This is a genomic window from Pseudooceanicola nanhaiensis DSM 18065 (genome assembly GCF_000688295.1).
In the GTDB taxonomy this organism is placed as follows: domain Bacteria; phylum Pseudomonadota; class Alphaproteobacteria; order Rhodobacterales; family Rhodobacteraceae; genus Pseudooceanicola; species Pseudooceanicola nanhaiensis.
In genome coordinates this window covers 111603-224408 of sequence record NZ_JHZF01000014.1, presented here as the reverse complement: position 1 = coordinate 224408, position 112806 = coordinate 111603, and the positions used below count along the sequence as shown (strand labels likewise).

Sequence of the window (112806 nt, the reverse complement as noted above, 5' to 3'; positions counted from 1 at the left end):
CGGGCTCGCGCCGATCGGGATCGGGTCGGACACCGGCGGCTCGGTGCGCATCCCCTCCGCCTGGAACGACCTCGTGGGGCTGAAGACGACGCCGGGGCGGCTCTCGCTCGAGGGGGTGGTGCCGCTGGCCAAGACCTTCGACACGATCGGACCGCTCTGCCGCAGCGTGGAGGATTGCGCGCTGGCGCTCGCGGTGCTGGAGAACGGCCGCGCCCCGGACCTGCGCGGCGCCAGTGTCGAGGGGGCGCGCCTCGGCGTGCTGCAGGGCCATGTGATGGACGACCTGCGCCCCGAGCCGAAGGAAGGGTTCGAGCGGGCCTGCCGCGCGCTGGAAGCCGCGGGGGCGGTGCTGGAACCCTTCGAGATGGCGGAGGTGGCCGAGGCGAACGCAAGTTCGGGGATCCTCTTCACCTCGGAGGCCTATGGCCTGTGGAAGGACGTGATCGAGGCGGCGCCGGAAAAGATGTTCCCCGAGATCCTCGAACGCTTCCGCGGCGGCAAGGCCCATGCGGCGGCGGATTTCGTCGCGGCCTGGGAGCGGCTTCACGCGATCCGCGCGCTCTGGCAGGCCCGGACCGCGGGCTTCGACGCGGTGATCCTGCCGACGGCGCCGATCCTGCCGCCCGAGGCCGAGCGCATGCTGTCGGATCACGACTACTACGTGCGGGAGAACCTGCTGGCGCTCCGGAACACCCGGGTGGGCAACCTGATGGGGCTCTGCGGCCTCACGCTGCCGACCGGCGTGCCCTCGGCCGGGCTGATGATTCTGGGCGCTCCGGGCACGGAAGAGGCCCTTCTGAGGCTGGGCAAGGGTGCGGAAACGGCATTGTCCTAAATACCACAAACCTTCCCGCAGAGGCTCAACTTACTGGACGAAGCCCCTGTCGGACGTTAATTTTCAGGCAAACGGGGCGGCCAAACGACCCCGATCCAGAGGCAGTTCATGACTTTCCCCGAGCGGTTTTCGAACCTACCGGCTTACGCGTTCCCGCGTCTGCGCGCGCTTCTCGACCCGCATCCGGCGGGCGGAGAGGTCGTGAACATGACCATCGGCGAGCCGAAGCATCCCTTCCCCGAATGGGTCCCGCAGGTGCTGGCCGAGTCGGTCGAGGGATTCGGGGTCTACCCGCCGAACGACGGATCGCCCGAGCTTCTGGACGCGATCTCGGGCTGGATCGGACGGCGCTACGGGGTCGACTTCGATGCCGCGCGCCGCGCGATGGCGCTGAACGGGACCCGCGAGGGGCTCTACAACGTCGCCATGGCGCTGCTGCCCGAGGAGAAGCGCGGCAAGCGGCCCGTGGTGCTGATCCCGAACCCGTTCTACCAGGTCTACATGATCGCGGCGATTTCGATCGGTGCGGAGCCGGTCTTCGTGAACGCCACCCGGCAGACCGGCTTCCTGCCGGATTACGGCGCGCTTCCGGCCGAGATCCTCGACCGGACCGTCGCAGCCTATGTCTGCACGCCGGGCAACCCGCAGGGCGCGGTGGCCGATGCGGGCTACTGGGCGGAGCTGCTGGCGCTGGCCGAGAAACATGATTTCCGGGTCTTCTCGGACGAGTGCTATTCCGAGATCTACCGCGGCGAGACCGCCCCCATGGGCGTGCTGACCGCGGCCGAGGCCAACGGCACGGACCCGGAGCGGGTGACGCTGTTCCAGTCGCTGTCCAAACGCTCCAACCTGCCGGGGCTGCGGGCGGGCTTCATCGCGGGCGGGCCCGAAAGCATGACGCACATCCGGCGGCTGCGCGCCTATGCCGGCGCGCCGGTTCCGCTGCCGCTGCAGCGGGTCGCGGAACGCGCCTGGTCCGACGAGGACCACGTGATCGCCAACCGCGCGCTCTATGCCGAGAAATACACCGCCGCCGACGAGGTCTTCGCGGGCGTGCCGGGTTATGCCGGGCCCGACGGGGGCTTCTTCCTGTGGCTGCCCGTCGAGGATGGCGAACAGGCTGCGCTGAAGGCCTGGACCGAGACCGGGGTGCGGGTCCTGCCCGGCGCCTATTTCGGCCAGGCGGTCGACGGGGAGAACCCCGGCACGCAATACATACGGGTCGCCATGGTGGCCCCAATAGACGAGATGGTCCCGGCGCTCACCCGCCTGAGAGACTGTCTCTACGCATGAGGAAGAGGGACATGGCATATCAGACGAGGGGCCGCGACCCCCTGTTCGACAGCAACGTGCAGGCCGCGATCGAGAAGCGGGGCAAGGAACTGGTCGGTGTGCTGGTGCTCGCCCTCGGGGTGCTGCTGACACTGTCCTTCGCCTCCTACTCGCCCGACGATCCGTCCTGGGTGTCGGTGACCGACCAGCCGGTGCAGAACTGGCTCGGCCGGCTCGGCGCCGGTATCGCGGCGCCGGTGTTCATGATCCTGGGGATCGGCGGATGGGGCTTCGCGGCCCTCGCGCTGGTCTGGGGGGTGCGGCTGGCGCTGCACCAGGGCGAGGAACGGGCGATGTCGCGCCTCGTCTTCGCGCCGATCTGGATCGTGGTCCTGTCGCTCTATGCCGCATCGCTCGTGCCCGGTGAGGGGTGGAGCCATTCCTTCGGGCTGGGCGGCCTGTTCGGGGACACCGTGCTGGGCACGCTGATCGGGGTCGCGCCGGTCAGCGCGACCGCCGGGCTCAAGATCCTGTCCCTGGTGCTGGGCGCCGGTGTCGTGGCGCTCGGGATCTTCGTGCTGGGCTTCACCCGGGGCGAGCTGAGGAACATGATGCGCTATGCCGTCTACGCCGTGGTCCTGGCCTATGTCGCCGTCACCCGCCTGCTGGGCCGGGGCGCACAGGCCGGCTGGTCGGGGGCGCTCGCCGCCCGCGAGGCCGCGCGCGACCGCAAGGAACGCCGCCGCGCCGAGGCGCTGGAACGCGCGGAGGCCGGGGATTACGTCATCGAGACCTATCCCGAGGATGACTACGAGGAGGCGCCGCGCACCTCGTTCCGCGACCGGCTGGGCGGCATCGTTCGCCGTGCCGCGCCGGCAGAGGAGCCGCTCTACGAGGACGATCCCTGGGAGACCCTGCCCGAGCATTACGAGGAGCCGCCGCTGCGCGCCCCCGCCGTGCAGGCGCAGCCCCAGCCGCGGCTTGGCGGCGTGACCCGCGCCCCCGCCCCGTCCTACCCGGTCCGCGAGACCCCGATCGAGGCACCCGCCCCCGCGCCCAAGGCCGGCTTCCTGAGCCGCCTGCCCTCGATGATCCGCCGCGCCGGCGAGGGCCCCGCGCCCTTCGCCGAGGTCGAGGACCGCATGCTCGCCGGCGAGGAGATGCCGCTCGACGACCGCATCAAGACCAAGATCGCCGACGCCGTGCGCCAGCGCGCGCGCACCTCCAGCCGGATCTCCGCGCCGTCGCACCAGCCGCTGACCAAGGGCCGCGGCCGCGGGCCGGACCCGCTGATCCTGGGCAGCACCCCGCGCGCCGAACCGCCGCTGACCGGCGGCGCGCAGCCCGCCGTGGCACCGGCGCCGCGGGCCGCTGCCCCCTCCCCTGCCCCTGCGGCGCGTGTCGTGGCCCCCTCCCCTGCCCCGCTCGAACCCGAGGCCGAGGAGATCGAGGATTACGGGATGGACGCCTGGGAGGACGAGGCAGCCGAGGCCGAGGCCCCGGCCCCGGTCGCGCCGCGCCTCCCGCAGGCCGCGCCGGCCGAACAGGCCCGCCGCGTGGTGCAGACCCCCGCGCGCAAGGCCCAGCCCTCGACCCGCGCCCGCGAAGAGGCCCAGCCCAAGCTCAAGTTCGAGGAACGCGCGGCGGAGTTCGACCTGCCGCCGCTCAACCTGCTGATGGATCCCACGGGCATCACCCGGCACCACCTGAGCGACGAGGCGCTCGAGGAAAACGCCCGGATGCTCGAGACCGTGCTCGACGATTACGGCGTGAAGGGCGACATCGTCTCGGTCCGTCCCGGCCCCGTCGTCACCATGTACGAGCTGGAGCCGGCGCCGGGCCTCAAGGCCTCCCGCGTGATCGGGCTCGCGGACGACATCGCCCGCTCCATGGCCGCGCTCTCGGCGCGTGTCTCGACCGTGCCGGGCCGCTCGGTGATCGGGATCGAACTGCCGAACGACAACCGCGAGATGGTCGTCCTGCGCGAGATCCTCTCGGCCCGTGAATTCGGCGACAGCAACATGAAGCTGCCGCTGGCGCTCGGCAAGGACATCGGCGGCGGCGCGGTGGTGGCGAACCTCGCCAAGATGCCGCACCTGCTGATCGCGGGGACCACCGGCTCGGGTAAATCCGTCGCGATCAACACGATGATCCTGTCGCTCCTCTACAAGCGCACGCCCGAGGAATGCCGGCTGATCATGATCGACCCGAAGATGCTAGAACTGTCGGTCTACGACGGCATCCCGCACCTGCTGTCCCCCGTCGTGACCGACCCGAAGAAGGCCGTCGTGGCGCTCAAGTGGACCGTGGGCGAGATGGAGGAGCGCTATCGCAAGATGTCCAAGATGGGCGTCCGGAACATCGACGGCTACAACGGCCGGGTGGCGGATGCGCTGTCGAAGGGCGAGATGTTCTCGCGCACCGTGCAGACCGGCTTCGACGAGGACACCGGCGAGCCCATCTTCGAGACCGAGGAGATCCAGCCCGAGAAGATGCCCTACATCGTCGTCATCGTCGACGAGATGGCCGACCTGATGATGGTCGCGGGCAAGGAGATCGAAGCCTGCATCCAGCGCCTCGCGCAGATGGCACGGGCCTCCGGCATCCACCTGATCATGGCGACGCAGCGGCCTTCGGTCGACGTCATCACCGGCACGATCAAGGCGAACTTCCCGACCCGGATTTCCTTCCAGGTGACCTCGAAGATCGACAGCCGCACCATCCTCGGCGAGATGGGGGCGGAGCAGCTCCTCGGCCAGGGCGACATGCTCTACATGGCCGGCGGCGCGAAGATCCAGCGCTGCCACGGGCCCTTCGTCTCGGACGAGGAAGTCGAGGAGATCGTGAACCACCTCAAGGCCTACGGCCCGCCGGATTACGTGGGCGGCGTCGTGGAAGGCCCGGCCGAGGACAAGGAGAACGACATCGACCTCGTGCTCGGCCTCGGCGGCAACACCGACGGCGAGGACGCGCTCTACGACCAGGCGGTGGCGGTGGTCATCAAGGACCGCAAATGCTCGACCTCCTACATCCAGCGCAAGCTGGGCATCGGCTACAACAAGGCCGCGCGCCTCGTGGAGCAGATGGAGGACGAGGGCCTCGTCTCGCCCGCCAACCACGTCGGCAAGCGCGAGATCCTGGTGCCGGAACAGCAGTAGGCGGCAGGCGGCGCGCTCCGCCCGGTTGCGCGGCGCGGCGATCCGAGTTCGGAAACCCGGGGCGTGACGCCATGCCCCGCCACGGCCCCCGAAGCGCTTCGGGGGCCGTTTTGCGTCCGGCGCGCTCCGGCGGGGCGTTTCACGCAGGACGCGCGACAGGTGCTGCGCCTGCCTGACCTGTCCGGGGAGAACCGGACGCCTTCGGACGGGCCCGGCAGGGCCGGGCCGCACGATCAGGAACAGAGGCCCGGGATCCCCCCTGCCCTTTTGCGGGGCGCCCGCGGGCGTTCGCGGCGGCCGCCCCGAGGAAATGCTTGCCAAATCCGCTCCGGGCCGGTTTGCTCAAGAAAACAGCGAAGCCCAGCCGTCCTCTACGCCGCATCGGGGACAGGCCTGCCGGGCCAACAGGGTAAGGCGGCGGTACATTGTCATGAAGGTCTCCTTTCTGTTGAACGGAGAGCGCGTCGATCTGGACGGGGTGTCGCCTCAGACCACCCTGCTCGACTGGCTGCGCACCGAACGCGGGCTGACCGGCACCAAGGAAGGCTGCAACGAGGGCGATTGCGGCGCCTGCACCGTGATGCTGCGCGACGAGCGCGGGCCGATGGCGCTGAACGCCTGCATCCTGTTCCTGCCGCAGGTGCACGGGCGCTCGGTGACCACCGTCGAGGGGCTGGCCGCCCCCGATGGCACCCTGCACCCGGTGCAGCGCGCGATGGTGGATCACCACGGCTCGCAATGCGGCTTCTGCACGCCCGGGATCGTGATGTCGCTGGCCGCCGCGCATGTGGCGGGCGATACCGATCACGACACCGTCCTGGCCGGCAACCTCTGCCGCTGCACCGGCTACGCGCCCATCGTGCGCGCCGCCGAGGCGGCCGCCGGGGCGCCGGTGCCCGGAGCGCTGGCCGCCGCGCCCGAGCTGCCCGAGGCGCAGGCGCAGGACGACCTGAGCGGCGGCGCGGCGGCGGTGATCCGCAGCGCGGACGCGCTGGCCGAGTGGTGCCTCGCCCATCCCGAGGGGCGGATCGTGGGCGGCGCGACGGATGTCGGGCTCTGGGTCACGAAACGGCTCGACGACCTCGGCGCCGTGGCCTTCGTCGGCCGCTGCGACGACCTGCGCGAGGTGCAGGTGAGCGAAACCGAGATCCGCCTGGGCGCCGCCGTCACGATCACCGAGATGGCCCGCGCCTTCGCGCCCCACCACCCCGACCTCGGCCGGATGCTGAACCGCTTCGGCTCGGTCCAGGTGCGCAACGCCGCCACGATCGGCGGCAACATCGCCAACGGCTCGCCCATCGGGGACGCGCCGCCCGCGCTGATGGCGCTCGGCGCGGTGCTGCACCTCAGGAAGGGCGCGGCGCGGCGGGCGCTGCCGCTGGAGGAATTCTTCCTCGATTACGGCCGGCAGGACCGCCAGCCCGGCGAATTCGTCGAGGCCGTCTCGGTCCCGCGGCAGGCCGACCGGCTGGCCTGCTACAAGCTGTCGAAACGCTTCGACCAGGACATCTCGGCGGTCTGCGGCTGCTTCAACGTGCAGGTCTCGGACGGGCTGGTGACCGGCGCGCGGATCGCCTTCGGCGGCATGGCGGGCGTGCCGAAACGGGCCAGGGCCGTCGAGGACGCCCTGCGCGGGCAGCCCTGGACCGAGGATACGATCGCCGCGGCCTGGGACGCCTGGGAGGCGGATTTCCAGCCGATGAGCGACATGCGCGCCTCGGCCGGCTACCGGCTCGAGACGGCGCGGAACATGCTGATCCGCTATTTCCTCGAGGACATCGGCGCGGCGACGCGGGTGCGGGAGGTCTCGGCATGAGCGTGACGAAACCCCTCCCCCACGACAGCGCGGAGCTGCATGTCACCGGGCAGGCGCGCTATGTCGACGACCTCGAGGCGCCGGCCGGCAGCCTGCACCTCGCCTTCGGCCTGAGCGATGTCGCACGCGGCGAGATCGTCGCGATGGACCTCACGGCGGTGCGCGCGGCGCCGGGCGTGGTCGCGGTGCTGACCGCGGCGGACCTGCCCTTCGCGAACGACGTCTCGCCCTCGATCCATGACGAGCCGCTGCTGGCGGAGGACGAGGTCTTCTACCTCGGCCAGCCGCTCTTCCTCGTGGTGGCGCGGAGCCATCTCGCGGCCCGCAAGGCCGCGCGCCTCGGCCGGATCGAGATCACCGAACTGCCCGCGATCCTGACGGTGGAACAGGCGCTGGCGGCCGACAGCCGGTTCGAGGACGGGCCGCGGATCTACGAGAAGGGCGATGCCGCCGCGGCGATCGAGGGCGCGGCGCATGTGCTCGAGGGCCGGATCGAGATCGGCGGGCAGGAGCATTTCTACCTCGAGGGGCAGGCCGCGATGGCGGTGCCGCAGGAAGCGGGCGGGATGGTCGTGCATTCCTCGACCCAGCATCCGACCGAGATCCAGCACAAGGTGGCCGAGGCCATCGGCCTGCCGATGCACGACGTCCGGGTCGAGATGCGTCGCATGGGCGGCGGCTTCGGCGGCAAGGAAAGCCAGGGCAACGCGCTCGCCGTGGCCTGCGCGGTGGCGGCGCGGGCGACCGGCCGGGTCTGCCGGATGCGCTATGACCGGGACGACGACATGGTCGTGACCGGCAAGCGGCACGATTTCCGCATCGATTACCGCGTGGGGTTCGACGATGCCGGGCGGATCGCCGGCGTGGATTTCCGGCATTACACCCGCTGCGGATGGGCGCAGGACCTCTCGCTGCCCGTCGCCGACCGGGCGATGCTGCATGCGGACAACGCCTATCTGCTGGAGAACTGCCGGATCGAGAGCCACCGGCTGAAGACCAACATGCAGAGCGCGACCGCCTTCCGCGGCTTCGGCGGGCCGCAGGGCATGCTGGGCATGGAGCGGGTGGTCGATCACGTGGCCCATGCCCTGCGCAAGGACCCGCTGGAGGTGCGGCGGGTGAATTACTATGCCGACGCCGCGGGCGTCGGCGGCGGAGGGGGGCCAGCCCCCCATCGGTCTTCGACCGATTCCCCCCGGGATATTTCCGGCAAGAGGAAGCCCGGGGCGGATGACCACCTGGACCTCACCTCGCGCGGGGCGACGGGGCCGGTGGAGGACGAGGTTGTGCCGGTGCCGCCGCCGGGCGCGCAGACCACGCCCTACGGGATGGAGGTCGAGGATTTCATCCTGCACGAGATGACGGACGCGCTGGTGGCCTCGTCGGATTACGTGGCGCGCAGGGCGGCAGTGGCGGAATGGAACGCCGCGCAGCCGATCCTGAAGCGGGGCATCGCGATTTCGCCGGTGAAGTTCGGGATCTCGTTCACGCTGACCCATCTCAACCAGGCGGGCGCCCTGGTGCATGTCTACCAGGACGGCTCGGTCTCGATGAACCATGGCGGGACCGAGATGGGCCAGGGGCTGAACCGGAAGGTGCAGCAGGTGGCGGCGCGGGTGTTCGGGGTCGAGAGCGACGTGGTGCGGATCACCGCGACGGATACGGGCAAGGTGCCGAACACCTCGGCCACCGCGGCCTCGTCGGGGTCGGACCTGAACGGGATGGCGGTGCAGGCGGCCTGCGAGACGATCCGGGACCGGATCGCGGAGGTGGTGGGCCAGCTCCACCAGGTGAAGGCGGCGGAGGTGGTCTTTGCCGAGGGCGAGGTCCGCGCCGGCGACGCGGTGCTGCGTTTCGCCGACGCGGTGAAGCTCGCCTACGAGAACCGCGTCAGCCTGTCGTCCACGGGGTATTACAGGACGCCGAAGGTCGCCTGGGACCGGATCGCGGGACGCGGGCGGCCGTTCTTCTATTTCGCCTACGGCGCGGCGGTGACCGAGGTCGTGATCGACACGCTGACCGGCGAATACCGGATCCTGCGGGCCGACATCCTGCATGACGCGGGCGCCTCGCTGAACCCGGCGATCGACATCGGTCAGGTGGAGGGCGGCTACGTGCAGGGCGCGGGCTGGCTGACGACCGAGGAGCTGGTCTGGGACGACACGGGGCGGCTTCGGACCCATGCGCCCTCGACCTACAAGATCCCCGCCTGCGGGGACCGGCCGGACGTGTTCAACGTGGCCCTGTGGGACAGCCCCAACCGGGAGGAGACGGTGCACCGGTCCAAGGCCGTCGGCGAGCCGCCCTTCATGCTGGGGATCTCGGCCTTCCTGGCGCTGTCGGATGCGGTCGCGGCCTGCGGGCCCGGATACCCGGCGCTCGACGCGCCGGCGACGCCGGAACGGGTGCTGAAGGCGGTGACGCGGGTGCGGGATGGGCGTTGAACCGGAGCACCTGCGGCGGCGGGTCGCCGCCGAGGGGCGCGTCGTCCGGGTGGTGATCGCGGAGGTGCGGGGATCCGCGCCGCGCGAGGCCGGAGCGGCGATGATCGTGGGACCGGCGGGTCCGACCGGGACCATCGGCGGCGGGGCGCTGGAATTCGAGGCGATCCGGGAGGCGCGCGGGCTGGAGGCGCCGAAGGTGGCGCGCCGGGCGCTCGGGCCGGAACTGGCGCAATGCTGCGGCGGGTCGGTGGTGCTGGTCTTCGAGCCCTTCGATGCGGAACGCCTGGCGGCGCTCGGCGGCGAGAGCTTCGCCCGCCCCGTGGCGCGCGACGCCGGAGAGATGCCGCTCGCGATGCGGCGGGCGGTGGCCCGGGCGCGGGCGCAGGGCGCATCGGTGCCGGTGATGCTGCGGGACGGCTGGCTCATGGAGCCGGTGGCGCGGGCCGAGCGGGCGCTCTGGGTCTGGGGCGCGGGCCATGTGGGCCGGGCCCTCGTGTCGGTCATGGCGCCGCTGCCCGGGCGCGCGATCACCTGGGTGGACACCGGGCCGGAGCGGTTCCCGGACGAGGTGCCCGAGGGCGTCGAGGTCGTGACCGCGGCGGACCCGGCCCGGCTGGCCGCCCATGCGCCCGGCGATGCGGTCCACCTGGTGCTGACCTATTCGCACGCGCTCGACCTCGCGCTCTGCGATGCGCTCCTGCGCCGGGGCTTCGGATGGGCCGGGCTGATCGGCTCGGCCACCAAGTGGGCGCGGTTCCGCAAGCGGCTTGCCGAGGCGGGCCACCCGGACGCGCAAATCTCACGCATCCGGTGTCCGATCGGCGACAAGAGCCTCGGGAAACATCCGCAGGCGATTGCCGTGGGCGTGGCCGCCGCGCTAATGAGGGAAACGGCGCAGCAAGACGCCCTGAAGGACAAGATCGCGTGACGGGGACGGACATACTTCTCTCGATCCGGGGGCTGACCAAGGCCTATCCGGGGGTCGTCGCCAATGACGACGTCTCCTTCGACATCGGTCGGGGGGAGGTCCACGCGCTGCTCGGCGAGAACGGCGCCGGGAAATCCACGCTGGTCAAGATGATCTACGGGCTGGTGAAGCCCGATTCGGGCGAGATGGTGCTGAACGGCGCGGCCTTCGCACCCTCCGAACCGCAGGCGGCGCGGGCCGCGGGCGTGGCGATGGTGTTCCAGCATTTCTCCCTGTTCGACGCGCTGAACGTGGCCGAGAACATCGCGCTCGGCATGGCGGACCCGCCGGCCATGCGCGACCTCGCCACGCGTATCCGGGATGTCTCGGAGCAATACGGCCTGCCGCTCGATCCCTACCGGACGGTGGGCGATCTGAGCGCGGGCGAGCGGCAGCGGGTCGAGATCGTGCGCTGCCTGCTGCAGGATCCGAAGCTCCTGATCATGGACGAGCCGACCAGCGTGCTGACACCGCAGGAGGTGGAGATCCTCTTCGCGACGCTCCGGAAGCTGTCGGCCGAGGGGACGGCGATCCTCTATATCTCGCACAAGCTCGAGGAGATCCGGGCGCTCTGCGACGCGGCGACGATCCTGCGGCTCGGCCGGAAGGTGGCGGAATGCACCCCGCGCGAGACCACGGCGCGCGAGATGGCCGAGCTGATGGTGGGATCGGAGCTCCTGGTGCCCGAGCGCACCGGCAAGGCGCCCGGTCCCGTCCGGCTGGCGCTGAAGGGGCTGAGCGTCAGATCGCCCTCGCAGTTCGGGACCTCGCTGAAGGAGGTGAGTTTCGAGGTGCGCGGCGGCGAGGTGCTGGGCCTGGCCGGGGTGGCCGGGAACGGACAGGACGAATTGCTGGCCGCGCTGTCGGGCGAGCTGACCTCGGCCCGCGGCATGGTCGTGCTGGAGGGCAAGGAGATCGGCCAGCTCGGGCCCATGGCGCGGCGCCGGATGGGTCTGCTGACGGCGCCCGAGGAACGGCTGGGCCATGCCGCGGCGCCCGACATGAGCCTGACGGAGAACGCGCTCCTGACCGGGGCGGAGCGCGAGGGGCTGATGGCCAACGGCTTTCTCCGCTGGGGGAAGGCGCGCGCCTTCGCGAAGGCGATCATCGAGCGATTCGACGTGCGCACCCCCGGGACGGAGAACGCGGCGCGCTCGCTCTCGGGCGGGAACCTGCAGAAGTTCGTGATCGGGCGGGAAGTGATGCAGCGCCCCGACGTGCTGGTGGTGAACCAGCCGACCTGGGGCGTGGACGCGGCGGCCGCCGCGGTGATCCGGCAGGCGCTGCTCGATCTGGCCGAGGGCGGCACGGCGGTGATCGTGATTTCGCAGGACCTCGACGAGCTGATGGAGGTCTCGGACCGGTTCGCGGCGCTGAACGAGGGACGGCTGTCCGAGGTCGTGCCGGCGCAGGGCCTGACGGTCGAGCAGATCGGGCTGATGATGGGCGGGGCCCACGGGATGGAGGTGGCGCATGTCTAGGCGGTGCCTTCGCCCGGCCGCGGTGCCCGTGCAGGTTGCGGATGCCTCCGGCGGGAGTATTTCGGGAAAGATGAAGACGGCGGGGGTGCTTCTGCCCGTCTGCGGTGAGGACGGGGTGGGGGCATGCTGAGGCTCGAGAAGCGGCGGCAGCCGTCACGGATCTGGGCCTGGGCCACGCCGCTCGCGGCCGTGCTCGCCACGATCCTGTTCGGCGGGCTGCTGTTCATGGCGCTCGGCAAGGACCCGGTCGTGGCCATCCGGACGATCTTCTACGATCCGCTCTTCGGGCAGCATGCCTTCTTCTACCGGCCGCAGCTGCTGGTAAAGGCGGCACCGCTGATCCTGATCGCCATCGGCCTGAGCCTCGGGTTCCGGGCGGGCATCTGGAACATCGGCGCCGAGGGGCAATACATCGTCGGCGCGCTCGCCGGGGCCGGATGCGCGCTGGCCTTCTACCCGATGGAGGCCTGGTTCATCTTTCCGCTGATGATCCTCAGCGGCGCGCTCGGCGGGTTTCTCTGGGCGATGATCCCGGCGCTGCTCAAGGTGCGCTTCGGGACCAACGAGATCCTCGTCTCGCTGATGCTGGTCTACGTGGCCGAGCAGCTTCTGGCCTCGATGTCGCTGGGGCTTTTGAAGAACCCGGAGGGCTTCGGCTTCCCGGGCAGCCGGAACCTCCAGCAATACGAAAGCGCCCACAATGCCGAGCTGATCGCGGGCACCGGCATGCACTGGGGCGTGGCCTTCGCCTTCATCATGGTGATCTTCGCCTACGTGCTGCTGAACCGGCACATCCTCGGCTACCACATCCGGCTGACGGGCGAGGCGCCGCGGGCCGCGCGCTTCGCGGGCGTCGTCCCGGCGCGGCTGGTGATCTTCTGCCTCGGCATGGGCGGGGCGCTGGCGGGGCTCGCCGGGATGTTCGAGGTCGCGGGCCCCGCGGGGCAGGTCTCGATCGACTTCAACGTGGGCTACGGCTTCACCGCGATCATCGTGGCCTTCCTCGGACGGCTGCACCCGGTGGGCATCCTGCTGGCCGGACTGCTGATGGCGCTGACCTATATCGGCGGCGAGATCGCGCAGTCGAACCTCGGCCTGCCGGCCGCGGCGATCCAGGTGTTCCAGGGGATGCTGCTGTTCTTCCTGCTGGCGGTGGACGTCTTCACCAATTACCGGCTGCGCTTCGGCCGGGGGGTGGCGGCATGAGCCCCGCCCCGAACCGACCCCGCGCAACCGCAGACAGGAAAACCGCCCCATGGATCTGAGCGCGATCAACCCCGTCCTGCTCATCGCCTCGCTGATGGTCGCGGCCACGCCGATCCTGCTGGCCGGGATCGGCGAGCTGGTCGTCGAGCGGGCGGGGGTGCTGAACCTCGGGGTCGAGGGGATGATGATCACCGGCGCGATCTGCGGCTTCGCGATCGCGGTGAACACCGGCTCTCCGGCCCTGGGCTTCGTGGCCGCGGCGGGGGGCGGGGCGCTCCTGTCGCTGCTCTTCGCCCTGCTCACGCAATACGCGCTGGCGAACCAGGTGGCCTCGGGCCTCGCGCTCACGCTCTTCGGGCTGGGCCTGTCGTCCCTTCTGGGACAGGGCTACGTGGGGATCAAGCCGCCGCCGACGGACCGGCTCGACATTCCCGTGCTGACCGATCTGCCCGTCGTGGGGCGGATCCTCTTCGGGCACGACCTGATGGTCTATTTCGGCATCGCGCTCGTCGCCCTTGTCTGGGCCTTCCTGAAATACACCCGCGCCGGGCTGATCCTGCGCGCCGTCGGCGAAAGCCACGACGCGGCCCATGCGCTCGGCTACAAGGTCAAGCGCATCCGGGTCATGGCGATCATGTTCGGCGGCGCCTGCGCGGGTCTGGGCGGCGCCTACATCAGCCTCGTCCGGGTGCCGCAATGGACGGAAGGCATGACCGCGGGCGCCGGCTGGATCGCCCTGGCGCTGGTCGTCTTCGCCTCGTGGAAGCCCTGGCGCGTCCTGATCGGCGCCTATCTTTTCGGCGGCGTCACCGTGCTGCAGCTTAATCTGCAGGCGGCGGGTCTTGCGATTCCCGTCGAATACCTTTCCATGAGCCCGTACCTGATCACCATCCTCGTGCTGGTCATCATGTCCGCGGACAAGAGCCGCGCGCCCGCATCCCTGGGCCGCATCTTCCACGCCTCGCAATGAGGCCACAAACAAGAAAGTAGGGGAGACATCCATGCTGAAGAGAACGTTCCTGACCACCGCCGCCGTCGCGCTGGCGATGGCCGCCACCGGGGGCGCCGCGCTGGCGCAGGAGAAGACCAAGGTGGGCTTCGTCTATGTCGGTCCGATCGGTGACGGCGGCTGGACGCATGAGCACGACGTCGGCCGCCGCGCGGTCGAAGAGGAGTTCGGCGACAAGGTCGAGACGGTCTATGTCGAGAACGTCCCCGAGGGCCCGGACGCCGAACGCGTGATGACCCAGATGGCGCTGGACGGCGCCGACCTGATCTTCACCACCTCCTTCGGCTACATGGATCCGACGATCAACGTCGCCAAGAAGTTCCCGGACGTGAAGTTCGAGCACGCCACCGGCTACAAGACCGCCGAGAACGTCGGCACCTACTCCGCGCGCTTCTACGAGGGCCGCGCGGTGCAGGGCCTGATCGCGGGCGAGATGACCGAGAGCAACATCATCGGCTACATCGGCTCCTACCCGATCCCCGAAGTGATCCGCGGCATCAACTCGGCCTATATCCACGCCAAGAAGGTGAACCCGGACGTCGAGTTCAAGATCGTCTGGGCCTTCACCTGGTTCGACCCGGCCAAGGAAGCCGACGCCGCCAAGGTGCTGATCGAACAGGGCGCCGACGTGATCCTGCAGCACACCGACTCGACCGCGCCGCAGGCGGCCGCCGAAGCGGCGGGCAATGTCTACACCTTCGGCCAGGCCTCGGACATGGCCGAGTTCGCGCCGAAGCCGCGCATCAGCTCGATCATCGACAACTGGGCGCCCTATTACATCGAACAGGTCAAGGCCGTGATGGACGGGACCTGGAAGAGCGAGCAGACCTGGGACGGCATCGGCCCGGGCATGGTCGGCATCGGCGAGATCACCGACGCGGTCCCCGCCGAGGTGAAGGAAGAGGCGCTGGCCCTGAAGGACCGCATCGCGAGCGGGGAATACCACCCCTTCACCGGCCCGCTGAAGAAACAGGACGGTTCGGACTGGCTGGCCGAGGGCGAGACCGCCGATGACGGCACGCTCCTGGGCATGAACTTCTTCGTCGAAGGCATCGAAGGCGAGATCCCGCAGTAAGCGGAGAGCATCGCGACACGGAGGGCCCGGCCAGCGCCGGGCCCTTTCGCATGTGCGGGGGCCCCGGCGCATGTGACGGCTTTCGAGATTTTTCCCGAAAGTCGCTCGAGCATTCAGATCCCGTAAACGTTGCAGCGCTAGAACCGCGTTCAGAGGATCCTGGAGGCTATCAATGCTGGGTTTCAATTTCGGTGGCAGGAAATCGTCCGGTTCGGCGCCCGACGCGCTCGAAGCGCAACGTGCGGCGGCACTCGCCCAGATGGTCATGGCGACGCAGGCGGTGATCCACTTCTCGCCGGACAGCCGGATCCTGTTTGCCAATCAGAACTTCGTCGATGCCCTCGGTTACGACAGCCTGGACGAAATCGTCGGCCAGCAGCACGAGATTTTCGTGGAACGCGACTATGCCGCCTCGAGGGAATATGCCGAATTCTGGGAGACGATGCGCGCAGGTCGCAACCATGCCGGCGTCTTCAAGCGCATCCGCAGGGATGGATCCGCGATCTACATCCGGGCGACCTACGCCCCGGTTCTGAATGCGGAGGGCCGCATCGAACGGGTGATCAAGGTGGCCACCGACATCACCGACCGGCAGCTGACGCAGAAACTGCTCGAAGATGGGCTGGACGCGCTGCGCGCCGGCATCCTCTCTCCCGCCACGTTCGATTCCTCCTACGACGAAGTGCGGACCATGGGGACCAACTTCAACAACATGATCGCCGCGCTCTCCGATTTCGTGCGCCAGGTGCACGGGGCCTCGTCCCGGGTCCAGACGATCTCGGGCAGTCTCGATGCCGCCACGAACGATCTGGCCCGGCGCGGTGAAAGCCAGGCTGCATCGCTGGAAGAAGTCGCCGCCGCGATCACGCAGCTGTCGGCTTCGGCAGAGAACTCGGTCGAGCGGGCGAAGGAAAGCTACCAACTGACCAAGGTCTCGCAGGACAATGCCGAGGACGGCCGCAAGGTCGTAGATGCCGTCACCAGGGCCATGAACGAGATCGAGGCCGCTTCGAACCAGATCGGAGAGATCCTGACCAGCATCGACGAGATCGCCTTCCAGACCAACCTGCTGGCCCTGAACGCAGGGGTCGAAGCCGTCCGCGCGGGCGAGGCCGGGCGCGGCTTCGCCGTCGTCGCCTCCGAAGTGCGGTCGCTGGCTCAGCGCTCCTCGGACGCTGCCAGCCAGATCAAGCGCCTCGTCAAGTCGAGCGATGACAAGGTGAAGAACGGGGCCAACCTCGTCGCGCAGGCCGACGAGGTGCTCAGGACCATCTTCGAACAGATCAGCGCGATTTCGGACAACGTCCGATCCACCATGCAGACCATGGACGAGCAGTCGCTCACCATCTCGGAAATCAACACCGCCACGACGCGGCTCAGCCAGGACACCGAACACAACGCCACCAGCATCCGGGCCTCCGCCGAGATGAGCAAGCAACTCAAGGCCGAGGCGGATGGGCTGCAGGCGCAGGTGCAGCGCTACCGGATCGAGCCGCAGCAGGTCTCGGGCAAGGTCGCGCCCTTCCGGCGGGCCTCGTAAGCGGCACGTTTCGGCCCGCGACGCGCGACCCGGCGGGGCCCGCGTCCGCCAGATGCCATGACGCGCGGAGGCGTGCCGCCGGTGGTCAAGGAGGGGCTTGCAAGCCGCCATGAGCCTGCCATCTTGGCGGCATGACGACGCAATACGACTTCCTCATCATCGGCGGCGGCGTGGCAGGCGTGTCGGCGGCCGCACGGCTGGCGCCACATGGCCGGGTGCTGCTGCTCGAGGCCGAGCCGGCACTGGCCTATCACGCCTCGGGGCGCTCGGCGGCGATGTTCCTCGAAGCCTACGGCAACGCCACGGTGCGCGCGCTGAACGAGGCGAGCGCAAGCCACCATGCGGAGGCCGACGGCGGCGTCCTCTCCCGTCGGCCGATGATGCTGATCGGACGCCCGGGCGAGGAAGAAGCCTTTGCCGCCGAGGCCACCGCATTCGGCATGGACGAGATCACCCTCGACGAGGCCCGCGCGCTGATCCCGATCCTGAACCCCGCGACCGTCACCCGGGCCGGACTGCGCGGCGACCCCAGCGACCTCGACACCGACCTCCTGATCCAGAACTTCGCCCGCGCCGCCCGCGCCAGGGGGGCCGAGTTGCACACCGGGGCGCGGGTCTCGGCGATCACCCGGGAAGGCGGCACCTGGGAGGTCACGGCCGGGCCAGACACCTGGCGCGCCGCCTGCATCGTGAACGCGGCCGGAGCCTGGGCGGACGGCATCGCGCGGCTGGCCGGGATCGCGCCCCTCGGCATCACGCCCTACCGCCGCTCGATGGCGCGGATCCCCGCGCCCGGCGGACATGACGTGTCGCGCTGGCCCTTCCTCGATGCGGTCGGGGAACGGTGGTACGCCAAACCCGACGCAGGAAAGCTGATTGTCTCTCCGTCCGAGGAGGACGCGGCCGAGGCGCATGACGCCTGGGCCGACGACATGGTGCTGGCCGAGGGTCTCGCCCGCTACGAGGAGATGGTCACCGAGCCGGTCACCCGGGTCGAGCATTCCTGGGCCGGGTTACGCAGCTTCGCCCCCGACCGGGCGCTGGTCATCGGGCGCGATCCGGCGGTGCCGGACTTCGCCTGGCTCGCCGGACAGGGGGGCTACGGCTTCCAGACCGCGCCCGCGGCGAGCCGTCTGATCGCCGACCTCCTCACGGGCCAGCCGCCCGAGCTTCCGCAGAGCGTCGTCCAGGCGCTCTCGCCCGCCCGCTTCGCCTGATCTCCCGAAAGGAGCCGCCATGGTCCGCCGCATCGCCGCCGCCCTCGCCCTTGCCCTGCTGGCCGCCTGCGGAGGGGGCTCGGCCCCGGACGGGCGCGAGGCTCCCGTGATCCGCCCGGTCGCCGGGCTGCCGGCGGCCTTCGGCGACCGCAAGCCGCACGATTGGGAGGGCCGCGCCCCCGCGCGCTACGCGGTCCACGGCACCGACGTCTCGCGCTTCCAGGGCGGGATCAACTGGACCGAGGCCGCGCGCAATGGCATCCGCTTTGCCTGGATCAAGGCGACCGAAGGCGGCGACCGGGTCGATCCGGAATTCGCCGCCAACTGGCGCGGCGCCGCCGCGGCGGGTGTGCCGCGCGGGGCGTACCATTTCTACTACTGGTGCCGGCCGGCCGTCGAACAGGCCCGCTGGTTCATCCGCAACGTGCCGAAGAGCGCGGGCGCCCTGCCCCCGGTGCTCGACATGGAATGGACGCCCTTCTCGCCGACCTGCACGATCCGCCCCCCGGCCGAGCAGGTGCGCGCCGAGGCGCTGGTCTTCCTGCGCATGCTCGAGGCGCATTACGGCACGCGCCCGTTGATCTATTCGACGCCGGATTTCTTCGAGCGCAACGGGATGGACCGGCTTGGCGATTACGAATTCTGGCTGCGCAGCACGGCCGGGCACCCCTCCAGGACCTACCCGGGTCATCGCTGGACCTTCTGGCAATACACCGGCACCGGGCTGGCGCCGGGGTTCTTCACGGATGTCGACCTGAACGTCTTCAACGGCTCGGAGGCACAGTTCCGGAGCTGGCTGGCGCGGCGGAGCCAGTAGGGTTCCGCGCCGCAGGCGGCACGGCCGGAAGGGGGGCTGTCTGCCCCCCATCGGCCCCATGGGCCGATTCCCCCCGAGGATACATGGACCAGAGGAAAGTAACGGCGTGTTAACCTTAACGCGCCATGATGGAGGGGCGGTACAGCTGGGAAGCGATGGCCGCACCAGGGGAAGGTAAACCCTTCCGGGCAGGGGGCCGGGCTTCGTCGACCGACCCCCTGCTTTCCTCTGGTTCATGTATCCCGGGGGGAGTCGGCGCTTGCGCCGACGGGGGGCTGGCCCCCCTGCCCGGTCAGCCGTCCTTGCGGATCACCGCATTGGAGGGATCGTAGGGGCTGTCCTCGGTGATCTCGGCATCCCAGAGCCGATCGAACATCTTCACCTTCAGCTTGGTGCCCGTCACCGCGAGCTCCGGCCGGACGTAGCCCATGCCGATCGACTTGCCGAAGGCCACCGAATGTCCGCCCGAGGTCAGGCGGCCGACCCTGGCGTCGCCCTCATAGAGCGCCTCGCGGCCCCAGGGATCGGCGTCCTCCGGCCCGTCGATCAGGAGCGTCACGCATTTCGACCGGATGCCCTTGTCCAGCATCGCCTGCTTGCCGCGGAAATCCTTCTCGAGGTCGACGAAGCGATCGAGCCCGGCTTCGAGCGGCGTCGCATCCCGGCCCAGCTCGTTGCCGAAGGCGCGGTAGCTCTTCTCCTGCCGGAGCCAGTTCTGGGCCCGCGCACCCACGAGCTTCATGCCGTGCTTCTCGCCCGCCGCGACGAGCCGGTCCCAGAGGTAGGTCTGGAATTCGACCGGGTAGTGCAGCTCCCACCCGAGCTCGCCGGTATAGGCGACGCGGACGGCGACGACGGGGCACATGCCCAGCTCGATGTTGCGGCAGGAGAGCCAGGGGAAGCGCTTGTTGGAGAGCGCCGTCTCCGGGTCGGGGTCGCGGATCAGCTCCTTCAGGATGTCGCGCGACTTCGGTCCCGCCAGCGCGAAGGCACCGTAGCGGGTGGTCCAGTCCTCGACATTGATGCGGCCGAACTCTGGCTCCTTCTCGGCCACGAGCTTCAGCAGGTTGTCGCGGTCATAGGCGTGCCAGGCGCCGGCGGAGATCAGCACCCAGTGCTCGGCGGTCTCGCGCAGGATGGTGTATTCGGTATGGGTCGTGCCCGCCTCGGTCAGGGCGTAGGTCAGGTTGATCCGGCCCGGCTTCGGCAGCTTGTTGGTGGTGAACCAGTCGAGGAAGGCCTCGGCCCCCGGTCCGGTCAGCACGTGCTTGGCGAAGGCCGAGGCGTCGATCAGGCCGGCCGTCTCGCGGATCGCCCTGGCCTCGTCCTGCGCATATTGCCACCAGCCGCCGCGGCGGAAGCTGCGCGCGTCGTGGTCGAAGGACGAGGGCGCGTCCGTCGGTCCGTAGTAGTTCGGGCGTTCGAAGCCGTTCACCTGCCCGAACTGTGCGCCCGCGGCCTTCTGGCGGTCGTAGACCGGGAAGGTGCGGAGCGGGCGGCAGGCGGGGCGCTCCTCGTCCGGGTGGTGGAGGATGAAGACGTGTTCATAGGCCTCCTCGTTCTTCCGGGCGGCGTATTCGGTCGTCATCCACTGGCCGTAGCGGCGCGGGTCGAGGGAGGCCATGTCGATCTCGGCCTCGCCCTCCGTCATCACCTGGGCGAGGTAGTGGCCCGTGCCGCCAGCGGCGGTGATGCCGAAGGAGAAGCCCTCCGCCAGCCACATGTTGCGCAGGCCCGGGGCGGGCCCGAGCAGCGGGTTGCCGTCCGGCGTGTAGCAGATCGGGCCGTTGTAATCGTCCTTCAGGCCGACGCTTTCGGACGACGGGATGCGGTGGATCATCGACATGTATTCCTCCTCGATCCGCTCGAGGTCGAGCGGGAAGAGGTCGGCGCGGAAGCTGTCGGGCACGCCGTATTCGAAGCGGGCGGGCGCGTTCCGCTCGTAGGGGCCCAGGATCCAGCCGCCGCGCTCCTCGCGCACGTACCATTTCGCGTCGGCGTCGCGCAGGACCGGGTGCTGTTCGTTGGTCTTGCGCCATTCGACGAGGGCCGGGTCGGGCTCGGTCACGATATACTGGTGCTCGACCGGGATCGCGGGGATCTTGATGCCCAGCAGTTTCGCCGTCCGCTGCGCGTGGTTGCCGGTGGCGGTGACGACATGCTCGGCGGTGATGGTGACCTGCTCCTCGGAGGGGACGAGGTTGCCGCCCTTCTCGACCATCTTCGTGCAGGTCACCTGCCATTCGGAGCCGGTCCAGACATAGCTGTCGACCTGCCACTTCCGCTCGATGATGACGCCGCGCTGGCGGGCGCCCTTGGCCATCGCCATGGTCACGTCGGCCGGGTTGATGTAGCCGTCCGTCGGGTGGTAGATCGCGCCCTTCAGATCCTCGGTGCGCACCAGCGGCCAGCGCTCCCTGATCTGCGCCGGCGTCATCCATTCGTAGGGCACGCCCGCCGTCTCCGCCGTCGAGGCGTAGAGCATGTATTCGTCCATCCGCGCGTCGGTCTGCGCCATCCGCAGGTTGCCGACGACGAAGAAGCCCGCGTTGAGCCCGGTCTCCTCCTCGAGCGACTTGTAGAAATCGACCGAGTACTTGTGGATGTGGGTCGTCGCGTAGCTCATGTTGAAGAGCGGCAGCAGCCCCGCCGCGTGCCACGTGGAGCCGGAGGTCAGCTCGTCACGCTCCAGCAGCATGACGTCGGACCAGCCCGCCTTGGCGAGGTGGTAGGCGATGGAGGTCCCGACGGCGCCGCCGCCGACGACAAGGGCTTTCACATGGGTCTTCATCAGTCTCGCGACTCCGGTTGGCGTTTCGCCCCGTGTATGGACCGGATCGCTGGGGCCGCGCCTTTGCCATCCGACCTCCGGAAGCACAAAACCGACCCGGGGACGGTGCAGGCCGGGGCGAAGGCGGGTCCGGCCGGCGCGCCGGTGACGCATGGCAGATGGTAGCGGAAACAGCTTCGCGCATGTTCCGCATGGCAAAATTTCATACCGCAAATCGGACAATACGCCGCGTTCCATGCGTGAAAAGCGTCGATTTTGCTCTGTCACCCCCTATGTGGCTCCGTTATCAACGCCCGGGAGATTGTATCGGGGGCCACGAATCCGTGGCCGGATTTTGGAAAGGGAGACCGCGCAAATGAAGGTGCTCGTGCCTGTCAAACGCGTGATCGACTACAACGTGAAGGTCCGTGTCAAATCGGATGGTTCCGGGGTCGATCTCGCCAACGTCAAGATGTCGATGAACCCGTTCGACGAGATCGCCGTCGAAGAGGCCATCCGTCTGAAGGAAGCCGGCACCGCCGAAGAGATCGTCGTGGTCTCGATCGGCGTGAAGCAGGCGCAGGAAACCCTGCGCACCGCGCTCGCCATGGGCGCCGACCGCGCCATCCTGATCGTCGCCGCCGATGACGTCCACCAGGACATCGAGCCGCTCGCCGTCGCGAAGCTGCTGAAGGCCGTGATCGACGAAGAGCAGCCCGGGCTGGTCATCGCCGGGAAACAGGCGATCGACAACGACATGAACGCGACCGGCCAGATGCTCGCCGCGCTCACCGGCTGGTCCCAGGCGACCTTCGCCAACGAGCTGAAGATCGAGGGCGACAGCGCCACGGTCTCGCGCGAAGTCGACGGCGGCCTGCAGACCATCAAGGTCAAGATGCCCGCCATCATCACCGCCGACCTCCGCCTGAACGAGCCGCGCTATGCCTCGCTGCCGAACATCATGAAGGCGAAGAAGAAGCCGCTGGAGGAAAAGACCGCCGCCGATTACGGCGTCGACGTCTCGCCGCGGCTCGAGATCGTGAAGACCTCCGAGCCCGAGGCACGCCAGGCCGGCGAAGTCGTGGCCGATGTCGACACGCTCGTGGCAAAACTCAAAGAGAAGGGGATCGTGTAATGGCCGTTCTTCTGCTTGCCGAAGTCACCGACGGCGCGCTGGCGATGGACGCCACCGCCAAGGCCGTCTCTGCCGCCAAGTCGCTGGGCGACGTGACCGTGCTCTGCGCGGGCGCCTCCGCCTCCGAGGCCGCCAAGGAAGCCGCCACGATCGAGGGCGTCGCCAAGGTGCTCCTCGCCGAGGATGCGCTCTACGGCCACCGCCTGGCCGAGCCGACCGCGGCGCTGATCGTCTCGCTTGCGGGCGATTACAGCCACATCTGCGCACCGGCGACCACCGATGCGAAGAACATCATGCCGCGCGTCGCAGCCCTGCTCGACAGCATGATCCTGACGGATGTCTCCGCCGTGGTCGACGCCGACACGTTCGAGCGCCCGATCTATGCCGGCAACGCCATCCAGACCGTGAAATCGAAGGACGAGAAGAAGGTCATCACCTTCCGGACCTCCACCTTCGACGCGGCCGGCACCGGTGGCTCGGCCTCCGTCGAGGACGCAGCCAAGGCCGATGACCCGGCCCTGTCGGAATGGATCGAGGACAAGGTCGCCGAAAGCGATCGTCCGGAACTCACCTCCGCGGGCATCGTCGTCTCGGGCGGCCGTGGCCTCGGGTCGGAAGAGAACTTCGCGCTGATCGAGAAGCTCGCCGACAAGCTGGGCGCCGCCGTCGGTGCCTCGCGCGCCGCGGTCGATTCGGGCTATGCGCCGAACGACTGGCAGGTCGGCCAGACCGGCAAGGTCGTGGCGCCGGACCTCTACATCGCGGTCGGCATCTCGGGGGCGATCCAGCACCTCGCAGGGATGAAGGACTCGAAGGTCATCGTCGCGATCAACAAGGACGAGGAAGCGCCGATCTTCCAGGTCGCCGATTACGGCCTCGTGGGCGATCTGTTCGAGCTCGTGCCGGAACTGACCGAGAAACTCTGAACGCGGCGGTGCCTGCAGCGCACGCACCCCACGGAGATTGGAGAGGGCCCGCTTCGGCGGGCCCTTTTCTTTGGGCCCGCCGTTGCCGCGGCCGGTCTCACCCTTCCAGCGCCATCATGTCAGCCAGGTGCGCGGCGATCCGCTCGGCCGCCTCGCCATGGGCCGCGGGCCCCATCAGCTCGGCCGCGGCGGGCGCCTCGATATCGGCGAAGACCATCCCGGCCGTGCCTGCCGCGAGCGCCGTCGCGCTGGCCGTCGCGTCGATGACCGAGGCCGGCCGGGGCGCGATCTGCGCCAGCATCTCCGCGGTCACGAAAAGCGGGTCACGGCCGATCTCCGGCCCCCGCGCCCCGACCGGCTCCGGCGCGCGACGCGCGAACCACACCAGCAGCACCGGCCGGCCGATGCGGTCGATCAGCTCGCCCATCCGCGCGACCCAGGCGGCCTGAAGCTCCACCTTCAGGATCGCGAACCGCTCCGGATGCCCGGCCGCCAGCGCGCCCAGCAGGTGGCGCGTGAAATGGTACTCGGTGAAATCCACCCCGGGAAACAGCCGGCGCATCAGCTCCGACGCCTCCACGAAACGGTCGTTGCGCCGCGGATGCACGGCGTAATAGCGGTTCGTCAGGTTCTGCGCGCCGGGCACCTGCAGCACCACCGCCCGCGCGCCCTGCGCCGCCGCCAGCACCGCCTCGTCGTTCAGGAAGGCATCCGGCCCCGCATTCATCCAGCCGAAATTGACGCAGGGCAGGCCGAGCCTGTCCTCCACAAGCGCCGGAAAGGGCCGCGGCACGAAGCGGCCGTAGGTGTCCGTTCCGCCCAGGAAGGCGACGTAATCTCCCTCCATCCGCTTGCGGGGCCCGCGGAAGAGGTTCCGCGACCTGCCGTAGTGACAAGGGAAGTAATCGAGCGCCGCGGCGCTTCGCTTTTCGAATGACATGGATCCCACCAGCGTTCTGTCTCACCCATGTGCAGTGTCGCGCAGAAGTCCTAACCCTTCCCTAAGTCCGCCCGCTCTTGCGGAGGTCCCGCCCCCGCGCCTATTGTCGCGCCGACCGGCAGAAGGAGAAGAGCGGCATGGAGATCGAACGCATCGGCGTCATCGGCGCGGGGCAGATGGGCAACGGGATCGCCCATGTCATGGCGCTGGCGGGCTACGAGGTGCTCCTGAACGACGTGAACCAGGACGCGCTCGACCGCGCGATCTCGCTGATCGACCGCAACCTCGAGCGCCAGGTCACGCGCGAGGTGATCTCGGCCGAGGCCAAGGCCGAGGCGATCGCCCGGATCACGCCGACGCTGACCCTCACCGACCTCGGCCGGACCGACCTCGTGATCGAGGCCGCGACCGAGCGCGAGACGGTGAAGGACGCGATCTTCCGCGAACTGGTGCCGCATCTGCAGGACCACACCATCCTGACCTCGAACACCTCGTCGATCTCGATCACCCGCCTCGCCTCGCGCACCGACCGGCCCGAACGGTTCATGGGCTTCCACTTCATGAACCCCGTTCCGGTCATGCAGCTCGTGGAGCTGATCCGCGGCATCGCCACCGACGAGGCGACCTACAAGGCCTGCCACGGCATCGTCGAACGGATCGGCAAGACCGCCGCCTCGGCCGAGGATTTCCCCGCCTTCATCGTCAACCGCATCCTGATGCCGATGATCAACGAGGCGGTCTACACGCTCTACGAGGGCGTCGGCAACGTGAACTCCATCGACCAGGCCATGAAGCTGGGCGCGAACCACCCGATGGGTCCGCTGGAACTGGCGGATTTCATCGGCCTCGACACCTGCCTCGCGATCATGAACGTGCTGCACGACGGCCTCGCGGACACCAAGTACCGCCCCTGCCCGCTGCTCACGAAATACGTCGAGGCCGGCTGGCTCGGCCGCAAGACCGGCCGCGGCTTCTACGATTACTCCGGCGACAAACCCGTCCCGACGCGCTGACCCCCACCTTCCTCTGGTCCCGTATCCTCGGGGGGGCCAGGGGGGCAGACAGCCCCCCGACGCCCGGGCCGGGCTCGATGCCCGGCGCGGGCGTTGCCGGGGCGACGGGCCGCGCCCGGCGCCATCACCTGCGGATCTCGAACCCGTCGCAGGGCTCCGCCGGCGCCGCCTCGGACTGCACGTCGCGCACCTCCGCCGCGCCCGGACCCTGCCAGCAGGCGGTGACCATCTCCTCGAGCGCCTTGCGCGCGCCGCAGACCATCGCGGTGACCGAGCCGTCATCCTCGTTCCGCACCCAGCCCCGGAGGCCCAGCCTCTCGGCCTGGCCCTTTGTCCAGGCACGGAAGGCCACGCCCTGGACGCGGCCCGTCACCCTGAGATGGCGGCATTCCTCGGTCATGTTCTCCCCTCGGGGGGACGTCACTCGGCCGCCACGGCCTTCGGATCGGCCAGCGCCACGACGTCCATCATGATCGCATTTAGCTCGAAATCCTTCGGCGTGTAGACCCGCGCCACCCCCATGCCCAGCATCGCCTTCGCGTCGGCCTCGGGGATGATCCCGCCGACGATCACCGGCACGTCGCCCATGCCGGCCTCGCGCATCCGGGCCAGCACGTCCTCGACCAGCGGCATGTGCGAGCCCGACAGGATCGACAGCCCCACCACATGCGCCTGCTCGGCCTGCGCCTTCTCGACGATCTCCTCGGGCGTCAGCCGGATCCCCTGGTAGTCGATGTCCATCCCGCAGTCCCGCGCGCGGAAGGCGATCTGCTCGGCGCCGTTGGAATGCCCGTCGAGCCCGGGCTTGCCGATGACGAACTTCAGCCGCCGTCCCAGCCGGTCGCTGACCGCGTCGACCGCCGCCCGGATCTCCTCCAGCCCCTCGGTCTTGTTCGACATGCCCGCCGCGACGCCGGTCGGCCCGCGGTACTCGCCATGGACCGAGCGCATCACCGCCGCCCATTCGCCGGTCGTCACCCCGGCCTTCGCCGCGTGGATCGAGGCCGGCATGACGTTCTCGTTCATCGCCGCCGCCTCGCGCAGGGCCTCGAGCGCGGCCTTCACCGCCGCCTCGTCCCGCTCGGCACGCCAGGCGTTCAGCCGCTCGACCTGATCGGCCTCGACCGCCGGGTCCACCGTCATGATTCCCCCGTCCTCGCCCATGAGCGGCGAGGGTTCGGCCTCCTGCCAGCGGTTCACGCCGACGACGACGGTCTCCTCCCGTTCGATCCGGTTCACCCTCTCGGCGTTCGAATCGACCAGCCGCGACTTCATGTATTCGATGGCCTTCACCGCGCCGCCCATCGACTCGAGGTTGGCCAGCTCGGCCCGCGCCCCCTCCTTCAGCGCCGCGACCTTCCGGTCCACCGCCGGGTTGCCGTCGAAAAGATCGTCGAATTCCAGCAGGTCCGTCTCGTAGGCCATGATCTGCTGCATCCGGAGCGACCATTGCTGGTCCCAGGGCCGCGGCAGGCCGAGCGCCTCGTTCCACGCGGGCAGCTGCACCGCCCGGGCCCGCGCCTTCTTCGACAGCGTCACCGCCAGCATCTCGAGCAGGATCCGGTAGACGTTGTTCTCCGGCTGCTGTTCGGTCAGCCCGAGGCTGTTCACCTGCACCCCGTAGCGGAAGCGGCGGAACTTCTCCTCCTCCACGCCGTAGCGGTCGCGGCAGATCTCATCCCAGAGGTCCACGAAGGCGCGCATCTTGCACATCTCGGTCACGAAGCGGATCCCCGCGTTCACGAAGAACGAGATCCGCCCCACCACCGTCGGGAAATCCTCCTCGGGCACCCGGGGCCGCAGCTCGTCGAGCACCGCGATGCCGGTCGCCAGCGCATAGGCCAGCTCCTGCTCGGGCGTCGCGCCCGCCTCCTGCAGGTGGTAGGAGCAGACGTTCATCGGGTTCCACTTCGGCACGTGCCGATAGCAGTACTCGGCCACGTCCGCGATCATCCTGAGCGAGGGCTGAGGCGGGCAGATATAGGTGCCGCGGCTCAGGTATTCCTTGATCAGGTCGTTCTGCACCGTGCCCTGCAGCACCTCGGGCGACGCGCCCTGTTCCTCGGCCACCGCGATGTAGAGCGCCAGCAGCCACGGCGCGGTCGCGTTGATCGTCATCGAGGTGTTCATCTCGGCCAGCGGGATCTGGTCGAAGAGCGTGCGCATGTCACCCAGGTGAGAGATCGGCACGCCGACCTTGCCCACCTCGCCCCGCGCCAGCACGTGGTCGCTGTCATAGCCGGTCTGGGTCGGCAGGTCGAAAGCGACCGACAGGCCGGTCTGGCCGCGCTTCAGGTTCGACCGGTAGAGCGCGTTCGAGGCCGAGGCCGTCGAATGGCCCGAATAGGTGCGGAAGAGCCAGGGTCTGTCCTTTTTCGGAGCGTCGGTCATGGCTAGCCTCTCGTGAATCGCGCGGGTAATTTTCTTTCGTGTGCGTGTAACTATCGGTCAGAATGTGGCGATGTCAATTCGCCGCAACGCGGCGTCGCGCGCCGGGAGCCCGGCATGTCCTCGCCCGTCGCTGCGAATTTCCGCGATCCCGCGTCGCCCGGCTGCGGGACTCTCTCGCCAAGCCGGGCAAACCCAAGCATCATTGGCGCGAGAGAGCATGAACCCGGCGGCCGATCCCCGCCCGGCGCGCAATTTTCTGCGGCTGCTCGGTCATAAAATTTCAAAACCGCGCCCATGCGGCATTGCATTGTTGCGCACCCGATTATATTCGAGGCACAGACGCCGCGATTCTGCATCGCGGCAAAAGGACATGCAGGAGGCCCACATGGCACTGGACAAGGAAGCGGCTGTCGCGCCCTACGACGCGCCCAAGAAGGACCTTTACGAACTTGGCGAAATGCCCCCGCTCGGGCACGTGCCAAAGCAGATGTACGCCTGGGCCATCCGGCGCGAGCGTCACGGCGAGCCCGACAAGAGCTTCGAGGTCGAGGTCGTGGACACATGGGCCATCGACAGCCACGAGGTTCTCGTCCTCGTGATGGCGGCGGGCGTGAACTACAATGGCGTCTGGGCCGGTCTCGGCCAGCCGATCAGCCCCTTCGATGTCCACAAGCAGGAGTACCACATCGCGGGCTCCGACGCCTCGGGCATCGTCTGGGCCGTCGGCGACAAGGTGAAGACCTGGAAGGTCGGCGACGAGGTCGTGATCCACTGCAACCAGGACGACGGCGACGACGAGGAATGCAACGGCGGCGACCCGATGTTCTCGCCCTCCCAGCGGATCTGGGGCTACGAGACCGGCGACGGCTCCTTCGCGCAATTCACCCGGGTGCAGGCGCAGCAGCTCATGCCGCGGCCCAAGCACCTGACCTGGGAGGAAAGCGCCTGCTACACGCTGACGCTCGCCACCGCCTACCGGATGCTCTTCGGCCACCATCCGCACGAGCTGAAGCCTGGGCAGAACGTCCTTGTCTGGGGGGCCTCCGGCGGCCTCGGCTCCTACGCCATCCAGCTCGCCAACACCGCGGGGGCCAACGCGATCGGCGTGATCTCGGACGAGAGCAAGCGCCAGTTCGTCATGGACCAGGGCGCGAAGGGCGTCATCAACCGGAAGGAATTCAACTGCTGGGGCCAGCTGCCCACCGTGAACTCGCCCGAGTACAACGAGTGGCTGAAGGAAGCCCGCAAGTTCGGCAAGGCGATCTGGGACATCACCGGCAAGGGCGTGAACGTCGACATGGTCTTCGAACACCCCGGCGAGGCGACCTTCCCGGTCTCCACCCTCGTGGTGAAGAAGGGCGGGATCGTGGTGATCTGCGCCGGGACCTCCGGCTTCAACACCACCTTCGACGTGCGCTACATGTGGATGCACCAGAAGCGCCTGCAGGGCTCGCACTTCGCCAACCTCAAGCAGGCCGCGTCGGCCAACCGCCTGATGATCGAGCGGCGGCTCGATCCCTGCATGTCCGAGGTCTTCCCCTGGGAGGAGATCCCCTCCGCGCACATGAAGATGATGCGAAACGAGCACAAACCGGGCAACATGGCCGTCCTGGTGCAATCGCCCCGCCCGGGCCTGCGCACCGTCGAGGACGTTCTCGAAGCCGGACGCTGATCCGCGGCCCCAGCCGCCCAAAAGCCCCCGGAGCCGCGCGCTTCGGGGGCTTTTTCGTGCCTCAAGCTCCGGATTTCAGCGATGTGTCCGAGGGGCTTCCCCCCGGAATCGGGGAATGGATCCGGCCTGTCCTGCCGCCGACCCTCCTTGCGGTGCGGAGAGCGCCGCGGGCGTTAACGCTTCGTTAACTCGCATGAGAGATGATCATTTCGGGGAACGGAAATGGCACATGACTGGATCATCGGCGTCCTTGCCGACCTGAAGACATATACCGACAGGCACCGGCTCGAGGATCTTTCGGACCGATTGCAGGCCGCCCTTTCCGTCGCCCACGGAACCCGCCACCCGAACCGGGAACCACGCGGCACGGATGCACCACTCACGGACCACGTCACCCGCCGAGTCGCGGACCGCGCCGGAGGCCGTCACTGACCTAGACGGCCTCCGGCGTCCGATCGGACGGGCCCGCCGCAGGCCCGGGGCCCGGACCACCACCCCCATGCCGCCGCGCAGGCGCTGGCGCAGGCGCGCATGCGGCTCTGATCCGCTGGCGCCCGGCGGCCTGCGCGGCTAGTGTCGCCGCATGACACCCCCCGCCCCCCTGCCCGCCCTGACGCTCTCTCACGATCAGGCCGAAGCCCATGACGCCATCGCCGAAATGCTGCGCGGCGCGGGCATCGATCTGGACGCGGGCAGCACCCGCCCGCCCCGCGAAGGCAATACCAAGGTCATGGCCGTGACCGGCAAGGCCGGTTCGGGCAAGACCCTGCTGCTGGCCGAGGTCGTCCGGGCCGCGAAGGAGGCGGGCGTCGGCATCGTCTCGGGCGATTACGAACCGAAGAAGACGAAGGAGAAGCGGACCCTCGCGATCCTCGCGCCGACCAACAAGGCGGCCTCGGTCCTGCGGCTGAGGGGCGTGCCCGCGACGACGATCCACCGGATCATCTATTCGCCGGTCTATGACCCCGAATACGAGAAGATCGCCGAATGGCTCGCCGGCGAAGGCGACCGGCCCGAGATCGAAGGCCTGTCCGAGAACGCGCTCGACCGGGCCTTCGCCTTCTACCAGACGAACAACTCGGTCCCGGGAGCGCTGGCCGCGGCGGGGTTGAGGGGGTCCGATTTCATCACCGGCTGGAAGCGCCGCGACGATCCGCTGGATCTGGGGCTGGTGGACGAGGCCTCGATGCTCGACGACAAGCAGTTCGAGGATTTGAAGGAGATCTTCCCGACGCTCCTCCTGTTCGGCGATCCGGCGCAGCTCGCGCCCGTCAACCAGTCGGGCAAGATGGTCTTCGACGGGCTGCCCGCGCCTTCGGTGAGGCACCTGAGCCGGATCCACCGGCAGGACGCCGACAACCCGATCCTCGACCTCGCCCATGCGCTCGCGGACCCGGCGCTCGAGTTCCACCAGTTCGAACGGATGGTCGAGGAAAAGGCGGCGCAGGACGACCGCGTGATCTGGGGCCAGCGCGTCGAGGTCGACCTGATGGCGCGTTCCCCCGTGCTGGTCTGGCGCAACGCCACCCGCATCCGGCTGATCCAGGCCTTCCGGTCGGTGCACGGCGCGCCGGAGGATGCGCTGCTGGAGGGAGAGCCGCTGATCTGCGACGGGATCGAGCTGCCGCTGAAGCATCGCAAACGGCGGCTGGACCTCGAGGCGCGCGGGCTCATCAAGGGCGCGCAGGTGATCTACCTCGGGCCCGGCTCCAAGCCCGGGTTCTCCCGGCTCCACGTGATGGGGGCGGAGAACCCGCAGGTCTCGGCCGCCTCGATCGTGAAGATCGAGAAGCCCGACGAGGAAGAGCCCTTCATCCCCTACGCCGCCCGCATGGGCGCCACCTTCCTGCACGGCGCGGCGGTGACGATCCACAAGGCGCAGGGCTCCCAATGGGAAAACGTGCAGGTCTTTGCCCCCGACCTCTATGCCGCCGCCCGCACGGGTCGGAACGAGGCGGGACAGCCGCTGTGGAAGCGGCTCGCCTACGTGGCGATCACCCGGGCCGAGGAACGGCTCTACTGGATCGTGCGCAACCGGCTGGCAAAACCCTCGGGGCCCTTGCGGATCGACGACCTGAAGGCGGCCCCGGTGGCGCCGCTTTCGCTCATGGCGGAGGAAGAGGAATGAGGTCGATCCTGATCACCGGCGCGTCCTCGGGCATCGGCGCCGCCTGCGCGCGGCTCTTCCTGGCGGAGGGCTGGCGGGTCGGTCTGCTGGCCCGGCGGGAGGAGATGCTGCGCGAGGTGGCGGAGGGATCGCAGAACGCCCTCTGCCTCGCCGCCGACGTCACCGACGAGGGCGCGGTCGAGGCGGCGTTCGACCGGTTCACCGACTGGGCCGGGCGCATCGACGTGCTCTTCAACAACGCCGGCGCCTTCGGCAAGGCGGCCTTCATCGACGAGATGGACCCGGAGGAGTTCCGCGCCGTGGTCGATCTGAACGTGACCGGCATGTTCCTCTGCGCCCGCGCCGCTTTCGGCCGGATGCGCCGGCAGGACCCGCAGGGCGGGCGGATCGTGAACAACGGCTCGATCTCGGCCCATGTGCCCCGGGAGCGCTCGGTGGCCTATACGACGACGAAACACGCGGTGACCGGGCTGACGCGGACGCTGTCCCTCGACGGGCGGGCGTTCGGCATCGCCTGCGGCCAGATCGACATCGGCAACGCCCGCACGCCGCTGCTCGAGGCCGCGGTGAAGGCGGCCCCGCCGGGCGAGGCACCGCCGACGATGGATGTGGACCATGCCGCGCGCGCGGTGCTCCACATGGCGGAGCTGCCGCCCGAGGCGAACGTGCAGTTCATGACCATCATGGCGACCAACATGCCCTATATCGGGCGGGGGTGAGGGCGGGCCTCGCGACCCGCCCCAGGGGGCATCAGCCCCCGATCTTGTCCTGCGTCCTGGTCTCGAAATCGGACGCGGCGTGGCGTTCGTGGAGTTGCGTGGCCGGATCGCCCGATACCTTGTTCACCATACGCCCGCGCTGGACGCCGGGGCGCTTGCCGACGGCCTCGGCCCAGCGGAGGACGTTGGTATAGCCGTCCGCCTCGAGGAACGTCGCCGCCTCGTAGACCACGTTCTTCACCAGGCCGCCGTACCAGGGCCAGGTGGCCATGTCGGCGATGGAATATTCGGACCCGCCCAGGTATTCGCTTTCGCCAAGCCGCCGGTCGAGCACGTCGAGCTGGCGTTTCACCTCCATGGTGAAACGGTCGATCGGGTATTCCCAGCGTTCCGGGGCGTATCTGTAGAAATGCCCGAAGCCGCCGCCGAGGTAGGGGGCGGAGCCCTGCAGCCAGAAGAGCCAGTTCAGCGTTTCCGTCCGCGCGGCGCCCTTCGGCAGGAAGGCGTCGAACTTCTCGGCGAGGTGCAGCAGGATCGAGGCACTCTCGAAGACGCGGACCGGCTCCGGCCCGGAGCGGTCCATCAGCGCGGGGATCTTGGAGTTCGGGTTCACCTCCACGAAGCCCGAGCCGAACTGGTCGCCATCGCCGATCTTGATGAGCCAGGCGTCGTATTCCGCATCGTGGCCGGCGGCGAGAAGCTCCTCGAACATCACCGTGACCTTCACCCCGTTGGGCGTCGCCAGCGAATAGAGCTGGAACGGATGCTCGCCGACCGGCAGCTCCTTGTCATGGGTCGGCCCGGCAATGGGGCGGTTGATGCTGGCGAACCGGCCGCCGCTTTCCTTGTTCCACGTCCAGACGTCGGGCGGGGTATAGCTGTCTTGCGCCATGTCATCCTCTCGGGTTGGGTCTCTGTCGTCGGTGCCGACTAGACACGCTGCGGCGGCGGGCCTCAATCCCCCCGCGCGGTTCTGCCCCCCTGTTGCCATGCACCGGGCGGCGCGCCATTGTGCATCCCATGACAGACGCTCCACCCGACGCCGAGGCCCGGCGCGCGATCCCGCCGGTCATCTGCTACCCGACCGAGACGCTGCCGCAGCCGGACCTCTCCCTCTACGCCCGGGCGCGCAAGGGCGCGCGCAAGGTCGACGAGGCCCTGGCCCCGCCGCGCGAGGCCGCCAGCTTCCGCGTCCCGGCCGGGCATTTCTTCCGCATCACCAGCGTCGAGGGTCCACAGGTCGGCGACCTGAACCTCTGGGCGGCGGATAACCATGACGAGCGGTTCTATTCCGGCAAGACCCGGGCGCTGCACGGCACGCACCTGGGCGTCGGGCACCGGATGTGGTCGTCCTTTCCCTACCTGCGCCCGATGGCGACCTTGGTGGAGGACACGCTCGGATGGTACGGGCAGGACCCCTTCGGCGGCCGGGTCCACGACGTGATCGGCACGCGGTGCGATCCGCATACGCATCACCTGCTGTCGGGGGCGGAGTACCACCATTGCTGCCATTCGAACCTGACGCGCGCCTATGCGGCGGCGGCCGGGGTGCCGGTGGCCGACGCGGCCCGCATGGTGCACGACGTGCTGAACGTCTTCATGTGCACCGGCTTCACGCGCGACACCGGCCAGTATTTCATGAAGGCCTCGCCGGTGCGGCCCGGCGATCATCTGGAATTCTTCGCCGAGATCGACCTGCTCGGCGCCCTCTCCGCCTGCCCCGGCGGGGATTGCTCGGCCGAGCATTCCTCGGACGCCGCCGCCTGCCATCCCCTGCTCGTCGAGGTCTTCGCACCGGATGAGGCGGCGCTGGAGGGCTGGTCCAGTCCGCCGGTCAACGGCTATTCCGGAACACACGGGGTTTAGCGCCCGCCCCCTGCGAAATGCCAGTTTGATGGCGGACCGGGGATCGGCGATGGAAGCCGGGCTCGGGCCCGGCTCCCGCTCAGGCGAAGGCCGCTTCCAGCGCGATTTCGACCATGTCGCCGAAGCTCCGCTCTCGGTCCTCGGAGGGCAGCGCCTCGTGGGTCAGCAGGTGGTCGGACACCGTCAGCACCGCCAGCGCGCGCCGCCCGTGCCGCGCGGCGAGGGTGTAGAGCTCGGCCGCCTCCATCTCGACCGCGAGAACCCCGTGCCGGGTCATCTGCTCGTTCAGGTCGGGCCGTTCGTCGTAGAAGACGTCCGAGGAATAGATGTTGCCCGCATGGGTCGTCACGCCCCGGGCCTGCGCCGCCGTCCACGCCGCGTGGAGCAACCCGAAATCCGCGGTCGGGGCGAAGTTCAGCTCCCGGAAGATGCCGCGCGAGGGGGTCGAGACCGTGGTCGCCGCCATCCCGAGCACGACGTCGCGGACCTTCACGCTCTCCTGCATCGCACCGCAGGAGCCGATCCGCACCAGCGTCTGCGCCCCGTAGTCCCGGATCAGCTCGTTCACGTAGATCGACAGCGAGGGCATGCCCATCCCGCTCCCGTGGATCGTCACCCTCTTGCCCTTCCAGGTGCCGGTGAAACCCAGCATGCCGCGCACCTCGTTCACGCAGGTGACATCGGACAGGAACGTCTCGGCCGCCCATTTGGCACGGTAGGGATCCCCCGGCAGAAGGACGGTTTCGGCGATCTGGCCCGGCGCGGCGCCGATGTGGATGGACATGGAGGTGCTCCCGGTTCGAGGACATGACCGGAAGACTATCTGCGGCCGGCGCGGGGAATGCAAATGGCGGCAGGGGTTACCCGGCGGGAGGCGGGGAGGATTCGGCGGACGAGGGATGGCAGGCGAAATACGGCGGGAGGCACATGGCACCCCGCTCGAACGGGGATGGCCCGGCGGCACGCCGGGCCGCGCCCTCCCTCCCCCCCGGGAGGGCGCATTGGCACCGCGTGGTGCCGAAGCCCCGGCATGCGCGTGACGATGCATCGCTGACCGTTGAGGGAGGGGCGCCCGCCCGAGGGAGGGCGCGTCCCTTCCCGCTCCGGATCGACCGGCTCCGGGACACATCCGTTTCGATTCGAGCCGGGCCAAGGCGCGGCCCGGGGAGTCGCGTGACCGCAGCGCCCGGGATGCCCGTCACGGGAAAAAGGGCGCGGAGGGCTCTCTCTCCCTTTGCGCCCAGACACCTCAAGGTCTGATGATTTGTCATCCCGGCGCGGGCGCGGCGCGGGGATCACCCGCGCTCTGCCCGTCCCTGGTATGGTGTCGCGCCCGTTCGCGCCTGGTCAGATGACGACGATGTCCAGCGGCGGGAAGCCGTTGAAACCGACCGAGGCGTAGGTCGAGGTGTAGGCGCCGCAGTTGCGGATCATGAAACGGTCGCCCGACTTCAGACCCACCGGCAGCTCCACCGGGCGTTTTTCATAGAGCACGTCCGCGCTGTCGCAGGACGGACCTGCGAGGATGCAGGGGCCCATGGCTTCGTGGTCGCGCTCGGTCGTGAACTGGTAGCGGATCGCCTCGTCCATCGTCTCGGCAAGGCCCGAGAACTTGCCGATGTCGAGATACACCCAGCGGTGCATGTCGTTGTCCGACTTCCTGGACACCAGCAGCACTTCGGCGGCGATCATGCCGGCTTCGGCGACAAGGCCGCGGCCGGGCTCTGCCATCACGTGCGGCACGTCGCCGAAACGCTCGGTCACCAGCTCCATCACGCGGCGGGCGTAGGGGGTCGGCCCCTGGATTTCCTCGCCGTAATAGGCCGGGAAACCGCCACCGATGTTCAGCAGGGTCAGCTCGTGGCCGGCCTCTTTCGCGGCTTTCCAGACCGATGCGACCTGGTCGAGCGTGGTGGTCCACATCTCGGCGCGTTTGGTCTGCGAGCCGACGTGGAACGACAGGCCGACGGGCTTCAGGCCGAGGTCACGGGCGAAGTCGAGCAGGCGGACGGCGCCTTCGCGGGCGATGCCGAACTTGCGCGACAGAGGCCAGTCGGCTTCGGAGGCGTCGACGATCAGGCGGACGTAGACCTCGGCGCCCGGGGCGTGTTCGGCAATCTTCTCGAGCTCTTCCTCGGCATCGGCCGCGAAGAGGGTGACACCGGCGTGCCAGGCGAACTCGATGTCGCGCACCTTCTTGACGGTGTTGCCGAACGAGATGTGGTCCGGACGTGCGCCCAGCGAGAGGCAGAGCTCGATCTCGGCGCGCGATGCGGCGTCGAAGCCCGAGCCGAGGTCGACCAGGCGCTCGATGATCTCGCGCTGCGGGTTCGCCTTCACCGCGTAGTGGATACGGGCGTGGCCGAGGCCGGCTTTCAGCGCATGGTACTGCTCTTCCACGCGATCGACGTCGAGGACGAGCGTCGGACGGTCGAAGGTGTTGGCGCGGATGTAGGATTCGACACGGTTCGAGCGTGCAATATCGGCGCGGGCCGAGAAATCGGCTACGTATGCGTTCATGGTCATCTCCAATAGACCCGGTCCGAAGACCGCTTAGGGACGGCCCGGAGGCCGCTCAGTTTACGGGAGACGTTACCGTCGCTACATGACCTTAGAAGTTTCGCCTAGTTCCCCGGAAGACCCGAGTTACCCAGAGGCTGTCCTTTCGACAGAGGCGCGTGCGTTGGCGTCTTGAAATCGCATATCGGGCCAAACGTGATTCACTTCAAGAGGTTTTTTCGCGCGATTTGCGAAAAACTGCGCTGCAACTCTTCGGTCACAGCGCCGTGACTCCCGGCACGACCGTAACGTGTTACCCTTACGTCATAGCGGCCATTCCGAAAGGACCTCCGATGCGCCTCACTGCCCTTGCACCTGTCTGTATTTCAACGCTTTTCCTCGCCTTGCCGGTCTACGCCGCGGGGTCCGACAGCTCGACACCGCCGAAACCGACCGAAACCTCGACCGAATGCGAGGACGGGATGGTCTACGACGAGAAGACCAGGACCTGCATCAAGTCCTCCGCCGCGCTGATCGACGACGACAGCCGCTATGCGGCCGTGCGCGAACTGGCCTACGCGGGCCGGTATGACAGCGCGATGATGGTGATGGACACGGCGCGCACCCCCGGGGATCCGCGCTTCCTGAACTACCGCGGCTTCGTGCATCGCAAGCAGGGCGACCTCGATACGGCGATGGCCTATTACCGGCGCGCCCTCGCGGCCGATCCGGATCACGTGCTCGCGCGGTCCTACATGGGCCAGGGGCTGATCGAGCAGGGCGACCTCGCCGGCGCGCTCGGCCAGCTGCGCGAGATCGAGGCGCGCGGCGGCCGCGACACCTGGGCCTACGCCGCGCTCGAGGGCGCGCTGCGCGGGATGCCCACCACCTACTGACGTCCCCCGGGCCGGACCCTGCGTCCGGCCCCGCGACAAGGAGCGCCCGTGCCGATCAGGATGGACCCGAGTCTCAACGTTCTTGGCGGCCCGCTGGCCGCCTGCAGCCGCGCGCCGGTGACGGGCTTCTTCCGCGACGGCCATTGCAACACCTGCGCCGAGGACATCGGCAGCCACACGGTCTGCGCGGTGATGACGGCGGAATTCCTCGCCTTCTCGAAATACCTCGGAAACGATCTCTCGACGCCCCGGCCCGATTACGCCTTCCCGGGCCTGCGGCCCGGCGACCGCTGGTGCCTCTGCGCCGACCGCTTCCTGCAGGCCCATGACGAGGGCTGCGCGCCCGCGGTGCAGCTTTCGTCGACCCACAGCCGCGCGCTCGAGGTCGTGCCGCTCGACCTGCTGCGCCGCTACGCCGCGCCGGAGGCGCTGACACGCCCCCTGCCTTCCTCTGGTCAATGTATCCCGGGGGGAGTCGGCCGCAGGCCGACGGGGGGCTGGCCCCCCTGCCCGGCCCGGTTCCACGCCATCCTCGCCGCCAGGGCGCGGCCGGCTGACGCCGACCCCGCCTGCGTCTCAGCCCGCGATATCGACACCGAGGTGCTTGGCGACGGTGAAGATGTCCTTGTCGCCGCGCCCGCACATGTTCATCACGAGGATGTGGTCCTTCGGCAGCTCCGGGGCGATCTTCATCACATGGGCCAGCGCGTGGCTGGGCTCCAGCGCCGGGATGATCCCTTCAAGGGCACAGGACAGCTGGAACGCCTCCAGCGCCTCCTTGTCGGTGATCGAGACATATTTCGCCCGCCCCGTCTCGTGCAGCCAGGAATGCTCCGGTCCGATGCCGGGGTAATCGAGCCCCGCCGAGATCGAATGCCCCTCGAGGATCTGCCCGTCCTCGTCCTGCAGCAGGTAGGTCCGGTTGCCATGCAGCACCCCCGGGCGCCCGCCGGTGAGCGAGGCGCAATGCTCCATCTTCTCGTCGACGCCGTGGCCCCCGGCCTCGACCCCGATGATGTTCACCTCCGGCTCGTCGAGGAATTCATAGAACAGCCCCATGGCGTTCGACCCGCCGCCGATCGCGGCGATCACGGTGTCCGGCAGGCGGCCTTCGCCCTCCTGCTCGGCGAGCTGCCAGCGCACCTCCTTGCCGATGACGGCCTGGAAATCGCGCACCATCGCCGGGTAGGGATGCGGCCCCGCCACCGTGCCGATGCAATAGAACGTGTCCCGGACGTTCGTCACCCAGTCCCGCAGCGCGTCGTTCATCGCGTCCTTGAGCGTGCCGCGGCCGGAAGTCACCGGCACCACCTCGGCGCCCAGAAGACGCATGCGGAAGACGTTGGGCGCCTGCCGCTCGACGTCGGTCGCGCCCATGTAGACCACGCATTTCAGCCCGAACTTCGCGCAGACCGTCGCGGTCGCCACGCCGTGCTGGCCTGCGCCTGTCTCGGCGATGATCCGGGTCTTGCCCATGCGGCGGGCCAGGATGATCTGGCCCAGCACGTTGTTGATCTTGTGCGCGCCGGTGTGGTTCAGCTCGTCGCGCTTGAGATAGATCTTCGCCCCGCCCAGATGCTCGGTCATCCGGGAGGCATGATAGAGCGGCGAGGGACGGCCCACGTAATGCTTCCAGAGATCGTCCATCTCGGCCCAGAACTCCGGGTCGGTCTTGGCGAACTCGTAGCGCTCCTCGAGCTCGAGGATCAGCGGCATCAGGGTCTCGGAGACGAAACGGCCCCCGAACTGCCCGAAGCGCCCCTGTTCGTCGGGGCCGGTCATGAAGGAATTGATCAGGTCGTCCATCGCGGGGCCTCCTCGTTGTCGCCCGCCTGAATAGGGCGTCGAGGGCGCGATGGCCAGAGGCTCATGCCCCCGCGTGAGCTTTCTTCACGCGGGGGCTTAACACTGCGTCGCGCCCGTCTCAGCGATCGACGAACTTGTTGAACCGGCTGGTCTCGCCATCCGCGGTCTTGTCCTGGTGCAGGAAGGCCAGCTTGTCGCTCTCGAAGATCTCGAAGAAATCCTCCCAGGAGAGGATCTCGAGCCCCTCCTCGTCGCGGCCGAAGTCGATCCGGAGGACGCCCCCCTCCCCCCGGGTGTCGGCCACCCGCGCGGGCTTGCCGCCGCGGTCTTCGGCCCATTTCTGGATGGCTTTGTGGTCGGTCGTGGTCTTGGCGTCGGACATCGGGGGCTCCTTTGCGTTGCCCCCTCAGAACGTCCCCGCGCGCGGGATGTTCCCGGACCGCCGCCGCTCGCATGCCCTGTCGCGCCGCGCCGGCCCCGCGCCGGCATGGCTGGCATGAACAGCTTCGACGTTCCGGACCGAAACGCCTGCCAGGGATCGGAAGGAAGACCCTGTCGGACATTCCGGCAAGGTCCTGTTCGAGCCCTTCCAAGCCCTTCTCGCGGCTCGCTTCCTGCCAGCTGTCCTCCAGGGCGGAGGTTCTACCGGCGAAGCGGTTGTTTTCCACGCGAAAGTGATGACACATGCAGTCGCATTCTTGGGTTTTGAAGGAAGACAGGCATGACCTACGCAGCAATAAGTCCCCTCGCTAAAACCGAGTTGTTTTCGGAACAATGGCAGCCGAAGGTCGTCGCCGAGATGAACGACTACCAGTTCAAGGTGGCGCGTCTCGAAGGGGACTTTGTCTGGCATAGCCATGCCGATACAGACGAGACGTTCATCGTGCTGGAGGGCTCGCTTCGTATCGACTTCCGGGACGGAGCGGTGGAGTTGGCCGCCGGTGAAATGTTCGTGGTCCCGAAAGGCAAAGAACACAAACCTTTCGCGGCCAAGGAAGTGAAGGTGATGCTGATCGAGCCCCGAGGAGTCGTGAACACCGGTGACGAAGATCAGGGGGAGCGAACAGCGCAGAACGACGTGTGGATATGACCTGACGGCCAATTCGTCATGCGCGGACGGCAGCTCCGTCCGCGTAGCGGCCATCCGACGCTGCATGGGCGCCCAGAGTGTTGCGAACTCTCGAGCGCTCTGCGTCGACAGTTCCAACCCTAAGCTTACGCCCTCGGCAGCCCTCTCGGGGAGGGACCTGTCTCCTCGGCCGCTACCCCTTCGCCCGGATCACCTGCATCAGCGGCAGCACCTGGCTCATGTCCGGCCCGTGCGCCTGGCCGGTGACGGCCTTGCGGAGCGGCATGAACAGGCCCTTGCCCTTGCGGCCGGTCTTCTCCTTGACCTCGGCCGTCCACTTGCCCCAGCTCTCGCCGTCATAGGGGCCCTCGGGCAGGAGCGCCATCGCCTCGGCGATGAACTCCCGGTCCTCCTCGGCGATCTCGGGCTCGGCCCCGTCGCGGAACATGCGCCACCAGGCGTCCATCTCGTCGAGCGTGGTGATGTTGTCGCGGACCACCAGCCAGAAGCGTTCGGCGAGCGCGTCGGGGACGCCCGCGGCGCGGATGCGGTCCTCGACCTTTTCCAGCGGGGTGCGCTGGAGGACATGGGCGGTCAGCGGGAACAGGTCGTTCTCGTCGAATTTCGTGGGCGCCGAGCCGAACGTCCCCGGATCGAACCCCTCCAGCAGGTCCTCGGGGCGGTCCATCAGCTCGACCGGCTGGGAGGATCCGAGCCGCGCCATCAGCGACAGAAGCGCCATCGGCGCCACGCCGCGTTCGCGGAGCTGCCGGATCGACAGCACGCCCAGCCGTTTCGACAGCGCCTCGCCCGCGGGCCCCGTCAGCAGCGAATGATGCGCGAAGGTCGGCACGGCGCCACCGAGCGCCTCGATGATCTGGATCTGCGTCGCGGTGTTGGTCACGTGGTCCGACCCGCGGACCACGTCGGTCACGCCCATCTCGGTGTCGTCCACGACCGAGGCCAGCGTGTAGAGCACCTGCCCGTCCGCCCGGATCAGGACCGGGTCCGACACGCTCGCCGCGTCGATCGAGATCGGCCCGAGGATCCCGTCCTGCCACTCGATCCGTTCCTGGTTCAGCTTGAAGCGCCAGACGCCGTCGCCCCGTTCCGCGCGGAACCTGGCCTTGTCCTCGTCGGAAAGGGCCAGCGCGGCCCGGTCATAGACCGGCGGCCTGCCCATGTTCAGCTGCTTCTTCCGCTTCAGGTCCAGCTCGGTCGGCGTCTCGAACGCCTCGTAGAACCGGCCCATGTCGCGCAGCTTGTCCGCCGCCTCGGCGTACCGGTCGAGCCGGAGCGACTGCCGCTCCACCCGGTCCCACGTCAGCCCCAGCCATTCGAGGTCTTCCTTGATCGCGTCGACGTATTCTTCCTTCGACCGCTCCGGGTCGGTGTCGTCGATGCGCAGGATGAAGGTCCCGCCGGCCTTCCGGGCGATCAGCCAGTTGAACAGCGCGGTGCGCAGGTTGCCGACGTGGATATGCCCCGTGGGCGAAGGGGCGAAACGGGTGGTGGTCATGGGCGGTCTCCTTGGCCGCTCCCATTCCACAACGCCGCGCGATTGTCCATCTTTCAAGCCCCGGCGGGCGCGACCGGCGCGCGGGGCCGCACGCCGGTGTCGGAGCGGCTCAGGACTTCACCGCCAGCCCCGCGGGGGCCGCGGGCCGCGCCGCGCCGCGGATGACCCGGGTGACGTGGTCGAGCTTGGCCTCGATCGCCCCGGTGATGACCACCGGCACGACGTCGAGCAGCCCCATCTCGCGCGAGAACTCGTTGAGCGCAAAGCCCAGCCGGCCGTAGGCCCTCACCATGCCCTCGGTCGTCTCGGGGAAGGGCCCGTTGATGCCCAGCGACTGCGCGGTGTCCAGCACCCCGGCCATGGCGAGCCAGAGCGCGAAGGTCTCGGCCCAGTCCTCCCACGGGTGCATCGTCGCATAGGCCGAGACGTAAAGCCCCTCCCAGCCCTCGCGCGGCCCTTCGGCATAGTGCCGTTCCAGCGCGGTGCCGTAATCCGGATCCTCGGGATCGCCGAAAACGGCGGCAAAGGCGGCCTCGGCCTCGGGGTTTCCCTTGATCGCGACGTCCCAGTAGTAATGCCCGAGCTCGTGGCGGAAATGGCCGATCAGAGTGCGGTGCGCCTCGCCCATGTCGACGCGCAGCGCCTCGCGCTCGTCGTCGTCGGCCTCGCGGATGTTGATCGTGACCAGCCCGTCGGCATGGCCGGTGAAGACCCGCTCCTCTCCGGCCGTCCGCCAGAGCCCGGCCAGCTCCCCGTCGCCCATGAAGGCGAAGCGCAGCGGCGGATCGGTCTCGTCGCCATAGGGCAGGCCGACAAGGTCCAGCGCATAGACCAGCCGCCGTTTCGCCGCCTCCAGCCGGGCCCAGCGGTCCCGGTTGCCCTCGACCTCGAGGTTGGGCACCACGTCGTTCATCGCGCAGAGCCGGCAGAACCCGGCGCCCTCGGTCACCACCCGGTTGCAGACGTCGTGCTCGGCGTAGTTGGTGCAGGGCAGGCCCGTGTCGCCGCAGGCGGTGCAGAGCCATTCGCCCCCCTCGCCGATGTCGAAGGAGGCCATGGAGGAACAGCCCTCGCACCAGCCGGACTTGCGGCCGCAATTCGTGCAATGGGTGTTATCGATGAAAAGCGGCGCGCCGCAGATGCAGGTGTAGATGCGCATGGGTCCCGGTCCCGGAGGTTGCCCTGCACTACGCCGGACGCGGCCTGCTTGTTCCCTGCTCCGGACGCGCCGGCCACATCGCGTCGAGATCCGTCAGCCCGCGCCGCACCCGCCCGGCCAGCACCGTCCGGTCCACCGCCTCGAGCCGGGCGATGCAGAGCCAGGACCTGCCCATCCGGTGCGGCCCCGGCCGGTCGAGGATCGTGCCGTGGTCATGCGCGCCAGGCATGATGCCGAGGCTGAGCGCCGCCCTGCGGGGCGATACCCCGGTGACGAGGCTCCCGCCCGTCCGCCCCGAGCCATGGCGATGCGCGCAGCGCCCGAAACCCGCCATCGACGGGCCCGCTCTTGCACCGGAAAACACGTGAGCTCCCGGAAAAAGGCCGGCAGCTCCGGCCCCTCAGCGCGGCGCCGCGCAGGCTCGACCCGCACATCCGCGCCCCTGGCGCCCCGTGTCACCTGACCGCCCGCCCGCAGCCTCCCCGGCTCAGCGACCCTGCGGGCGGATCACCTCCCGCTCGGTCACGATCATGTCGAGCGGCGCATCCGTCGCCTCCACCGGCACCGCCCCGACCTCCTGCGCCGCATAGGCGAAGCCCAGGGCCAGCACCGGCCCCCGCGCCCGCAACCCCTCGAGCGTCCGGTCGTAGAACCCGCCGCCATAGCCCAGGCGATTCCCCGCGCGGTCGAAAGCGAGCAGCGGCACGATGACGATCTCGGGCACCATCCAGCGGCAAGGCTCGGGCACCTGCGCGCCGAAGGGCCCCGGCACCATGACAGCCTCCGGTTCCCATTCCGCGAAGCGCAGCGGCAGGCCCGGCCCCTCGATCACCGGCACGCCGACCAGCCCGTGCGCCGCGGCCTCGGACATGGCGGCAAGCGGCGGGATCTCGGTCCGGATCGGCATGTAGCCCGAGACGGGCACCCCGCGGTGGCCCGCCAGCACCGCGGACAGCATTCCGCCCCGCCCCGGCCCCGCAGCGCGATGCGCCTCGGCCCGCCGGGCAAGGGCGGCCTGCCGCGCCGCCGCCTTCACATCGTCAAGCGCGCCCAAGCCCCCCCCCTTCCTCTGGTCGATGTATCCCGGGGGGTGAATGCCGGGCCCTGCCCGGCAGAGGGGGGCAGCGCCCCCCTGCCCCGAAACGGATCGCATGCGCGGCGCAGCCGCGCTCCGCTGGATCGGACCCCGTTCACAGAAGCACCATCCCGGCGAGCCCCAGGAAGGCGAAGAAGCCCACCACGTCCGTCACCGTGGTCACGAAGGTCCCCGAGGCCAGCGCCGGGTCCACCCCGAACCTCTCCATCAGCACCGGGATCACCGTGCCCGCCAGCCCGGCCACCACGAGGTTGATCACCATGGCCGCCGCGATCACCACGCCCAGCATCATCGTGTCGAACCAGACCCAGCCGATCAGCCCCATGACCACCGCGAAGACCACCCCGTTGGCCAGCCCGACCAGACATTCGCGCCGGATCACCCGCCAGACGTTCGACCCGGTGAGGTCGCGCGTCGCGATCGCCCGGACGGCCACGGTCAGCGATTGCGTTCCCGCGTTCCCGCCCATCGAGGCGACGATCGGCATCAGGACCGCCAGCGCCACGAAGCCCGCGATCGTGTCCTCGAAGATCGCGATCACCGCGGAGGCGAGGATCGCCGTCGCGAGGTTCACCGCGAGCCAGGGCAGCCGTTGCGAGATCGTCACGCGGACCGAATCCGACAGCGACCCCTCGCCGACGCCGGCGAGCAGCATGATGTCCTCCTCGTGCTCCTCGTCGAGCACGATCATCGCGTCGTCGATGGTGATGACGCCGACCAGCCGGTCGTTCTCGTCCACCACCGGGGCCGAGATCAGGTGATACTGGTTGAAGGCATAGGCCACGTCCTCCTCGTCCTGCTCGGCGGGGATCGTGCGGAAGGAAGGTTCGAGCAGCTCGCTCAGCGCCCGCGCCCGGGGCGAGGCCATCAGCTTGCCGAGCGCGACATGCCCCACGGGCTTCATCCGCGGATCGACGAGGATCACGTGGTAGAACTGGTCCGGCAGGTCGTCGCGGGCGCGCATGAAGTCGATGGTCTCGCCCACGCTCCAGTGTTCGGGCACCGCGACCACCTCGCGCTGCATCAGGCGGCCGGCGGATTCCTCGGGGTAATTCAGCGCCTGCTCGACCGCGACCCGGTCGCTGTCCTCGAGCGCGCCGAGGATCTGTTCCTGCTGCGGCTCCTCGAGATATTCGAGCAGGTCCACCACGTCGTCCGAATCGAGCTCCCGGACCGAGTCGCGCAGAACCTCGGGCGAGAGCAGGCCGATCACCTCCTCGCGCACGCTGTCGTCGAGTTCCGAGAGGATCTCGCCGTCGAATTCCTTGTCGTAGAGCGCGACCAGCCTGCGCCGGTCGGGGGCATCCACCTGTTCGAGAAGGTCGGCGATGTCGGCCGCGTGGAGCGGCTCCAGCAGCTCGGTCAGGCGCTCGCGGTCGTCCGCCTCGACGGCATGGAGAATCCCCGCCACCGTCCGCCGGTCGAGCGCATAGGCGTCCTCGTCGAGCGCGGCCTCGATCTCTTCCACCGGGGTCTGTTCGGGTTCTTCGGTCATCATTCGCCCCTTGCCGCCTCGAAGGGGACAATAGAGAACGAAGCCCCGGCGCGACAATGCCCGCGCGGCGATTTACCCCCGAAAGGCGGCAGGTTACCCTGTCGTCCCTATCTCAGGAGAAGATGAATGACGGAACGGCTGATCTGCGGGCAGGTGCTGCGCTTCGCGGGCGATCCCTTCGCCCTGCCCGTGGCAGAGGCCGCGACGATCGACAGCGCCGGCGCCGTGCTGGTCCGCGACGGCCTGATCGCCAGGGTCGGCAACGCCGCCGCCCTGAAGGCCGCGCATCCGCAGGCCGAGGTGAGCGAGATGGGCGAGGCCCTGATCCTGCCCGGCTTCGTCGACGCCCATGTCCACTATCCCCAGACCGCGATCATCGCCTCGTGGGGCAAGCGGCTGATCGACTGGCTGAACAGCTACACCTTCCCCGAAGAGATGCGCTTCGCCGATCCCGCCTACGCCGCCGAGACCGCCGCCCGCTATCTCGACCTGACGCTGGCCGAGGGCACCACGACCATGTGCTCCTACTGCACGATCCACCCCGCGAGCGTGGAGGCGTTCTTCGCCGAAGCCGAGCGCCGGGGCCAGCGCGTCGCGGGCGGCAAGACCTGCATGGACCGGAACGCGCCCGACGGCCTGCGCGACACGGCCCAGAGCGCCCATGACGACAGCAAGGCGCTGCTGGAGGCGTGGCATGGGCGCGGCCGGATCACCTATGCCGTGACCCCCCGCTTCTCGCCCACCTCGAGCCCTGAGCAGCTCGAAGCCCTCGGCGCCCTCTGGGCCGAGCATCCGGACACGCTGATGCAGACCCACCTCTCGGAACAGCTGGACGAGATCGCCTGGGTCCGCGACCTCTACCCCGAAACGCGCGATTACCTCGACACCTACGAGCAATTCGGCCTGATCGGCCCCGGCGCGCTCTTCGGCCACGCGATCCACCTCGAGGAGCGCGAGAAGGACCGGCTGCGCGAGAGCGGATCGGCCCTGGTCCATTGCCCGACCTCGAACACCTTCATCGGCTCGGGCCTCTTCGACATGGCCGGGCTCAAGACCGCGGGCCACACCATCGGCCTTGCCACCGACACCGGCGGCGGCTCGTCCTTCTCGATGCTGCGCACCATGGCCGCGGCCTACGAGGTCGGCCAGCTGCGCGGCACGCCGCTGCACGCGGCGCAACTGCTCTGGCTCGCGACCGAGGGCTCGGCGAGGGCGATGCGCATGGACGACCGGATCGGCGCGCTCCGGCCCGGGATGGAGGCCGACATCATCGCCCTCGACCTTGCCTCGACCCCCGCCATCGCGCAGCGCGCGGCGCGGGCCGAGGATGTCTGGGAGCAGGTCTTCGCCACGATCATGCTGGGCGACGACCGGGCGGTCGCGGCGGTCTGGATCGGCGGCGAGAAACGCCGCTAGCCGCGCAGCAGCCGGAACACGGTGGAGGCCAGCCAGCCCGCCGCCACGGCGATCACCAGAGACAGCAGGCCATAGAGCAGCGCGTGGTCCTGCGCGAGGTTGTAGAGCCAGCGCTCCAGCCCGACCTTGTGCACCTCGATGGCGGTCTCGAATTCCGACACCACCTGCTTGTCGCGCATCAGCAGGACACGGACCGCATAGGCCCCCTCGATCAGGTTGGCGGGCAGCGCGATCGATGTGTCGAACAGCGTCTGCTGATCGACCTCCACCGCGCCCGGCAGGGTGGCATAGATGCCCTCGTCACGCCGGATGCGGATCAGCGCGACGGTGAAGGCCACCGGGTCCCGCGCCTCGGACCCGACCGAGCGGACGGCCCGCGGCACGGTCACCGAATGGCGCAGGTCCTCGGTATGGCTGAGCACGTCGGTGATCGGCCCCGAGGCGGCGACGGCGTAGAAGCTGGGCGCCCGGTCGATCTCGACCGATTCCGCGTTGACCCAGATGCCGAAGACCCGATCCTTGCGGTGCACGGTCACCGGGGTCGAGGGGCCGGCGACGGTGACGATGACCTCGAGCGGGGTCTCGGGGATCGGCGTCTCGCGTTTCACGGCGCCGAAGATCAGGATCTCGGACCCGTCGAACCGCGCGTTGATCTGCACCCGGTTCTGCGACAGGCCCAGCACGACCTCTTCCTGCGCCGCCGCCAGCGTGGCCCAGAGCGTGCTCATCAGGATCAGCGCGGCCCGGATCATCCGCCGACCCCGCCGATGACATAGAGCTCGTCGGGCCGGACGAAGAGTTCCAGCGCCAGCTTGCCGCAGACCAGCAGCACGAGGCTTGCCAGCAGGACGCGCAGCTGCTCGGCCTTCAGCCGCAGCCCGATCCGGGTGCCGATCTGCGCGCCCACGACGCCGCCGACGATCAGCACGAGCGCCAGCATCAGGTCGACCGTGTGGCTGGTGACGGCATGCAGCAGGGTCGTGAAGGCGGTGACGAAGATGATCTGGAACAGCGAGGTGCCCACGACCACCTTGGTCGGCATGCCGAGGATGTAGATCATCGCCGGGACCATGATGAACCCGCCGCCCACGCCCATGATCGCCGCCAGCACCCCGACGGACAGGCCGATCAGGATCACCGGGATCGTCGAGATATAGAGCTGCGAGGTCCGGAACCGCATCTTGCCGGGCCAGGTGTGGACCCAGTTGCGCTGGCGCCGGGGCTTGGCCGGTCCGGCCTGCCCGCGGGCGCGGCGCAGCGCGCGCAGGGATTCGATCAGCATCAGCGCGCCGACGATGCCGAGGAAGAAGACGTAGCAGAGCCGGACCAGCAGATCGACCTGACCGAGCTCCTTCAGCAGGTTGAACACATAGACCCCGGCGGCCGACCCGATCAGCCCGCCGACGAGCAGCATCAGCCCCATGCGGATGTCCACGGTCTTGCGCCTGAGATGCGCCAGCAGGCCCGAGAAGGACGAGGCCACGATCTGGTTCGCGCTGGTCGCCACCGCCACGGCCGAGGGGATCCCGGCAAGGAACAGCAGCGGCGTGATGAGGAAACCTCCGCCCACGCCGAACATGCCCGAGAGGATGCCGACGATCCCGCCGATGCCGAGCAGCGTGAAGAAATTCACGGAAACCTCGGCTATCGGAAGGTAGATCTGCATGCCCTTTACCTACGCCGCTTTGCCGCGCTGCCGCAACGGGGCTGAGCGGCGGGTCCGCGCGTTTTGCGCGGACCTTCGCAGGCGCGCCACAGCCGCCGCCTCAGCGCTCCTTGACGTAGGGCTGACCGCCTGCCCGCGGCGGGATCGCCTTGCCCACGAACCCGGCGAGGATCACGACCGTCAGGATGTAGGGCATGGCGTCCAGCAGCTGCACCTGCACCTTCACGCCGATCGCCCTCTCGATCAGGTCGGGGCGCAGCGCCAGCGCCTGAAGGAAGCCGAAGAGCATGGTGGAGAAGAGCGCATACCACGGCCGCCACTTGGCGAAGATCAGCGCCGCCAGCGCGATGTAGCCGCGCCCCGCCGACATGTCCTTCACGAAGCCCGCCTGCAGCGCGGTCGAGAGGTATGCCCCCGCGAAGCCGCAGAGCAGCCCGCAGATCGCCACCGCCGCGTAGCGCAGGCCGACGACCGAGACGCCCGCCGTGTCCACCGCCGCCGGGTTCTCGCCGACCGCGCGCAGCCGCAGGCCGAAGCGGGTGCGGAAGAGGACCCACCACGTCGCCGGCACGCAGAGGAAGGCGAGATAGACGAGGATCGTGTGGCCCGAGATGACCTCGTAATAGATCGGCCCCAGCAGCGGCACGTCGCGCAGCGCCTCGGCCCCCGGCAGGGTGACCGGCTCGAACCTTGCGTTTCCGACAAGGGATGGCGTCCGGCCACCCTGCGAGAACCAGTCCTGCGCGATCAGGACCGTCATCCCGGCGGCGAGGAAGTTGATCGCCACCCCCGAGATCAGCTGGTTGCCCCTGAAGGTGATCGAGGCGAGCCCGTGGATCGCCGAGAGCACCATGGACGAGGCGATGCCCGCGAGCAGGCCGATCCAGACGGAGCCGGTGGTGAAGGCGATGGCGGCCGAGAAGAAGGCCGACATCAGCATCTTGCCCTCGAGCCCGATGTCGAAGATGCCCGCGCGCTCCGAGAAGAGCCCGGCGAGGCAGGCAAAGAGCAGCGGCGTGCCGAGGCGGATGGTCGAATCGAGGACCTGGAGGAGAGTTGCGAAATCCATGGGTCAGCTCCTCGCCGTCGCGGGATTGAGGACGGTTAGGACGGTGCGGACGCCGGGAAGGTGGTCCATGCTCAGGCCCCCTTCCGGTTCAGCGCCATGAAGATGCGCTCCAGCGGCATCCTGACCATGTTGTCGAGCGCCCCGGTGAACAGGATCACCAGCGCCTGGATCACCACGATCAGCTCGCGCGGAATGTTCGTCCAGAGCGCCAGCTCGGCCCCGCCCTGGTAGAGGAAGCCGAAGAGGATCGCGGCCAGCAGCACGCCCAGCGGATGGTTCCGCCCCATCAGCGCCACCGCGATGCCGATGAAGCCCGCGCCCTCGGTGGAGTTCAGGACCAGGCGTTCCGCCTCGCCCTGCGCGGTGTTCACGCCCATCATGCCCGCCAGCGCGCCCGAGATCAGCATCGCGATGATGATGATCCGCGCGGGCGAGATCCCGGCGTATTTCGCGGCGGATTCCGAGAAGCCCTGCGCCCGGATTTCATAGCCCAGACGGGTGCGCCAGATCAGCAGCCAGACGAAGAGGCAGGCGGCCAGCGCGATGAAGAAGGTGACGTTCGCCGGCGCGCCGCGGAAGAGCGGGTTCTCGGCGGTGGCGAACATGTCCTGGAAGGTCGGCAGATGCGTGGCGGCCGGGAAGTTGGCCGAGGCCGGGTCCATCGCGCCCACGGGTTTCAGCAGGCTGACCAGCACGTAGTTCAGCAGCGCCGCGGCGATGAAGTTGAACATGATCGTCGTGATGACGATGTGGCTGCCCCGCTTGGCCTGCAGGTAGGCCGGGATGAAGGCCCAGGCCGCCCCGAAGAGCGCGGCGCCCACGCAGGAGCCCAGAAGCGCCAGCGACCAGTGCGGCCAGGGGATGTAGAGCGAGACGAGCGCGACGCCGAGGCCGCCCAGCATCGCCTGCCCCTCGCCGCCGATGTTGAACATCCTCGCGTGGAAGGCGACGGCCACTGCGAGGCCGGTGAAGATGAAGTTCGTCGCGTAATAGAGCGTGTAGCCCCAGCCGGCGGAGCGCATCAGCGCGCCCTCGACCATGAGGTTGAAGGCCTCGACCGGGTTCTCGCCGATGGCGAGGATCACGAGGGCCGAGAGGATCGCGGCCAGGAGCAGCGAGATCAGCGGGATCAGGACCACGTCGGCCCAGGCCGGCATCCGTTCCATCAGGCGGCCCTCCGGATGTCGCTGTCACGCACAGGCCCTCGGCCCGAGGTTTCTGCACGGCCCGTGGCGCCCGCCCGGCAGTCGGGCGCCGCCCCCTGTTGCATTTCCCTGCTCATGCGTCCCCCGCTTCCCGGGCCTCTTCGGCCTCTTTCCGTTCGAGCTGCCGGTCGATGGCCTGCCATTCGTCGCCGTCCACCTCCCCCTCGATCCCGGCCATCAGCAGGCCAAGCTCGCGCTCGTTCGTCTCGGCGGGATCGCGGAAGCCCATGATCCTGCCGTCGAACATCACCGCGATCCGGTCCGACAGCGCCATGATCTCGTCCAGCTCGACCGAGACCAGCAGCACCGCGGCGCCCTGGTCGCGAAGGCGGATGATCTCCTGGTGGATGAACTCGATGGCCCCGATGTCCACGCCGCGGGTCGGCTGGCCGACCAGCAAGAGGTCGGGGTTCTGCTCGATCTCGCGGGCCAGAACGATCTTCTGCTGGTTCCCGCCCGAGAAGTTCTTGGCCGCGAGTTTCGGGTTCGGCGGGCGCACGTCGAAGCGCTCCATCTTGCCCTGCGCTTCCTCGACGATGGCCGTGTTCCTCATCAGGAACCCCGACTGCCACTTGGGGTCGAGGTGATAGCCGAAGACCACGTTCTCCCAGGCGCCGTAATCCATGATGAGCCCTTCGCGCTGCCGGTCCTCCGGCACATGCGCGATGCCCGCGCGGCGGCGGGCCTGCCCGTCGCTGTCACGTCCGGCGAGCGCGATGGTCCTGCCGTTCATCGTGATGGTGCCGGTGCCCTGCGCGATGCCGCCCAGCACCTCCATCAGCTCGGACTGGCCGTTGCCGGCGACGCCCGCGATGCCGAGGATCTCGCCCTTGCGGATCTCGAAGCTCACGCCCTTCACGCGGTGCACGCCCTTGTCGTCGGTCACCTTCAGGTCGTCGACCGAGAGCACCACGTCGCCCGGCGTCGCGGGCTTCTTGTCGACGCGCAGAAGGACCTTGCGGCCCACCATCAGCTCGGCCAGCTCCTCGGGCGAGGTCTCGGCGGTCTTGACGGTGGCGGTCATCTCGCCGCGGCGCATCACGCTCACCGTGTCGGTGATCTCCATGATCTCGCGCAGCTTGTGGGTGATGAGGATGATCGTCTTCCCCTCGGCCCGGAGGTTGTCGAGGATGCGGAAGAGGTGGTCGGCCTCGGCAGGGGTCAGCACCCCCGTCGGCTCGTCCAGGATGAGGATGTCGGCCTGCCGGTAGAGCGCCTTGAGGATCTCGACCCGCTGCTGGTGGCCGACGGAGAGATGCTCGATCAGGGCGTCGGGGTCGACGTTCAGCTCGTATTCCTCGGCCAGCGATTTCAGCGACTTGCGGGCCTTGGAGATCGAGGGGCGCAGCATGGCGCCGTCCTCGGCGCCGAGGATCACGTTCTCGACGACGGTGAAGTTCTCGACCAGCTTGAAGTGCTGGAAGACCATGCCGATGCCGGCGGCAATGGCGGCCTGGCTGTCGGGGATCTCGGTCTTCCTGCCGGAGATGAAGATCTCGCCCCGGTCGGCCTTGTAGAAGCCGTAGAGGATCGACATCAGCGTGGACTTGCCCGCGCCGTTCTCGCCGATGATGCCGTGGATCGTGCCCGGCATGACGCGGATCGAGATGTCCTTGTTGGCCTGCACCGGGCCGAAGGCCTTGGATATACCCTTGAGCTCGATCGCGGGGGCTTGCTCGGTCATGGCGTGAATGGCTCCTGTGGAACAGGCAGAGGCCGCGCGCCACGCGGCCTCGTAGGGGGGTGGGTCCGGGGCGGGTGCGCCGCCCCGGAACAGATCAGAACGTCAGCGCCGGGCAGGAATCGTCCGCGGTGTAGTCGTGCACCTCGGTGTCGCCCGCGATGATCTTGGCTTTCGCCTCTTCCACGGCGGTGGTCATGTCGCCCGAGACGAGCTCCGCGTTGTTGTCGTCGATCGCGACACCCACGCCGTCCTCGGCAAGGCCCAGCACCTTCACGCCGGTCTCGAGGTCTTCACCGGCCGCCATCGCGTCGGCCACGGCCACGTCCACGCGCTTGAGCATGGAGGTCAGGACCTTGCCGGGGTGCAGGTAGTTCTGGTTGCTGTCCACGCCGATCGACAGGATGTCCTCGTCGGCCGCGGTCTGCAGCACGCCGATGCCGGTGCCGCCCGCCGCGGCGAAGATCACGTCCGCGCCCTGGGAGATCTGTGCCTTGGCCAGTTCCGAGCCCTTCACCGGGTCGTTCCATGCGGCGGGGGTGGTGCCGGTCATGTTGGCGATCACCGTCGCATCCGGGTTCACGGCCTTCACGCCCTGGGCGTAGCCGCAGGCGAACTTGCGGATCAGCGGGATGTCCATGCCGCCGACGAAGCCGACGGTGCCGGATTCGGAGGCCATGCCGGCCATGACGCCGACGAGGTAGGAGCCCTGGTGCTCGGAGAAGAGGATCGACAGCACGTTCGGATGCGCCTCGGGGTCGACGTAGCCGTCGATGGTGACGAACTTGGTGTCCGGGTAGTCCGCGGCGACGTTGGCGATCGGGGTCGAGAAGGCGAAGCCGGTGGTGATGACCGGGTTCAGGCCGGCCTCGGCGAAGCGGCGCAGCGCCTGCTCACGCTGGGCTTCGGACTGAAGCTCGATGTCACGGAAGGAGCCGCCGTTCTCTTCGGCCCATTTGGTGGCACCGTTGAAGGCCGCTTCGTTGAAGGATTTGTCGAACTTGCCGCCCAGATCGTAGATCAGCGCGGGCTCGGCCAGAGCGGCGCCCGCGGAGAGCGCCATGGCGGCGGCGGCGCCGAGGAATTTCGTCATCAGGGTCATCTTGGTCTCCCGGTTGGTTGGGTGGCGGGCCCGCCTGGGGCCGCCGCCGCGTTGTGCGGTCGGATCTCGCTTGATCGTATGGTCAAGTTAGGCCCATGCCGCAAAACGGCGTCAATAGGGAAATCATGGATTTGCGGGGTCTTGCGGACGGGCCCACGCAACGTCAGGCAAGCGGCTTGCTCATCACGACGGCATCGACGCGGCTTCCGTCCGGCCGCTGGTAATAGGCCCGGCGCGTGCCGCGCGTCTCCCAGCCGGCCCCGGCGTAGAGCGCGATGGCCGGGCCGTTGTCGGCCGCAACTTCCAGGAAGGCGCTGCCGGCGCCGCGCGCGCGGGCGTTGCTTTCGAAGGCAGCGAGAAGACGCCGCCCCTGCCCCGCGCGCCGCGCGGATGGCGCGACGGCGAGCGTCAGCAGCTCGGCCTCGCCCGCGATCACCCGGCCCAGAAGGAAGCCCTCGGTTGCCGTCTCGAGGAAGGCACCGGGGCTGGCGAGGAGCGCGTCGAATTCCACCGCGCTCCAGGCGCGCGGCGTGGTGAAGGATCGGTCGTGCAGCGCCGCCATCTCTTCAGAGGTCATCGATGATCTCCGGCGGCGCGTCCCGTGGCGGGGCGGCATCCGCGGCCCGCAGGTAGAGCGGCGCGGGCGGGGTGTCGGCCGCGGACCGGGCGGCCACGGCGGCGATCGCGCGGGCCATCTCGGCCGGCGGCGGGGGGAAACGGGCGTCGCCGGCGTCCTCGGCCGCCACCAGCTCCGGGGCCGCACCGGGGCGCGCGAGGTAGACCTGCCCGCGGGGGGCGGGCACGGCGGCGAGGGCCTCCGGATCGGCGAGGCGGATCGCCTCGAACGTCGTCACGCCGACCGCGGGAATGCCCAGCGACAGCGCGAGGCCGCGCGCCGCGGCGACCGAGATGCGGATGCCGGTGAAATTGCCGGGCCCCGTGCCGCAGCCGATGCGGCTCAGCTCCGCCCAGCCGTGACCGGCCTCGGCCAGGACCTCCTCGATCAGCGGGATCAGGCGTTCGGCCTGCCCGCGGCCCATCTCTTCCGCCCTTGCGGCCAGCAGCCGCTCACCGGACAGCAAAGCGGCCGCGCAATGCGCGGCCGATGTGTCGAAGCCGAGGACCAGTGCCTCAGACGGCAACCGGCCGCACCTCGGTCACTTCGGGGATGTAGTGCCGCAGCAGGTTCTCGATGCCCATCTTGAGCGTCAGGGTCGAGGAGGGGCAGCCGGCGCAGGCGCCCTGCATGTGCAGGTAGACGACGCCGCGTTCGAACCCGTGGAAGGTGATGTCGCCCCCGTCCTGCGCCACGGCGGGACGCACGCGGGTGTCGAGCAGTTCCTTGATCTGGCCGACGATCTCGCCGTCCTCGCCGGTATGTTCGGCATGGCCCGAGGCGGGCTGGGTGTCGCCGGCCATGACCGGCTCACCGGACTGGAAATGCTCCATGATCGCGCCCAGCAGGGCCGGCTTGATATGGTCCCACTCGACCGCGTCGGCCTTGGTCACGGTGACGAAATCGGTGCCGAAGAAGACCCCGGTCACGCCGTTCACGGCGAAGAGACGCTGCGCGAGGGGCGACTGGCCCGCAGCCTCGGCGGCGGGGAAATCGGCGGTGCCGGCATCCAGGACGGTCTGGCCCGGAAGGAACTTCAGCGTCGCCGGATTCGGCGTGGATTCGGTCTGAATGAACATCTCTGACGCCCCTTTCGTGTTGCGGTCACAGATATGCGCTCCGGGGCGCGGAGTGTCAAGTTTTGGAACGATTCTAAATCGTGGGGCCCAATCGGGGGGCCCGGTCTCGCAGGGTCTCGCAGGGTTCAGCCGCGCAGGTCCGCGCGCGCGAGGTCCGCGGCGAAATCGGACAGCTCGGCGCCTGCGAAGACGTGGTCGGCCCCGTCGACGAGCTGACAGCGGGCGCGCGGAAAGGCGCGGGCGTAGAGCGCGGAATGTGCCGGCTCCACCACGTCGTCCGCGGTGCCGTGATAGAAGTTGAGCGCCCCCACCCCGTCGAGCGCCGCCGCGGCATCGTCGGGGAAATGGAAGTCCTCGTGGCCCCAGCCCTCCGGCCCCCACCACGGCGGGGCGAACCCGAAGAGCGCGGGGGCGGGCCGGTGCGGACGCCGCTCGGCCAGCACCTTGAGCAGCATCGTGGCGCCGAAGGAATGGCCGATGAGCAGCGCCTCGGGCGGGAGCGCGTCGAGCGCATCCGCAATGGCGTCGCCCCAGCCGGCGGCCTCCGGCTCGCCAAGCTGCGGCGCGATGATCTCGGCCCCGTCCAGCAGGGTGCGCACCTTGTCGAAGGGGGCGTCCTGCGCCCCGGCCCCGGCCCCGTGGAGCCAGAGGGCCTTCACGTGATCGCCTCGAGCTTTTCCTTGGACATGTCGCCCGGCACGATGGTGATCGGGATCGGCAGCGTACCCGCCCCCTTGGTAAGCTGGCTGACCAGTGGCCCGGGCCCGCTCTTCTCGGTCCCGGCGCCCAGCACCAGAACGCCGATGTCCGGGTCTTCGCGGATCTGGGCGAGGATCTCGGGCACCGCCTCGCCCTCGCGGATCACAAGCTCGGGCTCGATCCCCTGCCGGTCGCGCATCCACTTGGCGTAGACCTCGAAATGGGCCTCGATCCGCTCCTTGGCCTCTTCGCGCATGACCTCTCCGACCCCGATCCAGTGGCTGAAATCCTCTGGCGCGATGATCGACAGGATCGCCACGCCGCCGCCGGTCTTGGCCGCGCGCATCGCGGCGAAACGCATGGCGTTCAGGCATTCGCGGCTGTCGTCGAGGATGACGAGAAACTTGCGCATGATGGTGGGTCTCCCTTGTCGGCGGATGATGACGGATCGCACCGCAGGCGTCCATTGCGGAATTCGGGCCTGTTGACCGGCCCGCGTTTCCCGGCTAGGCGATCCGTCGCGCGGAGGGCCGGATGGCCGCGGGGGTCCGCCCCCGAGGAAAGTCCGGACTCCACAAGGCAACGGTGCCGGGTAACGCCCGGCGGGGGCAACCCCAGGGAAAGCGCCACAGAGAACAGACCGCCCTGCACGCAGGGTAAGGGTGAAACGGTGCGGTAAGAGCGCACCGCGGGCCGGGCAACCGGACCGGCATGGCAAGCCCCACCGGGAGCAATGCCGAATAGGGACCTCGCGCGGGCCGGTCGCAGCAATGCGATACCGCCGCAGGGCGCCTTGCCCCCGAGGTCCGGGTTGGCAGCTTGAGGCCGGGGGGCAACCGTCGGTCCAGAGGAATGGTCATCGAACCGGTTCCGGAGACGGGCCGGGGAACAGAATCCGGCTTACAGGCCCTCCGCGCACCCTCCCCGGCAGACATTTTCGAAAAACAATGAAACTTCACGGGCTTCGGCTGGTTGGGTCCACAGCAAACGGAACTGAACACAGGAGGCTACACATGAAAACCATTGCAGCCACGTCTATCGCTCTTCTTCTCATGACCGGCGCCGCAAGCGCGCAGGACACGATGGCGGACAGCGCCTCGTCCAAGATCGCCGGCATGCAGGGTGACCTGATCCGCAGCCGCGACATCACCGGCGGCAACATCTACACGTCCAACGAAGCCCGCGACGAAGGCGCCGCCTGGGATTCCTCGACCGTCTATGACGGCGTCGGCGAGGGCTGGAACGAGATCGGCGAGATCGAGGACCTGATCCTTTCGCGCGACGGCAAGCTGATCGGCATCGTGGCCGAAGTCGGCGGCTTCCTCGACATCGCGGACAAGCATGTCGCCATCTCGGTCGAGGACGTGAGCCTCGTCGCAGTCGACGACAAGACCTACGCCTATGTCACCCGCTTCAACGAGGAAGAACTCGAAGCGATGGAAGACGTGGACGAAGGCTTCTGGGACTGACCTTTCCCGCGTGACGGCGCCCGAGGCGCCTCTCCGCACAAATGACGACAGCGGGCCGCCGGACCTCCGGCGGCCCGTTTTCTATACCGAGACCTCGGCCATCAGCGCCTCTTTCGAGATCTCGCCCTTGCCCCCCGAGGCCGTCACCGCGCCGCGCTTCATGACGTAGAACCGGTCGGCCAGCCCGTAGGCGAATTCGAAATACTGCTCGACCAGCACGATCGCCATGTTGCCCTGGTCGCGGAGGTATTCGATCACCCGGCCGATCTGCTGGATGATGTTCGGCTGGATCCCCTCGGTCGGCTCATCGAGCAGCAGGAGCTTGGGCCTGGTCAGCATCGCCCGGGCAATCGCCAGCTGCTGCTGCTGCCCGCCGGAAAGATCGCCGCCCCGCCGCCCGAGGAAGTCCTCCAGGATCGGGAAGAGCTCGTAGATCTCGTCCGGGATGTGATGCTCGGATCGCGGGAGACAGGCGAATGCCGTCTCCATGTTCTCCTTCACCGTCAGGAGCGGGAAGATCATCCGGCCCTGCGGGACATAGCCGATCCCCGCCTTGGCCAGCTGGTGCGCGGGCATCCGCCCCATGTCCTGCCCGTCGAGGAACACGCTGCCCCCCGAGCGGACATGCGTGCCCGAGATCGCCTTGAGGAGCGAGGTCTTGCCCACCCCGTTGGTGCCCATGATGCAGGTGACCTCGCCGGTGCGGGCCTCCATGTCGATCCCGTTCAGGATCTGGCTCTGGCCGTAATGCAGGGTGAGGTTCTCGGTTCTCAGCATCTCTCAGCGCCCCAGGTAGACATCGATGACCTGCTGGTTCTTCGTCACGTGATCCAGCGTCCCCTCGGCCAGCACCGAGCCCTCGTGCAGCACGGTGACCTTGCAGTCGAGCCGGCGGACGAATTCCATGTCGTGCTCGACCACCACCACCGCGCGGGTCTTCGCGGCCTCCTTGAGCAGGTCCGTGGTGTGCTCGCGCTCGGCCAGCGTCATGCCCGCCGCGGGTTCGTCCACGAGCAGCAGCCGGGGCTCCTGCGCCAAGAGCATCCCGATCTCGAGCCATTGCTTCTGGCCATGGCTCAGCTCGCCCGACTTGCGGCTCAGCGCGTCGGCCAGGCCGATCTCGGAGGCCAGCTCCTCGACCCGGGCGTTGTCCCGGAACTTCGGCTTCCAGAAGAGCACCGGGAAGGGGGAGCGCTTGTTCTTCACAGCCATCATCAGGTTGTCGCGCACCGTCTGGTCCTCGAAGACCGTGGGGCGCTGGAACTTGCGGCCGATCCCCTCCTGCGCGATCCGCGCCTCGGAGAGCTTCAGGAGGTTGCGCGACGCCTCGCCCCAGAAGACGCGCCCCTCGTCCGGCTTCGTCTTGCCGGTGACGATGTCCATGAAGGTCGTCTTGCCCGCCCCGTTCGGCCCGATGATCGCCCGCAGCTCGGCCGGGCCGATCTCGAAGCTGAGGTTGTTGATCGCCCGGAACCCGTCGAAGGTGACGGAGACGCCCGAGACCTCGAGAAGCGCGCTCATCGGCGGCCCTCCCCTTCCTGCAGCGCGCCCTTGTCGGGGCCGTAATCCGCGCCGTGCCGGTCGGGCGTCACCCGGTCGGTGATCAGGTCGATCAGCCCGCCGATCCCCTTGGGCGCGAAGAGCGTCACGAGGACGAAGGAGACGCCGAGAAGGACGAGCCACCAGTCGACCCAGTCCACCGTGTAGACCCCGAGGTTCAGGGGCGGCACCTGACCGCTGGTGAACCATGTCGAGACGAGGGAGACGAAGGCCGCGCCGATGACCGCGCCGTAGAGCCGGCCGCGCCCGCCGATGGCGACCCAGACGGCGAGGTAGATCGAGGCGATCGGGGCCATCTCGCCCGGGTTGATGATGCCCGCCTGCGGGTAGTAGAGCGCCCCCGCGATGCCCGCGATGATCGCGGTCAGGGTGAAGACGAAGAGCTTGTAGCCCTCGACCGAGTAGCCGAGGAACCGCACCCGCGCCTCGTCGTCCCTGATGCCGCGCACGACCGAGCCGAACTTGCCCGAGACGACCCAGGCCGCCAGCACGTAGCCGAGCCCGAGCGCCAGGGCCGAGCCCCAGAGGAACCAGACGGAGATCTCGTCCTGCCCGGCCTGCACGCCGGGCAGGTTCTGAAGACCCGAGAGCCCGTTGTTGCCGCGCAGCCCGGATTCGTTCTGGAAGAGGTAGAGCGAGAGCGCCAGCGTCATCGCCTGCGTCAGGATCGAGAGGTAGACGCCGGTGACGCGGCTGCGGAAGGCGAGCCAGCCGAAGATCAGCGCGAGCAGCCCGGGGGCGGCGATCACCATCAGCGCCTGCAGCCAGAAGGAATGGGCGAAGACCCAGACGGCCGGGAAGTCGGATGAGCCGACGACGCCGAAGATCTGGGAGCCGATGGCGTCGACGACCTCCTGCTCGGTCGGCGGGATCGGGGCGTTGGCGAGGCTCTGGGTCACGATCAGCTCGGTCCGGGCGTACATCAGCCACATGCCGATCGCGTAGCCGCCGAGCGCGAAGAAGGCGAAATGGCCGAGCGAGAGGATCCCGCAATAGCCCCAGACGAGGTCCATCGCGATGGCGACGAGGCAGAGGCAGAGCGTCTTGCCGAGGGTCTTCACGAAGGAGGTGGAGAGCCCGCCGGTGCCGTAGGCGTGCGAGAGCAGCGTCACCGCGATGGTGAAGACCGCGAGGATCGCAAGGAAGACCAGCACCGAGGGGTTGCGGGCGATGAAGGTGTTTCTCATGACCGCTCTCCCTTCGGACGCTGCGCCTTGTCTTTCCGGTGTTCGGGGGCGCTGCCCCCGTCGCCGCTCTGCGGCGACTCCCCCGGGATATTTCTGGCAAGAGGAAGCAGGCGGAGCGGCGCGCGGTTGCGGTTGGCGGGGATGCCTTTGAACATGGGATCAGTCTCCTGCGGCCCGGCCCCTGAGGGCGATGATGCCGCGCGGGCGGAACTGGATGAAGATGATGATGAAGATGATCATGTAGGTCTGGGCGGCGAGCGTGTTCGACGGGTTGAACCACTCGATCCCCTTCTGCAGGAAGCCGATCATCGTGGCGCCCAGCAGCGTGCCCCAGATGTTGCCGACGCCGCCGACGACCACGGTCATGAAGCTCTGCACGATGTAGTCGGAGCCGAGTTCGGAGGTCACCTTGGCGTAGAGCCCGATGGCGACGCCCGCGATCCCGGCGATGCCGGAGCCGAGGCCGAAGGTCAGCATGTTCACCCGGTCGGGGTTGATCCCCATCGAGGCGGCCATGTTGCGGTTCTGGGTCACGGCGCGGGTCTCGAGCCCGAGGCGGGTGCGCTTCATCAGGAAGAGGAAGAAGGCCAGGAAGACGAGGGCCAGCACGAAGATCGCGATCCGGATGTAGGAGATCGAGACCACGTCGTTGAACGACAGCGCCCCGTCGAGCCAGCCGGGCGAGGTCAGCGGCCGCGCCTGCGTGCCGAAGATGTTCTTGGCGAGCTGCTGGAGCGCGATGGAGATGCCGAAGGTGGCGAGCAGCGTCTCGAGCGGGCGGGCATAGAGCCAGCGGATCACGAGGCGCTCCATCGCCACGCCCGCCGCGAAGGTGACGGCGAAGGCGCAGGGCAGCGCGACGATCAGCGACAGCGTGTAGTCGGGGATCAGCTGCTGGACCACGTAGCCGGTATAGGCGCCCATCATGATGAATTCGCCATGGGCCATGTTGATGACGCCCATGACGCCGAAGGTGATGGCGAGGCCGATGGCCGCGAGGAAGTAGATCGAGGCGAGCGAGAGCGCATCGAGGGTCAGGTCGAGGAACTGGTTGAAGGCGAGCTTCACCTCGATCGAGCGGAGCACCTCCTGCGCCGCTTCGGTCACCGCCCCGGAGGCTTCGCGGTAGCGTTCGTAGAAGCTGTGCGCCTCGACGGCGGCGGCGACCTCGTCGCCGGTGGCGGCGGGCGGGGCCAGCCCGGCCTCCACGAGCCCCGCGTAGGCGCGGTCGCGCGCGGCGGGGTCGGAGAGCTCGCCGACCGGCACGCCGCCGACGCGTCCGTCCGCGATGTTGGCGGCGAGCGCGTTGCGCTGATCGTCCGGAGAGAGGCGCGCGGGGGCCATGTCGCGGGCGACCAGCAGGTCGTAGGCCGCGGCCTCGGGGAAGCTTTCGGAGCCGGGGCGCAACGCGCGGGCGATGTTCTGGCCCTCGGCGGGCACGTCGCCCTCGACCACCTCGGTCGTGGTCGCGAGGATCGGGTTCAGCGCGGCGCGCACGTCGACGGCGAGGTCCCCGCGGAAATGGTCCATCGCCTCGATCCGCTCCGCGTCGGAGGCGCCGAAGGAGATGGTGAGCAGCCGTTCCAGCCGTTCCTTCTGCTGGCGGATGCCGGCCGAGGGCTCGGCCCCGATCGACTCGCGCAGGATGGGCAGGTGGCGTTCGTTGCCGTTCCGGGCGAGCGCGGCCAGCGCATCGCGCCGCTTCGCCGGGTCCGGATCGTTCAGCTGGAATTTCACGAGCGCGGAGGCGATCAGCCCCTGGATGCCGGAGTTGGGTTTCAGCTGGTCGAACGCGTCGTCGGGGAACTCGCCGATGCTCTGCGCGGTGGCGAAGTCGAAGATGCGGAGCGTGTCGCGATCGACCTCCTCGGCGTAGAAGAACAGCCCGTCGTCCTCGCGCTGCCACATGTTCCGCGCGCCCCATTGTTCGAGCACCAGCGGCGCCGCGTCGAGGCCGCTGTCGCGGATCGCGTCGATGGCGGGCTGGATCGTGCGGCGGGAGGATTTCTCGATCGCCTCGCGGTGCTCCTGCAGCAGGGCCTGGATCGGCGAGAGCGCTCCGGTCTGCGCAAGCGCGGGCGAGACCGAGAGGGAGAGGAGCAGCAGCGCCGCCCTGAGGGGTCGGATCATGGAGGCGATCAACTTTGTATTCCGGGAGGGGACGGGACCGGCGGCAGGGAGGGGCCGCCGGTCCCCACGGTCAGGTCAGGTCAGTAGTTCGACTTGATCTGGACGCAGCTCTTGGTGTCGGTGTTGTACATCCCGCATTCGAGGTCTTTCCAATCGGCCTCGAGCACCGCGGATTCCGGCAGGAAGTCGGTCCAGGCATCGCCGGGGACCGGGTCGGTTTCCGAGATGATGTCGAACTGGCCGTCGTCGCGGATCTCGCCGATCAGCACGGGCTTGGAGAGGTGGTGGTTGGTGCCCATCACCGCGGTGCCGCCGGTCAGGTTCGGGAACTCCTGGCCCCACATGGCTTCGCGCACGGCGTCGACGTCGGTGGTGCCGGCCTCCTCGACCGCGTTCACCCACATGTTGAAGCCGATGTAATGGGCTTCCATCGGGTCGTTGGTCACGCGCTTCTCGTCGCCGATGAAGGCGTGCCATGCGTCGATGAAGGCGTCGTTCTCGTCGCTCTCGGCGGACATGAAGTAGTTCCACGCGGCGAGGTGGCCGACGAGGTTCGAGGTGTCGAGGCCCGAGAGCTCTTCCTCGCCCACCGAGAAGGCGACGACGGGGATGTCCTCGGCCGAGACGCCGGCGGCGGCGAGTTCCTTGTAGAAGCCGATGTTCGCGTCACCGTTGATGGTCGAGACCACGCCGACCTTCTTGCCGTCGGCGCCGAGCGCCACGACGTCGGCGACGATCTTGGACCAGTCGGAATGGCCGAAGGGGGTGTAGTTGACGAAGATGTCCTCGGCCGCGATGCCCTTGTCCTTCAGGTAGGATTCGAGAATGTTGTTCGTGGTCCGCGGATAGACGTAGTCGGTGCCGAGCAGGGCGAATTTCTCGACGCCCAGTTCCTCGAGGTAGTAGTCGACCGCCGGGATCGCCTGCTGGTTCGGCGCGGCGCCGGTGTAGAAGACGTTCTTCGAGGATTCCTCACCCTCGTACTGGACCGGGTAGAACAGGAGGCCGTTCAGCTCCTCGATCACCGGCAGCACGGATTTCCGGCTCACGCTCGTCCAGCAGCCGAACATCACGTCGACGTCCGAGACGGTCAGCAGCTCGCGGGCCTTCTCGGCGAAGAGCGGCCAGTCGGAGGCCGGATCGACCACCACGGCCTCGAGCTGCTTGCCGAGCACGCCGCCCTTCTTGTTCTGCTCTTCGATGAGCATCAGCATCGTGTCTTTGAGCGTCGTCTCGGAGATCGCCATCGTGCCCGAGAGCGAGTGGAGGACGCCGACCTTGATGGTGTCGTCCTGCGCCACGGCGGTCGTGCCGAAGATCAGCGATCCGGCGGCGGCGCCCAGCATTGATTTCAGAAAATGCGACATGGTGGTGAAGGTTCCCTTCTCGTCGCGCCGCCGCACGGACAGGGACTGCTGGCGGTTGATCCCGCGCAGACTCCCCCCTAGATCCCTCGGACGACGTCTTGTTGCGTCTCAGCGGTGGCGGGCCGTGATTGGTAGTCCGCCCGTCACCGCAATCCCTGTTCCGCGCCGCTCGGGGCGCGCGGTGACCAAGAGAGCGGCTTTGCCGCCGTCGGGGAATTGGACAGGGTCCGGCGGAGGCGCAGCCCGGGAGAGATGCTCAATTGATGGGCGGAAATCGGCAGCTGTGCCCGCATTATGGGCAACTCGCCCAGCCAGCTTTGCGCAATCTGCCGGAAAACGCGTCGCTTCGCCCGGCAATTGAGTCGCAATCATGGCAGGGGCGCCCGACGGGATGGCGGGCGGGGCGTCGCCGCAGGCGCGCGCCGCGCGTCAGTCCGCGGGTTCGGCTCGGCCGGGCATCTCGAAATCGGGGAGTGCGGCGAAGGCGTCGCGCAGCGCACCGCCCCAGCCGTTCGAGATGACCTCGAAATAGGGATCGCCCTGCTCCACCCGGCCGATCCGGCCGTTGCGATGGCTGCCCGTCTCGTAGACGTGCCAGTCGAGCGGCAGCGCCACCGAGAGGTTGGCCTTGATCGTGCTGTCGAAGGAGACGAGCAGCAGCTTGATCGCCGCCTCGAAGCTCATGTCCGGGTCATAGGCGCGGATCAGGATCGGACGGCCGTATTTCGTCTCGCCGACCTGGAAGAAGGGCGTGTCCTCCCCGGCCTCGATGAAGTTGCCTTCCGGGTAGATCAGGTAGAGCCGCGGCTCCCCGCCCTTGATCTGGCCGCCCACGATCAGCGTGGCGAAGAAGGCGCCGTCCGCGCGCTGCCCGGCCTCGTCATGGCCCGCGATCACCTCGCGCAGCGTCGCGCCGATCAGCCGGGCGACCTGGAACATCGACTCGGCGTGGAGGATGTCCGGCGACCGGTCCGAGGGCCGTTTCGAGCGTTCCTGCAGCAGCGAGATCACCGCCTGCGTGGTCGCAAGGTTGCCGGAGGTCATGATCGTGATCGAACGCTCGCCCGGCGTCTCGAAGGTGAACATCTTGCGGAAGGTCGAGATGTTGTCGACGCCGGAATTGGTCCGGGTGTCCGACATGAAGACGATTCCGCGATTGAGTTGAATGCCGACGCAATAGGTCATCCGTGTGCCCTTCCCCGGCTGCCGATTCGGCGCTCAGTCTATTGCTGAACCTGCAGGGAAACGCAAAGCTCTTCGGAGGCGTCGCCCTGCCTGAGCCCGTGCACCGGGGCCGCGTCGGCATAGTCGCGCCCGACCGCGACCCGGACGTAGCGGTCATCCGGGCAGACCGCGTTCGAGACGTCGAAGCCGACCCAGCCAAGCCCGTCGATCATCAGCTCGGCCCAGGCGTGGCCCGCCTCCTGCTCGGGCACCTCGTCCATCATCAGGTAGCCCGAGACGTAGCGCGCCGGGATCCCCAGATGGCGGGCGGCGGCGATCATGATGTGGGCATGGTCCTGGCAGACGCCCTGGCCCGACGCGACCGACTCCTCCGCCGTGGTCATGGCGGTGGTGGTGCCGGTCCGGTATTCGACCGCCGCCGCGACCGCCTCGGCGAGCGCATGGGCGCCGGAGAGCTGGTTCTCGGCAAAGGCGCTCTCGACCTGGCGGGCAAGCTTGCGGACGTGGGATCCGGGCGTCGTCATCGCGGTCTTGCGGAGGAAGAGCCAGAGCGGCGTCATCGCCTCGCCCGGCCCCACGACCCCGGCGCGGTCCTCGACCTCGACCTCGCCCACGCTGTGGATCTCCAGCCGGTCGGTGTCCTGCATCATGATCAGATCGACGCGGTTGCGGAACTGGTCGTCGAAAGTGACCTGCCGGTCGCCCCCCGTGAGGTGGGACTCCCACGAGATCACGCGCTGCCCGACGGCGTTGCGCGGGGTCAGGCGCAGCTGGAGCAGGGCGTAATGCACCGGCTTGTCGTAGGTGTAGATGGTCTTGTGCGAGATCTTCAGACGCATGGCATCCCCCTATCCGTAGAACCGGAAATCTTCCTGGATCTGCCCGGCCAGCCGCGCGGTGCTCGCGATGCTGGCCTCGAGGAACTCGTGCAGCCCCTCGTCGAAGACCCGGTCGATATCGCGGTTGTCCAGCCTGTCGTATGTCTTCCGGGCCAGCTCGAGGCTCGGCAGGTCGCCCACGTGGTTCTGGGCGAGATAGCTCAGGTTGCCGACGATCTTCGAATAGCAGAACGCCAGCGACCGCGGCATCCGCTTGTCGAGGATCAGGAAGGCGGCGATGGCGCGGGGCGTCGTCTCGGCCTCGTTCAGCCAGCGGAACGACCGGAAGGCCGAGACCGAGCGCAGGATCGTCTCCCATTGCGCATTGTCCATCGAGGAACCGACGAAGGCCGCCGAGGGCAGCAGCACGTAGTATTTCACGTCGAGGATCCGGGCGGTGTTGTCGGCCCGCTCCACGAAGGTGCCGATCCGGGCGAAATCGAAGATCTCGTTCCTCAGCATCGTGCCGTGCAGGGCGCCCCTGACCAGCGAGGAATGCTGCCGCACCGAGGTCAGCACATCCGCGAGGTTCTTGACCGAGACCGGCCGGGCGAGCTGGCTCTTCAGCGTCATCCAGCTTTCGTTGGTCGCCTCCCAGACCTCCGAGGACAGCGCCGTCCGCACCATCCGCGCGTTCGAACGGGCCATCTCGATCACCGACATGACCGAGGACGGGTTGTCCTTGTCGCGCAGCAGGAAGTTGATCACGTGCCCCTGCTCGAACGTGTCGTATTTCTCGAGATAGAGCTCGCGCACCCCGGCGGTGGTGATGATGCTCTCCCATTCCACTTCGGCGCTTTCCGACCCGGTCAGCGCGATGCGGAATCCGGTGTCGAGCAGGCGCGCCGTGTTCTCCGAGCGCTCCAGGTAGCGGAACATCCAGAACAGGCCACCCGCGGTTTTTCCCAGCATCGGCATCAGTCCCCCAGCACCCAGGTATCCTTCGTCCCGCCGCCCTGCGACGAGTTCACCACGAGCGAGCCCTCCTTGAGCGCCACCCGCGTCAGCCCGCCCGCCGTGATGTAGACCGACTTGGGCGAGACCAGCACGAAGGGGCGCAGGTCCACATGGCGCGGCGCCAGCCCCTTCTGGGTCATGATCGGCACGGTGGAGAGCGCCAGCGTCGGCTGGGCGATGTAATTGCCGGGTTTCGCGCGGAGCTTCGCCTCGAATTCCGACAGCTCCTTCTTCGAGGCCGCGGGCCCGACGAGCATCCCGTAGCCGCCCGAGCCGTGGACTTCCTTCACGACGAGCTCGGCGAGGTTGTCGAGCACGTATTTCAGGCTGTCGGGCTCCGAGCAGCGCCAGGTCGGCACGTTCTGCAGGATCGCCTTCTCGCCGGTGTAGAACTGCACGATGTCGGGCATGTAGGAATAGAGCGCCTTGTCGTCGGCGATCCCGGTCCCCGGCGCGTTGGCGATGGTGATGTTGCCCGCGCGGTAGACGTCCATGATCCCCGGCACGCCCAGCAACGAGGTCGGGTTGAAGTTGAGCGGGTCGAGGTAATCGTCGTCCACCCGGCGGTAGATCACGTCGAGCGGCTTGTAGCCCCGGATCGTCCGCATCGCGACGCGGCCGTCGACGATGCGCAGGTCGCTCGCCTCCACCAGCTCGGCGCCCATCTGGTCGGCCAGGAAGGAATGTTCGAAATAGGCCGAGTTGTGGATACCGGGCGTCAGCACGGCGAGCGAGGGCTTGCCCTCGTTGAAGTTCGGCGGCGCGGCCTCGGACAGCGAGCGCCGCAGCTCGGCCGGGTAGCTCGAGACCGGCTTGACCCGCATCCGGGTGAAGAGCTCGGGGAACATCTGGAGCATCGTCTCGCGGTTCTCCAGCATGTAGGAGACGCCCGACGGCGTGCGGCAATTGTCCTCGAGCACGTAGAATTCGTTCTCGCCGGTGCGCACCAGGTCGGTGCCGACGATATGGGTATAGACCCCGCCCGGCGGTGCGACCCCGACCATCTGCGGCAGGAAGGCCTCGTTGTTCTGGATGATCTCGGCGGGGATGCGGCCCGCCTTCAGGATCTCCTGCCGGTGATAGATGTCGGCGAGGAAGGCGTTGATCGCCCGGACCCTCTGTTCGATCCCGCGCTCCAGCGTGCGCCATTCCTGCGCGGCGATGATCCGGGGCACGATGTCGAACGGGATGAGACGTTCGTCCGCCTCGCTCTGACCATAAACGTTGAAGGTGATGCCGATGCGGCGGAAGAAGGCCTCGGCCTCGCTCGACTTCTTCAGGAGCGACTTCGGATCCTCCCCCGAGAACCAGTCAGCGTAATCCGAATAGGGTGCCCGGGCCCCGCCCGCGCCATCCAGCATCTCGTCGAAAAACCGATTGTCCGTCATTCCGTCCTTGTCAGCTCTCTGGGCCCCGTCGGGCGGGCCGGGCTCGTCCCGGTCAGCCCCTCACAGATACCTTAGCACACGATCGCACTCCGGCTAGGTTCTTGATCCTGCGCAATGGTTTGGCCGCAGACAAGCCCATCAGGCCACCTAGCGCGGCATTGCCCGGAAAACAGGCACCCGCGCGGGTTTCAGGCCCATCCGCCCGGAATGACGGGGAAAACCCCGCAGGCGCTGTCCGGCAGCTGCGGCCGGACCGCCCGCGCCGCTTGTTATGATGCGGTCCGGATGCGATGCATTCGGGACCAGTTACCGAAGGGACGGCCCTCATGTCGATTCACGCAGCGATCCATCACCTGACGCATTACCGCTACGATCGCCTCGTCACCCTCGCCCCCCAGATCATCCGGCTGCGCCCCGCGCCGCATTCGCGCACGCGGGTGATTTCGCATTCCCTGAAGGTCGGGCCCGAGCCGCATTTCGTGAACCACCAGCAGGATCCCTACGGCAACTGGCTGGCGCGCTTCGTCTTCCCCGAACCGGTGCGCGAGTTCCGGATCGAGGTGGACCTCGTCGCCGACATGTCGGTCTACAACCCGTTCGACTTCTTCGTGGAGGACACGGCCGAGACATGGCCGTTCAACTATCCCTCCGAACTGAAGGAGGACCTGTCGATCTACAGCACGCCCGAGCCCGTCGGGCCGCGGCTGGCGGCCTTCCTGAAGACCCTGCCGCGCGATCACGAGCGGACGGTCGATTTCCTCGTCTCGCTGAACGCCCACGTGGCGAACCATGTGGAATACACGATCCGGATGGAGCCCGGCGTGCAGACCCCCGAGGAGACGCTCGAGCGGGTCTCGGGCTCGTGCCGGGATTCCTCGTGGCTGCTGGTCCAGTGCCTGCGCAACCTGGGCTTCGCGGCGCGCTTCGTGTCGGGCTACCTGATCCAGCTGAAGCCCGACCTCGTGTCGCTGGACGGCCCGGCGGGCACCGATCACGACTTCACCGACCTGCATGCCTGGGTCGAGGTCTACCTGCCCGGCGCCGGCTGGATCGGCTTCGACCCGACCTCGGGCCTCCTGGCGGGCGAGAGCCACATCCCGCTGGCCGCCACGCCGCATTACCGCAACGCCGCGCCGATCGCCGGGATGGCCTCCTACGCGGAGGTGGATTTCAGCTTCGACATGAAGGTCAGCCGGGTGTCCGAACATCCGCGCATCACCAAGCCCTTCAGCGACGACGCCTGGGACCGGCTCAACGTGCTGGGCCGGAAGGTGGACGAGAAGCTCGCCGAGGGCGATGTGCGGCTGACCATGGGCGGCGAGCCGACCTTCGTCAGCATCGACGATTTCGAAAGCGCGGAGTGGAACACCGCCGCCGTCGGCCCGATGAAGCGCGGGCTCGCGGACAAGCTGATCCGCCGCCTGCGCGACCGCTTCGCTCCGGGCGGCTTCCTGCATTACGGGCAGGGCAAGTGGTATCCGGGCGAGACGCTGCCGCGCTGGACCTTCAGCCTTTACTGGCGGCGGGACGGCAAGCCGATCTGGTCCGACGAGGCGCTCATCGCCACCGAGGACGCGCAGACCGGCGCCGGGCCGAAGGAGGCAGAGGCGCTGATGGCCGAGATCGCCGAGGACCTCGGCGTCGGGCAGGATTACGTCGCGCCCGCCTACGAGGACCCGGGCGAATGGCTGCTGAAGGAGGCGAACCTGCCCGAGAACGTCACGCCCGAGAACAACAAGCTCAAGGACCCCGAGGAGCGCCACCGCATGGCGAAGGTCTTCGAGCGCGGGCTCACGGAACCCTCGGGCTATGTCCTGCCGGTTCAGGCGTGGCAGTCGAAGGCCGCGGGCCGGCGCTGGCGGTCCGAGAAGTGGAAGCTGCGGCGGGGCAAGATCTTCCTCGTGCCCGGTGACAGCCCGGTCGGCTATCGCCTGCCGCTCGGCACCCTGCCCTACGTGCCGCCCGCGCAATATCCCTATACCTACATCGTGGACCCGACCGTCGACCGCGACGAGCTGCCCGATTACCACGCCGAGGAAGGCATGCCCGAGAGCACGCCCGAGCACAGCCAGCCGGTCTCGGCCCCCAGCCCCACGGGCCCGGTTCAGGACGTCATCGAACAGCAGCTCACCGAGCTCGGCGGCGCCGTCCGCACCGCGCTCTCGGTCGAACCGCGCGACGGGCGGCTCTGCGTCTTCATGCCGCCGGTGGAGAGCATCGAGGATTACCTCGACCTCATCGCCTCGGCCGAACGCGCCGCGAAGAAGCTGGGGCTGCCGATCCATATCGAGGGCTATTCCCCGCCCCACGATCCCCGGATGAACGTCATCCGCGTGGCGCCGGACCCGGGCGTGATCGAGGTGAACATCCATCCCGCCGCGACCTGGGAGGAATGCGTCGCCACCACGAACGCGGTCTACGAGGAGGCGCGGCAATGCCGCCTCGGGGCCGACAAGTTCATGATCGACGGGCGCCACACCGGCACCGGCGGCGGCAACCACGTCGTTGTCGGCGGTGAGACCCCGAACGATTCGCCCTTCCTGCGGCGCCCGGATCTGCTGCGCTCGCTGATCCTCTACTGGCAGCGGCACCCGTCGCTCTCCTACCTCTTCTCGGGCCTCTTCATCGGCCCGACCTCGCAGGCCCCCCGGATCGACGAGGCCCGCCACGACACGCTCTACGAGCTCGAGATCGCGCTGTCGCAGATCCCCGACCCCGCCGAAGGCCCGCAGCCCCTGCCGTGGCTGGTGGACCGGCTGCTCCGCAACATGCTGACGGATGTCACCGGCAACACCCACCGGGCCGAGATCTGCATCGACAAGCTCTATTCGCCCGACGGTCCCACGGGGCGCCTCGGCCTGATCGAGTTCCGCGGGTTCGAGATGCCGCCCGACGCCAAGATGTCCCTTGCCCAGCAGGTGCTGATCCGCGCCATCATCGCCCGGATGTGGGACGCGCCGATCAAGGGCAAGCCGGTCCGCTGGGGCACCGTGCTGCATGACCGCTTCATGCTGCCGCATTTCGTCTGGGAGGATTTCCTCGACGTCCTGCGCGACCTCAAGGACCACGGTTACGAGGTCGAGCCCGAATGGTTCGTCGCCCAGCAGGAATTCCGCTTCCCCTTCTGCGGCGAGGTCGAATACGAGGGCGTGCACCTTGAACTGCGGCAGGCGCTGGAACCGTGGCACGTGCTGGGCGAGACCGGCGCCATCGGCGGCACCGTGCGCTACACCGACAGCTCGGTCGAACGGTTGCAGGCCCGGGTGACGACGATGCACCCCGACCGCTACGCGCTCCACTGCAACGGACGGCCCGTGCCGCTGACCGCCACCGGCACCGCCGGCACCTTCGTCGGCGGCGTCCGCTTCAAGGCGTGGCAGCCGGCCGAGGCGCTGCATCCGGTGCTCCCGATCGACGCGCCGCTGCATTTCGCCATCTACGACACCTGGACCGGCCGCGCGATCGGCGGCTGCACCTACCACGTCGCGCATCCCGGCGGGCGGAACTACGACACCTTCCCCGTCAACGGGAACGAGGCGGAGGCGCGGCGCCTCGCCCGGTTCGAACCGATGGGGCACAAGCCCGGCGGATATGTTCCGACGCCCGAGCAAACCCACCCCGATTTCCCGACGACCCTCGACCTGCGCAGGCCGCCCGGGCTATGACACGCCATGGACGAGATTGCCCGCCCCCTTCCGGCTTCCCGCGCCACGCAGAGGATCCTGCGTGACTACCGCCCGCGGCCGGGCGTTCCGGACGAGCTTCTGGATGCCGAAGGGCGGATGCGGCCGGTCTGGACCGATTTCCTCGACCACCTGGCCGAGCAGACGCCCGAGGCGATGCGCGAGCGGTTCAACCGCGGCGATCTCTACCTGCGCGACGCGGGCGTCTATTTCCGCCGCTACTCGGCCGACGCGACGGGCGAACGCGACTGGCCGCTCAGCCACATCCCCGTCATCCTGCATGCCGACGAATGGGAGGAGATCAGCGAAGGACTGATCCAGCGCGCCGAGCTGCTCGAGTCGGTGGTGGCCGACCTCTACGGCGCGCAGAGCCTGATCGCCGACGGGCACCTGCCGCCCGAGATCATCGCCGACAACCCCGAATGGCTGCGCCCGATGGTCGGGGTGCGGCCCGCCTCGGGGCATTTCCTGCACTTCCTCGCCTTCGAGATCGGACGGTCGCCGGACGGCTCGTGGTTCGTCCTGGGCGACCGGACGCAGGCGCCCTCGGGCGCGGGCTTCGCGCTCGAGAACCGGATGGCCACCTCCCGCGTCTTCCCCGAGGCCTTCGCCACCGCCCGGGTCTCGCGCCTCGCAGGCTTCTTCCGGGCCTTCCGCGAGGGGCTCGACGAGCTGCGCGACGAGGCCGCTGCGGACGGGCGCATCCCCGGCAATTCGCGGCCCGCGATCCTGACGCCCGGCCCGTCGAACGACACCTATTTCGAACACACCTACATTGCCCGCTACCTCGGCCTGATGCTGCTCGAGGGCGAGGACCTTGTCGTCGTCAAGGGCCAGGTCATGGTGCGCACCGTCTCGGGGCTGAAGCCGGTCTCTGTGCTCTGGCGGCGGCTCGACGCCTCCTATGCCGACCCGCTGGAGCTGCAGGAAAGCTCGCGCATCGGCACGCCCGGCCTCGTCTCGGCCCTGCGCGAGGGCTCGGTCTCGATGGTCAACGCGCTTGGCGCGGGGGTGCTGGAGACGCGGGCGCTGCTGGCCTTCCTGCCGCGGATCGCGCCGGCGCTCACCGGCGAACCGCTGAAACTGCCCAACATCGCCACCTGGTGGTGCGGCCAGGCCAAGGAGCGCGCCCATGTCGTCGCCAATGCCGAGCGGATGATGATCGGCCAGGCGCTCTCGACCGCCATGCCCTTCAGCGTCGAGGCCGAGATGGCGCTCGGCGGCCGCTTCGCCGACGCCGCCGACGACCGGGACATCGCCGCCTGGATCGAGGCGAAGGGCGCGGGCCTCGTCGGGCAGGAGGCGGTGACGCTCTCGACCACGCCGGTCTGGCAGGACGACGGGCTGGTGCCGCGGCCGATGACCGTCCGCGTCTTTGCCGCGCGCACCCCGCAGGGCTGGCAGATCATGCCCGGCGGCTATGCCCGGATCGGGCGCAAGGGCGACGCGACGGCGCTGGCGATGCAGCAGGGCGGCTCGGTCGCCGATGTCTGGATCGCCCATGATGAACCGGTGCCGCAGGACACGCTGATGAAACCGCGCGGCGCCTCTCTGCGCGAGGCGCCCTCGGTGCTGCCCTCGCGGGCGGCGGACAACCTCTTCTGGCTCGGCCGTTACGTCGAGCGCTGCGAGAGCACCATCCGCCTGCTGCGCGCCTGGCACCTGCGGCTGGAAGAGACCGGCGGCCGCGCGGCGCCGCAGATCTCGGGCCTCGCGGCACATCTGAAATTCCTCGGCATCGACCCGGCGCGCCGGGTGCCCGCCGCGCTCTTCGACCAGATCTCGGCGGCCGAGACCTGCGCCGGCAAGGTGCGCGACCGCTTCTCGGTCGATGCCTGGTGGGCCCTGCGCGACCTGGCCACCACGGCCCAGAGCCTCGGCGGCAAGACGGTGCAGGGCGACGACAGCGCCCGCGCCATGGGGCTGCTGCTGCGCCGCATCACCGGCTTCGCGGGGCTGGTGCACGAAAACATGTACCGCTTCGCCGGCTGGCGCTTCCTCAGCCTCGGCCGCGCGCTGGAGCGGGCCGACAACCTGGCCCACCTTCTTGCCGTATTCACCGACGAGACGGCGCCGGACGGCAGCTGGGATCTGCTGGTCGAACTGGGCGACAGCGTGATGACGCACCGCCGGCGCTATCGGATCGACACGACCCGCGACACGGTGGTCGACCTGATGGCGCTGGATGCCAACAACCCGCGGTCGGTGCTCTTCCAGGTCGCCGCGATGCGCGACCACGCCGAACGGCTGCCGAACGCGCGGGTCAGCGGCAAGATGGAGCCGCTCGGCCGCGACCTGTTGCGGATCGAGACCGATCTGACCGTGGGCGATCCCGAGGAATGGACCGCCGAGCGGTTCTGGGAGCTGCGCGGGGACCTGTCCACCGTCGCGGGCCACCTGGCCGCGAAATACCTGGGGTGAGGCGATGCTCTACGACATCGGGCTGAAGATCGAACACGGCTACGCCTCTCCGGCCGAGGGGGCGCGGACGCTCGCGCACCTGCTGCCGCGCACGATCTGGGGCCAGCAGACGCTGATCACCGGCGTGCTCGAGGCCGACCCCTGGCCCGACGAGCGGATCGACCGCACCGACTTCTTCGCCAACGCGGTGACCGAATTCGCGTGGCGGGCGCCGGTCGACTCGCTGGTGCTGAGCCTTCAGGCGCGGGTCGAGCGCATCGCCCAGCCCCAGACGCTGGACTTCTCGCCGGAGCTCGGCGGGCTGGCCTGCGAGCTGGCGCAGCTGCGCGACATCGGACCGGAAAGCCCGCATCACTTCCGCGGCGCCTCGCCCCGGCTGGCGCTCTCGCCCGCGATGACCGCCTTCGCGCGCGAGTGCCTGACCCCCGGGATCACCGCGCAGCAGGCGGTGCTGGCGATCGGACGGCGCCTGCACGACGAGATGAAATTCGATTCGGATGCGACCGAGGTGGACACCCCGCCCGAGGAGGCCTTCCGCCTGCGACACGGCGTCTGCCAGGATTTCTCGCATATCCTGATCGCCTGCCTGCGCGGGATCGGGGTGCCGGCGGGCTATGTCTCGGGCTTCCTGAGAACGCTGCCGCCGCCCGGCCGCGAACGGCTGGCCGGGGCCGACGCGATGCATGCCTGGGTGCGGGCCTGGGTCGGCGTCGACGGCGGCTGGCTGGAGTTCGACCCGACGAACGACCTGCTCGTCGGCACCGACCACGTGGTGGTGGCCTACGGGCGGGATTATTCCGACGTGGCGCCCGACCGCGGTGTGCTCAGGACATGGGGCAAGCAGGCGATCGACCAGGCGGTCGACGTGATCCCGGTGGAGACGGCGGCGGCCTGATCCGGGCGGCCCGCAGGGCAGCACGGGCGGATGTCGCGCGGCCGGCGGCCATGCTGGCCGGAGACACGCAGGAGGGTGCGCCTCCGGGCCCGGCGCGAGCTCAGGCGGAGAGCATCGCTTCGGCCCGGGCGAGGTCCTCGGGGCGGTTCACGTTGAAGAAGGCGGCCTCGCCCGACGCGAAGAAGGCCTGACGCGCGCCCATCTCGGCGGCCCAGCCGCCGAGCTTGCGGGTGCCCTGGCGCAGCGCCGCGCGCAGGTCCTCTCGCAGGGCCACCGGCCAGAGGGCGCAGGCGGGGTGGCGCCGCAACTCGCCGCCGAGCGGCGCGGCGGCAACGGCGAGGGGAACGGCCATGTCCTCGGCCGCGAGGATCAGGCGGGGGACGAGGTCGGGCGGCAGGAAGGGCGTGTCGACCGCCACCGTCACCAGCATCTCAGCCCCCTCGGCTGCCGCCCAGTCGAGCCCGGCGAGCACGCCCGCCAGCGGCCCCTGCCCGCCCGGCGCCGCGTCGGCGAGCACCGGAAGCCCCCAGCCCGCGAAGCGCGACGGGTCTCCGTTCGCGCTGACCGCGCAGCCCTCGACCTGCGGCTCGAACCGCGCCAGCACATGCGCCAGCAGCGGGCGGCCCGCCAGCGGCACCAGCGCCTTGTCCGCCCCGCCGAGCCGGCGGCCCTCGCCACCCGCGAGGACAAGGCCCAAAGGCGCCTTCATGCGGGCGCCCCCCGGGCCCGTTTCGCGCAAAGGCGTGGCTGCATTGCATCCCTCCGGTCCCGGCGTTACGACTTCGCCCGGAAACCTACGGACATTCCCCCATGACGACCACCGTGAAATCCGCCTACTGGAAAGGTGTGCGGGAGGGCGCGCCCTTCTTCTTCATCGTGTCGCCCTTCGCCCTGCTCTTCGGCGTGGTCGCGACCGAGGCGGGGCTGAACATCCTCGAGGCGCTCGCCTTCTCGGTCGCCGTCATCGCGGGGGCCGCGCAGTTCACCGCGCTCCAGCTGCTGCAGGACGACGCGCCCGCGATCATCGCGCTGGTCTCGGCGCTGGCGGTGAACCTGCGGATGGCGATGTATTCGGCGACGCTGACCCCGCACCTCGGCGCGGCGCCGATGTGGAAACGGGTGTTCGTGGCCTATTTCCTGGTCGATCAGAGCTTCGCGCTGTCGGTCGGCGCCTACGAGAAGCACCGCGACTGGTCGATGTCGCAGAAGCTGGCCTATTTCTTCGGCGTCGTCACCCCGATCTGCCCGTTCTGGTATGTCTTCACCGTGGTCGGCGCCATGATCGGCGAGGCGATGCCCGCCTCGCTCGGTCTCGATTTCGCGATGCCGATCACCTTCATCGCCATGGTCGCGCCGATGCTGCGGTCTCTGCCGCACCTCGCGGCCTGCTTCGTGGCGGTCACCGCCTCGCTGCTGCTGGTGTCGCTGCCGCTGAACCTCGGCCTGCTGGCGGCGGGCCTGCTCGGCATGATGGCGGGCGCCGCGGTGGAGCAATGGGTGGCGCGGGTGAAGCCCGGCCACGTCCCGCAGGCCAAGGAGGCCGAGGCATGAGCGATCACGTGACCCTCTGGCTGGTGATCGCGGGCCTGGCGCTCGGGTCCTTCGGGCTGCGCTTCGTCTTCCTGGGGCTGGTCGGCAACCGGGCGATGCCCGCATGGCTGCTGCGCCACCTGCGCTACACCGCCGTGGCGATCCTGCCCGCGCTGGTGGCGCCGCTGGTGGCCTGGCCCGCGGCGACCGGCGGAGAGCCGGACCCGGCACGGCTCGGCGCCACCTTCGTCACTCTGGGCGTGGGAATCGCGACGCGGAACGTCTTCGCGGGTCTCGTGACCGGCGCGGCGACGCTCTTCATCCTGATGGCCTGGCTCGGCTGAACCCGGCAGCCGGGGATCACCCGCCCGTGGGCGGGGTGAAATCCTCGTAATAGCGGGTGCCCTGGACGCCCGTGACCTGTTCGAAGCTCTTCTGGAGTTGCACCGGGTAGAGCGTGGAGCTGATCCCCTCGAACCCCGGCAACTGCTTCAGGACCGCGGCCGTCGCGGCAGCGCAGCGGGTCTGGGAAACCGGGCCGTTCGCCTCGACCAGACGGAGCGCGCGTTCGGCGACCTCGGGCGAGACCTCCACCGTCTGCGACACCACGTGATAGGCCGGACGGGCATGCATCGAGCGATAACCCAGCTCGAACGCCGGGGTGATGCCGTAGAGCACGTCGTCGCGGCGCGGCACCTCGTGGTGGTGGAAGGAACCGGCCGGATCGAAGATCACCCGCTGCGAGCCGTTCACCAGCAGCGCGGTGTGCCCGCCCGAGCCGGTGTTGTTGCTGACGACCGTGTAGAGCGTCAGGCTGGTCGGCCCCGGGTGGTGATAGACCGCGCGCGCCACCTCTTCGGGCGTGGCGGAGCCCCGGCTCTGCCCCTCGCCGGCACAGGCGGCCAACGCGACGAGAGCCATGACGGCGATGCCCTGACGCAGCATGGTGAACCTCACTCTGGGAAGACGCCCGACGGGGTCAGGTGTTGAAGATGGCCAGGAAGATCAGCACGAGGACCGAGAAGACGGCCACGTAGGTCGAGACCTTGATGAAGCCGTCAAAGGTCTTCTCCTGCTCGGTGATGTCCATTTCGCCATGCTTGTGCTCGGCCATGTTCGCTTCCTTGGTCGGATGGAATGTTCGCGGAACGATTAGCCTATTCGCCACCCCCTGTCACGACCGGGATGCGCGCAAATCGGCCCGTTGCGTCACTCCGCCGTATCTTCGCCCGTCTCGCGTTCGAGGTCGGCGGCCAGGCGGAAGCCGATCCGCTGCGGCTCCTTCGCGCCCTGCGGTTTCGGCAGCGCGCGCAGCATCACGTTGAGCTGGCTGACATGCTGGACAAGCTGCGCCCGCGCGCCGTCCGTGCCGGTTCCGTAGAAGGTCACGATGTCGGGATCGAAGAAGCCCATCCCCTCGATTCGCATCACGCCGGCGTCCGATCCGGTGAACCCGATGGCGACCTCGTGCTCTGCGTCGAGCATCTTCTCGAAGTTCTGGATGTAGAGGATCAGCCGTTCATAGGCCCATTCCGCGGGGCTCTTGGCCTTGACCGGCTTGGCCGTCAGGGCCCGCGGCCCGTCGGTCGGGGCGTTCGGGTCGGAATGGGTGTCGTGGCGCCGCGGGATCGCGGCGTCCTCGGCGGCTTCGGCGCTGGTGCGGATATCGTCGTCCATGGGTCTGATCTAGTGCGGCGCGGCGCCGGCGACCATGGCCGCGCGGCTCATTCGGCGACGGCCTGCCAGAGCCATGCGCCGTCCTCGCGCCGGGTGCGGGTCGCCTCGCCCTGCTTGTAGAGGTGCGAGAGGTGGGCATAGGCCTCGATCATGGCGAGGTGATAGGTCCCCTCGTCGATCTTGCGCTTGAAGAGCGGCGGGAAGCACTCCACGGCCGTCCGGGGCTCCGCGATGTAGCTCTTCAGGCGCCGCAGCCCGCTGTGGTGGTTCTGCACGAGCTGGTTCATCCGGTGCGGCAGCCCGGTGAAGGGCAGCTTGTGACCGGGCAGGACGAAGTGATCCTCGCGCGCGTAGGTCGAGAGGCGTTCGCAGGCCTCCAGCCAGTCGGCCAGCGGATCGGCCTCGGGCTCGGCCGCCTGCACGCCGACATTGGGCGAGATCGACGGCAAGAGCTGGTCGCCGCCGATCACGAGGTTGTCGTCCCGCGACCAGAGCGTCACGTGTTCGGGCGCGTGGCCCGCGCCCATCCGGACATCCCAGGTGCGGCCGCCCATGGTGACGACATCGCCCTCGACCAGGCGGTAATGGCCCACCGGGATCGGGGCGACGATGTCGGCGAAGTTGAAGGGCCGGGTCTCGCGCCGCTTCGCGATGGCCTCGGCCGGCATGCCCGCCATCTGCCAGAACCGCAGGTTCGCCTCGGAATGGTGTTCCTCGACGTCGAGCACCAGCATCCGGGACAGCAGGTAGGAGGTGCGCGAGGTCCAGTGCTCTGCGCCGCGCTCCATGAACCAGCCCAGCATGCCGACGTGGTCGGGGTGGTGGTGGGTGATGAGGATCCGGTGCACCGGCCGCCCGCCGAGCGGGCCGGCGAGCAGGTGTTCCCAGATGCGTACGGTCTTCTTGGTGAAGGTCCCGGTGTCCACGATGGTCCAGCCGTCCGCACCGTCGTCCAGCGCGTAGACGTTCACGTGATCCAGCGCCATCGGCAGGGAGATCCGGAGCCAGAGCACCCCCTCGGCGATCTCGATCGCCTCGTCGGGCTGCGGGGGTGTTTCCAGCGGGTATCGGATGCCAGCCGTGGCGCCGTCCATCATGCGTACATTTCCTCGGGGCGGAGCGCGTAGAGGTCCGTGCTGCCCACCATTGACTGGGCCAGAAGGCCCACATGCTCCGGCAGAAGCCGGTTGATGTAGAACCGCGCGAGCTTGGTGCGCGGCCCATCCTCGGCCTCTTCCATAGCTGCCTTGAGGTGGTAATGGCCACCCAGCACCCGTGCGAATGCAGATAGGAAGGGGACGGCGCCGGCGAAACGGACGTTGAGGTCCTTCTGCGCCACCAGCCATTCGGTCGCCTCGCGCAGCGACTCGGTTGCCTGCCAGACCGGATCGCCCAGATCGCCGTTGCGGGCGCGGGCCTCCTCGGCCACCGCCTGCATCTCGTCGATCAGGGCCTGCGCGGCCTCGCCGCCATCGGCCATCTTGCGGGCGACGAGGTCCATCGCCTGGATGCCGTTGGTGCCTTCGTAGATCGCGGTCACGCGGACGTCGCGGGAATATTGCGCGGCCCCCGTCTCCTCGATGACGCCCATGCCGCCGTGCACCTGCACGCCGGTCTCGGCCGCGCGCATGCCCGTCTCGGTCCCGAAGGCCTTGGCGATCGGGGTCAGCAGCGCGGCGCGCGCCTCCCATTCCGCCTCGCCGGTCGCCTTCGACATGTCGAGCGCCACGGCACAGGCCAGCGCGATGGAGCGCGCGGCGAAGAGATCGGCCTTCATCGTCAGCAGCATCCGGCGGACGTCGGCGTGATCCACGATGGTGCCGGTCCCCTCGACCGGGGTCTTGCCCTGCTTGCGGTCGAGCGCATAGGCCAGCGCGTGCTGGTAGGCGCCGTCGGCGGCCCCGATCCCCTGCACCCCGACGCCGAGGCGGGCGTTGTTCATCATGGTGAACATCGCCGCCATGCCCTTGTGTGCCTCGCCCACGAGCCAGCCCTTCGCCCCGTCGAACTGCATCACGCAGGTCGGCGAGCCGTGCAGGCCCAGCTTGTGCTCGAGGCTGACCACCTTCAGCGTGTTCGCCTCACCCAGCGACCCGTCCTCGTTCGGCAGGTACTTCGGCACCATGAAGAGGCTGATCCCCCGCGTCCCCGGGGCCCCGTCGGGCAGCCGCGCGAGGACGAGGTGGCAGACGTTGCCGCCGAAATCGTGATCGCCCCAGGAGATGTAGATCTTCTGTCCCGTGACCGCGTAGCTGCCGTCTCCGTTCGGTTCGGCCTTCGAGCGCAGCGCGCCGACGTCCGAGCCCGCCTGCGGTTCGGTCAGGTTCATCGTGCCGGTCCATTCGCCCGAGATGAGCCTGGGCAGGTACATCTGCTTCATCCAGTCGGGCGCATGCGCTTCCAGCGCCTCGATCTGGCCCTGCGTGAGCAGCGGGTTCAGCCCCAGCGACAGGCAGGCGGCCGAGATCATGTCGTTGAAGACCGTGGTCAGCGTGTGCGGCAGGCCCATGCCGCCGAATTCCGCGGGGGCGGAGATGCCGACCCAGCCGCCCTCGGCGATGGCCTTGTAGCCCTCGGCAAACCCCTTCGAGGTCCGCACCACGCCGTTCTCCAGCCGCGCGGGGTCGAGGTCGCCATTGCGGTTCAGCGGCGCGATCACGTCCTGGCAGAGCCGCCCGGCCTCGGTCAGGATCGCCTCGACCGTCTCCGGGGTCGCCTCGGCGAAACGCTCGGTCGCCGCCACCTGATCCATGCCGACCACGTGGTCGAGGATGTAGCGGAATTCGGAAACGGGTGCTTGATACGGCATGCGAACCTCCCTTGAAAACCGGTCCCTTGGCATTCCTGCCGCGCGGGATTATGCACTCGGACCTGTTCACATAACGCCTTTTCGCGCAAGCCGAGGCAATCGAAACGCGGCGTCAGACCCGCAGCGGGGACCCATGCCCGAGACACGTCTTCTTCCGCCGGACGATGCCGGGCTCGACGCCGCGGCGGAGATCCTGCGCGCGGGCGGCCGGGTCGCGCTGCCGACCGAGACGGTCTATGGCCTCGGGGCCGATGCCCGGTCCGACGCGGCGGTGGCGGGGATCTTCGCCGCGAAGGACCGCCCCGCCTTCAACCCGCTGATCGTGCATGTGGCCGACCTGGCCGCGGCGGCGCGTCATGTCGAGCTCTCCGACACCGCCCGGCATCTCGCCGCGGCGTTCTGGCCCGGCCCCCTCACGCTCGTCCTGCCGCTGAAGGCGCAGGCCGGGATCGCGCCGCTGGTCACCGCGGGCCTGCCGACTCTGGCGATCCGCGTCCCGGCGCACCCCCTGGCGCAGGACCTGCTCCGCCGGTTCGCAGGCCCGATCGCCGCGCCCTCGGCCAACCCCTCGGGCCGGGTCAGCGCGACCGAGGCGCGGCATGTGATGGCCGGGCTTTCGGGCCGGATCGAGGCGGTGCTCGACGGCGGGGCCTGCGCGGTCGGGCTGGAGAGCACGATCATCGGCTTCGGACCGGACGGCACGGCGCGGCTGCTGCGCCCGGGCGGCATCGCGAAGGAGGCGGCGGAGGCCGTGCTGGGCGCGCCGCTGCTGCCGCCCGCGCCCGAGGCGGGCATCACCTCGCCCGGCCAGCTCCTGTCGCATTACGCCCCGAGCGGGCGCGTCCGGCTCGGCGCGACCGAACCGCGTGCGGGCGAGACGATGGTGGGCTTCGGCGCCGTTCGCGGCGATCTGAACCTGTCCGAACGCGGCGACCTGGCCGAGGCGGCCGCACGTCTCTTCACGGTGTTTCACCGGCTGGACGAGATGGGCGCAAAGGCCATCGCGGTCGCGCCGGTCCCCGAGGAGGGCCTCGGGCTCGCCATCAACGACCGCCTCCGCCGCGCCGCCGCGCCGCGGGACTGACCCTCAGGCCCGGCCCGAGAGCGCCGACAGCGTGGCGGGGTTGATCCCGAGGCTGCGCAGCGCCGCTTCCCACTTGCCGCCCAGGTCCCGGCCGAAGACCAGCTCGGCCGTCGCGTCGCAGGTGAGCCAGGCGTTCAGCCCCATCTCGTGCTCGAGCTGCCCCTCGCCCCAGCCGCAATAGCCCAGAGCCACCAGCGCGCGCTCGGGGCCGCGGTCGTCGGCGATGTCCTCCATGATGTCCATCGTGGCGGTCATCGCCAGTTCGTCGGTCACGTTCAGGGTCGAGATCGCGGATTGGTATTCGCGGGTGTGCAGGACGAAGCCCCGCTCCTCCTCCACCGGGCCGCCGGACAGGACGGGCATTTCCCCGGCGCCGCCCTCGCATTCCACGTTCAGCTGTTCGAACAGATCGCCGAGCCGTACGCCCAGGGCGGGGCGGTTGATCATCAGTCCCATGGCGCCTTCGTCGGAATGGGCGCAGAGCAGGACGACCGCGGCGGAGAAGCGGGAATCCCGCATCCCCGGCATGGCGATCAGCAGCTTGCCGGTCAGGTCTGTCGGTTCGTGCACAGGGGGCTCCGGCTGGGTCATGCGTGGTGTCATCCTGAAAAATGGAGGCTTTGACCCGGCGACGCAAGGGCAGCCCGGCGATGTGACGGAGCGGTCACGAGACCGCGATGTTGCGGAGATGTCGCCGGAATGTGAGTTGGCAAGGGCCGCCATGCCGCGCATCTAGGGGGCATGAAAGCCATTCGCACCCTCCTCGGCGCCCTCGCGGCGCTGCCGCTGCTGGCCGGGGCCGCCGCCGCAAACCCCTATGCCGAGAACATCACCGCACGGCTGCTGCCGGGCTGGCGGCAGGCCGACGGGCGCCATGTCGCGGGGCTGGAGCTGCGGCTGGCCGAGGGTTGGAAGACCTACTGGCGCGTGCCGGGCGAGGCGGGCGTGCCGCCCGTCTTCTCGTGGCGCGGATCGGACAACCTGCAGAGCGCCTCGGTGGTCTGGCCGCGGCCGGTCGTCTTCGACCAGAACGGCATGCGCTCCATCGGCTACGTCGAACACGTGGTCCTGCCGCTGGTGATCACGCCCCGCTCTCCGGACGCGCCCATCACCCTGCGCGGCGACATGATGATCGGCATCTGCGACGAGGTCTGCGTGCCGGTCGAGATGCGCCTCACGGGCGTGCTCGAACCGAACGGCGGCCATCGCGATCCGGCGATCGCCGCGGCGATGGCCTCGCGCCCCTTCTCGGCGCAGGAGGGCAAGGTCGCATCGGTGGATTGCCGCGTCGGGCCGGGCCGCCACGGCATCGCGCTGCAGGTCGATATCGACATGCCGAGCGCCGGCGGGACCGAGACGGTGGTGGTCGAAAGCGCCGATCCTCGGGTCTGGGCCGCGGATGCGGACAGCGCGCGCCAGGGCGCGCGCCTGACGGGGCAGACAGAGCTGATGCACGAGTCCGGCGGGGCCTTCGCGCTCGACCGCTCCGCGCTGACCTTCACCGTGCTGGGCCGGGACCGCACGGTCGAGATCAAGGGCTGCGACTGAGCCGCCCAGGCGGCGGCGGTCAGGCCGACCGCCGCCGCCGCATCGCGACGTTCATCGCCGCCAGGACGTAGGCCGCGGCCACCAGGACCGCCATTCCACCGATGAAGACCGCCGCGCTTGCCACCAGCGGCGACAGCGACCCGAGCCCCCCGATCCCCGCCAGCCAGCCGGGCAGCGCCCCGATCCACAGGGTCGCCCCCATCGTCGCCGCGCACCACAGCGCCATCGCGGCCACGCCGGCCCATGTCAGCCCGCGCAACCCGCCCGCCCCGCGCGCCCCGAGCGCCCGGCGCAAGGAGGTCACGCGGCGCGACACGTCGGCCTGCGCCGCGATCAGCGCGGGCACCACCAGCAGCACCAGCACGACCCCGAAGCCCAGCCCGTAGCAGAGCGTGATGACCGTCGGCTTGAGGAACTGCGCCTGGCTCGAATTCTCGTAGAGCAGCGGCGCGAGGCCCAGGACCGTCGTCAGCGTGGTCAGCAGCACCGGCCGAAGCCGGTCCGCGGCCCCGTCGATGATCGAGGGGATGAGCCCGCGATCCCCGGCGTAGTCGTCGATCGTGGTGACCAGCACGATGGCGTCGTTGATGATGATGCCGGTCATGCCGATCAGCCCGATCACGGTGAACATCGACAGAGGCACGTCCCAGGCCGCGTGGCCGTAGATCGTGCCGACCAGCCCGAAGGGGATGATCGCCATGATGACCAGCGGCCGGGTCCATGAAGCGAAGACCCAGGCCAGCACGAGGTAGATGCCCAGCAGGACGAGGATCAGGCCGGTCACGGCGTCGCTCAGGAATTCGCTCTCCTGCTCGGAGAGGCCGCTCATCTGCCATTCGACCTGGTGGCGGCTGGCGATGGCGGGTAGGATCTCGTCCCTGAGCGCGGTCATGATCTCGCCGGCGCGCGCGGGATCGTCCTCGGAGATCTCGCCGGTGACCGAGATCGTGCGCAGCCCGTTCTCGCGCCGCACGGTCGAGAAGCCGCTGCGCCGGTCGGCCTGCACGATATCGGCCAGCGGCACGTAATCGCCCGAGGGCATCCGCATCTGCGTCCGTTCGAGGAAATCCGCCGTCAGCTCGTCCTCGGGCAGCTCGACCCGGATCGTGGCGGAACGTGGCCCTTCCGGGAAGGTCGCCGCCTCGATCCCGTTCAGCCGGTTGCGCAGCTCGCGCCCCAGCGTGTCGATGGTGAAGCCGAGCGCGCGGCCCTGCGGGGTCAGTTCGAGGATCAGCTCGTCCTTGTCGTAGGACAGGTTGTCCTCGACCGCCGAGACCTCGGGAAAGCGCAGGACGGCGGTCTTCAGCGCCTCCGAGGCGGCCTTCAGCGTCGCGGCATCCGCGCCGTAGAATTCCACGTCGAGCGCATCGCCGCCGGGCCCGGAATGCCAGCCGCGGAACGACACCTCTTCGGTCAGCGGATGCGGCTGCACCGCCTCCTGCAGCTCGGCGACGAGCTGGTAGGAGGAATAGGGCCGCAGGTCCGGGTCGATCAGCTCGATCGCGATGGAGCCCAGCAGGTCCTCGTCCTTGGTCTCGGAGCTGGCCAGGGCCCGGCCGGTGTTGCCGCCGATCTCGGCCATCACGTAGTCGATCGGGTTGCGGCCGTATTCCGCCTCGTATTTCGCGCCGATCTCGTCGGTCGCGCGCTGCATCTCGCGCATCATCGCCATGGTGTCCGCCCGGGTCGCCCCGTTCACCATCGAGAAGTTGCCCGAGACCGAGGGCTGTTCGGGCGAGTTGAAGAACCGCCACGGCACGTCGCCCTTGACCACCAGCCCGACCTGGGAGGCGAGCACCACCAGCACGCCCGCCATCACCGGGTAGCGCAGCCAGACCACGCCCGCCATCATCGGGCGGAAGACGGTGCGGCGGAACCAGACGAAACCGCGGTTCACGTGGTGCGAGGGCATGTCGTACCAGTGCCGGGTCCCGGTATGCACCAGCGCATGGGCCATGTGGCGCGGCAGGATCAGGAAGCATTCGATCAGCGAGGCCGCCAGCACGGCGATCACCGTGAAGGGGATGTCCTGGATCATCTCGCCCATGCGACCGCCGATGATGGTCAGCCCGAAGAAGGCGATCACCGTGGTCAGGGTCGCGCTGAACACCGGCAGCGCCATCCGGCGGGCGGCGTTCTCGGCCGCCTGCACCGGGTGTTCGCCCAGCTTTCGGAAGCGCGCGTCGGCATGTTCGCCCACGACGATGGCGTCGTCCACGACGATGCCCGTTGTGATGATCAGCGCGAAGAGCGAGATCATGTTCAGCGTCAGCCCGCCGATGTACATGAAGGCGATGGCCGCCAGCATCGACACCGGGATCCCCGCCGCCACCCAGAGCGCCGTGCGCGCGTTCAGGAACAGGAACAGCAGCACGAGGACCAGCCCCAGCCCGACCAGCCCGTTGTCGAGCAGGATGTCGAGCCGGCCGGTGATCTCTTCGGCGCGGGTGCGGATCAGGTCGATGGATGAGCCCGCGGGCAGCACCGCCTGCATCTCCCGCGCGACCTCTTCCACGGTCCGCTGGATCTCGATGGCGTCGCCCTTGTCGTTCCGGTCCACCCGGATCGAGATCGCGGGATTCGCGCCCACGAAATAGGTCCGTCCGCTGCCGATCCCCTCGACCCGGATGTCCGCGACATCGCCGATGCGCAGCTCGGAGCCGTCGGGGTTCAGACGCAGCGGGATCGCGGCGATCTGGTCGGCGGAGCGCTTCTCGATCCCTGTCCGCACCCGGGCGTTGCCGCCCGCCACGTCGCCCGCGGGATCGGCATCGACCTCGGCCGCGATGGCGGAGGAGATGTCGGCCATGCTCACGTCGTTGGCGATCAGGTTGACCGAGGGCACCTCGACGATGATGTCGGTGGCCGAGACGCCGCGGATCGTCGTCCGCGTCACGCCTTCGGCGAAGAGCCGGGTCACGAATTCATCCGCGAAGCGGCCGAGCTGTTCGACCCCGACGGGCCCCGTCACGACCACGTCCGTCACCCGGTCGCGCCAGCCGCCGCGCCGGATCGTCGGCTCCTCGGCCTCTTCCGGCAGGTTGGTGACGCTGTCGAGCGCGCTCGACACGTCCTCCGCGGCCTGCCCCATGTTCCAGTTCGGCTCGAATTCCAGCGAGATCCGGGCGCTGCCCTCGGTCGAGCGGGCGTAGGACGACACAACCCCGTCCACCGACAGAAGCACCGGGTCGAGAAGCTGGATGATCGAGGCGTCGATATCCTCGGCCCCGGCACCGTCCCAGCGGATGCTGACGTCGATCTCGTCCGAGATCACGTCGGGCAGGAACTGCGCCCGCATCTGCGGCACCGCGGCGATGCCCATCACGATCAGCACGACCAGCAGCAGGTTCGCGGCGGTCGGGTGGCGGGTGAAGTACGAGAGGATCCCGCCCGCGGCCCTGGGCATCTGGCGCGCCATCGGCTCAGCCCCCCATCCGGGCTTCGATCCGCTCGACCATCTGCACCGGCACTTCCGGCTGTTCCAGCTGGGCGAGGATGCGGGTCTTCATGTCGGCGGGCATCCGCTCCGAGGCCTCGATGAAGGCGCGGATGCGGGCGCGGCGCTCGGGTTCGAGCGCCACCATGGCGGGGGCGGCCGGTTCGGGCGCGGGCGTGGCCTGCCGGTCGGCCTCGCCGAGCGGCCGGACCTTGATGCCCGCGCCCAGCAGGGGCGAGCGTTCGCGCACCACGTCGCGCCCGGCCAGCGCGTCGCCGCGCACCAGCACGTCGTCGCCCTGCCGCCGTTCCAGCGTCACGGGCAGCACCTCGAGCCGGTCGTCGTCCCCCACCACCAGCACGGTGCCCGCCGCGTCGAGCGCTGTGGCCGGCAGCCGCACCACGTTCTCGAGCGCCGGCTCCTCGGTGGCCACGGTCACGAAATCGCCGGGGATGAAACCGCGCGGCGCGTCGAGCCGGGCAAAGATCAACCGGCCGACCTGCCCCTCCCCGACCGCGGCGCTGTCGCGGCTGATCTCGCCCTCGGCGGTCAGCCCGAGCCCCTGCACGTCGAGCGTGACTGTCACCGGGGCGGGGCGCAGACGGCCGCGCGCGTCGAGCAGCCGGGCGTATTGCGCGGTGGAGACCCGGAAGGCGACCTCGAGCGCGTCGGGATCGATCAGCCGGCCAAGCTCCTCGTTGCTCGACACGAGCCCGCCCTCGACCACGGAGACGTCCGCGAGGATGCCCGCGAAGCCCGCCCGGACGACGGTGTTGTCGAGATCGCGCTGCGCCTCGTCGCGGGCCAGTGTCGCGCGGGCGAGCGCGGTCGCCGCCTGATCGACGCGCGCCTCGGCATTGGCCTCGGCCGAGCGCGCGGACAGCACCGACTGGCGCGAGGATGCGGCGGCGAGCTCCGCCTCCTCGACCGTCGCGGCGGTGCCGACGCCGCGGTCCTGAAGATCGACCTGCCGGCGGAAGGCCTTCTCGCGCAGGGCGGCCTGCTCCTCGGCCGCAACCCGGGTGTCGCGGGCGATCCCGACCGCGCGCTCGGCGTCGCGCTGTTCGGCCTCGGCGTCGCGCAGGTCGGCCTCGGCCCGGGCAAGCGCCGCCTCGGCATTGACCGGGTCGATCTCCAGCAGGACCTCGCCCGCCGCCACCTGTCCGCCGCTCTCGAAATTCTCGCTGATCCCGACGATCTCTCCGGCGGCCGAGGCGCGCAGCACCAGCGTCCGGCGGCTCTGGACCTCGCCGAAGGCGGTGAGCACCGGCGCGATCGTCTCGGGCACCGCCCGCGTCACGTTCACCGCGAAGACCCGCTCCCGCGCGGGGGGGATGCGGGGTTCCTGGCTCATCCGGTCCTGCACGGCGCCGAAGACCAGCGCCCCGGCCCAGACGATCAGGGCCAGCGTGAGGGAGACGAGGAACAGCCCGGCGAGGCTGTGGCGCAGGAAACGCATGGGCAGTCCTTCTTGCGGCGTGCCGGGCGCCCGGCGACGGGGAAGTATCGCAGGCCCGCGCGCCCTCTGCCAAGGCACAAGGGTGTCATCCGGAGAGGGCGGAACCTGCCGGTTACGGGGCTGATACGTAGCCGCGGATCATTTCCGTCGCAGGTGTTCGTCGAGCCGCGGCATGATCTCGACGAAATTGCAGGGCGTGTGCCGGTAATCGAGCTGCGCGGCGAGGATCTCGTCCCAGGCGTCGCGGCAGGCCCCGGTGCTGCCCGGCAGCGCGAAGAGATAGGTGCCGCCCGCGACGCCGCCCGTGGCGCGGCTCTGCACCGCGGAGGTGCCGATCTTGCCCATCGAGACCATGGTGAAGACCGTGCCGAAGGCGTCGATCTCCTTCTCGTAGACGTCGCGATGCGCCTCGACCGTGACGTCCCGCCCGGTCAGCCCGGTGCCGCCGGTGGTCAGGATCACGTCGATGCCGGGGTTCGCGATCCACTCCCTGAGCTTCGCCGCGATCATCGCCCGGTCGTCGCGCAGGATGCCCCGCGCGGCCAGCCGGTGGCCCGCGCCCTCCAGCCGTTCGACCAGCAGGTCGCCGGAGCGGTCGTCCTCGGGCCCGCGGGTATCCGAGACGGTCAGCACCGCGATCCGGACCGGGATGAACGCGCGCTCGGCCATCACGCGCGCTCCGTCAGCGCGAGCCTGAGCGCCAGCGCCCCGAAGATGCCCGCGCTGATCCGGCCCAGCCAGCGCGACATGCCCTCGGACCGCGCCATCCGCTGGCCGACCCGGGCCGAGAAGGCGCCGGCGAGCCCGTTGATGACGAAGCCGCCGATCGCGAGCATCGCCGCGAAGGTCAGGAACTGCGCCAGCACCTGGCCGCGGGCGGGATCGACGAATTGCGGCACGAAGGCCAGCACGAAGAGGATCACCTTGGGATTCGTCAGGTTCACGACGAAGCCGTCGCGGAAGGCGCGGGAGGAGCTTTCGGGCGCCGCCGGCCCCGGTGCCCGCGCCCTGAGCGAGCTGACCGCCAGCCACAGCAGGTAGGCCACGCCGATCCAGCGGATGGCGTCGAAAAGCCCGGGATGTGCCGCCACCAGCGCGCCCAGCCCCAGCCCGGCCAGCAATCCGTGCACGAAGGAGCCCAGCGAGATCCCCCCGCTGGCCGCCCAGGCCGCCCGCGGCCCGCGCCGCATCCCCTGCCCGATGCAGAACAGCATGTCGGCCCCGGGGGTGAGGTTCAGCGCCAGCCCGGCCGGCAGGAAGGCCAGGAGCACGATGGGATCGACCGGCAGCATCAGCCGAGCCTCGCCTTCAGCGACAAGAGATCCGACCACGCCTCGCGCTTGGCCTGCGGCTGGCGCAGCAGGTAGGCCGGATGCGTCATCGGCAGGGCCGGACGGCCATAGGCCTCGGCCCATTTTCCGCGCAGCTTCAGGATGCCGCGCCGGCCCAGCCCGGCCTGGCAGGAGATGTTGCCCATCAGGATCACGACCTCCGGATCGACGAGCTCCACGTGGCGCTGCACGAAGGGCAGCATCATCGCGATCTCCCCGGCCTCGGGGTCGCGGTTCTGCGGCGGCCGCCACGGCAGGACGTTGGTGATGTAGACCGCGCGGTCGCGCTCCTTCTCGCCCCGGTCGAGCCCGATCGCGCCCAGCATCCGGTCGAGCAGCTGACCGGCGCGGCCCACGAAGGGCCGGCCGACGCGGTCCTCGTCGCGGCCCGGCGCCTCGCCCAGGATCATCACCCGCGCGGCCGGGTGGCCGTCCGAGAAGACGAGGTTGCGCGCGCCGCGCTTGAGCTCGCAATGATCGTAGGCCGCCATCGCCGCCGCGAGCGCGGCGAGGTCATGCGCCCCCTGCGCCGCGGCGCGCGCGACCTCGACCGCGTCGACCTCGGCCCGGACGCGGACGGGCTCCTCGGCCGGCGGCGCGGCCCGGGCGGGGGTCTTCGGCTGCACCCTGGGCAGGTCGAACCGGTTCACCGGCGCGTCGAGGATGGCCTCGGTGGCGCCGAGCTCCACCTGCCATTCCAGAACGGCTTTCGCGTAATGCCAGTCGATGCCCGATTCCATGGCGCCACCCTACAGGGGCGGCGCGGCAGGCAAAAGCGCGATGCACGGGCGGCGCGCGGCCCGGAGGGCCCTGTTCCGATTTCCGCGGGAAATCGGAAGCCTCCGGCGGGGATATTTGGGGCAAGAGGAAGCGGGGCGACCCGCGGCGTCCCGACCGGCGCGTCAGGGGCGCGGTGTCCAGCGTGTGGCGGGCGCGTCGCCGGGCAGGTCGATGCCGGCGGGATAGGTGAGAAGCTCGATCAGCGTGCCCCAGGGGGCGTGGCCGTAGACGCCCGCGTTGCCCTCCGCATCCTCCTGGTTGGCGAGCGGATGCGGGCCCTTCAGAAGCGTGCCGCCCGCGGCGGTGAAGGCCGTGCAGGCCGCGTCGATGTCGTCGACGTAGAGGCCGAGGTGGGTGAGGCCCATGTCCTGCAGGCGCGCCGGGTCGGACTGGCTACCGCCCTCCATCTCGAAGAGCTCGAGGCAGGGGCCGTTGCCGAGCCGCAGAAGCCGCATGTGCACGATGCGCGTCCCCGGGGCGAGGCCCAGCTCGGCCTGCGGCCCCTCGCCCTCCATGTCGGGGCCGTCCTTCGGCAGCACGTCGTAGAGCGTCACCGCGCCGAAGGCCTCCGCGAAGAACCGGGTGGCGGCCGCGATGTCGGGCACGGTCATGCCGGCATGATCGACGCCCCGGATGCCGGGCGCGGCGGGGCGCGCGGCGGCGAGCTCCGAGAGCGGCGTCACCTGCGGGGCGGCTTCCGTGGCGACGTCCCGGAGGGCGGCGTTGAACCGTTGGGTATGGGGCTGCGAGCGGTGCGCCTCGACGGCGGCGGCGTCGCGGTATTCCTCGAGCATGACGAGCGCGCCGCCCTCCTCCGCGAAGGCCTCGAACCGGATGTTGCCGGCTTCGGCGCGGACCTGCACGGCAAGATCCTCGACGAGGGTCCTGAGCCGGGCCTCCTGCCCGGGCCTGGGTGTCACGCGGGCGATCATCGTGCGGGTCATGGCTGTCTCCGTCTCGGCTGTGCGATGCTGGCTCAGGGGTCCCAACCGCGCCGGCGGGCGCATGTTCCGGGACCTTCCGACGCAGGCCGCCCGCTCCGATGGCTTGTCCCGCCGCCCCGGCCTTCCTATAAGCGTCCCCGGCGACAGGGGGAGCATCCATGGCCTTCACGCAGGACCATCTTCTCGGCATCGAGAAACTCGGGCCGGACGACATCACCACCCTTCTCGACCTCGCCGACGACTACGTCGCGCTGAACCGTTCGGACAACAAGCACGGCGACGCGCTGCAGGGGCTCACCCAGGTCAACATGTTCTTCGAGAACTCGACCCGGACCCAGTCGAGCTTCGAGCTCGCGGGGCGCCGGCTGGGGGCGGACGTGATGAACATGTCGATGCAGGCCTCCTCGATCAAGAAGGGCGAGACCCTGATCGACACGGCGCTGACGCTGAACGCGATGCGCCCGGACCTGCTGGTCGTGCGCCATCCGCATTCGGGCGCCGTCGACCTGCTGGCCCAGAAGGTCAACTGCGCCGTGCTGAACGCAGGCGACGGCCGCCACGAGCACCCGACGCAGGCGCTGCTCGACGCGCTGACGATCCGCCGCGCCAAGGGGCGGCTGCACCGGCTCTCGATCGCGATCTGCGGCGACATCGCCCATTCCCGCGTCGCCCGGTCGAACATCATCCTGCTCGGCAAGATGGAGAACCGCCTGCGCCTGATCGGCCCGCCGACGCTGGTGCCCTCGGGCATGGAGGAGTTCGGCTGCGAGGTCTACGAGGACATGGAGGATGGCCTCCGCGACGTCGACGTGGTGATGATGCTCCGCCTCCAGAAGGAGCGGATGGACGGCGGCTTCATCCCCTCGGAGCGCGAGTATTACCACCGCTACGGGCTGGACGCGGAGAAGCTCGCCTTCGCGAAGGACGACGCCATCGTGATGCATCCGGGGCCGATGAACCGCGGGGTCGAGATCGACGGCACCATCGCCGACGACATCAACCGCTCGGTGATCCAGGAGCAGGTCGAGATGGGCGTCGCCGTCCGGATGGCGGCGATGGACCTTCTCGCCCGCAACCTGCGCGCCCGGCGCGCCGCCGCGGCATGAGCTTCGACGTCACCGACCGCGCCACCGGCGACGGCCGGGACGGACTCCTCGCCGAGGGCTCGCGCCGCGAGGACGTGGGCTTTGAACGTATCCCCGACGGCCGCGTTGTGCTGGAGTTGATGCGGCGCATGCAGGGAGAAAAGAGATGACAGACCGGATCGAGATTCCCGCCGGCGGAGACGACATCCACGTCTTCGGCCTGGACCTGACGGGGCCGGAGGCGGAGGCCTTCGTCGCCCGTCCGGCGAACAATGGCGGCGGCTGGCCGCTGAAGGTGCGGCTCGGGGCCTCGAGCCTCGACCCCGCCCATGTGGAGCACTTCCCCGTCTCGGACCTCGCCGGGGTCGGCCTGCCGGGCTACCTGACCGAGGGGCTGGGCGCCGACGCGGCCGCCGTCGAGGCCGAGCGCGACCGGCTCGAGGCGCTGCGCGGCGACGTGGTGATCCTGCGGCCCTCCGCCTTCGGCGACACGGCCCAGAGCCTGACGCCGGAACCGCCGCTGCACCATGTGGGCAGCTTCCCCCCCGCCCGCCCCGTCACCACGATGGAGCGCATCCGCACGCCCGCGGCCGAGGGCGCCGGGCAGGGCACCATCCCGATGACCCCGCCGCCGACCAGCCGGGCGCTGAAATGGCTTGCCGCGCTGGCGGCCTTCGTGATCGTGGTCGGCATCCTCGTGCTCGCAACCGGAGGTTTCAGTTGACCGCCACGCTCTTCCACAACGCCCGCCTGATCGACCCCGAGGCCGGGACCGACGCGCCCGGCTCGCTCCTTGTCCGCGACGGGGTGATCGTGGCGCGCGGGGAAGAGGCCGATGCGACGGGGGGCGACGCGCGGATCGACTGCCGGGGCGCCTGCCTTGCGCCCGGCCTCGTCGACATCGGCGTGAAGGTCTGCGAACCGGGCGAGCGGCACAAGGAGAGCTTCGGCACCGCAGGACAGGCCGCGGCGGCGGGGGGCGTGACCACGATGGTCACCCGACCCGACACGACCCCGGACATCGACACGCCCGAGGTGCTGGAATTCGTCGCCCGCCGCGCGCGCGAGGCGAGCCTCGTGCGGGTCCTGCCGATGGCGGCGCTGACCAAGGGTCGCGCGGGCCGCGAGATGACCGAGATCGGATTCCTGCTCGATGCGGGCGCGGTGGCCTTCACGGATTGCGACAGGGTCGTCACCGACACCAAGGTCTTCTCGCGCGCGCTGACCTATGCCCGGTCGCTGGGCGCGCTGGTGATCGCCCATGTGCAGGAGCCCACGCTGTCGCAGGGCGCCTGCGCGACCTCGGGCAAGTTCGCCGCGCTCCGCGGGCTGCCCGCCGTCTCGCCGATGGCCGAGCGGATGGGCTTCGACCGCGACATGGCGCTGGTCGAGATGACCGGCGCCCGCTACCACGCCGACCAGATCACCACCGCCCGCGCCCTGCCGCCGCTGGAACGGGCCAAGCGCAACGGGCTCGACGTCACCGCCGGGGTCTCGATCCATCATCTGACGCTGAACGAATTCGACGTCGCGGATTACCGGACCTTCTTCAAGGTGAAGCCCCCGCTCAGGTCCGAGGACGACCGCCGCGCGGTGATCGAGGCCGTGGCCTCGGGCCTGATCGACGTCATTTCCTCGATGCACACGCCGCAGGACGAGGAGAGCAAGCGCCTGCCCTTCGAAGAGGCCGCCTCGGGCGCCGTCGCCCTCGAGACGCTGCTGCCGGCGGCGCTCAGGCTCTACCATTCCGGCGACATGGACCTGCCGACATTGCTGCGGGCGATGACGCTGAACCCGGCCAGGCGCCTCGGCCTGCCGCAGGGGCGGCTGTCGAAGGGCGCGCCCGCCGACCTCGTGCTCTTCGATCCGGATGCGCCCTTCGTGCTCGATCGCTTCGCGCTGCGGTCCAAATCCAAGAACACTCCCTTCGACGGCGCCCGGATGCAGGGCCGCGTGATCGGCACCTGGGTCGGGGGCACATGCGTCTACGACAGGACCAGCGAACATGCCTGAGCTCGTCTCTCCCACCTCCGTCCTGATCCTCTGGGCCGTGCTCGGCTACCTGCTGGGGTCGATCCCCTTCGGGATCCTGCTCTCCCGCGCCTTCGGACTGGGCGACCTGCGGAAGGTGGGGTCGGGCAACATCGGCGCCACCAACGTGCTGCGGACCGGCAACAAGAAGGCCGCCGCCGCGACGCTGATCTTCGACGGGCTCAAGGGGGCGGCGGCGGTGCTGCTCGCCCGATATTTCGCGGCCGAAGACGCGGCCCAGCTCGCGAGTCTCCTGGCCTTCATCGGCCATTGCTTCCCGGTCTGGCTGGGCTTCAAGGGCGGCAAGGGGGTCGCCACCTTCCTCGGCGTGCTCCTCGCGCTGGTCTGGCCCGTGGGGCTCGCCTGCTGCGCGACATGGCTCGTGATGGCGTTCTGGAAGCGCATCTCGTCGCTCGCGGCCCTCGCCGCGGCGGCATCGAGTTCGTTCTGGGCGGTGCTGCTGACCGACGGCACCGCGTTCTTCCTCTGCGTCGCGCTGACGGTGCTGGTCTTCATCCGGCACGGCGGCAACATCCGCAGGCTTTTCGCCGGGACCGAGCCCCGCATCGGGCAGAAGTAGGCGCGCCACCGGCGCCGGGCCGACGCCCGGCCTGCCGCATCACCTGTCGTTCGGCGCGGTCGGGGGACACGGCGCCGACCACACGTCCGCCGAGGGAATGAGCGCCCCGTTGCCGATGCAATTCGGCCACGGCTGAGCAAGCGTTCCGCGCGCTCTATATTGGCTGCACGGCAGAAAAAACAGGACATAAAATGTCGAGCAGTTCACTCTCCCGCCGCGCGCTTCTGAGCGTTTTCGCGGCAACTCCGCTGGTGACCACCGGAATCGGCGTGTTCCCGGCCACCGCACGGGCCCAGGCCGCCGAGGCCGGGCTGATCACCCCCAACGTCTGCATGCTCACGCCCGAGACGACCGAGGGGCCCTTCTACCTCGATCCCGGGCTGGTCCGGCAGGACATCCGCGAAGACCGCCCGGGCATGCCGATGAACATCGCGCTGCAGGTGGTCCGCCCGGACTGCACGCCGATCAGCGGCGCCCGGGTCGACGTCTGGCATTGCGACGCGGCCGGGGTCTATTCCGGGTTCTCCGAAAGCGGTTCGGAGAGCGGCGAGACCTTCCTGCGGGGCACGCAGGTCACCGACGACACCGGCGTGGCGCGGTTCCACACCATCTATCCCGGCTGGTATCCCGGCCGGGCCACGCATGTGCATTACATGGTCCATCTCGGCACGACGCGCACGGCCTCGCAGGTGTTCTTCCCCGACGCGCTCTCGGCCTATCTCTACCGCTACGTCGATCCCTATGCCGAGCGTGAGACCGGACCCGACACCACCAACGCACGCGACCGGATCGCCCGGTCGGCAGGCGACGGCGCCTTCGCCCAGGTGAAGGAAATGGAAGAGGGCTATCACGCCGCCCTCGTCGTCGGCCTCAGAACCTGAGACGCGGCCGCCCGCGCGCAGGGCCGGACCGCGGCAGCGGCCCGGCCCAGTCGTTCACTTGACCACGTGCCAGACGTCGTTCATGCCGTCGCCCGCCATGTCGCCCGCGGCCTCGTCACCGCTCCAGTAATAGAGCGGCTTGCGCCCCCCGCGGGGTCAGTAGGAATACTCCGCGTAGATCCGCGTGAGGTCTCCGTCCCAGTCGCCGTGATAATGCTCGAGCAGCTCGTCGGCGGGCGTCTTGCCGCTCTCGACGCTTTCCTTGAGGGCGTTCAGGAAATGGGTCTCGTCCGGCAGCAGCCCGCCCGCGCCCGGCATGGCCCGCGCCTTCAGCCCGGCCTCCGAGATCGCGACGACCTCGCGCGCGAGCGCATGCATGTCGATGCCGTTCACCTGCGCCTGAAGGCCCTCGTCCGCCGCCGCGACGCGCAGCGCCTCGCGGGTCGGGGCGTCCCAGCCCTTCACCAGGTCCCACGCGGCATCCAGAGCGGTCTGGTCGTACATCAGCCCGACCCAGAACGCCGGCAGCGCGCAGAGCCGCCGCCACGGGCCGCCATCGGCGCCGCGCATCTCGATGAACTTCTTCAGCCGCGCCTCGGGGAAGAGCGTCGTCAGGTGGTCGGCCCAGTCCGAGAGCGTCGGCTTCTCGCCGGGCAGAGCGGGCAGTTCGCCCTTCAGGAAATCGCGGAACGACTGGCCGAGCGCGTCGATGTATTTCCCGTCGCGGTAGACGAAGTACATCGGCACATCGAGCGCGTATTGCACGTAGGCCTCGAAGCCGAAGCCCTCGTCGAAGACGAAGGGCAGCATGCCGGTCCGGTCCGCGTCGAGGTTGCGCCAGACATTGGCGCGCCAGGATTTCATCCCGTTGGGACGGCCCTCGAAGAACGGCGAATTGGCGAAGAGCGCGGTGGCCACGGGCTGGAGCGCCAGCGCGACGCGCAGCTTCCGGACCATGTCCGCCTCGGAGCCGAAATCGAGGTTCACCTGCACCGTGCAGGTCCGCCGCATCATCGTCGTGCCCATGGTGCCGACGCGCTGCATGTAATCGTTCATCAGCTTGTAGCGGCCCTTGGGCATGAGCGGCATCTCGTCATGCATCCACTCGGGCGCGGCACCGAGGCCGATGAAGCCCACGCCGATCCTGTCGGCGATCTCCTTCACCTCGCGCAGGTGCTCGTTCACCTCGTCGCAGGTCTGGTGGATGGTCTCCAGCGGCGCGCCCGAAAGCTCCAGCGCCCCGCCCGGTTCGAGGCTGACGTTGGCGCCGTCCTTCGTGAGGCCGATCAGCACGCCGGCTTCTTCCACCGGCGCCCAGCCGAAGCGGTCGCGGAGGCCTTCCAGCACCGCCTGGATCGAACGCTCGCCCTCGTAGGGCAGCGGCTTCAGGCTGTCCTTGCAATAGCCGAACTTCTCGTGCTCGGTGCCGATCCGCCAGTCTTCCTTGGGCTTGCAGCCCGCGGCGAGGTATTCGGCCAGCTGTTCGTGCCGCTCGATGGGCCCGCCGCCTGATTGGGGAATGGACATGGCGCCGTGCCTCCGGTCTCGCTCGTCTCTGTCGAAGGTTCAGAAGTGACCGGGATGGGGGGGAGTGTCAATGCAGCCGCAGCGACGGCTTCTCCCAGATGGTGACGGGGTAACGCTCGACCCCGTGCAGCGCCGCGAGCATGGCCCGCGTGTCGAAGAACGGCAGTGCGCCGAAGGCGTCGAAAAGCGCCTCGGCCCCCTCGGCGGTCACCGGGATCTCGAGATCGCCGCGCCCGGGCTGGCGGATCCGCCAGACGGCCGGATCGCGGCCGCGGTCAAGCGTGACCTCGGTGATCTCGCTCAGCGCGGCGATGCCGCCGTCCCAGGGTCCGAAATAGGCGATCTGGCCCTCGTCCACCCGGACGACGCCCGGCCCGTCGCGGCCCTGCCGGAACCGGCCGCGCTGGATGCCCGCCGCGATCAGCCCGCCGCCGAGGGCCGCCATCAGCCAGCCGACCCAGTTCACCAGCGGCCCGGTGCCGATCGCCCACCAGAGCCCGAGCGCGACCACGCCGGCGCCTGCCAGCGCCTCGCGCCAGCGCCGCGCGGCGGCAGCGATCTCGGGACGGACGAAGCCGCTCATGGCGCGATCTCCACCGGCGGATCGAGCAGCGTCAGGGTGTAGTCGCCGATCCGCCGGAAGCCGATCGCGACATAGGCCCGCGCCGCCGCCTCGCTCGCCGCGAAAAGCACGGCGCGGGTGATCCCTGCCGCGCGCTTCTCGGCCAGGAGGCCCGCGACGGCATGGCGCGCGAAACCCGTCCCGCGCAGCTCGGGCGGGGTGTAGACCCCGCCGATCTGGACGATCCCCGGCGCCGCGGCGTTGATCCCCGCCATCGAGACCGGCGCGCCGTCCCGCCAGAGGATCCGGTAGGTGTCGCGCTCCAGCGCCCGCGCGATGTCGCGCGCGGCGACGGCCATCGCCTGGTCCGGGGCGGTGCCCAGCACCTCGATGTGATAGCTGGCGCGCCACGCCTCCATCAGCGTGCGATCATCCGGGCCGGGACGGGTGAGGGTGAAGCCGTCATGCCCGGCCGGCAGCTCCAGCGCGTCGAGCTCCAGCGCGAAATGCGGCTCGTCCCGGTCGAGCGCCGAGCCGGTGCCGGAGAGGCCCAGGACCTCCAGCCCGGACCGCGCCGCCCGCGCCTCTCCGGCCATTCCGAAGGCGCGGTGGCCGGCCAGGTCCGGCGCCACCGCCCGCCAGTGCCCTGCGGGCGCCTCCGGCAGGACCGGCAGAAGCATCCCCTCGGCCGTGATCGCGATGAAGGCCGTGACCGGGGCGCCGTCGATCCAGACGAACATGGCGCGGGCTGCGTTGTCGCCGCCCGCCACCGCCAGACCGTCGGTGTCGATGTTGGAGAGCGGGAACATCGCGACATCCGCCTGCGCGGTCAGAAACGCCCGGATGGCGGGGATGTCCGCCGCATGCGCCCGCCGCATCACCAATCCCCGAGCGCCGTCTGCCACAGGGTCAGCGCGGCCACCGCCGCGGTGTCCGCCCGCAGCACCCGCGGCCCGAGGCTGACGGGCCGCGCGAAGGGCGCCGCATGGAGCCGCGCGCGCTCGGTCTCGGAAAAGCCGCCCTCGGGCCCGATCAGGATCGCCCAGGGCGCGCCCCGGTCCAGCCCGGCCAGCCCCGCCGCCTCGCCCGCCAGCGCCTCGTCGCAGAACATCAGCTGCCGGCCCTCGGGCCATGTGTCGAGCATCCGGTCCAGCCGCTCGAGCTCTGCGACCTCGGGCACGTAGGTCCCGCCGCATTGCTCGGCCGCCTCCACCGCATGCGCCTGCAGCCGGTCGCGCCGGATGCGCTCGGAATTGGTGAAGTCGGTCTGCACCGGAAGGATGCGCGCGGCGCCCATCTCGGCCGCCTTCTCGACGATGAAATCGGTGCGGGCCTTCTTGATCGGCGCGAAGATCAGCCAGACGTCGGGCGGCATCCGCTGCGGCGCGCTCTGCCGGTCGCAGCGCAGTTCGCCGGCGCGCTTGCCGGCGGTGACGACCTCGGCCACCCACTCCCCGTCCTGTCCGTTGAAGAGCGCGACCACGTCGCCGGGACCCAGCCGCATCACGTTAAAGAGATAGTTCGCCTGTTCACGATCCAGTTGAACGGTTTGCGCCGCCCCCAGTGGCTGGGCTACATGAAGACGGATTTTCGGCGACAGGCGGGTATGGTTCATGGGGGGCAATCTATGACGCAGGCGGGGAACACGCCAGAGGGACAGGTCCGGGACGCGGTGAAAGGCAACTGGGTCGATGTCTACGCCCCCGCCGGTCTGCGCCCCTACCTCAGGCTCTCGCGGCTCGACCGCCCGATCGGCACGTGGCTGCTGCTGCTGCCCTGCTGGTGGAGCCTGCTGCTGGCCATGCTCTGGGACGGGCAGGCCCGGTGGGAGGACCTCTGGATCTTCGCCGGCTGCGGCATCGGCGCGCTGCTGATGCGCGGCGCGGGCTGCACCTGGAACGACATCACCGACCGCGACATCGACGGATCGGTCGCGCGCACCGCCTCGCGGCCCATCCCCTCGGGCGCGGTCAGCGTGAAGGGCGCCGCCGTCTGGATGGCGCTGCAGGCGCTGGTGGCCTTCGGCATCCTGCTCACCTTCCACCCGCTGGCGATCCTGCTGGGCGTGATCTCCCTCGTCCCGGTCTGCATCTATCCCTTCGCCAAGCGGTTCACCTGGTGGCCGCAGGTCTTCCTCGGGCTCGCCTTCAACTGGGGCGCGCTGCTGGTCTGGGCGGCGCACAGCGGCACGCTGTCCTGGCCGCCCTTCGTGCTCTACCTCGGCGGCATCGCCTGGACGCTGTTCTACGACACGATCTATGCGCTTCAGGACCGCGAGGACGACGCGCTGATCGGCGTGAAATCCACCGCCCGCCTCTTCGGCGAGAACACCCCCGCGTGGCTGCGGCGCTTCCTGATCGCGACCGTCGGGCTGATCGGGCTGGCCGTCCTCGGCGCCGCCATCGGGCGCGACAGCCCGCTGTCGCTGGTCGTGGCGCTCGCCGGGCCCTGGGCCATGGGCTGGCACATGGTCTGGCAGCTCAGGACCCTCAGGTCGGACGATCACGACCGGCTCCTGATGCTGTTCCGGTCGAACCGCGACGCGGGCCTGCTGCCTCTGCCGTTTTTCGCCTGCGCCCTGCTGCTGTGATTGCGCAGGCCCGACGCCCCCTGTAATCCTACCCCTCTCTCGGACAACGCCGGACACCAACACCGCATGCGACTGTCATCCATCGCCATCCTCGCCTCAGCCTTCCTCTTCGCCGCCGTCTCGAGCCTCGTGGCCGCGAGCTTCGCCGTCACCCAGGTCGAAGCCACCACCGAGATCCAGATCCGGCAGGCGCTGGACGAAAGCCAGATGGGATGGGCCGAGGTGCAGGCCGACGGTCTCCAGCTTCATCTCACCGGCACCGCGCCGTCCGAGGCGCGCCGCTTCGCCGCGCTGACGGTGGCGGGACGGATCATCGACGCCAGCCGGGTGATCGACGGCATGAACGTCACGCCGGCCGAGCAGATCGCCGCGCCGAAATTCTCGGTCGAGATCCTGCGCAACGAGGGGACGCTGTCGCTGATCGGGCTGATCCCGGCCGAGACCGACCGCGAGGCCCTGGTCGCGCGGCTGAACAAGCTCAAGGGCGTGGAGGAGGTCTCGGACCTGCTCGACGTCGCCGCCCACCGGGTCCCCGACGGCTGGAGCCCGGCGCTGGACTACGCGGTGAAGGCGCTCAACATCGTGCCGCGCTCGAAGATCTCGGTCGAGGCGAGCCGCGTCTCGGTCACCGGCATGGCCGACAGCCCGGCCGAGCGGAACCAGATGGAGACCGCGCTCAAGAAGGCCGCCCCGCGCGAGATCAAGCTCAAGCTCGACATCTCGGCGCCGCGCCCGGTCATCGCGCCCTTCACGCTGCGCTTCCTAATCGAGGACGGCGCCCCCCGCTTCGACGCCTGTTCGGCCGATACCGAGGAGGCCCGGGCCGAGATCCTCGCCGCCGCAGCCTCCGCCGGGCTGGAAGGCGCCGCGCGCTGCACCATCGGCCTCGGCGTGCCTGCGCCCGAATGGTCCGAGGCGGCCACGAAATCCATCGCCGCGCTGGCAAAGCTCAAGGGCGGGTCGGTCACCTTCTCGGATGCCGACATCACCCTGATCGCCGCGGAGGGCACCGAGCAGGGGCTGTTCGACGACGTGGTGGGCGAGCTAGAAAACGGCCTGCCCGAGCTCTTCACCCTGCACGCGGTCCTGCCCGAGACGCCCGAGAAGGGCGAGGAAGGTCCGCCGGAATTCACCGCCACCCTGTCGCCCGAAGGGCTGCTCCAGATGCGCGGGCGGATGACCGACGAGCAATCCCGCAGCGCCATCGTGAGCCTCGCGCAGGCCCGGTTCGGCTCGGACGCGGTGCACAACGGCGCCCGGCTGGACGAGACGCTGCCCAAGGGCTGGTCGATCCGCGTCCTGACCGCGCTCGAGGCGCTGGCCAAGCTGTCGAACGGCGCGGTCGTCGTCACGCCCGACACCGTCTCGGTCTCGGGCAACACCGGGCTCGAGAGCGCCAGCGACGAGATCACGGGCCTGCTGTCGGACAAGCTGGGCGAGGCCGAGGATTTCTCGGTCGAGGTGGTCTATCAGGAGAAGCTGGACCCGCAGGCGAATGTCCCCGAACCCGAGCAGTGCATCGCCGAACTCAAGCAGATCCAGGAAGTGAAGAAGATCAACTTCGAACCGGGCTCCGCCACGATCGACGCGGAATCCATGGGCGTCATGGACGACATCTCGGAGGTGCTGAAGGCCTGCGGCCCGTTCCGCATGGAAGTCGCCGGCCACACCGACAGCCAGGGCCGCGAGACGATGAACCAGCAGCTTTCGGCCAACCGCGCCCAGGCGGTGCTGAACGAGCTCCGGATGCGCCGCGTGCTGACCGCGAGCTTCTCGGCCAAGGGCTATGGCGAGGAGTTCCCGATCGCCGACAACGGCACCGAGGAGGGCCGCGAGGCCAACCGCCGGATCGAGTTCACGCTGCTGACCACGGACGCGACGGAAGACGAATCAAGCCTTGAAGATCATGCCCGTTCGGCGCAAGAAGACGCTGCGTCAGCGGCGTCCGACGAGGAGACCGCCGCCGAGGACGCGCCGGCAGCGTCCGCGGAGGACGGCTCCGGCGACGCCACGGAAGAAGGCTCCGGCGACGACTGAGGCGCCGACGCGAGGGAACGGGAAGAGGCCGGCAGGGCGGATGAACAGAACCGAATTCATTGTCGCAACCGCGATCATCCTCTTCATTGCCTTCTGCCTCGGCTGGTTCGCCTATTGGCTCATCCACCGCTTCACCCGGGTCTCCAAGGCCGACATGGGCGAGCTCGAGAAGATGGCGCAGGAACTGCACGAGGCCGAGGAGGCCCGCGATCAGGCGATCACCTACCTCCAGCAGCGCGAAGCGGACCTGACCAACCAGCTGCACCAGACCGAGGCCGAGCTGCGCGCCGCGATGGACGGCCTGCGCGAGGCCCGTCACGAGGCCGAGGAAATGCGCGCCTATGTCGAGCGTGTGAACGCCGCGCAATAGCCGCCGTCGCCGTCGCAGGACGACGGCAAAATCATCGTGACCTTGCCGCCGTAACGTGTTCCATTTCCCTTGGGTCAATCGAGGGTTGAGGGAACGGCATGCAGTTCAGCTCCGGCAGGCGCGGGCCACTGGCCCCGGACATCGGCGCCGGCCTGACCGTCGCGCTGGTCTCGATCCCCGAGGGCATGGCCTATGCGCTGGTCGCCGGGGTCAGCCCGATCTACGGGCTCTACACCGGCATGGTGACGACCATCATCGCGTCGCTCTTCGTCGGCACCAACCGGCTGATCGTCACCCTGACGAATGCGCTGGCGCTGGTCGCCGGGGACCAGCTGGGCAAGCTGCCGCCCGAGGCCAGCATGCAGGCGCTCTTCACGCTGACCTTCCTCGTGGGGGTGATCATGACCGTGCTCGGCCTCTTCCGGCTGGGCAGCGTGATCCGTTTCGTGTCGAAGGAGGTCATGGCGGGCTTCGTCTTCGTCACCGCGCTGCTGATCGTGCTGGGGCAGCTCAAGCATGTGGTGGGCCTCGATTCCGAACGCGACACGAACAAGCTGTTCCAGGCCATCGACATCCTCTCGCGCCCCGGCGACTGGAACGCGCAGGCGACGGTCGTGGGGCTCTGTTCCATCGGGGTGCTGCTGGCGCTCGAGCGGACGCCGGTCAGGCGGTTCGCCGACATCCTCGTGATCGCCTTCGCCGGCCTGATGGTGGTGCTGCTCGGCTGGACCGGGGTCGAGATCGTCGCCTACATCGACGAGGTGCCCAGCGGGCTGGACGCCCTGCCCCGCCCGATGCTGCCCGACTTCTCGATGATCCCGGCGCTGATGGCGGGCGCGCTGGCCGCGACCGTCGTCGGGCTGTCGGAAAGCTCCGGCGTCGGCGCGGCCTATCCGAACGCGGACGGCAGCCGGTCGAACATGTCGCGCGACTTCCTCGGCCAGGGGGTGGGCAACCTCGTCGGGTCGTTCTTCCAGGCGATGCCCGCGGGCGGCTCGCTCTCGCGGACGGGCGTGAACGTCAGCGGCGGCGCGCGCAGCCGCCTGTCGGGGATGTGCGCCAGCCTGATGATGATCGTGATCCTGTTCTTCTTCGGCGCGCTGGCCGAGCTCATCCCGCTGACCGGCCTCGGCGCCCTGCTGACCGTGATCGGCGTCGGCGTGATGCTGCGCGAAGGGCGCATCCTGCGGCGGGCCTGGGCCACATCGCGCGCCAATACCGCGATTGCCGGGATCACCATCCTCGCCGGGGTCTTCACCGACCTGACCGTGGCGATCTTCACCGGGGTCGTCCTGTCGCTGATCGTCTACGCGGTCACCGCCTCGGGCGAGTTCCGCTTCCTCGCCCTCACCCGCGATGCGGAGGGGCGCTGGCGCGAAATCCCGCCGCCCGCCGCGCTGGCGCCGGGCGAGGTCGCGGTGGTCGAGATGCGCGGCCCGGCGAACTTCGCCTCGGTCCATTCTCTGGACGACATCTTCCCCGACACGACCGAGGCGCAGGGCGCGACGCTCGTCCTGCGGGTCCGCGACCGCAACCTCGAAAGCCTGACCGGCGTCGAATGGCTGGAAGACCTGCACGCGACCCTCAGCCGCAACGGCGCCCGCCTCGTCCTCGCCGAGGTCGGGCCGGAGCTGATGCGCACGCTCGAGGCCACGGGCCTGGCCGAGGAGATCGGGGGCGCGAACATCTTCCCCGCCTCCGAGGTCGTCTTCGCCGCGACCGAATCCGCGCTGGCCTCCACCCGGAGGGGCGCGGCATGACCCTGCACGCACCGGCCTCCGAAGCGCCCTCGGCCCCGCCGCATCCGGGGATGAAATGGATCCCCGGCGGCACGTTCCTGATGGGCTCGGAGGCGCATTACCCCGAGGAGGCGCCGGTGCACCGCGTCGCCGTGGACGGGTTCTGGATGGACCGCACGCAGGTGACCAACGCCCAGTTCGCGCTGTTCGTGAAGCGCACCGGGCATGTGACCGTGGCCGAGCGGGCGCCCGATCCGGCGCTCTTTCCCGGCGCCCCGGCCGAGAACCTCGTGCCCGGGTCGCTGGTCTTCCGTCCGACGGCTGGCCCCGTGGACCTGACGCGCATCGACAGCTGGTGGCACTGGACCCCCGGCGCCTGCTGGCGCCACCCCGAGGGGCCGGGGAGCCATGTCCGGAAGCGCGGGCAGCACCCGGTCGTCCATATCGCCTACGAGGACGCGCTGGCCTATGCCGCCTGGGCGGGCAAGGCGCTGCCGACCGAGGCGGAATGGGAGTGCGCCGCCCGGGGCGGGCTGGAGGGCAAGGCCTTCACCTGGGGCGACACGCACCTCCCCGGCGGACCGCCGCGGGCCAATACGTGGCAGGGCGAATTCCCGTGGCAGAACCTCTGCACCGACGGCTTCGCCGGAACCTCTCCGGTCGGGAGCTTCCCGCCGAACGGCTTCGGGTTGCGGGACATGGCGGGCAACGTCTGGGAATGGTGCGCCGACTTCTGGACCGAGGCGCATCCGCCCGAGGCCGACAAGCCCTGCTGCATCCCGCAGAACCCGCTGCGCGGCACCGCCACGGGCAGCCACGACCCGGCGGCGCCGGACTGGCCGATCGAACGCCGGGTGGTGAAGGGCGGCTCGCATCTCTGTGCGCCGAACTATTGCCTGCGCTACCGCCCCGCGGCGCGGCGCCCGCAGATGGTCGACACCGGGACCACGCATATCGGTTTCCGCTGCGTGGCGCGGGTCTGAAAGGCCGCGCGCCGGCCCCGAAGGCCCGGCGCGCCGCGTTGCACCCCCGGCTCAATGGCCGGCGCCGCTGCCCATGGTCTCGAGCTGGGTCATCACCGCATCGAGGTTGAAGGCCGCGGGCTTCTGCCGCGGCGGGTACTTCACGAAGGCCTCGATCTGGTCCGCCACCAGCCCCTGCATCCCGTAGATCAGGAAGGCATGGTCGAGATACCAGTCCCAGTAGGTGTTGGAATTCTCGTCCGCCCTCTCGAAGGGATCGCGCCGGAGGTTGAAGATCTTGGGCGCCCGGAGCGGCACGAAGGGCTCGATCCAGCATTGCAGCTGCCGCGCCCGCTGCTCCATCAGCACCGCCTTCCAGTCATTGTGCCGGATCGCCAGCAGGTCGCCGTCGTCGGAGAAGTAGAACATCGTCTCGCGCGGGCCCTTCTCGGCCTCGCCCGAGAGCCAGGGCAGCAGGTCGAAGCCGTCGACATGCACGTTGTAGGTCATGTCGCCGACCGTGTGGCCGTCGAGGAGCTTCTCCTTCACGCCCGGAGCGCCGGCCGCCGACAGCAGCGTCGGCAGCATGTCCTGATGGCAGGCGATGTCGTTCAGCACCGTGCCCGCCTTGATCCGGTCGGGCCAGCGCATGAAGCACGGCACCCGCCAGGCGCCTTCCCAGTTGGTGTTCTTCTCGGACCGGTAGGGGGTGATCGCCGCATCCGGCCAGGTGTTGAAATGCGGGCCGTTGTCGGTCGAATACATCACGAAGGTGTTGTCGGTGATCCCGAGCTCGTCGAGCTTGTCGAGCAGCACGCCGATGGTCTCGTCGTGGACGACCATCATGTCGTTGTAGAACCCCTGCCCGCTCTTGCCCCTGTGCTTGTCGGGACAATGCGTGCGGAAGTGCATGCCGGTGGTGTTGAACCAGACGAAGAACGGCTGGTCGTTCTTCACCGCGTCCTCGATGAACCGGATCGCGCTTTCGAGGAATTCCTCGTCCACCGTCTCCATCCGTTTCCTGGTCAGCGGGCCGGTGTCCTCGATCCTCTGACCGCCCTTGCCGTCGGCCCAGCTGTGCAGCACGCCACGCGGGCCGTAGCGGTCCTTGAACCAGTCCTGTTTGGGGTAGTCCGGCAGCTCCGGCTCTTCCTCGGCGTTCAGGTGGTAGAGGTTGCCGAAGAACTCGTCGAACCCGTGCATCGTCGGCAGGTATTCGTCCTTGTCGCCAAGGTGGTTCTTGCCGAACTGGCCGGTGGCGTAGCCTTCGGCCTTCAGCAGGGTCGCGATCGTCGGATCCTCCTTCTGGAGGCCAACATCCGCGCCCGGCATCCCCACCTTGGTGAGCCCGGTGCGGATCGGGTTCTGCCCGGTGATGAAGGCCGCGCGCCCGGCGGTGCAGCTCTGCTGGCCATAGTAATCGGTGAAGGCCGCGCCCTCGTTGGCGACGCGGTCGATGTTGGGCGTCCGGTATCCCATCTGGCCGCGGTTGAAATAGCTCAGGTTCCAGGTGCCGATATCGTCACCCCAGAGTATGAGAATGTTCGGTTTGTCTGCCATTGCGAGATCCTCGTCATCCGCCCGGAACAGGCGCGCAGACCCACCTTTGCGCGTTACGTAGCGTTAAGCAAGTTTAGGATGAACTGCTGACGGAAGGCTCGTCCTTGGCGGGAGAACGTCACCGTTCCGGCCAGACCGCGGACCAGTCGCGCGCCATGTCGAGCACGCACCATCCGCGGCCTTCGGCGTCGATCAGACCGCGTTCGAGCGCCCCGAGCGCCACGTCGCGGTCATAGGCGAATTCCCTCTCGGCATCGGTGTGGTGGACCAGCAGGCCGAAGCGGGGCCCGGGGGCCGAGGTGACGTACTCCAGCATCGCGTAATCGCCGTCGGAATTGCCCGCGGCGAAGATCGGCACCCGGCCGATCTGGCGGTCGATGCCCACGGGCTTGCCCGGCCCGTCGTCCATGAACTCCAGCCCCGGCAGCTTGAAGATGCGCGGCGGCCCCGGTTCGGTCCGGTATTCGATCGGCCCGGTCGAGCCGACCACCCGCTCGGGCGGGATCCCGTAGGTCTCGGCGGCGAAGGCGCGGACGAAATGCACGCCGCCGCCGGTGACGATCCAGACCGTGAACCCCGCATCGCGCAGCAGCGCCATCAGCTCGAGCATCGGGGCGAAGACCATGTCGGTGTAGCGGCGCCCGGTCTCGGGGTGGCGGGCCCCGGCCAGCCAGTCGCGGACATCGGTCTGGAAATCCTCGACCGTCATGCCCGAATGGCTGACGGTGACCACGCCGATCAGCCCTTCGTAGCCGCCCGAGAAGGCGCCGTCCCAGTCACCCTCCGCCACCGCGCGCATGACCTCGTTCTCCAGCAGCGCCGGATCCTCGCCCGCCTTCTGGTTCAGGCGGTCGCGGGCATAGAGCAGCTGGAAATAGGTCGGCCGTTCGCTCCAGAGCGTGCCGTCATTGTCGAAGACGGCGATCCGCTCGGGCGCGGGGACGAAATCCGCGTGGTCCGGATCGCTGACCCGGGCAACGAAGTCGAGGAGCGCGGCCCGGGGGCCGGTCTCCTGCCACGAGGGAAGCGGATCGGATGCCATGGGCGCGCTCCTGCCGTTCGGATGGGCGGCAGGATAGCATGCCGGCGCCGCCCTGTATGCGGCCACGTGCCGGCGCCCTGCCGAGGGACAGGGGTATTGCGAGAAGATGGGCTTCCGGACCTGCCGCACGACCGGGACCGCGGTCTGCAAGCGCTACCGGATGGCGGGGGACTGATCTTCTTCCTCTTCCGGGGCGGCGCCGGTCCAGCCTTCCTCCATCACCAGCGTCTCGAGCTCGAGCCGCGCGCGCCAGCCCTTCGCGGCCAGCTCGGGCCGGTCATAGAGTTCGGAGACATGGCCGAGGCAGAGGTAGGCGACGATCTCGACATGGTCCGGCACCCCGAGGATGCGGCGCAGGTCCTCGGGTCGGAAGATGCTGACCCAGCCCATGCCGATCCCCTCGGCCCGGGCGGCGAGCCAGAGGTTCTGAACCGCGCAGACGGTGGAATAGATGTCCATCTCGCGGTTGTGCGTCCGGCCCAGCACCACGCGGCCGCCGCGGCTCCGGTCGCAGGTCACCGCGATGTTGAGCGGCGCCTTCGTGATCCCCTCGAGCTTCAGCGCCCGGTAGGCCGCCTGTTTCTCGTCGGGGAACATCGCCGCGGCCTCCTCGTTCGCGACGGCGAAGGCCGCCTGCACCGCCTGCCGCCGGGCGGGATCGCGGATCAGGATGAAGTTCCAGGGCTGCATGAAGCCCACCGAGGGCGCGGCATGGGCGGCGGCGAGGATGCGCTTCAGGACATCTTCGGCAATGGGCCGGTCCTCGAACTCGTTGCGAACGTCGCGGCGGGCGGCGACGATGTCGTAGAACGCCTGGCGTTCGGCCTGCGTGAAGATGCGCGCCGGCACCGGGCGGGCGGGGGAAAGGGGCATGTCGGCCTCCGCGAATGACAGCGGGTGCGCAGGGTCCAGCCGCGCGCCCAGATGTCATCAGGCCGGTCTTCTGGCTTGGGTTCACTCCGGCCGCGCGCCTTCCCGGGGAGGGCCCCAGTGGCCTCTGCGCGGTCGGTCCCCCTTACAGCGGCGGGCCCGCGCCGGATTTGCACCGGCTTCCCGATTCTCCCCTTGCGGGGCACCTGACCGGGCGGAGCCTAGCGATCCGGGCCCGGCCCGCAAGCCTCAGTAGAAGCCCGAGACCACCTGCCCCGCGACCTCCAGGAAGGCATGGGGCACCTGGGCGAGGGTCGCGGGCAGGGTCTGCGTCGCGAAGGCCTGCACCGCGGCCATGTCGCCGGGCAGGCCGCGGTGGCGCGCCGCGGCCTCGACCACGATCAGCGCGGCGCCCGCGCAGAAGACCAGCAGCGCCACCAGCGGAAAGCGCCGGTCCATCACCGCCGAAAGCAGCGACGGGATGGCGAGGCACATCAGGATCGTGCCGATCACGAGGTTCAGGGCGCCGTCCACGTCAGCCGGGATCGGTCGCGTAGATCAGCCGCTCCTGGCAGGGTGCGACGCGCAGGATGTTGGTCGTGCCCTCCTGGTTGAAGGGCACCCCGGCGGTGACGACGATCTGGTCCTGCTCGGTCGCGTAGCCGCCGACACGGGCGGCGCGGGCGGCGTTCACCACCGCCTGCTTGAAGCGTTCGAGCTCGCCGGTCATCACCGTGTTGCAGCCCCAGGACAGCGCCAGCCGCCGCGCGGTGCCACGCTTCGAGGTCATCGCGATGATCGGCACCCGGGGCCGTTCGCGCGCGACGCGCAGCGCGGTGGTGCCGCTTTCGGTGAAGCAGCAGATCACCTTGATGTCCGTCGTTTCGGCGATCTCGCGGGCGGCGGCGACGATGCCGTCGGCGACGGTGCCGCGGACCACCCTGCGGCTGGCCTCGATGATCTCGCGGTAGAGCGGATCGTCCTCGACCGACTTGGCGACGCTGTCCATCGTCTTCACCGCCTCGACCGGGAAGCTGCCCGCCGCGCTCTCGGCCGAGAGCATGACGGCATCGGTGCCCTCGTAGATCGCGGCCGCGACGTCCGAGACCTCGGCCCGGGTGGGCATCGGGCTCTCGATCATGCTTTCCAGCATCTGGGTCGCGACGATCACCGGCTTGGCGGCGTTGCGGCATTTCCGGACGAGGCTTTTCTGGATCGGCGGCACCGCGTGCACCGGAAGCTCCACGCCCAGGTCGCCGCGTGCGACCATGATCCCGTCCGAGGCCTCGAGGATCGCGTCGAAGGATTTCACCGCCGCCGGTTTCTCGATCTTGGACAGGATCGCCGCGCGGCCGCCGGCGAGGCTCCGCGCCTCCTGCACGTCCTCGGGGCGCTGGACGAAGGACAGCGCCAGCCAGTCCACGCCCAGCTGGCAGACGAATTCCAGGTCATCGCGGTCCTTTTCCGACAGCGCCGCGAGGTTCAGCACCGCGTCGGGCACGTTCACCCCCTTGCGGTTCGAGATCGTGCCGCCGGTCGTCACCTCGCAATCGGCATGATCCGGCCCGCATTCCACGACCTTCAGGCGGATCTTCCCGTCGTTGACCAGCAGCTTCTGCCCCGGTTCGAGCACGTCGAAGATCTCCTGGTGCGGGAGCGTCACGCGGGTCGCGTCACCCTCCGCCTCGTCCAGATCGAGCCGGAAGCGCTGGCCGACCTCGAGCTCTTCCGAGCCGTTCCTGAACGCCCCCACCCTCAGCTTCGGCCCCTGCAGGTCGGCGAGGATGGCGATCGGGCTGTCCAGATCGCGTTCGATCTGGCGGATGATCCGGTGGCGTTCGCGAATCTCGTCATGGCTGCCGTGGCTCATGTTGAGGCGGAAGACGTCGGCCCCCGCTTCGTGCAGCGCCCGGATCGTTTCGTAATCGTTCGACGCCGGCCCGAGGGTCGCGACGATCTTCGTGTTGCGAAGGCGTCTCATGTCTCTCCTTTGACTGCCCGTTGGGCGCCGCTTGTGCCCGAGCCCCGCCCTTAGTATTGCGTTTTTCCCATGAGGCAACAACCGACAGAGCCGTGCCACGGCCGGGTGACGCAGGCATGACATACAAGCCCTACCAAATTATTGGCGCAGACCGCCCGTCCCGCTGGCTCGTGACCTGCGATCACGCCGCGAACACGGTGCCGGATTTCGTCGGCGGCGGGTCGCTGGGCCTTCCGCAAGCGGACATGAACCGCCACATCGCCTACGACCCGGGCGCCGCCGAGGTGACGCTGGCGCTGGCCGAGGCGCTGGATGGCCCCGCGATCCTGTCGAACTTCTCGCGCCTGGTGATCGACCCGAACCGGGGCGAGGACGATCCGACGCTCCTGATGAAGCTCTACGACGGCTCGATCATCCCGGCGAACCGGCACGCCGGCCCCGAGGAGCTGGAGCGCAGGCTCGACGCCTGTTACCGGCCCTACCACGCCGCGCTCGCGGGGCTGGCGGCGCGGCGGGACGACACGGTGCTCCTGTCGATCCATTCCTTCACGCCGCAGCTGCGCGGGCGGCCGCCCCGGCCCTGGCAGGTCGGCGTGCTCTACGGCCGCGACGAACGGCTGGCGCAGGCGCTGCTGACGCGGCTCCGGCAGGAGCCGGACCTCTGCGTGGGCGAGAACGAGCCCTACGGCGGCCACCTGCCCGGCGACGCGGTGGAGCGGCACGCGATCGACCACGGGCGGCCCAACGTGCTCATCGAGCTGCGGAACGACCTGATCGCCACGCCGGAGGGCCAGCGCGCCTG

The 112806-nt window shown here is 69.3% G+C and carries 100 protein-coding genes, 1 other RNA gene, 2 pseudogenes and 1 riboswitch (2 of these 104 running past the window's edge); of the genes and pseudogenes, 45 read left to right on the top strand and 58 right to left on the bottom strand.

All coding sequences use genetic code 11. The annotated features are described in order from the left end of the window. From Q344_RS0118055 to Q344_RS0117995, 13 genes are all read left to right on the top strand, one after another. Positions 1–835: the 3' portion of an amidase gene (locus Q344_RS0118055; protein WP_028288001.1), read on the top strand. The gene continues 494 nt to the left of window position 1, outside the view; only the last 835 of its 1329 coding nucleotides appear in the window; its start codon lies beyond the left edge, outside the window; the stop codon is at positions 833–835. 108 nt (positions 836–943) lie between these two features. Beyond that, positions 944–2128: an aminotransferase class I/II-fold pyridoxal phosphate-dependent enzyme gene (locus Q344_RS0118050; RefSeq protein ID WP_028288000.1), complete on the top strand. Its 1185-nt coding sequence runs from the start codon at positions 944–946 to the stop codon at positions 2126–2128. 11 nt (positions 2129–2139) lie between these two features. After that, the gene (locus Q344_RS0118045; protein WP_028287999.1) at positions 2140–5265 is read left to right on the top strand and encodes a DNA translocase FtsK; all 3126 of its coding nucleotides are present in this window, start codon (positions 2140–2142) and stop codon (positions 5263–5265) included. A gap of 430 nt (positions 5266–5695) precedes the next feature. Next, positions 5696–7081 carry a xanthine dehydrogenase small subunit gene (gene xdhA, locus Q344_RS0118040; protein WP_028287998.1) on the top strand — a complete coding sequence of 462 codons (1386 nt, stop codon included), beginning with the start codon at positions 5696–5698 and terminating at the stop codon, positions 7079–7081. Continuing rightward, a complete protein-coding gene (xdhB, locus tag Q344_RS0118035) occupies positions 7078–9525 on the top strand; it encodes a xanthine dehydrogenase molybdopterin binding subunit (protein ID WP_028287997.1) in 2448 nt (815 codons plus the stop codon). The genes xdhA and xdhB overlap by 4 nt, the downstream gene beginning before the upstream one ends. Next, positions 9515–10453, top strand: a complete 939-nt coding sequence (xdhC, locus tag Q344_RS0118030; protein WP_028287996.1) for a xanthine dehydrogenase accessory protein XdhC — start codon at positions 9515–9517, stop codon at positions 10451–10453. The genes xdhB and xdhC overlap by 11 nt, the downstream gene beginning before the upstream one ends. Further along, complete coding sequence (locus Q344_RS0118025) at positions 10450–11973, top strand: ABC transporter ATP-binding protein (protein WP_028287995.1); 1524 nt, start codon at positions 10450–10452, stop codon at positions 11971–11973. The genes xdhC and Q344_RS0118025 overlap by 4 nt, the downstream gene beginning before the upstream one ends. A 123-nt stretch (positions 11974–12096) precedes the next feature. Continuing rightward, positions 12097–13179, top strand: coding sequence for an ABC transporter permease (locus Q344_RS0118020; protein WP_028287994.1), 1083 nt, complete (start codon positions 12097–12099; stop codon positions 13177–13179). Positions 13180–13228: 49 nt separating this feature from the next. Then, positions 13229–14149 carry an ABC transporter permease gene (locus Q344_RS0118015; RefSeq protein WP_028287993.1) on the top strand — a complete coding sequence of 307 codons (921 nt, stop codon included), beginning with the start codon at positions 13229–13231 and terminating at the stop codon, positions 14147–14149. Between the two features lie 31 nt (positions 14150–14180). Next, positions 14181–15263, top strand: coding sequence for a BMP family ABC transporter substrate-binding protein (locus tag Q344_RS0118010; RefSeq protein ID WP_028287992.1), 1083 nt, complete (start codon positions 14181–14183; stop codon positions 15261–15263). Positions 15264–15435: 172 nt separating this feature from the next. Further along, on the top strand, positions 15436–16803 hold the full coding sequence (locus tag Q344_RS24380; RefSeq protein WP_051630812.1) for a methyl-accepting chemotaxis protein: 1368 nt from the start codon (positions 15436–15438) through the stop codon (positions 16801–16803). 131 nt (positions 16804–16934) lie between these two features. Then, positions 16935–18020: an NAD(P)/FAD-dependent oxidoreductase gene (locus Q344_RS0118000; RefSeq protein ID WP_028287991.1), complete on the top strand. Its 1086-nt coding sequence runs from the start codon at positions 16935–16937 to the stop codon at positions 18018–18020. A 19-nt stretch (positions 18021–18039) separates the two neighbouring features. Next, the gene (locus Q344_RS0117995) at positions 18040–18837 is read left to right on the top strand and encodes a glycoside hydrolase family 25 protein (RefSeq protein ID WP_028287990.1); all 798 of its coding nucleotides are present in this window, start codon (positions 18040–18042) and stop codon (positions 18835–18837) included. 292 nt (positions 18838–19129) lie between these two features. Here Q344_RS0117995 and Q344_RS0117990 read toward each other — a convergent pair whose 3' ends face one another. After that, complete coding sequence (locus Q344_RS0117990) at positions 19130–21628, bottom strand: GcvT family protein (protein WP_028287989.1); 2499 nt, start codon at positions 21626–21628, stop codon at positions 19130–19132. A gap of 355 nt (positions 21629–21983) precedes the next feature. On the opposite strand from Q344_RS0117990, the gene Q344_RS0117985 reads away from it, so the two are divergent. Next, complete coding sequence (locus tag Q344_RS0117985; RefSeq protein ID WP_028287988.1) at positions 21984–22742, top strand: electron transfer flavoprotein subunit beta/FixA family protein; 759 nt, start codon at positions 21984–21986, stop codon at positions 22740–22742. After that, positions 22742–23668, top strand: a complete 927-nt coding sequence (locus Q344_RS0117980) for an electron transfer flavoprotein subunit alpha/FixB family protein (protein WP_028287987.1) — start codon at positions 22742–22744, stop codon at positions 23666–23668. Before Q344_RS0117985 ends, Q344_RS0117980 begins: the two co-directional genes overlap by 1 nt. A 97-nt stretch (positions 23669–23765) precedes the next feature. Here the strand turns inward: Q344_RS0117980 and Q344_RS0117975 are convergent, their stop codons facing one another. Beyond that, entirely contained in the window at positions 23766–24608 is an 843-nt protein-coding gene (locus Q344_RS0117975; RefSeq protein WP_028287986.1) for a DUF6473 family protein, read from the bottom strand. A 137-nt stretch (positions 24609–24745) separates the two neighbouring features. Between Q344_RS0117975 and Q344_RS0117970 the strand changes: the two genes are divergently transcribed. Further along, positions 24746–25621, top strand: a complete 876-nt coding sequence (locus Q344_RS0117970) for a 3-hydroxybutyryl-CoA dehydrogenase (protein WP_028287985.1) — start codon at positions 24746–24748, stop codon at positions 25619–25621. A 124-nt stretch (positions 25622–25745) separates the two neighbouring features. Here Q344_RS0117970 and Q344_RS0117965 read toward each other — a convergent pair whose 3' ends face one another. Together Q344_RS0117965 and Q344_RS0117960 are read right to left on the bottom strand one after the other, a co-directional pair. Next, complete coding sequence (locus tag Q344_RS0117965; protein ID WP_051630810.1) at positions 25746–26021, bottom strand: acylphosphatase; 276 nt, start codon at positions 26019–26021, stop codon at positions 25746–25748. A 20-nt stretch (positions 26022–26041) separates the two neighbouring features. Further along, positions 26042–28012: a protein meaA gene (locus Q344_RS0117960; protein ID WP_028287983.1), complete on the bottom strand. Its 1971-nt coding sequence runs from the start codon at positions 28010–28012 to the stop codon at positions 26042–26044. Positions 28013–28397: 385 nt separating this feature from the next. Between Q344_RS0117960 and ccrA the strand changes: the two genes are divergently transcribed. From ccrA to Q344_RS0117945, 3 genes are all read left to right on the top strand, one after another. Next, positions 28398–29684 carry a crotonyl-CoA carboxylase/reductase gene (ccrA, locus tag Q344_RS0117955; RefSeq protein WP_028287982.1) on the top strand — a complete coding sequence of 429 codons (1287 nt, stop codon included), beginning with the start codon at positions 28398–28400 and terminating at the stop codon, positions 29682–29684. Positions 29685–30267: 583 nt separating this feature from the next. Then, positions 30268–31812: an ATP-dependent DNA helicase gene (locus tag Q344_RS0117950; RefSeq protein ID WP_036539850.1), complete on the top strand. Its 1545-nt coding sequence runs from the start codon at positions 30268–30270 to the stop codon at positions 31810–31812. Next, positions 31809–32531, top strand: coding sequence for an SDR family oxidoreductase (locus Q344_RS0117945; RefSeq protein ID WP_028287980.1), 723 nt, complete (start codon positions 31809–31811; stop codon positions 32529–32531). The genes Q344_RS0117950 and Q344_RS0117945 overlap by 4 nt, the downstream gene beginning before the upstream one ends. 31 nt (positions 32532–32562) lie before the next feature. Here Q344_RS0117945 and yghU read toward each other — a convergent pair whose 3' ends face one another. After that, positions 32563–33423: a glutathione-dependent disulfide-bond oxidoreductase gene (gene yghU, locus Q344_RS0117940; RefSeq protein WP_028287979.1), complete on the bottom strand. Its 861-nt coding sequence runs from the start codon at positions 33421–33423 to the stop codon at positions 32563–32565. A gap of 128 nt (positions 33424–33551) precedes the next feature. Here yghU and Q344_RS0117935 point away from each other — a divergent pair, with 128 nt between their 5' ends. Beyond that, positions 33552–34397 carry an urea carboxylase-associated family protein gene (locus tag Q344_RS0117935; RefSeq protein WP_028287978.1) on the top strand — a complete coding sequence of 282 codons (846 nt, stop codon included), beginning with the start codon at positions 33552–33554 and terminating at the stop codon, positions 34395–34397. A gap of 79 nt (positions 34398–34476) precedes the next feature. On the opposite strand, the gene deoD is transcribed toward Q344_RS0117935, so the two are convergent. Beyond that, on the bottom strand, positions 34477–35181 hold the full coding sequence (gene deoD / locus Q344_RS0117930) for a purine-nucleoside phosphorylase (protein WP_028287977.1): 705 nt from the start codon (positions 35179–35181) through the stop codon (positions 34477–34479). Positions 35182–35744: 563 nt separating this feature from the next. Further along, positions 35745–36917, bottom strand: coding sequence for a type III PLP-dependent enzyme (locus Q344_RS0117925; RefSeq protein WP_028287976.1), 1173 nt, complete (start codon positions 36915–36917; stop codon positions 35745–35747). A gap of 332 nt (positions 36918–37249) precedes the next feature. On the opposite strand from Q344_RS0117925, the gene Q344_RS0117920 reads away from it, so the two are divergent. Both Q344_RS0117920 and Q344_RS25660 read left to right on the top strand, forming a co-directional pair. Continuing rightward, a complete protein-coding gene (locus tag Q344_RS0117920) occupies positions 37250–37792 on the top strand; it encodes a tetratricopeptide repeat protein (RefSeq protein ID WP_028287975.1) in 543 nt (180 codons plus the stop codon). Between the two features lie 60 nt (positions 37793–37852). Further along, positions 37853–38209, top strand: a pseudogene (locus Q344_RS25660) (DUF2237 family protein); the annotation flags it as partial. Between the two features lie 159 nt (positions 38210–38368). Here the strand turns inward: Q344_RS25660 and trpB are convergent. Continuing rightward, a complete protein-coding gene (gene trpB / locus Q344_RS0117915) occupies positions 38369–39598 on the bottom strand; it encodes a tryptophan synthase subunit beta (RefSeq protein WP_028287974.1) in 1230 nt (409 codons plus the stop codon). Between the two features lie 118 nt (positions 39599–39716). Further along, on the bottom strand, positions 39717–39980 hold the full coding sequence (locus Q344_RS0117910) for an ACT domain-containing protein (RefSeq protein WP_028287973.1): 264 nt from the start codon (positions 39978–39980) through the stop codon (positions 39717–39719). Positions 39981–40319: 339 nt separating this feature from the next. Here Q344_RS0117910 and Q344_RS0117905 point away from each other — a divergent pair, with 339 nt between their 5' ends. Next, positions 40320–40688 carry a cupin domain-containing protein gene (locus Q344_RS0117905; RefSeq protein WP_028287972.1) on the top strand — a complete coding sequence of 123 codons (369 nt, stop codon included), beginning with the start codon at positions 40320–40322 and terminating at the stop codon, positions 40686–40688. A 172-nt stretch (positions 40689–40860) separates the two neighbouring features. Here Q344_RS0117905 and gltX read toward each other — a convergent pair whose 3' ends face one another. The 5 genes from gltX to mgtE all read right to left on the bottom strand — a co-directional run bounded on the left by gltX (position 40861) and on the right by mgtE (position 45936). Then, entirely contained in the window at positions 40861–42186 is a 1326-nt protein-coding gene (gene gltX / locus Q344_RS0117900) for a glutamate--tRNA ligase (protein ID WP_028287971.1), read from the bottom strand. Between the two features lie 109 nt (positions 42187–42295). Then, positions 42296–43345 (bottom strand): putative zinc-binding metallopeptidase, encoded by a 1050-nt coding sequence (locus tag Q344_RS24375; protein WP_036539848.1) that lies wholly within the window; start codon positions 43343–43345, stop codon positions 42296–42298. Between the two features lie 28 nt (positions 43346–43373). Beyond that, positions 43374–43679, bottom strand: a complete 306-nt coding sequence (locus Q344_RS24370) for a hypothetical protein (protein WP_051630808.1) — start codon at positions 43677–43679, stop codon at positions 43374–43376. Positions 43680–43832: 153 nt separating this feature from the next. Then, complete coding sequence (locus tag Q344_RS0117885; RefSeq protein ID WP_028287970.1) at positions 43833–44399, bottom strand: 5-formyltetrahydrofolate cyclo-ligase; 567 nt, start codon at positions 44397–44399, stop codon at positions 43833–43835. Between the two features lie 136 nt (positions 44400–44535). Then, a complete protein-coding gene (gene mgtE / locus Q344_RS0117880; RefSeq protein ID WP_028287969.1) occupies positions 44536–45936 on the bottom strand; it encodes a magnesium transporter in 1401 nt (466 codons plus the stop codon). Positions 45937–46062: 126 nt separating this feature from the next. On the opposite strand from mgtE, the gene guaD reads away from it, so the two are divergent. Next, positions 46063–47352 (top strand): guanine deaminase, encoded by a 1290-nt coding sequence (guaD, locus tag Q344_RS0117875; RefSeq protein ID WP_028287968.1) that lies wholly within the window; start codon positions 46063–46065, stop codon positions 47350–47352. Here the strand turns inward: guaD and Q344_RS0117870 are convergent. From Q344_RS0117870 to Q344_RS0117820, 11 genes are all read right to left on the bottom strand, one after another. Beyond that, on the bottom strand, positions 47349–48104 hold the full coding sequence (locus Q344_RS0117870; protein WP_028287967.1) for a TIGR02186 family protein: 756 nt from the start codon (positions 48102–48104) through the stop codon (positions 47349–47351). The two genes, guaD and Q344_RS0117870, sit on opposite strands and share 4 nt — an antisense overlap. Then, complete coding sequence (locus Q344_RS0117865; protein WP_028287966.1) at positions 48101–49018, bottom strand: sulfite exporter TauE/SafE family protein; 918 nt, start codon at positions 49016–49018, stop codon at positions 48101–48103. Before Q344_RS0117865 ends, Q344_RS0117870 begins: the two co-directional genes overlap by 4 nt. 100 nt (positions 49019–49118) lie before the next feature. Next, on the bottom strand, positions 49119–50087 hold the full coding sequence (locus Q344_RS0117860) for an ABC transporter permease (protein WP_028287965.1): 969 nt from the start codon (positions 50085–50087) through the stop codon (positions 49119–49121). Between the two features lie 71 nt (positions 50088–50158). After that, entirely contained in the window at positions 50159–51253 is a 1095-nt protein-coding gene (locus Q344_RS0117855; RefSeq protein ID WP_028287964.1) for an ABC transporter permease, read from the bottom strand. Between the two features lie 112 nt (positions 51254–51365). Further along, positions 51366–52976: an ABC transporter ATP-binding protein gene (locus tag Q344_RS0117850; RefSeq protein WP_028287963.1), complete on the bottom strand. Its 1611-nt coding sequence runs from the start codon at positions 52974–52976 to the stop codon at positions 51366–51368. A gap of 94 nt (positions 52977–53070) precedes the next feature. Beyond that, a complete protein-coding gene (locus Q344_RS0117845) occupies positions 53071–54075 on the bottom strand; it encodes a BMP family lipoprotein (RefSeq protein WP_028287962.1) in 1005 nt (334 codons plus the stop codon). A 163-nt stretch (positions 54076–54238) separates the two neighbouring features. Continuing rightward, entirely contained in the window at positions 54239–54652 is a 414-nt protein-coding gene (locus Q344_RS0117840; RefSeq protein WP_028287961.1) for a GNAT family N-acetyltransferase, read from the bottom strand. Next, positions 54642–55217: a tRNA (adenosine(37)-N6)-threonylcarbamoyltransferase complex dimerization subunit type 1 TsaB gene (gene tsaB / locus Q344_RS0117835; RefSeq protein WP_028287960.1), complete on the bottom strand. Its 576-nt coding sequence runs from the start codon at positions 55215–55217 to the stop codon at positions 54642–54644. Before tsaB ends, Q344_RS0117840 begins: the two co-directional genes overlap by 11 nt. After that, positions 55207–55770: a NifU family protein gene (locus Q344_RS0117830; RefSeq protein WP_028287959.1), complete on the bottom strand. Its 564-nt coding sequence runs from the start codon at positions 55768–55770 to the stop codon at positions 55207–55209. Before Q344_RS0117830 ends, tsaB begins: the two co-directional genes overlap by 11 nt. A 125-nt stretch (positions 55771–55895) precedes the next feature. Next, the gene (locus Q344_RS24365) at positions 55896–56429 is read right to left on the bottom strand and encodes an alpha/beta fold hydrolase (protein ID WP_051630805.1); all 534 of its coding nucleotides are present in this window, start codon (positions 56427–56429) and stop codon (positions 55896–55898) included. After that, positions 56426–56881 carry a universal stress protein gene (locus Q344_RS0117820; protein ID WP_028287958.1) on the bottom strand — a complete coding sequence of 152 codons (456 nt, stop codon included), beginning with the start codon at positions 56879–56881 and terminating at the stop codon, positions 56426–56428. The genes Q344_RS24365 and Q344_RS0117820 overlap by 4 nt, the downstream gene beginning before the upstream one ends. Positions 56882–56991: 110 nt before the next feature. On the opposite strand from Q344_RS0117820, the gene rnpB reads away from it, so the two are divergent. Both rnpB and Q344_RS0117815 read left to right on the top strand, forming a co-directional pair. Further along, positions 56992–57388, top strand: an RNA gene (gene rnpB / locus Q344_RS25240) — RNase P RNA component class A. A gap of 94 nt (positions 57389–57482) precedes the next feature. Beyond that, positions 57483–57938, top strand: coding sequence for a PRC-barrel domain-containing protein (locus Q344_RS0117815; protein ID WP_028287957.1), 456 nt, complete (start codon positions 57483–57485; stop codon positions 57936–57938). 81 nt (positions 57939–58019) lie between these two features. On the opposite strand, the gene urtE is transcribed toward Q344_RS0117815, so the two are convergent. The 10 genes from urtE to Q344_RS0117770 form a co-directional block, all read right to left on the bottom strand. Then, positions 58020–58715 (bottom strand): urea ABC transporter ATP-binding subunit UrtE, encoded by a 696-nt coding sequence (urtE, locus tag Q344_RS0117810; protein WP_028287956.1) that lies wholly within the window; start codon positions 58713–58715, stop codon positions 58020–58022. Between the two features lie 3 nt (positions 58716–58718). Next, positions 58719–59459, bottom strand: coding sequence for an urea ABC transporter ATP-binding protein UrtD (gene urtD, locus Q344_RS0117805; protein ID WP_028287955.1), 741 nt, complete (start codon positions 59457–59459; stop codon positions 58719–58721). Further along, entirely contained in the window at positions 59456–60685 is a 1230-nt protein-coding gene (urtC, locus tag Q344_RS0117800; protein ID WP_028287954.1) for an urea ABC transporter permease subunit UrtC, read from the bottom strand. Before urtC ends, urtD begins: the two co-directional genes overlap by 4 nt. Further along, on the bottom strand, positions 60682–60840 hold the full coding sequence (locus Q344_RS26185) for a hypothetical protein (RefSeq protein ID WP_156954742.1): 159 nt from the start codon (positions 60838–60840) through the stop codon (positions 60682–60684). The genes urtC and Q344_RS26185 overlap by 4 nt, the downstream gene beginning before the upstream one ends. Before the next feature lie 4 nt (positions 60841–60844). After that, the gene (urtB, locus tag Q344_RS0117795; protein ID WP_028287953.1) at positions 60845–62815 is read right to left on the bottom strand and encodes an urea ABC transporter permease subunit UrtB; all 1971 of its coding nucleotides are present in this window, start codon (positions 62813–62815) and stop codon (positions 60845–60847) included. Between the two features lie 80 nt (positions 62816–62895). After that, the gene (gene urtA / locus Q344_RS0117790) at positions 62896–64182 is read right to left on the bottom strand and encodes an urea ABC transporter substrate-binding protein (protein ID WP_028287952.1); all 1287 of its coding nucleotides are present in this window, start codon (positions 64180–64182) and stop codon (positions 62896–62898) included. A gap of 429 nt (positions 64183–64611) precedes the next feature. Continuing rightward, a complete protein-coding gene (locus tag Q344_RS0117785; protein WP_028287951.1) occupies positions 64612–65367 on the bottom strand; it encodes a proteasome-type protease in 756 nt (251 codons plus the stop codon). A 38-nt stretch (positions 65368–65405) separates the two neighbouring features. Beyond that, positions 65406–66206, bottom strand: coding sequence for a transglutaminase family protein (locus tag Q344_RS0117780; protein ID WP_028287950.1), 801 nt, complete (start codon positions 66204–66206; stop codon positions 65406–65408). Positions 66207–66215: 9 nt separating this feature from the next. Beyond that, the gene (locus Q344_RS0117775) at positions 66216–67157 is read right to left on the bottom strand and encodes an alpha-E domain-containing protein (RefSeq protein WP_028287949.1); all 942 of its coding nucleotides are present in this window, start codon (positions 67155–67157) and stop codon (positions 66216–66218) included. 5 nt (positions 67158–67162) lie between these two features. Next, positions 67163–68590 (bottom strand): circularly permuted type 2 ATP-grasp protein, encoded by a 1428-nt coding sequence (locus Q344_RS0117770; RefSeq protein ID WP_028287948.1) that lies wholly within the window; start codon positions 68588–68590, stop codon positions 67163–67165. Between the two features lie 326 nt (positions 68591–68916). Here Q344_RS0117770 and Q344_RS0117765 point away from each other — a divergent pair, with 326 nt between their 5' ends. The 3 genes from Q344_RS0117765 to Q344_RS0117755 are packed head-to-tail and all read left to right on the top strand — an operon-like array spanning position 68917 to position 75589. After that, entirely contained in the window at positions 68917–72255 is a 3339-nt protein-coding gene (locus tag Q344_RS0117765) for a transglutaminase family protein (RefSeq protein WP_028287947.1), read from the top strand. Positions 72256–72261: 6 nt separating this feature from the next. After that, positions 72262–74694: a circularly permuted type 2 ATP-grasp protein gene (locus tag Q344_RS0117760; RefSeq protein WP_028287946.1), complete on the top strand. Its 2433-nt coding sequence runs from the start codon at positions 72262–72264 to the stop codon at positions 74692–74694. 4 nt (positions 74695–74698) lie between these two features. Then, entirely contained in the window at positions 74699–75589 is an 891-nt protein-coding gene (locus Q344_RS0117755; protein ID WP_028287945.1) for a transglutaminase family protein, read from the top strand. 100 nt (positions 75590–75689) lie between these two features. Here Q344_RS0117755 and mobA read toward each other — a convergent pair whose 3' ends face one another. Beyond that, positions 75690–76298 carry a molybdenum cofactor guanylyltransferase MobA gene (gene mobA / locus Q344_RS0117750; protein WP_028287944.1) on the bottom strand — a complete coding sequence of 203 codons (609 nt, stop codon included), beginning with the start codon at positions 76296–76298 and terminating at the stop codon, positions 75690–75692. A 101-nt stretch (positions 76299–76399) separates the two neighbouring features. On the opposite strand from mobA, the gene Q344_RS0117745 reads away from it, so the two are divergent. Beyond that, positions 76400–77140 carry an AzlC family ABC transporter permease gene (locus Q344_RS0117745; protein WP_028287943.1) on the top strand — a complete coding sequence of 247 codons (741 nt, stop codon included), beginning with the start codon at positions 76400–76402 and terminating at the stop codon, positions 77138–77140. Further along, positions 77137–77463, top strand: coding sequence for an AzlD domain-containing protein (locus Q344_RS0117740; protein ID WP_028287942.1), 327 nt, complete (start codon positions 77137–77139; stop codon positions 77461–77463). Before Q344_RS0117745 ends, Q344_RS0117740 begins: the two co-directional genes overlap by 4 nt. A gap of 16 nt (positions 77464–77479) precedes the next feature. Here the strand turns inward: Q344_RS0117740 and Q344_RS24360 are convergent, their stop codons facing one another. The 5 genes from Q344_RS24360 to Q344_RS0117715 form a co-directional block, all read right to left on the bottom strand. After that, entirely contained in the window at positions 77480–78064 is a 585-nt protein-coding gene (locus tag Q344_RS24360) for a hypothetical protein (RefSeq protein ID WP_036539844.1), read from the bottom strand. A gap of 34 nt (positions 78065–78098) precedes the next feature. Further along, on the bottom strand, positions 78099–78233 hold the full coding sequence (locus Q344_RS0117730) for an aa3-type cytochrome c oxidase subunit IV (RefSeq protein WP_028287941.1): 135 nt from the start codon (positions 78231–78233) through the stop codon (positions 78099–78101). A gap of 95 nt (positions 78234–78328) precedes the next feature. Further along, the gene (locus Q344_RS0117725) at positions 78329–78796 is read right to left on the bottom strand and encodes a DUF6173 family protein (protein ID WP_028287940.1); all 468 of its coding nucleotides are present in this window, start codon (positions 78794–78796) and stop codon (positions 78329–78331) included. A 47-nt stretch (positions 78797–78843) separates the two neighbouring features. Next, complete coding sequence (locus tag Q344_RS0117720) at positions 78844–79893, bottom strand: MBL fold metallo-hydrolase (protein WP_028287939.1); 1050 nt, start codon at positions 79891–79893, stop codon at positions 78844–78846. Beyond that, positions 79890–81605: an acyl-CoA dehydrogenase gene (locus tag Q344_RS0117715; protein ID WP_028287938.1), complete on the bottom strand. Its 1716-nt coding sequence runs from the start codon at positions 81603–81605 to the stop codon at positions 79890–79892. The genes Q344_RS0117720 and Q344_RS0117715 overlap by 4 nt, the downstream gene beginning before the upstream one ends. A 133-nt stretch (positions 81606–81738) precedes the next feature. On the opposite strand from Q344_RS0117715, the gene Q344_RS0117710 reads away from it, so the two are divergent. After that, on the top strand, positions 81739–82689 hold the full coding sequence (locus Q344_RS0117710; protein WP_028287937.1) for an L-threonylcarbamoyladenylate synthase: 951 nt from the start codon (positions 81739–81741) through the stop codon (positions 82687–82689). A gap of 3 nt (positions 82690–82692) precedes the next feature. Here Q344_RS0117710 and Q344_RS0117705 read toward each other — a convergent pair whose 3' ends face one another. Continuing rightward, positions 82693–83280 carry a YqgE/AlgH family protein gene (locus Q344_RS0117705; protein WP_051630803.1) on the bottom strand — a complete coding sequence of 196 codons (588 nt, stop codon included), beginning with the start codon at positions 83278–83280 and terminating at the stop codon, positions 82693–82695. Between the two features lie 150 nt (positions 83281–83430). Between Q344_RS0117705 and Q344_RS0117700 the strand changes: the two genes are divergently transcribed. Beyond that, on the top strand, positions 83431–84237 hold the full coding sequence (locus Q344_RS0117700) for a protein-disulfide reductase DsbD domain-containing protein (protein WP_028287935.1): 807 nt from the start codon (positions 83431–83433) through the stop codon (positions 84235–84237). 19 nt (positions 84238–84256) lie between these two features. Here the strand turns inward: Q344_RS0117700 and Q344_RS0117695 are convergent, their stop codons facing one another. The 6 genes from Q344_RS0117695 to Q344_RS25655 form a co-directional block, all read right to left on the bottom strand. Next, the gene (locus tag Q344_RS0117695; RefSeq protein WP_028287934.1) at positions 84257–87655 is read right to left on the bottom strand and encodes an efflux RND transporter permease subunit; all 3399 of its coding nucleotides are present in this window, start codon (positions 87653–87655) and stop codon (positions 84257–84259) included. 4 nt (positions 87656–87659) lie between these two features. Further along, entirely contained in the window at positions 87660–89132 is a 1473-nt protein-coding gene (locus Q344_RS0117690) for an efflux RND transporter periplasmic adaptor subunit (RefSeq protein ID WP_028287933.1), read from the bottom strand. Positions 89133–89270: 138 nt separating this feature from the next. Next, positions 89271–89801 carry a molybdenum cofactor biosynthesis protein B gene (moaB, locus tag Q344_RS0117685; RefSeq protein ID WP_028287932.1) on the bottom strand — a complete coding sequence of 177 codons (531 nt, stop codon included), beginning with the start codon at positions 89799–89801 and terminating at the stop codon, positions 89271–89273. Then, the gene (locus tag Q344_RS0117680) at positions 89801–90424 is read right to left on the bottom strand and encodes a LysE family translocator (protein ID WP_036539841.1); all 624 of its coding nucleotides are present in this window, start codon (positions 90422–90424) and stop codon (positions 89801–89803) included. Before Q344_RS0117680 ends, moaB begins: the two co-directional genes overlap by 1 nt. After that, on the bottom strand, positions 90424–91203 hold the full coding sequence (locus Q344_RS0117675) for a uracil-DNA glycosylase (protein ID WP_028287930.1): 780 nt from the start codon (positions 91201–91203) through the stop codon (positions 90424–90426). The genes Q344_RS0117680 and Q344_RS0117675 overlap by 1 nt, the downstream gene beginning before the upstream one ends. Positions 91204–91365: 162 nt before the next feature. Further along, positions 91366–92187: an antibiotic biosynthesis monooxygenase gene (locus tag Q344_RS25655; RefSeq protein ID WP_188781506.1), complete on the bottom strand. Its 822-nt coding sequence runs from the start codon at positions 92185–92187 to the stop codon at positions 91366–91368. Positions 92188–92345: 158 nt separating this feature from the next. Between Q344_RS25655 and Q344_RS0117665 the strand changes: the two genes are divergently transcribed. The 6 genes from Q344_RS0117665 (at position 92346) to Q344_RS0117640 (ending at position 96764) form a co-directional block, all read left to right on the top strand. After that, complete coding sequence (locus tag Q344_RS0117665; RefSeq protein WP_028287929.1) at positions 92346–93293, top strand: aspartate carbamoyltransferase catalytic subunit; 948 nt, start codon at positions 92346–92348, stop codon at positions 93291–93293. After that, positions 93290–93442, top strand: a complete 153-nt coding sequence (locus Q344_RS26180; protein ID WP_156954741.1) for a hypothetical protein — start codon at positions 93290–93292, stop codon at positions 93440–93442. The genes Q344_RS0117665 and Q344_RS26180 overlap by 4 nt, the downstream gene beginning before the upstream one ends. Further along, entirely contained in the window at positions 93439–93996 is a 558-nt protein-coding gene (locus tag Q344_RS25230; RefSeq protein ID WP_051630801.1) for a hypothetical protein, read from the top strand. Before Q344_RS26180 ends, Q344_RS25230 begins: the two co-directional genes overlap by 4 nt. Next, positions 93993–95285 carry a dihydroorotase gene (pyrC, locus tag Q344_RS0117650; RefSeq protein WP_028287928.1) on the top strand — a complete coding sequence of 431 codons (1293 nt, stop codon included), beginning with the start codon at positions 93993–93995 and terminating at the stop codon, positions 95283–95285. Before Q344_RS25230 ends, pyrC begins: the two co-directional genes overlap by 4 nt. After that, on the top strand, positions 95278–95883 hold the full coding sequence (gene plsY / locus Q344_RS0117645) for a glycerol-3-phosphate 1-O-acyltransferase PlsY (protein WP_028287927.1): 606 nt from the start codon (positions 95278–95280) through the stop codon (positions 95881–95883). The genes pyrC and plsY overlap by 8 nt, the downstream gene beginning before the upstream one ends. 191 nt (positions 95884–96074) lie before the next feature. Continuing rightward, positions 96075–96764, top strand: a complete 690-nt coding sequence (locus Q344_RS0117640) for a dioxygenase family protein (RefSeq protein WP_028287926.1) — start codon at positions 96075–96077, stop codon at positions 96762–96764. Between the two features lie 54 nt (positions 96765–96818). Here Q344_RS0117640 and Q344_RS26800 read toward each other — a convergent pair. From Q344_RS26800 to Q344_RS0117620, 5 genes and pseudogenes are all read right to left on the bottom strand, one after another. Then, a pseudogene (locus tag Q344_RS26800) lies at positions 96819–96893 on the bottom strand (hypothetical protein); the annotation flags it as partial. A 27-nt stretch (positions 96894–96920) separates the two neighbouring features. Next, positions 96921–98291 (bottom strand): glutamate--cysteine ligase, encoded by a 1371-nt coding sequence (locus tag Q344_RS0117635; RefSeq protein ID WP_028287925.1) that lies wholly within the window; start codon positions 98289–98291, stop codon positions 96921–96923. A 67-nt stretch (positions 98292–98358) separates the two neighbouring features. After that, positions 98359–98874 carry a hypothetical protein gene (locus tag Q344_RS0117630; protein WP_028287924.1) on the bottom strand — a complete coding sequence of 172 codons (516 nt, stop codon included), beginning with the start codon at positions 98872–98874 and terminating at the stop codon, positions 98359–98361. Beyond that, positions 98871–99731 carry a GNAT family N-acetyltransferase gene (locus Q344_RS0117625; protein WP_036539838.1) on the bottom strand — a complete coding sequence of 287 codons (861 nt, stop codon included), beginning with the start codon at positions 99729–99731 and terminating at the stop codon, positions 98871–98873. Before Q344_RS0117625 ends, Q344_RS0117630 begins: the two co-directional genes overlap by 4 nt. Further along, a complete protein-coding gene (locus tag Q344_RS0117620; RefSeq protein ID WP_028287922.1) occupies positions 99731–100453 on the bottom strand; it encodes a 16S rRNA (uracil(1498)-N(3))-methyltransferase in 723 nt (240 codons plus the stop codon). Before Q344_RS0117620 ends, Q344_RS0117625 begins: the two co-directional genes overlap by 1 nt. 27 nt (positions 100454–100480) lie before the next feature. Between Q344_RS0117620 and ubiA the strand changes: the two genes are divergently transcribed. The 5 genes from ubiA (at position 100481) to Q344_RS0117595 (ending at position 106572) form a co-directional block, all read left to right on the top strand. After that, positions 100481–101443, top strand: coding sequence for a 4-hydroxybenzoate octaprenyltransferase (gene ubiA / locus Q344_RS0117615; protein WP_028287921.1), 963 nt, complete (start codon positions 100481–100483; stop codon positions 101441–101443). A gap of 66 nt (positions 101444–101509) precedes the next feature. Then, the gene (locus Q344_RS0117610; protein ID WP_028287920.1) at positions 101510–103480 is read left to right on the top strand and encodes an OmpA family protein; all 1971 of its coding nucleotides are present in this window, start codon (positions 101510–101512) and stop codon (positions 103478–103480) included. 40 nt (positions 103481–103520) lie between these two features. Next, on the top strand, positions 103521–103850 hold the full coding sequence (locus Q344_RS0117605; RefSeq protein ID WP_028287919.1) for a hypothetical protein: 330 nt from the start codon (positions 103521–103523) through the stop codon (positions 103848–103850). A gap of 98 nt (positions 103851–103948) precedes the next feature. Then, positions 103949–105610, top strand: a complete 1662-nt coding sequence (locus tag Q344_RS24345) for a SulP family inorganic anion transporter (protein WP_051630800.1) — start codon at positions 103949–103951, stop codon at positions 105608–105610. Continuing rightward, positions 105607–106572, top strand: coding sequence for a formylglycine-generating enzyme family protein (locus Q344_RS0117595; protein ID WP_051630798.1), 966 nt, complete (start codon positions 105607–105609; stop codon positions 106570–106572). The genes Q344_RS24345 and Q344_RS0117595 overlap by 4 nt, the downstream gene beginning before the upstream one ends. A 51-nt stretch (positions 106573–106623) precedes the next feature. Here the strand turns inward: Q344_RS0117595 and Q344_RS0117590 are convergent, their stop codons facing one another. The 5 genes from Q344_RS0117590 to pyk all read right to left on the bottom strand — a co-directional run bounded on the left by Q344_RS0117590 (position 106624) and on the right by pyk (position 112004). Continuing rightward, positions 106624–108111, bottom strand: coding sequence for an arylsulfatase (locus tag Q344_RS0117590; RefSeq protein ID WP_036539833.1), 1488 nt, complete (start codon positions 108109–108111; stop codon positions 106624–106626). A 118-nt stretch (positions 108112–108229) separates the two neighbouring features. Continuing rightward, the gene (locus Q344_RS24340) at positions 108230–109153 is read right to left on the bottom strand and encodes an HAD family hydrolase (protein WP_036539831.1); all 924 of its coding nucleotides are present in this window, start codon (positions 109151–109153) and stop codon (positions 108230–108232) included. A 153-nt stretch (positions 109154–109306) separates the two neighbouring features. Beyond that, on the bottom strand, positions 109307–110026 hold the full coding sequence (gene bluB / locus Q344_RS24335) for a 5,6-dimethylbenzimidazole synthase (RefSeq protein ID WP_051630797.1): 720 nt from the start codon (positions 110024–110026) through the stop codon (positions 109307–109309). A gap of 43 nt (positions 110027–110069) precedes the next feature. Continuing rightward, positions 110070–110248: riboswitch (cobalamin riboswitch) on the bottom strand. Between the two features lie 24 nt (positions 110249–110272). Then, positions 110273–110557 (bottom strand): hypothetical protein, encoded by a 285-nt coding sequence (locus Q344_RS0117575; RefSeq protein ID WP_028287916.1) that lies wholly within the window; start codon positions 110555–110557, stop codon positions 110273–110275. A 1-nt stretch (position 110558) separates the two neighbouring features. Beyond that, positions 110559–112004 (bottom strand): pyruvate kinase, encoded by a 1446-nt coding sequence (gene pyk / locus Q344_RS0117570; protein ID WP_028287915.1) that lies wholly within the window; start codon positions 112002–112004, stop codon positions 110559–110561. 116 nt (positions 112005–112120) lie between these two features. On the opposite strand from pyk, the gene Q344_RS0117565 reads away from it, so the two are divergent. Beyond that, a protein-coding gene (locus Q344_RS0117565; RefSeq protein ID WP_028287914.1) for an N-formylglutamate amidohydrolase crosses the window boundary here: on the top strand, positions 112121–112806 show its 5' portion. The gene runs 55 nt beyond the window's last position; 686 of the gene's 741 nt are visible here — the first part of the coding sequence; it begins with the start codon at positions 112121–112123; the stop codon falls past the right edge of the window.

What these genes read in the sequence shown, in the direction of transcription:
- Q344_RS0118050 (WP_028288000.1), top strand. Translation starts at nt 944, where the DNA reads ATGACTTTCCCCGAGCGGTTTTCGAACCTACCGGCTTACGCGTTCCCG.
- Q344_RS0118045 (WP_028287999.1), top strand. Translation starts at nt 2,140, where the DNA reads ATGGCATATCAGACGAGGGGCCGCGACCCCCTGTTCGACAGCAACGTG.
- xdhA (WP_028287998.1), top strand. Translation starts at nt 5,696, where the DNA reads ATGAAGGTCTCCTTTCTGTTGAACGGAGAGCGCGTCGATCTGGACGGG.
- xdhB (WP_028287997.1), top strand. Translation starts at nt 7,078, where the DNA reads ATGAGCGTGACGAAACCCCTCCCCCACGACAGCGCGGAGCTGCATGTC.
- xdhC (WP_028287996.1), top strand. Translation starts at nt 9,515, where the DNA reads ATGGGCGTTGAACCGGAGCACCTGCGGCGGCGGGTCGCCGCCGAGGGG.
- Q344_RS0118020 (WP_028287994.1), top strand. Translation starts at nt 12,097, where the DNA reads ATGCTGAGGCTCGAGAAGCGGCGGCAGCCGTCACGGATCTGGGCCTGG.
- Q344_RS0118015 (WP_028287993.1), top strand. Translation starts at nt 13,229, where the DNA reads ATGGATCTGAGCGCGATCAACCCCGTCCTGCTCATCGCCTCGCTGATG.
- Q344_RS0118010 (WP_028287992.1), top strand. Translation starts at nt 14,181, where the DNA reads ATGCTGAAGAGAACGTTCCTGACCACCGCCGCCGTCGCGCTGGCGATG.
- Q344_RS24380 (WP_051630812.1), top strand. Translation starts at nt 15,436, where the DNA reads ATGCTGGGTTTCAATTTCGGTGGCAGGAAATCGTCCGGTTCGGCGCCC.
- Q344_RS0118000 (WP_028287991.1), top strand. Translation starts at nt 16,935, where the DNA reads ATGACGACGCAATACGACTTCCTCATCATCGGCGGCGGCGTGGCAGGC.
- Q344_RS0117995 (WP_028287990.1), top strand. Translation starts at nt 18,040, where the DNA reads ATGGTCCGCCGCATCGCCGCCGCCCTCGCCCTTGCCCTGCTGGCCGCC.
- Q344_RS0117990 (WP_028287989.1), bottom strand. Translation starts at nt 21,628, where the DNA reads ATGAAGACCCATGTGAAAGCCCTTGTCGTCGGCGGCGGCGCCGTCGGG.
- Q344_RS0117985 (WP_028287988.1), top strand. Translation starts at nt 21,984, where the DNA reads ATGAAGGTGCTCGTGCCTGTCAAACGCGTGATCGACTACAACGTGAAG.
- Q344_RS0117980 (WP_028287987.1), top strand. Translation starts at nt 22,742, where the DNA reads ATGGCCGTTCTTCTGCTTGCCGAAGTCACCGACGGCGCGCTGGCGATG.
- Q344_RS0117975 (WP_028287986.1), bottom strand. Translation starts at nt 24,608, where the DNA reads ATGTCATTCGAAAAGCGAAGCGCCGCGGCGCTCGATTACTTCCCTTGT.
- Q344_RS0117970 (WP_028287985.1), top strand. Translation starts at nt 24,746, where the DNA reads ATGGAGATCGAACGCATCGGCGTCATCGGCGCGGGGCAGATGGGCAAC.
- Q344_RS0117965 (WP_051630810.1), bottom strand. Translation starts at nt 26,021, where the DNA reads ATGACCGAGGAATGCCGCCATCTCAGGGTGACGGGCCGCGTCCAGGGC.
- Q344_RS0117960 (WP_028287983.1), bottom strand. Translation starts at nt 28,012, where the DNA reads ATGACCGACGCTCCGAAAAAGGACAGACCCTGGCTCTTCCGCACCTAT.
- ccrA (WP_028287982.1), top strand. Translation starts at nt 28,398, where the DNA reads ATGGCACTGGACAAGGAAGCGGCTGTCGCGCCCTACGACGCGCCCAAG.
- Q344_RS0117950 (WP_036539850.1), top strand. Translation starts at nt 30,268, where the DNA reads ATGACACCCCCCGCCCCCCTGCCCGCCCTGACGCTCTCTCACGATCAG.
- Q344_RS0117945 (WP_028287980.1), top strand. Translation starts at nt 31,809, where the DNA reads ATGAGGTCGATCCTGATCACCGGCGCGTCCTCGGGCATCGGCGCCGCC.
- yghU (WP_028287979.1), bottom strand. Translation starts at nt 33,423, where the DNA reads ATGGCGCAAGACAGCTATACCCCGCCCGACGTCTGGACGTGGAACAAG.
- Q344_RS0117935 (WP_028287978.1), top strand. Translation starts at nt 33,552, where the DNA reads ATGACAGACGCTCCACCCGACGCCGAGGCCCGGCGCGCGATCCCGCCG.
- deoD (WP_028287977.1), bottom strand. Translation starts at nt 35,181, where the DNA reads ATGTCCATCCACATCGGCGCCGCGCCGGGCCAGATCGCCGAAACCGTC.
- Q344_RS0117925 (WP_028287976.1), bottom strand. Translation starts at nt 36,917, where the DNA reads ATGAACGCATACGTAGCCGATTTCTCGGCCCGCGCCGATATTGCACGC.
- Q344_RS0117920 (WP_028287975.1), top strand. Translation starts at nt 37,250, where the DNA reads ATGCGCCTCACTGCCCTTGCACCTGTCTGTATTTCAACGCTTTTCCTC.
- trpB (WP_028287974.1), bottom strand. Translation starts at nt 39,598, where the DNA reads ATGGACGACCTGATCAATTCCTTCATGACCGGCCCCGACGAACAGGGG.
- Q344_RS0117910 (WP_028287973.1), bottom strand. Translation starts at nt 39,980, where the DNA reads ATGTCCGACGCCAAGACCACGACCGACCACAAAGCCATCCAGAAATGG.
- Q344_RS0117905 (WP_028287972.1), top strand. Translation starts at nt 40,320, where the DNA reads ATGACCTACGCAGCAATAAGTCCCCTCGCTAAAACCGAGTTGTTTTCG.
- gltX (WP_028287971.1), bottom strand. Translation starts at nt 42,186, where the DNA reads ATGACCACCACCCGTTTCGCCCCTTCGCCCACGGGGCATATCCACGTC.
- Q344_RS24375 (WP_036539848.1), bottom strand. Translation starts at nt 43,345, where the DNA reads ATGCGCATCTACACCTGCATCTGCGGCGCGCCGCTTTTCATCGATAAC.
- Q344_RS24370 (WP_051630808.1), bottom strand. Translation starts at nt 43,679, where the DNA reads ATGGCGGGTTTCGGGCGCTGCGCGCATCGCCATGGCTCGGGGCGGACG.
- mgtE (WP_028287969.1), bottom strand. Translation starts at nt 45,936, where the DNA reads ATGACCGAAGAACCCGAACAGACCCCGGTGGAAGAGATCGAGGCCGCG.
- guaD (WP_028287968.1), top strand. Translation starts at nt 46,063, where the DNA reads ATGACGGAACGGCTGATCTGCGGGCAGGTGCTGCGCTTCGCGGGCGAT.
- Q344_RS0117870 (WP_028287967.1), bottom strand. Translation starts at nt 48,104, where the DNA reads ATGATCCGGGCCGCGCTGATCCTGATGAGCACGCTCTGGGCCACGCTG.
- Q344_RS0117865 (WP_028287966.1), bottom strand. Translation starts at nt 49,018, where the DNA reads ATGCAGATCTACCTTCCGATAGCCGAGGTTTCCGTGAATTTCTTCACG.
- Q344_RS0117860 (WP_028287965.1), bottom strand. Translation starts at nt 50,087, where the DNA reads ATGGATTTCGCAACTCTCCTCCAGGTCCTCGATTCGACCATCCGCCTC.
- Q344_RS0117855 (WP_028287964.1), bottom strand. Translation starts at nt 51,253, where the DNA reads ATGGAACGGATGCCGGCCTGGGCCGACGTGGTCCTGATCCCGCTGATC.
- Q344_RS0117850 (WP_028287963.1), bottom strand. Translation starts at nt 52,976, where the DNA reads ATGACCGAGCAAGCCCCCGCGATCGAGCTCAAGGGTATATCCAAGGCC.
- Q344_RS0117845 (WP_028287962.1), bottom strand. Translation starts at nt 54,075, where the DNA reads ATGACCCTGATGACGAAATTCCTCGGCGCCGCCGCCGCCATGGCGCTC.
- Q344_RS0117840 (WP_028287961.1), bottom strand. Translation starts at nt 54,652, where the DNA reads ATGACCTCTGAAGAGATGGCGGCGCTGCACGACCGATCCTTCACCACG.
- Q344_RS0117830 (WP_028287959.1), bottom strand. Translation starts at nt 55,770, where the DNA reads ATGTTCATTCAGACCGAATCCACGCCGAATCCGGCGACGCTGAAGTTC.
- Q344_RS0117820 (WP_028287958.1), bottom strand. Translation starts at nt 56,881, where the DNA reads ATGCGCAAGTTTCTCGTCATCCTCGACGACAGCCGCGAATGCCTGAAC.
- Q344_RS0117815 (WP_028287957.1), top strand. Translation starts at nt 57,483, where the DNA reads ATGAAAACCATTGCAGCCACGTCTATCGCTCTTCTTCTCATGACCGGC.
- urtE (WP_028287956.1), bottom strand. Translation starts at nt 58,715, where the DNA reads ATGCTGAGAACCGAGAACCTCACCCTGCATTACGGCCAGAGCCAGATC.
- urtD (WP_028287955.1), bottom strand. Translation starts at nt 59,459, where the DNA reads ATGAGCGCGCTTCTCGAGGTCTCGGGCGTCTCCGTCACCTTCGACGGG.
- urtC (WP_028287954.1), bottom strand. Translation starts at nt 60,685, where the DNA reads ATGAGAAACACCTTCATCGCCCGCAACCCCTCGGTGCTGGTCTTCCTT.
- Q344_RS26185 (WP_156954742.1), bottom strand. Translation starts at nt 60,840, where the DNA reads ATGTTCAAAGGCATCCCCGCCAACCGCAACCGCGCGCCGCTCCGCCTG.
- urtB (WP_028287953.1), bottom strand. Translation starts at nt 62,815, where the DNA reads ATGATCCGACCCCTCAGGGCGGCGCTGCTGCTCCTCTCCCTCTCGGTC.
- urtA (WP_028287952.1), bottom strand. Translation starts at nt 64,182, where the DNA reads ATGTCGCATTTTCTGAAATCAATGCTGGGCGCCGCCGCCGGATCGCTG.
- Q344_RS0117785 (WP_028287951.1), bottom strand. Translation starts at nt 65,367, where the DNA reads ATGACCTATTGCGTCGGCATTCAACTCAATCGCGGAATCGTCTTCATG.
- Q344_RS0117780 (WP_028287950.1), bottom strand. Translation starts at nt 66,206, where the DNA reads ATGCGTCTGAAGATCTCGCACAAGACCATCTACACCTACGACAAGCCG.
- Q344_RS0117775 (WP_028287949.1), bottom strand. Translation starts at nt 67,157, where the DNA reads ATGCTGGGAAAAACCGCGGGTGGCCTGTTCTGGATGTTCCGCTACCTG.
- Q344_RS0117770 (WP_028287948.1), bottom strand. Translation starts at nt 68,590, where the DNA reads ATGACGGACAATCGGTTTTTCGACGAGATGCTGGATGGCGCGGGCGGG.
- Q344_RS0117765 (WP_028287947.1), top strand. Translation starts at nt 68,917, where the DNA reads ATGTCGATTCACGCAGCGATCCATCACCTGACGCATTACCGCTACGAT.
- Q344_RS0117760 (WP_028287946.1), top strand. Translation starts at nt 72,262, where the DNA reads ATGGACGAGATTGCCCGCCCCCTTCCGGCTTCCCGCGCCACGCAGAGG.
- Q344_RS0117755 (WP_028287945.1), top strand. Translation starts at nt 74,699, where the DNA reads ATGCTCTACGACATCGGGCTGAAGATCGAACACGGCTACGCCTCTCCG.
- mobA (WP_028287944.1), bottom strand. Translation starts at nt 76,298, where the DNA reads ATGAAGGCGCCTTTGGGCCTTGTCCTCGCGGGTGGCGAGGGCCGCCGG.
- Q344_RS0117745 (WP_028287943.1), top strand. Translation starts at nt 76,400, where the DNA reads ATGACGACCACCGTGAAATCCGCCTACTGGAAAGGTGTGCGGGAGGGC.
- Q344_RS0117740 (WP_028287942.1), top strand. Translation starts at nt 77,137, where the DNA reads ATGAGCGATCACGTGACCCTCTGGCTGGTGATCGCGGGCCTGGCGCTC.
- Q344_RS24360 (WP_036539844.1), bottom strand. Translation starts at nt 78,064, where the DNA reads ATGCTGCGTCAGGGCATCGCCGTCATGGCTCTCGTCGCGTTGGCCGCC.
- Q344_RS0117730 (WP_028287941.1), bottom strand. Translation starts at nt 78,233, where the DNA reads ATGGCCGAGCACAAGCATGGCGAAATGGACATCACCGAGCAGGAGAAG.
- Q344_RS0117725 (WP_028287940.1), bottom strand. Translation starts at nt 78,796, where the DNA reads ATGGACGACGATATCCGCACCAGCGCCGAAGCCGCCGAGGACGCCGCG.
- Q344_RS0117720 (WP_028287939.1), bottom strand. Translation starts at nt 79,893, where the DNA reads ATGATGGACGGCGCCACGGCTGGCATCCGATACCCGCTGGAAACACCC.
- Q344_RS0117715 (WP_028287938.1), bottom strand. Translation starts at nt 81,605, where the DNA reads ATGCCGTATCAAGCACCCGTTTCCGAATTCCGCTACATCCTCGACCAC.
- Q344_RS0117710 (WP_028287937.1), top strand. Translation starts at nt 81,739, where the DNA reads ATGCCCGAGACACGTCTTCTTCCGCCGGACGATGCCGGGCTCGACGCC.
- Q344_RS0117705 (WP_051630803.1), bottom strand. Translation starts at nt 83,280, where the DNA reads ATGACCCAGCCGGAGCCCCCTGTGCACGAACCGACAGACCTGACCGGC.
- Q344_RS0117700 (WP_028287935.1), top strand. Translation starts at nt 83,431, where the DNA reads ATGAAAGCCATTCGCACCCTCCTCGGCGCCCTCGCGGCGCTGCCGCTG.
- Q344_RS0117695 (WP_028287934.1), bottom strand. Translation starts at nt 87,655, where the DNA reads ATGGCGCGCCAGATGCCCAGGGCCGCGGGCGGGATCCTCTCGTACTTC.
- Q344_RS0117690 (WP_028287933.1), bottom strand. Translation starts at nt 89,132, where the DNA reads ATGCGTTTCCTGCGCCACAGCCTCGCCGGGCTGTTCCTCGTCTCCCTC.
- moaB (WP_028287932.1), bottom strand. Translation starts at nt 89,801, where the DNA reads ATGGCCGAGCGCGCGTTCATCCCGGTCCGGATCGCGGTGCTGACCGTC.
- Q344_RS0117680 (WP_036539841.1), bottom strand. Translation starts at nt 90,424, where the DNA reads ATGCTGCCGGTCGATCCCATCGTGCTCCTGGCCTTCCTGCCGGCCGGG.
- Q344_RS0117675 (WP_028287930.1), bottom strand. Translation starts at nt 91,203, where the DNA reads ATGGAATCGGGCATCGACTGGCATTACGCGAAAGCCGTTCTGGAATGG.
- Q344_RS25655 (WP_188781506.1), bottom strand. Translation starts at nt 92,187, where the DNA reads ATGACCCGCACGATGATCGCCCGCGTGACACCCAGGCCCGGGCAGGAG.
- Q344_RS0117665 (WP_028287929.1), top strand. Translation starts at nt 92,346, where the DNA reads ATGGCCTTCACGCAGGACCATCTTCTCGGCATCGAGAAACTCGGGCCG.
- Q344_RS26180 (WP_156954741.1), top strand. Translation starts at nt 93,290, where the DNA reads ATGAGCTTCGACGTCACCGACCGCGCCACCGGCGACGGCCGGGACGGA.
- Q344_RS25230 (WP_051630801.1), top strand. Translation starts at nt 93,439, where the DNA reads ATGACAGACCGGATCGAGATTCCCGCCGGCGGAGACGACATCCACGTC.
- plsY (WP_028287927.1), top strand. Translation starts at nt 95,278, where the DNA reads ATGCCTGAGCTCGTCTCTCCCACCTCCGTCCTGATCCTCTGGGCCGTG.
- Q344_RS0117640 (WP_028287926.1), top strand. Translation starts at nt 96,075, where the DNA reads ATGTCGAGCAGTTCACTCTCCCGCCGCGCGCTTCTGAGCGTTTTCGCG.
- Q344_RS0117635 (WP_028287925.1), bottom strand. Translation starts at nt 98,291, where the DNA reads ATGTCCATTCCCCAATCAGGCGGCGGGCCCATCGAGCGGCACGAACAG.
- Q344_RS0117630 (WP_028287924.1), bottom strand. Translation starts at nt 98,874, where the DNA reads ATGAGCGGCTTCGTCCGTCCCGAGATCGCTGCCGCCGCGCGGCGCTGG.
- Q344_RS0117625 (WP_036539838.1), bottom strand. Translation starts at nt 99,731, where the DNA reads ATGCGGCGGGCGCATGCGGCGGACATCCCCGCCATCCGGGCGTTTCTG.
- ubiA (WP_028287921.1), top strand. Translation starts at nt 100,481, where the DNA reads ATGACGCAGGCGGGGAACACGCCAGAGGGACAGGTCCGGGACGCGGTG.
- Q344_RS0117610 (WP_028287920.1), top strand. Translation starts at nt 101,510, where the DNA reads ATGCGACTGTCATCCATCGCCATCCTCGCCTCAGCCTTCCTCTTCGCC.
- Q344_RS0117605 (WP_028287919.1), top strand. Translation starts at nt 103,521, where the DNA reads ATGAACAGAACCGAATTCATTGTCGCAACCGCGATCATCCTCTTCATT.
- Q344_RS24345 (WP_051630800.1), top strand. Translation starts at nt 103,949, where the DNA reads ATGCAGTTCAGCTCCGGCAGGCGCGGGCCACTGGCCCCGGACATCGGC.
- Q344_RS0117595 (WP_051630798.1), top strand. Translation starts at nt 105,607, where the DNA reads ATGACCCTGCACGCACCGGCCTCCGAAGCGCCCTCGGCCCCGCCGCAT.
- Q344_RS0117590 (WP_036539833.1), bottom strand. Translation starts at nt 108,111, where the DNA reads ATGGCAGACAAACCGAACATTCTCATACTCTGGGGTGACGATATCGGC.
- Q344_RS24340 (WP_036539831.1), bottom strand. Translation starts at nt 109,153, where the DNA reads ATGGCATCCGATCCGCTTCCCTCGTGGCAGGAGACCGGCCCCCGGGCC.
- bluB (WP_051630797.1), bottom strand. Translation starts at nt 110,026, where the DNA reads ATGCCCCTTTCCCCCGCCCGCCCGGTGCCGGCGCGCATCTTCACGCAG.
- pyk (WP_028287915.1), bottom strand. Translation starts at nt 112,004, where the DNA reads ATGAGACGCCTTCGCAACACGAAGATCGTCGCGACCCTCGGGCCGGCG.